The organism is Shewanella sp. 30m-14, assembly GCF_052977125.1.
In genome coordinates, this window is record NZ_JBRILW010000007.1 from 57,672 (window position 1) to 173,014 (window position 115,343).

Sequence of the window (115,343 nt, forward strand, 5' to 3'; positions counted from 1 at the left end):
ATAATACTTTAGTAATGCAGAGCGGCTCTCCAGATCTTAAAGAGGAGACTGCTGATTCATTGACTTTAGGATTTGTTGTAACGCCGATAGATAATTTATACGTTTCACTCGATTATTATGATATCGAAATTGAAGATGGTATTACCACAATCACTCCCGATATTATGGTTGAGCGTTGTTATGACGCTGACCCATCACAATTTGATGCAAGCTGTGGCGGCAAAGTCGTGCGTGACGTAAAAGACGGTCCAATTCTAAATATTTACTCTACATCAATTAATGCCGATACCATTTCAACTAGCGGTTTAGATCTTGAGATAGGTTACTCGCTTGAAGATTTACACTTAAATTTAATCGCTAACTATCTCGGTGAATATGAAATTGATACACCAGGTGGAAAAATTGATAATTTAGGAAAAACCTTATTCCCTGAGTATCGTTATACGATGAATGCCTCTTATGACATTACTGATGCTTTTAACTTATATGCACAGTTGACTTACCGCTCTGAAACTAAGGGTGTGCTTGGTGAAACGACGCTGTCGGATGATCTAAACACTATGGATGCGGTTTACTATGTTGATCTTAGAGCTAGCTACCAAATAAATGATGCTGTTAATGTTTATCTTGGCTCAAATAACTTATTTGATGAGCAGCCAGATATTCAGGCGACGAGTGCGGCAGTCGGTACCAATACTACGCCTCAAGCTTATGATGTTATTGGTCGTCAAATCTTTGCTGGTGTTAAATTGACATTCTAATAGCTGGGAAAGGCATGCTCTTTTTATAACAATAAATGCCTTGTTGTCGGTGTAATGTCCTAAAACCTAATCAATGTTGATTAGGTTTTATTTTACTTAAAAGTTAAGGAGTCCCGCTTGAAGCCTACTGAGTTATTTTTCCTACTTATGCTATTTGTCGCGCTTGTTTGTGGGCCAGTGTTAGCTGTGGAAAGTCAAACAAAAGTACCTGTTCAGGCCAAGGTGAGTTGGGTAAAAGCGGGGCAACTTCCAGCTCCTAAAGGCTTTAATCAATCTATCGGTATAGCTGGTGCCTATAGTGCATTTGTCGGTAATTACCTTGTGGTTGCTGGTGGGGCTAATTTTCCTAAGGGCCACCCTTTTTTTGATAAGGGGGTTAAGCAGTATTATTCAGATATTTTTGTTTTTGATACCGCAAATAATCAATTTGAGTTAGTAGCTCATGGGCAATTACCCTCCGCAAGAGGTCATGGTGCAGCTGTGGTTGTTGACAATAGTCTGTATCTTGTTGGAGGTAAAAATAACGGCCAAGCCTTCGACTCTATTCTAAAGCTGACACTAGATGATAACTCTCAACCTGTGGTTAATGCTGTTAATCAACTGCCTTTTACTTGGGATTCTGGCGCGGCGGCCTGGCAAGACGACTCACTGTTTTTATTTGCCGGTAAGCATAACGGCGTAGTGAGTAATGCAGTGTGTCAGTTTTCTTTGAAACAGCAAAAATGCATCAATAAAGATAAGATAGCGCCAATCCCGGGGCTTGCGAGAGCCGATTTCCCCTCCATAAAGCATCACAAACAATTTTATGTATTTGGTGGTGCAAATATGCTGGCAGGAAAAGGACGTTATGTTCTAACCGACGCTTATGCGTTTGACTTTGAAGCACTAAGCTGGAGAACACTTACACCGGTTACAGTTAAAGACCAACCCTATTCTGTCGCTGGTGGTGGGGTTGCGGTGATTAATGATGAGCAATTCATTTTACTTGGTGGTGTAAACAGGCAAGTGTTTAACGATGCTATTTTTCAATTGGCGACTAGCTCACAGGATAGGCTATCTAAGTTCAAACAATATTATTTTAGTTTGAATGAGCAAGAGGTTAACTTTAGCCGCCAACAGCTTATTTATGATCTCAATAAAGATAACTGGTCAACTTTAAGTAAGGAGGTGCCTTTTACGGGGGGAGCGGGGCCCCTTGCTATATCGCAAAAAGATAACCAAATATATTGGATTTCTGGCGAGATAAGGCCGGTTATCCGTACCCCTAATGTGTATCAAGCCACTATTGAACCTGTTCAATAAAACTGTCGTCTATTTCATTATCTTGTTTAGTACATTGATATTTATTAGCAGAGCCTGGATCTGAGACTCGCTTATCCCCTCAACTTGCTAAACCAATAATCACTTAAATTAGTTAAAGCTTTCTACAATGGTTTACCTAGTTGCACCTTATTTGAAGGTGTAACTTGTAAGCCGCTTTCCTGTACCCAGCAATATTAACTCCTACGACTATCACTAGCACTACCAATTATCTAGTTATACTATTATACCACAAAGTTCTTGTCCAATTTTTGCACACATGTTTGTATTGGTGGTGTGACAGGTTGATATGTAAAACCGTGGATCAGATATTTGAGTCGCTACTACAGGACTCACTGAGTTCGCGTAAGACTTCAATAAGATAAGAACATGGGTACTTAAGCTGTTTGTAGCGTTAAAGTGGTTCAGGATGTATAGCTTGAGTAAAGAACCTTTAGATTATCAGCCACTTATTGCTGGCTTTGTCATGGATAACACTTAATTTATAAAGGTGACATTATGCTGAGAACAATTAGATTAACAGCGCTATTTATTGCTTTATGCTCCATGGGCTTTAGTAGTGGATATGCGCAAGCAAACACATTGGTCGCAAATTTTGATGCGATGCATGAAACAAGCCCAACGAGCCAAGGTTGGAGTGATTTCCTTTCGGGGCAAGCTACGGGAACAGTAGTGCAAGATTTAAATGCCGCAAGTTGGAAGTCAACGGGAAGCAGCGGCAGAGCGCAATGGAATATGCTTCCAACTACCGAGCTTAATAATGAGGCTAGTCTAAAAGGTTGGCGAATGAGCTGGACTAGTCGCGTTGAGTCTGGCGGCTATATCACTGATTACTACGCAAATGGTGCTTTACGTTTTCTACCAATATTGAGTATTAGTGCGTCGGGAGATTTAGTCGTAAACCTAGTTGGGGGAGGAGAACATACATTAGTTTCAGGAACGGGAGCGGATAGCTATCATCAATACGTGGTTGAGTATGATCCACTTACTCAACTTGCTAGTTTCAGCTTTGATGGAGTGATAATTGATCCTGCTTGGGTTGGTGAGGCCAGCAATCAAAATATGCTTGCATGGGGAAATGGTTCATCAAACATTAATGGTATTGCTTATTATAGAACTGTCGCCTTTGAGACGCTCAGCGAAACAGTACCTGAAGAAGCTAAGATTATTGCAACGTGGGACTCATCTGGGATCACTTTTGATGGCGAAAGCCAATTTATATCGGTTGATACTGAACTTGCATCTGTACAGCAGCTGGCCCGAGGTAGCATATTTACCAAGTTTAAAGCCACGGGGACAACAGCAACTCTTTTTAGTGCTTCCAATTCAGCCGAAGGTTCAAGTGAATTTGCAATACTGATTAATGGTGATGGCACGTTACGGGTGCATGCTCGAGAGAACGGCAGTTTTGTCAATGACTCAAAAACCGTCACCACATTCAATAATAATCAAGAGCACAAAGCACTGATTATGGTGGATGCAAACGGTACCCAAATCTATGTCGATGGCCGGTTAGCATTCAGTGGTAATGCAACTAGCTTTCTTAGCGCCATTGCGGGGTTAGATAGCATGAATATTGGTCGTAACCATGATAGTAATGGTGGCCAATGGTATTTCAGCGGCAGCATAGATGAAACCCGTATTTATGACAATATACTGACGGCAGAGCAAGCTGAGGCTCTCACTCGGTTATCGACTGTGGTGGCGACTTTTGATAGTAACCTCAATACCGATCCCCTCTTGGCTGGCTGGACAAATGATAGTGCGGACTCTGGCGCAGGCAGTTTAGTCAACGAACAAGGTCAAGCTGCTTGGCAGGCTAGTGGTATTAATGGCCGAGCTGAGTGGGAAATACAGCCTAGCGTGCAAGTTAATCGAGATGCGACAACCTTAGGCTGGAAAATGACCACCACGAGTCGAATTGTGTCGGGCAGTGCGATTTCTGATTACTACGCAAATGGTAATAAACGCTTTTTAGCTTTGTTAAGTATCAATGGCAATGGTGACTTAGTCGCAGCGTTGGAGGGAGGCAGTAGTCATACATTAGTGCCGATGACTGGTGCGGATAAGTACCATACCTATGAAGTGATTTACGATGTTGAAACGAGCTTAGCGACGTTTTATTTTGACGGTATTGCAATCGAAACTTGGGCTGGTTCCGCTACCAGTCAGAATGTCATAGTGTGGGGTAATGGCTCTTCTGGCACAAATGGTGTTGCCAATTACCGTTATGTCAACTTTGAGACCTTTGGTAGTGGTCCGGCTATCTTTGAAAGTATTGTTTTTCAAGGAGATCAAGAAGGCGATGATGGTATGAGTCATTATCGAATACCTTCCATGGTCCAATCTGCAGATGGCTCAATACTGGCGTTTATTGAAGGCCGTCCAAGTGGTGGAGATCCTGGGCAAGTGGGTCAGATTAACATCTCTTTAAAACGTTCAATTGATAATGGACGTAGCTGGCTACCTGTGCAGATTATTCATCAAGATCCAGCGTTTGATTATTCAGATCCCCGTCCATTTGTTGATAAATCGACAAATACGGTTTATGTGTTTTATGTGCAGTGGCCAGACTTGTGTGCACAAAATGGTAACTGTGTCGCCCCGGGTGATGCTAACTATTTGTACTATAAAAAAAGTATTGATAATGGACTGACATGGTCCGCCGCAGTCGATGTTACTTCGCAAGTTAAAGATCCGACTTGGCGTTCAATAAACCCAGGTCCAGGGCAAGGGATCCAATTGCAATGGCAGACTTCAGCTCAAGGTGAACACAATGGCAGAATGATTTTTCCAGCCATAGTGCGTGCTGGTAATAGCCTGTTTTATGTTGCGACAGTGTTTAGTGACGACAATGGCTTAACTTGGCATAAAGGTGAGTTTACGCCTGTTTCTGGACCGACCGAAGCTGATATGGTTGAGCTTAATGATGGAACATTATTATTGTCCGCTCGCAATGATGGAGGCGCAGCAGGTACTCGTTATCACTTCTTGAGTCATGATGGCGGGATCACATGGACGCAAACAAGTCATGACTTGGCTGTTTCTAAGGTTGATATTGGGCTCACTCGATTTTCAGCGATAAGAGCGGGAAATGCTGAAGATCTTATCATTGCTACTGCGCCCATAGGTACAACATCAGGCCCTAATCGTAATAACTTGGGGATTTGGGTCAGTACAGATGAAGGGACTAATTTTGGCACTCCTTATCAATTAGTTTATGGCATGAGTGCCTATTCTGATGTGGTAAGGCTAAATGACGGCTCTATTGGTGTGATTTATGAGGCGACGGGAAGCACGCTATTGAAGTTTCTAAACTTTGAGCTGAGCAGCCTTGAGCGGCAGTAAGCTGGCTGTTTTACAGTGCTATCCATGGCTATGAAATAGAAACCTAGGCTGTTAGCTATAAGTATGGCTAACAGTCTACATTTCGAGCCGTTAAGCTAAGGCGTCGATTTCATCTGCTATAAGCTGTTTGATAACCGCCCAGTGAGACTCTTGCCAGTCCCCCTTATGGGGTAACATCGAGAAATGATCTGCATTTGGTATGCTAATTTGCTTTATATCTTGGCTTGTTTGGTCTTTATAGCGCTTGAGCTGAGCAATTTTGACACAAGTGTCGAGCTCACCATGCACTAATGTTAGGTTAAGGTGCATTGCGGGTAAGTCGCTTGGGTTGCATGCTTGGTAACGCTCAGGAAAATCTTTTACCGTGCCTCCCATTAGCCTATGTATTTGCTGAGGCTGTTCAAGATCATCGGCTGCGGTTAAATCTAGTATGCCGCTAATAGAAATAACGTTTCGAATAGCAAGTGCTTGTGGGCTGAAGAGGGGACTGCTTGGAGATATCTTCGATCTAGAAGCCGCCCAAGTTGCCAAATGTCCGCCGGCAGAATGCCCGATTAATAGGATCCGCCTTAAGTCCAAACCCTCCTCAAGGCTAATATGTTGAAGCATGTCTATGCCTGCTGCAATATCCTTAAATGTTGCGGGCCATGGCGCTTTGATATTGTCGCCTACACTATCCATGCGACGATATTCTAAGTTCCATATTGCGACATTAAAGCCTTGCAAGTAATCAACAATGGCACTGGTAGCATATGTTTCAAGAGTATGATTATCCTTCCAATAACCACCATGAATCACGATAACAACAGCTGTTAGTTTCTCTTTATGACTCGGTGTATAAAGGTGGGCAAACTGCTGACTATCGTTGCCATAATACACTTTTTTTAGCTGATGCTTATTCATAGTCTTGAACTGGTGTGGTTGATAATCACTCAACGGTATAATAGGTGTACCAAAAGATCAATGTTTAATGAAAGTAAGCCCAAAGTTTACTTTTGCTATCGATGTGGCATCTATTTGGGATAATTGTGTATACATTCATAGCACCACTGGTATGATAGCTAGATAGGTATAAAACTTGTTAGGTGCTAAAGGAACTTCGAATGCCAATTACTATTAAACGTCCTGTTGAACGAAAAAAACTTTCAGAAACCGTTGAAGAAGAATTGGAACAGATGATACGCCAAGGTGAAATAGCCGAAGGTGAAGCGCTGCCGTCTGAAAGAGAGTTAATGGCGGCATTTGGAGTGGGCAGGCCTTCAATTCGCGATGCCTTGTCAGCACTTGCACGCAAAGGCTTAGTTAAAATTAGCAGCGGTGAACGAACTCGTGTGAGTAGACCTTCTCCTGAAACCATTATTTCTGAGCTATCTGGAATGTCAAAAGACTTTCTATCGCAGCCTAACGGATTGCAATATTTTGATCAGCTAAGAAGCTTCTTTGAATCGAGCTTAGTGCGCCATGCGGCTGAGTTTGCAACAAGTGAACAAATTGAAGAGTTAGAAAAAGCGGTCGCATTAAATGGCAAAGCAATAGATAACGAAAGCCAATTTAAAAAAACCGATATCTATTTTCACCATGTCATAGCATCAATACCTGGTAATCCCATTTTTTTGGCCATTCACCAAGCGCTAGTTGATTGGGTTATTGATGCTAGACCGGCTAAAACCAACGTTAAAGAGTTAAACGCTAAAAGCCATCAAGACCATGTCGATATTTTAGAATGCATTAAAAATCGTGATGTAGAGGGAGCGGATAAAAAGTTAACTCAACACATACAATATGTATTTGATAAGTATTACGATTAGTAGAGAAATATTTTCATGCTCAAGCAGTCTTTTCAGTAAAGGCTGCTTATCTATTTTTGAGCTTAATTAAAACATGAATTATTCATTCTAAGGGCTATCTTACGATAGCCCTTTTTTATTGCGCGCAGTTTGAGCGCTTTTGAAAATCGAAGCGCGAGGTTGCTTTAGTGTTAAATTAATTGTTGTTTTTTGTGGCCCTGATGTTTCCATGGTGGTATAACAGGTATACAGCTAACCACTAATATTTGAAACATATGACCAACAAACTAATAAAGTTAGCATTCTGTTTGATGTTAATGATGCCGCTACTTGCCGTCGCTGAAACGTTTGTCAGCTGGCAAAAGATCGAGACGGAGCTCTCTGGACCATTTCGTTTAGGTGCTGGTGCGTTCATAGGTGAGCAAGGTGAGCATGTTATTATCTCCTCTGGGTTGGAGTTTGAGCCGTTCACTCAAGAGCAACCATTAATCGTTGAAAACATGCTGCTAACCGCTAAGCAATCTCAGCTTGTTTATATTGTTACCGCCGATAGTGCAGTGGTACCGACTTCTTTATCGGCGAACGATGGCAATAGAGCCTATGCGGCTACTGCTCCTTTTGCTGGGGGGACACTTGTTATTGGTGGCATTAATGCGCAGCAAGCATCGAATCGAGTCAATCTACTGGTATGGCAACAGAGCGCTTCTGTATTAGAGAGTTTTTTATTACCGCCACTCCCCGTCGCCGTAAAATCGCCATCAGCTGTCATTGTCGAAAACACTGTGTATGTATTAACGGGGATGGATGCAAATAACCAGTTTTTCGCTTTGGATTTGAGCGCGTTAACAGCAGGTAAAAATTTGCTTTCAAACAATCAATTTGATTTTGAACGCTTCGCAGCCAAGAGCGCTTGGCGCGCTTTACCTGCATTACCAAGTGAAAGTACCACTTATCAAAATGGTGTGCAGTTAGCGGTTCAAAATGATGGCAGTGGTGAAAAAATATATGCGATAGGGGGCTATCGTCTATTAAACCAAGAGCCGAATTCAAGCCATATTCCTCTGCCCTTAACGGCTTTTTGGAAGTTTAATCCAGCCATTGAAACTCTCGCTAATCAATGGCAAAAACTCGGCGACATTTCAGAGACGAATAATGACTTTAATCAGCAAGTAAATAGCCTGGCAACATTCGGCCATTCACACATACTCGCCTTTACCGATAAGGGCGATACTTTAGCATTTAATGCGATAACTAATAGTTGGACGCAATATTTAACGGCGAATGATAATCGCAATACTCCAGCCGATTTTAGTGGCGGGATCACTGAAAGCACCATGACTGCAAACGGTTATGTTTATGCACTAAGCCCTAGTCTTGATAACCGCTCTGCATCTACATTATGGCAAGCATCATTAAAGCGACCAGCTAAGGATTTTGGTTGGATCAACATGACGGTACTAGTGACATATTTAGTATTTGTCGTTTTGGTTGGCTTGTTCTTCGTTTTCAAAAATAGAACCACTAATGATTATTTTCGTGGTGGTCAATCGATTCCTTGGTGGGCCGCTGCTTGCTCAATTTATGCCACCATGTTGAGTTCGTTAACTTACGTTGCGTTACCCGCGGTGGTTTTTCAGAGCAACTGGCTATTGTTATTGGGGATCTGGATGATCATTGCTGTCGCCCCTATTGCGATTTATGTTGCTATGCCGTTTTTCCGTCAGATTGATGCAACGAGCGCCTACGAATACCTTTCAAAACGCTTCAATATGAGCGTCAGATTATTTGCTAGTGGTTTATTTACGCTATTCCATGTAGGACGCATGGGTATTGTTATGGCACTTACTGCATTAGCTTTGTCTGCTGTTACGCCGTTATCTCCGAGTGAGAGCGTATTGATAATGGGAGTTCTTTGTCTCATCTATTGCACTATGGGTGGAATTGAGGCAGTGATTTGGACTGATACCTTACAAACCATAGTGTTACTTATTGGTGCAGTGCTGTGCTTTATCGTCATCATTGCAGGGTTAGACGGAGGTATGGCTGAGTTTATTAGTATTGGTCTTACGGATAATAAATTTACCATGGTGGATGTTGATTTTAGCCTCGATAGCATAACTACCTTGTCTATTTGGGTCGTTGTAATTGGTGGTATTGGCCAGAATCTATCAAGTTATACGGCAGATCAAGCCGTAGTGCAGCGTTACATGGTGACTAAGAACCCGAAAGAAGCCAGTCGTTCTATCTGGGCAAATGCCATTATTGCCGCGCCTGCAGCGCTATTGTTTTTCTGTATTGGTACTGGGCTGTATGCGTTTTACCAAACCCATCCTGAGAAGTTAGATCCTACAATTCAAATAGATCAAATATTCCCAACCTTTATTGCAACAGAGCTGCCCGTGGGGCTAGCAGGCTTGATTGTGGCCGGGATATTCGCCGCCGCACAATCTACCGTGTCAACTAGCATGAACTCCATTGCCACGACTCTTGTGACAGACTTTATACGCCCCTTTAATTTAGTAAAAACAGAACAAGGCTATATGAGCGCCGCACGTTGGCTGACGTTCATTATGGGCGTATTGGGAACCTTAGCGGGCCTTATCTTTATTGACCCTGAAATTCGCTCCTTAATGGAGGCGTATTTTAAGGTCATTGGCATGTTTATGGGGGCGTTAGGAGGTTTATTTGTACTAGGGGCATTGACTAAAAAAGCCAACTCATTTGGCGCGATAGTCGGAATTTTAGCTGGCGTTGCAACCATGGTTTCAGCTTGGCAGTTGGGATGGGCGAATGGTTACTTGTACGCCACGATAGGAATAGTGTCTTGTTTAGTGTTTGGCTACGTTGCCAGCTTACTGACACAAAACACGAAAGCAGCGAATAAAGACTTAACTGGATTAACACTTTACACAATGGACTCAGTCGCCATCAAACCATCGTAAACATCAGGCTTTAACAAGGGGATATGTCAGTGGTAAATAGAGAGTTAGAAAAGCAATTATTATTGTCGATGAAGCACTCTTTGATTGTTTCTTGTCAGCCAGTAGATGATGGTCCGATGGACAAGGTTGAGCACGTTGTGGCTATGGCGCTGGCTGCCGTGAATGGTGGAGCCAAAGGGTTAAGAATCGAAGGTGTCGAGAATGTACGGGCGGTGGCCAAGGTAAGCCCTGTGCCAATTGTCGGTATTATAAAAAGAGATTTAGCTGATAGCGCTGTGCGTATCACGCCATATGTTGATGATGTCAATGCGTTAGCAAAGGCTGGCGCAAGTATTATTGCATTTGATGGAACAGACAGGAGCCGCCCTGCATCAATGTTACAGCTATTAGAGGCAATCCACATGGCAGGTTGTGTTGCTATGGCAGATTGTGCTGATTATGAGGTTGGCTTAATGCTGGCTCAACATGGCTGCACTTTTATTGGCAGTACATTGTCTGGTTACACCGATAACTCAGCCCCTCCTTTTGAGCCTGATTATAACTTGGTGAGCCGCTGGGTAAGTCAGGGGCTGAATGTAATTGCAGAAGGGCGTTATAACTCTCCTGAGCGGGCAGCATGTGCCATAGAGCTTGGTGCGTTTTCCGTTACTGTTGGATCAGCTATTACACGTGTGGAACACATTACTCAGTGGTTTGTGGCTGGCGTTGAAGCGGGCGGTAATACCAGTGTACTGGCAAGTGAAAATGCCCAAGACGGTATAGGAGCCTTGGCTACATGATTATCGCAATTGATGTTGGCGGCACCAAGATATCGGCTGCGTTAATCAAGGGGACTAAAGTCATTGAACTCAGGAAAGTTGATTCAATTATCCATCAAGACTTAGCTAACCTTGCAAGTTACCTTGTTAACTTATGTGAAGGTTGGGCAGAGCAGGCATTTACGATTGCGGTAGCCTGTACTGGGCTTGTGGGAGCAGAGCGAGTTAACTTTTTATCTGCAAACGATTCGCTACCGCTAAAGCAGCAACTTGAAATAGGCTTTGGTTTACCTGTTGTTATGTTAAACGATGCTGCCGCTGCAGCCTGGGCTGAATATACCTTAAGGCCTGATAGGTCAGACAATACTTTGGCCTACATTACCGTTTCAACCGGTGTGGGTGGTGGCATTGTTCAAAATGGCAAGTTAGTGATGGCTGATGATGGATTTTGTGCGCACATTGGGCATATGTCAGTGAGTCGGTCAGGTTTGCCTGCAATAGAGTGTCATTGTGGCAGGTTTAACTGTGTCGAGGCCCTATCTTCAGGGACGGCTATCGCTAATCAAGCGTCAACTATTTTAAATAAAGGTGTTAGCTGCAAAACCGTTTTTAATGAGCATTTATCCCATCCAGAAATAGCCCAGTTACTAGAGCAGGCAACTGATACCATTGTTGAGCTTATCGCTAACATTAGAGCCTTAACAGGAACGCGTATCGTGGTGTTAGGCGGCAGTGTCGGCTCTACAAACTTATTTCAAGAGCGAATAAAAACCAAATTAAAGGCACTTCCTAAAATCTACCACGTCGAACTCGTTGCCCCTGTCTCTGGAGAGCATGCCGACCTTATTGGTGCAGCTTTGTATGCCGGTTCGGTAATTGGTTGTGATTAATAGATGCCAGTGTTTTACCTTTTGATATTGTGATTAATGATGCCAGTGTTTTACCTTGATATTGTGATTAATGGATGCCTGTGTTTTACCTTGATATTGTGATTAATGGATGCCTGTGTTTTACCTTGATATTGGAATTGATATGCAAGTAATTATTTTAGATACCCCAGAGCAAGTTGCCGAAAAGTCAGCGCAATGGGTAACAGAAGTCATTAAACAAAAGCCTGCGGCAGTTTTAGGTTTAGCTACCGGAAGCACGCCAATTAGTCTATATGAGCTTCTGGTGGAGCAATATCGACATGGCGACTTAAGCTTTGCCGATATCACCACATTTAATCTTGATGAGTACCACAATATTGCGGCTGAGAATCCTCAAAGTTACCGTACTTTTATGCAAAAGCATTTATTTGATCATGTTGATATTGCGCCTAGTCGGACGTATTTACCTACATGTAGCTCAGAGCAAAATCCTCGCCTCCAAGGCCAGGCGTATGAGCAAAAGATAAAAGATAAAGGTGGAATAGATCTGCAAATATTGGGCATAGGTGCAAATGGTCATATAGGTTTTAACGAGCCAACATCGAGTCTGTCATCACGCACCAGAATAAAAACTTTAACCAAGCAAACGTTAACAGATAACAGCCGTTTATTTGGTCAAGGTGAATTTCAACCAACAATGGCTATGACTATGGGGATTGCCACTATTTTAGAAGCTAGTTATGTGTTGTTGATGGCTACAGGAAAAAATAAAGCGTCGGCAGTGAAGCAAATGATCACCGGACCATTAAATGCCATGTGTCCCGCATCAGCGCTACAGTTACATCAGCATGCGGTTATTCTTATCGATAAGGCCGCCGCTAGCGAGCTAACTGAACAAGATTACTTTTTGTGGGCCGATAAAGAGCAGCAAAAAGTGACTGATAGTCACGGACTATTAACAATGTGCTAGCTTGTGTGCGGCAGTTAATTTGAGTGCTTCTTTATAAAGCCATATTGTTTAATATGGCTTTTTTTATTGCCGCAAAATAAGAATAATCAATCGAAAGAGAGTCAACTCTATGAGTTTAAAGAGGGGGGGGGATAAATCAATTTTAAATTGAGTCGGTATAGATAAAGAAAAACCATCATCAAGATGATGATGGTTTGATATATAGTGCATTAAATGCGACCTCACTATAAAACACTTAAAATATCGGCAAAATATTGGTGTTTTGCTATATATCGAAAGTCTAAGGAAATCTAGGTGTTAACGAGTTCGGCTTACTATTACTTATTGGGTTGGCCAAATGGGGTGGTTAAAGCTACCGACTTGGCCTTTAAACATAAATATAAGTAAGAAATAAGCGATAGCATCAGCATCATGGCGTTATGAAGCTGTATGCTCCATAAAGCCGGCGGCTTTCATTTGCACGATGACCTCCTCTTTTTCTTGTGGTGATAGAGCTCTAATTGGCAAGCGAGGATCGCCAACATCAATCCCATGTAGTTGCATTGCCGCTTTCCCTGCCGCGACTCCGCCATATTGCACAAGAGGTCGAATAAGGCCAATAACCTTATTCATTAAGTGAGTGACAGTTTGTTGCTCTCCTTTGTTAAACGCATCAATTATGTCCAAATACAGCGAGGCTGCGTAATTATAAGTACTACCAACAGCGCCGATAGCGCCTACTGCGAGCCCGCCTGGCAGTGACTCATCGACACCAAATGGAATATCGAATTTACCATTGGCTACTCGCTTACAGCGCTGAAACTCATATAAGTCGACATGGTTAAATTTTATACCTGCAAGGTTATCAATGACTTTATCTGCTTTGATAAGAAACTGTTCCATATCAAACATGACATTCGACATTCCTGAGTGGTAGTAATAAAAAGCTTTACTTGGCGCCGCGGCCGCGACGGTTGCGCAGTATTTGACAAGGCAATCGACTGAACTGGGTTTAAAAAAGCAAGGTGCAATAACGGATGTTGCAAATACATCAAGAGTGTCGGCGTGCTTAGTTAGCTCTAGCGTGTCAACAATGGATAGGGCACCAGTATGAACTGTAATACTTAGTTTACCTTGTGCGGCATTAACCCAGCGCTCTGCTACCGCTTTTCGCTCATTGACGGAGCAATTGAGGCCTTCGCCTGTTGTGCCGCAAATATAAACACCTTTAACATTTTGTTTGATGAGCAGTGCGGCAATTTGATCGATAACAGGCAGATTAACATCACCATTAATATCAAATGGAGTATGCGGTGCTGCGATTAATCCAGTTAGTTTTTTCATGGTAATCCTTTATTTAAATTAAAATATTTGTTTGCCATCAATCCATGTTTGGTTTACGTGTAAACTTGTTTGGTTACTCTTTTCAAGTACGGTGAAGTCTGCATTAGCGCCTATTGCAAGTAATTGCGTGGCTGTATTAATGCCGAGAAAGTCTGCTGGATACACACTTGCCATTCTTAGAGACTCTTCTAGTGAAATATCTAGCATAGTTTGGGCGTTGTTGACCGCCGTTATCATATCTAATGCAGAGCCTGCTAATTGACCGGTTTGGCTGGTTAACTTATTAGTGCTGAGTTGTATTTGATGACCATCAAACTCAAATGTTTGTTGGTTGCTACCAATGGTAGACATTGCATCAGTCACTAACATCATTTTTCCATTGCTTTTAACTTTGGTAGCAAGCTTTGCCGTTGCAGGGTGCACGTGATGGCCGTCTAAGATAAGGCCACACCAGCTATTCTTATCAAGAAGTGCAGCGCCTAGCATATTGGGGTCTCGGGATGTGAGTGGCGACATTGCATTAAATAGATGAGTAAACCCGATTGCGCCAGTATCGAGCGCTGTTTGAGTGAGTTCAAAGCTCGCATTGGAGTGGCCTAAACATACTTTAACATTGTGTGCTATTAGCGATTTTACTTGCTCTGTTGTCACACACTCTGGTGCGATGGTGACCACTTTTATACCTAGGTCGTTACGGCAATACACTGCCATTTCTTGATCACTTAGGGCCCTTATGTGCTGGCTATTGTGGATCCCTTTTTTGGGCTCGCTGATATGAGGTCCTTCAAAGTGAACACCTATAACGCCTGGAAGCCGTTTTTTAATGGCGTCAGCGATAGTATTTGCGGCATTGTTTAATGTGGTTAAATCACTGGTAATTAGCGTTGGAAGTAACCCAGTGGTGCCATAACGACTGTGGGCATGCACCATAGCTTCGAGAGCCGTTAAGTGAGTTTGCTGATTAAACAAATAGCCGCCACCACCATTAACTTGAACGTCAATAAAGCCTGGGGTTAATAATCCTGAAATTTTGAATTCTTTTGCGTTGTTTACGCTATCAAAAGCAATCACTTTACCATCTTGGAAAGTGATTGGCTGATCTTCCAAGATCTCTCTACCATTAAATACTTGCTCGGCTATCACTGTCGTAATCATGATTTATTAGGCTCTATTGCTGAAGACAATCCCACTTGATGCGGTTCTATGATCCGGCGCTGAGTGAGTGTAAGGTTAGCCAGTTGCGCTACCTGTCATAACAGGTATCTCGTCAACCTGTTATACCAATGTACCAGTTGTTTGTTTTTTGTCAAAGAAAAGTTTCGTGTTGATGTGGCTTATGCTTGTTGGGGAGTGAATTGCGCACGAGTCTATTTTGGATTGATGTTATCTCTGTGAGGGTCAAACCCGCAGGCTGATTAGTTAAACTAGATATTGATGTGCAAGCTGTGATGCTATTGAGGCATAGCAGTACTAGCTATGCAAACGAATGTCCATAAACAAAATTGCATCTATACTTACATGGTGGTGTAATAGGTATACCTGTTAGGTTTTTATTATGATAAGGAAAACGATTGATGGAATATATTGTTGGCGCATATGCTACTGCTCCTTCGGCTGCAGGTTGGGAGCCTGAGCTTGAGACACAGTATTATCAACATTTAAAGTCCGAAGAAAACATTATTGGTATTGAACATCCTTTTGTCGGTAAGTTACATCCTTATGATGATGAATGGTTTTTAAGTAATGTCAGTAAGGACTGGCAGTTTGTATTTACCTCTATTCCAGGAGTGATGGGACAGTTAGCGAGTAATCCCCACTTCGGTATAGCGTCAACAAATGAAGCCGGTAGACAAGCCGCATTAGTTTTTTATCAGCAGGCTCAACAAGCGATTATTACATTAAATAATCATCTTGGACGGGAGGCGGTAAGTTTTCTTAAGATTCATACGGCTCCCAAAATATCAAAAAATTCAACATCGTCTGTTACAGCCTTACAATATTCATTAGAGACAATGTTGTCGTGGGATTGGCACGGAGCAAAACTGGTTATTGAGCATTGTGATGCCTATATAGAAGGCCAAGATGCAGAAAAAGGATTTATGCGTTTAGAAGATGAGATCTCGGCTGCACAATACGTTAATAGTAAACTACAGAGTGACCTAGGTATTAGTATTAATTGGGGGCGTTCGGCAATTGAGGCTCGCAGTACTAACGGACCTTTACAGCACATTGAATTGGCTAAGCAGAGCGGATTACTGAAAGGCATTATATTTTCTGGAGCCAGTGATATTGAAGGGCCGTATGGCAAGTGGAAGGATACCCACATGCCTCCTGCTAAAGATCTCTATATTCCAAGTTATGCCGAAGGTTCATTATTGACCTTTAAAGAGATCGCAAATTCATTGCAGGCGTGTCAACCGCACAGCTTGAGCTTTATCGGCGGTAAAATTTCTTTGCAACCAAACCGAGCCGATGTTGAGCAACGTGTTTCATATATAAAAAGTTTACTGACCTTGTTGGATCATGCTTTAGAACCAAATGGAACGTCAGTTTCTTAAAATGGGACTAGGAGCTGTTAGATTTCTAATTAAAGTTAAGTGTTTTTAACGGCAAATTTAGCCGTGAAGCGGTGGGGATTTTAGAGAGTATGTCTGGTTTTATTTAACGTGAAATCACGCTCAAATTCAGGCTTTCTATGTTAACATCCCCAACCAATCTATTTAGCAAAGCTTTTTCCTTTGGCTATTTAATTCAATTTTAGAGGTGTGCAGCACCTTGTTATGCGGAACGTTAAATGAAATTTAGTCCACTCGTTGATGAGCTCATTCAGTCACTTCGTTGTTTACCTGGTGTTGGCCCAAAATCTGCCCAAAGAATGGCGTTTCAGCTGTTAGAGCGTGACCGTAAAGCGGGATCTAAACTTGCTGACTCGCTAGCTAAAGCGATGTCAGATGTCGGACATTGTCAGTCATGTCGTACTTTCACCGAGGAAACTTACTGCCCAATTTGTGTCAGTACAAAGCGTGGTCATTCAGATGTGATTTGCGTAGTTGAAACTCCTGCGGATGTGTTGGCAATTGAGGCTGGCGGTCATTTTTCTGGGCGATACTTTGTCTTATTAGGGCACTTATCTCCGCTTGACGGTGTTGGCCCTGAAGAGTTAGGGCTGGCGCTACTTGAGCAGCATTTAGCGTCAGGTGATATCAATGAGCTTATTTTAGCGACCAATCCCACTGTTGAGGGTGACGCCACTGCGCACTATATCGCCGATATGGCAAAGCGTCACCAACTAACCGTTAGCCGAATTGCCCATGGTGTACCCGTCGGCGGTGAGCTGGAGTATGTTGATAGCACCACGTTAGCGCTTTCTTTTAACGGACGTTTACCGATTTAATGTTTGTGTGCTTTGCATGATGAAGTGCATATAAAAAACGCAATTAAACCCAGTCAACGCATTGTCGCAGACTGGGTTTTTTTTGTGCAATTAAAACCAATGCAGCATTTCTCCCTTGAAAAGCCATTTTATAACCCCATCTTATTTGTAAGCTTTATTTAAACTGATTTTTAAAGGGAACATTTCATGTCACAACAAGAGACGCACGGCTTTCAAACTGAAGTCAAACAACTATTGCATTTGATGATCCACTCTTTGTACTCGAATAAAGAGATCTTTTTGCGTGAGTTGGTATCTAACGCGGCAGACGCGGCAGATAAGCTACGCTATGAAGCCCTTACAAACGATGATCTTTATGGCGGTGATGGCGAACTACGGGTTCGCATTAGCACCGATAAAGAGAAAGGTACCGTAACGATTGAAGATAACGGTATTGGTATGACGCGCGATGGTGTGATTGAACACTTAGGCACAATCGCCAAGTCAGGCACCGCAGATTTTTTCAAAAACCTTTCAGGTGACGAATCAAAAGATTCACAGTTAATTGGTCAGTTTGGTGTTGGTTTCTACTCAGCTTTTATTGTTGCTGATCGTGTAACTGTACGCACTCGCGCTGCAGGTCATAGCGTTGATGAAGCGGTACTTTGGGAGTCTGCGGGTGAAGGTGACTTTACCGTTGAGACTATCTCTAAGCAAAACCGGGGTACTGAAATCACATTACATCTGCGTGCAGATGAGCAAGAGTTTGCAGATGACCATCGCCTACGTTCAATCATCACTAAGTACTCAGATCATATCTCTGTACCGGTAGAGATGTATGAAGAAGGCACGCCTGCGGTTGAAGCAACAGAAGAGGGCGCTGAAGCAACGCCTGCAGTTGAAGGTAGCTGGAAGCCTATCAACAAAGCGACAGCACTTTGGACTCGTAACAAGAGCGATGTGTCAGAGGAAGAGTACAAAGAGTTTTACAAATACCTTTCTCATGATTTTGCTGACCCATTACTTTGGAGTCACAACCGTGTAGAAGGTAAGCAAGAATACACGAGTTTACTTTATGTTCCAGCTAAAGCGCCTTGGGATATGTGGAATCGCGACCGTAAACATGGTCTAAAGCTGTTTGTGCAACGTGTATTTGTGATGGACGATGCAGAGCAGTTTATGCCAAGTTACTTACGTTTTGTGCAGGGCCTTATCGACTCAAACGACTTACCTCTGAACGTATCTCGTGAGATTTTACAAGATAATAAAGTCACCACGGCACTGCGCACTGCTGTAACTAAGCGTGTACTGGGCATGCTTGAAAAGCTTGCTAAGAATGATGCTGAAAAGTATCAGTCTTTTTGGACCGAATTTGGCCAAGTGCTAAAAGAAGGCCCAGCTGAAGATTTTGCTAACAAAGAACGTATCGCTGGCCTATTACGTTTTGCATCGACGCATACCGGTGAAGCGACTGCCAATGTATCACTGGCAGATTATGTTGAACGTATGAAAGAAGGTCAGTCTAAGATCTATTTCATTGTCGCCGACAGCTATGAAGCTGCTGCAAACAGCCCACACCTTGAATTACTGCGTAAGAAGGGCATCGAAGTGCTGTTGATGTCAGAGCGTATCGATGAGTGGTTGATTAATCACTTAACTGAATTTGACGGTAAGAAGTTACATTCAGTTACACGTGGTGATCTTGAACTGGGTGAGCTTGAAGATGCGGGTGAGAAAGAAGCACAAGAGAAACTTGAAACTGAGTCAGAAGGCTTAGTTAAGCGCGTTAAAGATAGCCTAGGCGATAAAGTTTCCGAGGTTAAGGTGACGACACGTCTAACCGATACCCCTGCTTGTGTGGTTGCTGGTGAAGGTGAGATGTCGACGCAGATGATCAAGTTGATGCAAGCAGCTGGTCAAGATGTACCAGAGCCTAAGCCGACATTTGAGCTAAACCCTGAGCACCCTCTAGTAGCACGTTTAAATGACGAGCAAGACGAGCAGCAATTTGCACAGTGGTCAGAGCTATTATTACAGCAAGCATTGTTGTCAGAAAAAGGCAGCCTAGCTGACCCATCTGCGTTTATTAAGCTAATGAACCAAATGCTACTAGCTAACGTTAAGTAATTAGCAGCTATGATTAAAGAGGCAGTAACACTGCCTCTTTTTTATGGTCCAGATTGGTATAAGTTCAGGCGAAAGCTAAAGGAAAGTTATGGAATCGATTCTAGAACTGACTAAAGAAAATATTCAACAAGTAGTCGATGCTTCGATGGAGCAGGTCGTTGTGATGGCCTTTTGGGCGAGTCAAAGCCCTGAGAGCTTAGCCTTGATGCAGACCCTTGAGAATATTGCACAGCAGCAAGCGGGCCGTTTTGTACTCGCTAAAGTTAACTGTGAAACAGAAATGGAAATTGCTAATTATTTCCAGATCCAAAGTTTGCCAACCACCCTAGTTTTGCATGAAGGTAAACCGGTTGATGGTTTTGCTGGTGTACAAGAAGCGCCGCAAATATTAGAGATGCTAGATAAGCATCTACCCGCTGAGTGGCAACTTAAGCTTAATCAAGCACGTGTATTTTTAGCCGAGCAAAATGCCATTGGCGCTTTGCCTTTGTTAAAAGAGGCGTATAGCGACAAGCAACTGCCAGAAATCGCGTTAGCATTAGCCGATGTTTATCTGTCACTGGGTGTACTTGAAGATGCTCAAGGTTTACTCGACTCTGTAGGCCTGGCTGATCAAGACAGTTATTATCAAAGTCTCAAGGCAAAGTTAGCTTTAGCGTTAGATGCTGCCGATACGCCCGAGATTAGAAAGCTGCAACAAGATGTAGACAATGCCCCTGATAACTTAGCCTTAGCAGTTGAGTTAGCGAAAGCATTGCATCAAGCAGGACGTAACGATGAAGCATTAGCTTTGTTGTTTGCACCGCTGCAAAAAGATGTTTCCGCATTAGATGGCAAGGTAAAGGGACTTTTTTTAGAGATTTTAACCGCGTTAGGGCAAGGCAATAGCTTAGCTAATCAATACAGACGTAAACTCTACACTTTACTTTACTGATTGGTGATGGTTGACCTTTCACGGTTACTTTTGCCGCTGTTTATTGGCTATTTGATAAGGTAAAGGTTATGCCGCTTAGCCATTCTCCACATATAGCCTATAACGCAGTAAAATAGCCAAGAAGCGCGGCGCTTCAATCGTTCTATTGCTGCGTTACACGCTTTTTGCTTAGCTAGCTAATCATCATTGTTTATGCCTTGCACTAAAACGATTGGATCCGAACAAAAGCTAAGCTCGAAAGATTAACAGCCCTAGTATCAAAGATTTTTATTATGACTGATGCTAAAGTCGAATGAAAATAGCTTCAAAATAGCGGCTATTTATGCGAAGATCGCCGCCCTAAACATAACAATACCCATCGACTAGACAGCTTTTTGCTTATTCTAGGCGGATGTTGGTATCACAGTGCGAAATTAAGAGGAAGATTCAGATGCGCATTATGCTATTAGGTGCCCCAGGTGCCGGTAAAGGTACCCAAGCCCAATTCATCATGGAAAAGTACGGTATTCCTCAAATTTCAACAGGCGACATGCTACGTGCAGCGGTAAAAGCGGGCACTCCACTTGGCTTAGAAGCTAAGAAAGTCATGGACGCTGGCCAGTTGGTTTCTGATGAGCTAATCATTGGCTTAGTAAAAGAGCGTGTAGCACAAGATGATTGTGCTAAAGGTTTCCTATTAGACGGCTTCCCACGCACTATTCCGCAAGCAGATGCTATGGCTTCAAGCGGTATTGCACTTGATCACGTGATTGAAATCGACGTGCCTGACGAAGAGATCGTTAAGCGCATGAGCGGTCGTCGTGTTCATTCTGGTTCTGGCCGTGTTTACCACATCGTTTTTAATCAACCAAAGGTTGAAGGTAAAGATGACGTAACTGGTGAAGATTTAGCAATCCGTCCTGACGATGAAGAGTCTACAGTACGTAAGCGTCTTGATATTTATCACGAGCAAACTAAGCCATTAGTAGAATACTACGGCGCAATTGCAGCTAAAGGTGACGTGACTTATAACAAGTTTGACGGCACTCAGTCTGTAGCGACTGTTAGCGAAGAGATCGTTACGGTTCTTGGCTAAAAACAACGCTTACAGAGTATAAAAAATACTCGAGTAAATATGTGTTTATGAGCTAGTTCTCATATTTGAAAAAGCCCATTTAAATGGGCTTTTTTTATGCGTTTTGCAGTGATAGCCTGACGTGAATATCTTACTAAAAAGAGAATTCATGTGAGTGACTCTGTGCCTCCATTTGGCGTGTTGTTAGTAAACTTAGGTACGCCTGATTCACCAACTGCTGCTGATGTTAAAAAATTCCTAAAACAGTTTTTAAGTGACCCTCGCGTGGTCGATTTATCACCGTGGATCTGGAAGCCGATTTTAAACGGCATCATATTGAACACCCGCCCGTCAAAAGTCGCTAAACTCTATCAATCTATTTGGTGGGAAGATGGCTCGCCACTAATGGTGATAAGCCAGAAACAGCGCGATAAACTCAAGATGTTATTAAAAGAGACGCTTGGACAATCTATTCCTGTTGAATTAGGCATGAGTTATGGCAATCCATCACTGCAGACAGGCCTTGATAACTTAACGTCTCAAGGCGTTGATAAGGTTTTCGTTCTGCCGCTTTACGCTCAATATTCCTGCTCTACTGTTGCGCCGGTCTATGATGCGCTAGCCGAGCTATTAAAAGCTGAGCGTAATATCCCAGAAATGCGTATGAATAAGCAGTACTTTGATCATCCCGCCTATATCCAAGCCTTAGCGCAGTCGGTTAAAAACCATTGGCAGGCCAAAGGCCAGGCAGAAGTGTTATTGATGTCGTTTCATGGCGTACCGCTGCGCTACGTGACCGAAGGCGACCCTTATCAACAGCAATGCCAACGAACCGCTGAACTGTTGGCTGAACAACTTGAATTAACTGCAGAGCAATGGCGAGTTTGTTTTCAATCGCAATTTGGAAAAGAGCAATGGATCTCTCCAGCAACTGATCAGTTATTAGAGGACTTACCCAAGCAAGGGATAAAATCAGTGGATATTATGTGCCCAGCATTCTCTTGTGATTGCTTGGAAACACTCGAAGAGATCGCTGAAGAAGGCAAAGAGGCGTTTCTGTCTGCTGGTGGTGAACGTTACGAGTTTATTGCTTGTTTGAATGATTCAGAGCAACATATTCAACTATTAGCCCAAATTGTTCAAAAACAAACTCAAGGTTGGCATTAATTTCTGCTGTATTGGGTGATTTCAGCTAGCGAAAGAGGAGGGTTGTGGTAAAATCGCCCACCTTTTCGTGCATCTAGCCTTTTGAATCTATCTTATAGGCTTGGTTTTTGACTAGGCTATAACGTTGAAGACAAAATTTTTATCGCGTTAGTCGCTAGAGGTGCAGAGTTTGTTTATTCGAATTAGAATAAACAACTTGAGATAACTTACCCGTTTTAATTTATATTTTGCATGGATGCCGAATGAAAGAGAGCTCTATATGAAGTTTCCAGGTCAGCGTAAGTCTAAACACTATTTTCCCGTTAAAAATCGTGATCCTCTGCTTGCGCAGTTGATCCAACAGCCTCTGCCAATTTCAACCTACATCTCTGGTATCGATCAGACGCTTGTAGATATTGAGGCGAAAGTGGAAGATGAGCTATTGACTCGATATGAGTTACCTAAAGGCAACTCAACTTTAATCGATGATGATAGAGCACACGCGCTTTATACCGAGTTGAAACAACAAGAGCTTATCAGTGACGAGTTCGCGGGTGGCACCATTGGTAATACGGTTCATAACTATTCTATTTTAGCTGACGACCGCTCAGTACTGTTTGGCGTTATGAGCCAAAACATTGAAATTGGCAGTTATGCTTATCGTTACCTGTGTAATACCTCTTCTAAAGTCGATTTGAACTACCTTCAGCCAGTCGCTGGCCCAATTGGTCGTTGCTTCACGCTGATCTCTGAGTGCGGCGAGCGTACTTTTGCTATCAGCAAAGGCTCAATGGACAAAATGACGCCGGAATATATCGATAAAGAAGTGGTTCAAGGTGGCTCTGCGTTGATCTTAACCGCGTATTTGATGCGCGCAAGTGGTGACGATCAGATCACTGACGCGGCAATGACGGCGATTAACTATGCTAAAGAAGCTGAAGTGCCTGTGGTGTTAACGCTTGGTACGCGTTTCCTCATTGAAGAAGATCCTAAATGGTGGCAGGAGTTCATTAACGAACATGTGACCATTTTGGCGATGAATGAAGATGAAGGTGAAGCGTTAACTGGCTTTAGCGATCCACTGCAAGCCAGTGAAGCAGCGCTTGAGTGGTGTGACATGGTGTTAACAACGGCGGGTCCTTTAGGGCTTTATACCGCGGGTTACACTGAAGATTCTGAAAAGCGCGAAACCAGCCACACTCTGCTACCGGGCTCTATTCCAGAGTTTAACCGTTATGAGTTTTCACGTCCTAAATTAAAAGTAGATTGTGAATCACCATTAAAGGTGTACGCACATATTTCACCTTATATGGGCGGCCCAGAAATTATTCGTAATACTAACGGCGCCGGTGATGGTGCATTAGCGGCGCTATTGCATGATTTAGCGTCTAACACTTTCCATAAGACCAATGTGCCAGGTTCGAGCAAGCACAAGCGTGATGGCCTGTGTTATTCGTCGTTCTCGCAAATTTGTAAGTACGCAAACCGCGTTGCTTATGAAGTACTCGCGCAGCATAGCCCAAGACTTTCTCGCGGCTTACCAGAGCGTGAAGATAGCTTAGAAGAGTCGTACTGGGAAAGATAAGCACAGCGGCCTTTATGGCCTAATAGCGACATCTTTTTGAAAGGCATAACTTGGTTAATTCGAGTTATGCCTTTTTTGAATCTATCATTTTAATTTAAACAATTAATGATATGAGCGAATACATTAAGAATGTACCGGTAGACTGTATGGTTGGCGGCGTACCTTCGAGAGGATTAAAGAAACTCAATTCTACTGAGCAATCGCTGTAGCTAATGGGCCAGCATTGGCAATGCTATGCCGTAAAGGTTGCAACCTGACGAGTTAGCCAGTAAATAGAAAGTAAAAAGGCATCCATTAGGATTAATGCTATTCGGATAAGCCTATATCCCGCGATTCGATTAAAGGCTTACAATGAAAGAACCCAGCTTTCACTGGGTTCTTTGCTTTTAAACGTTTTAGAATATTAGCTAATTTCTCATTTTACGCTTAAACGATCGGCATTGATCCGTTAGGCTACCTTTTTAGGTTGAACGAATATGTTTATTTGTTCAACTTCATTTCTTCAGCGTGTACCTGAGCGTTAAAGCCTGGAGCGACTTTACCCGCTTGAGTATCGTTGAAGATGTCTTCATTAAACTCGTTTTCAGATTTGGCTATCACGACAGTCGCAACAGTATCACCAGTGACGTTAACCGCAGTACGGACCATATCAAGCAATCTATCCACACCAATAATCAATGCGATACCTTCAACAGGAAGGCCTACTTGGTTTAGTACCATAGCAAGCATGATTAGACCCACACCAGGCACACCAGCAGTACCGATAGAGGCAAGGGTTGCTGTTACCACAACCATAGCGTAATCGGTGATGGTTAGCTCGATACCAAATACTTGAGCAATAAAGACGGTTGCAACACCTTGCATAATTGCGGTGCCATCCATGTTAATGGTCGCACCTAGTGGCAAGGTGAAAGAGGCAATCTTATTGTCAACGCCCATACGGTGCTCTGCAGTCTCAATCGTCACAGGCAATGTGGCATTTGAACTTGCCGTACTGAAGGCAAATAGCTGTACGTCGCGGATTTTACGGATAAAGGTGAATGGATTAAGTCCCGAGAATACTTTAAGCAACACAGGGTAAACAACAAACGCATGGATAAGTAATACGCCAAGTACTACGAAGAAGTATTTAACCACGCTACCAAAGGTTTCCATGCCCAGTGTTAGAGCAAGTTTTGCCATCAAGGCAAACACACCATATGGAGCAAGCTGCATGATTAGCGTAACAACACGCATGATCACTTCGTTAAGGTCGTTAAACAGCGCTGCAACACGTGCGCCACGCTCGCCAATATGCGAGATAGCAAAACCGAAGATCACCGCAAATATGATGATCTGCAGCATATTACCTTCACTCATTGCATGCAGTGGGTTAGTGGGGACAAGGTTAATCAGTACATCTGAAAGGCTTGGTGCCTGTTTGACATCAAACTGCATGCCTTCAGTGACCATACTGGCGTTACCTGGGTGGACTGCAATAGCCACTAAAATCGCCATTGAAAGTGCAATCGCAGTGGTAAACAAGTAAAACGCGATGGTTTTGCCACCGAGTCGACCCACTTTAGAAGGCTCACTCAGTGAACAAGTACCACAGACTAATGAAACAAAAACAAGAGGAACAACAAGCATTTTTAAGCTTGAGATAAAGATGGTACCGATTACATTGAGCACACCCTCTGTGATGTACTCTTTGACAAAGTCACTCTCTGGAAACAGATTGCGTAATAACAGCCCGAGAATAATACCGGTAAACATACCGATAATAATTTTACTCGTTAAGCCGAGTTTTTTGGTTTTCGTAGCAGACATAGTGCTTCCTGTATAATTTTTATGCTTTTCAATTTGCGTCATAAAGCCTAGCAAGAAAGTGTCACCGAGGAAATGGGGTAAAAGTTAAGTTTTGCAGGGTTCTTGCAAATAAATAGATGTTTATTGTGGAAAAGTTATGGGAAAATTGTGTAATGTGAGTTGCTAGGTAGCTTGATAGTTATCAAAAATAATAATCTGAGTAACAGGGAGTCTGACAATGAAGTCAGCTTATAGCATTTTTATTGCTTTTATATGGTCGTTTATTCTCGTTGGTTGTAGTGGTGGAGGTAGTATTTCTACCGATCCTGACAACCCAAATCCACCAGAGCCAACCGAAGTCATCACCGTTTCGCTTTCAATTTCTAATTCCGAATCCATTACGGCTGACGCCCCGGCAGAAGTAACTGCAGTGGTAAGCAGTTCGTTAAACGGTCCTTTAGCCGGAAAGCTTGTCACGTTTAAACTAAATGACAGTGATATTGGTACTTTCATCCCTGGTATTGGTACCGATAAAACAGATGCAAATGGTATTGCAAAAGTATTGTTGGCGACGTCTAATATTCCAGGTGCCAGCTCATTAACCGTTGAGGTTGCTGGTTACAGTGATATTGTTTCAGAGCCGTTAGTTTTCGTTATGCAAGGCGACGGTGGCGAAGTCAGTGGAGGAGCCTCCGTTGTTGTGGTATTAACAGATGCCGCGGGTAATGCAATTGAAGCGATTACGACTACAGAACCCGGCAAGATTACTGCAACAGTAACAGGGATCAATAAACCTTCGATAGTGACTTTTGCTACTGCAATCGGAGATCTGCCAATTACCTCAGCTGTAACCGATGTAAATGGTAAAGCGACTGTTGATATCTACGCTGGTAGCTCATTGGGGGCTGGCGAGGTAACAGCATCTCTTTCAACTGGTGAAGAAGGAAAAACGGTTGTTGTGGTTGGTGCGACTAATGTTGTTATGGGCAGTGGCTCACCATTTAAGGAAGGGGTTGCAAGCATCAGTGTTGCCGAGCTAACCGCTGGTGGCACCGCAACGATTTCAGTTGTTATACAAGATGAGAACGGAAACCCTTTTACTCAGCCTGTTGATGTTAACTTTTCATCTACTTGTTCAGCTAAGCTTACTCCAGAAGCTGAAATTAGCTCACCAGTCCCTTCAGTGAATGGTGTAGCAACAACCACTTATTTAGCTCAAGGTTGTAAAGGTGATGATGCGATTAACGTTACAGCTAATGCTGGTGGTTTGAATTTGGCAGCGACAGGAACCATTAACGTGTTATCTGCCAGTGTTGGGAGTATCGTATTTGATTCTGCAACACCTGAAAATATTAGTATTTTAGGAACTGGTGGCGATGAATCATCGGTTGTTAAGTTCAAAGTTCTCGATACTAACAGCAATCCAGTTAGTAACCAGGCAGTATCATTTTCGCTTAATACCGATGTTGGCGGAATTTCACTTGATCCTGTTACTGCCACGACAAATAGTCAGGGTATCGCACAAACTGTTGTCAGAACGGGTACGGTTGCAACATCTGTGCGCGTAACAGGTACTGTGGATGGCTCATCTCCAGTGATATCAAGTCAATCTAAGCAGCTGATTGTTTCAACGGGTATTCCTGACCAAGATAGTTTCTCTCTCTCTGCTTCAGTGTTAAACGCTGAAGCGTGGAATATTGATGGGACAATGGTGAATGTCACAGCTAGACTTGCAGATGCATTTAACAACCCCGTACCTGATGGCACAACAGTGTCTTTTACAACTGAAGGTGGCTCAATTGAAGATGCTTGCCAGACCAAAAATGGTGCTTGTAGCGTTATTTGGACGAGTCAACTTGCAAGGCCTGTAGGTGAGAAACTTATTGATGGCGCTGGAATTCAGATCCGTAACCCTATAAGTAGTCTTGCATACGATGCTGCATTGAAGGTGTACGGTAATTTTTATGGCCAAAAATACGGCGGACGAGCAACGATAACAGCTACCGCTATTGGCGAAGAGTCTTTTCCTGACTTGAATGGTAATGGTCGCTTTGATGCAAACGAAGTCAATGCATTTCAGAACAGTCAAGATGTTAGTGGCATGCCATTTGATCTAAATGATGCATTTGTAGATCATAATGAAGACGGCTTATTTAACCCGCAACAGGCTGGTGGACAATCTGGTGGTGAAGAAGAAGAACCCATAGATTTTAATGCAAATGGCATTTTTGATCTTAAAGATGGTAAATACAACGGTGTGCTCTGTTCTGAAACAGCGCATGATGGTTGCGCTGATGGTATTAATCAACCTAAGTCTATATATGTTCGTGGAAGCCTTGTTATTGTGATGTCAGGCAGTACAGCTCTTGCTACTGATGAATCAAATGTATTGATTGTTGATAGTTATAGTGGTCCGAATGGTACCTACGATCAAAGTATCGATATTATTGGTAAATCGACAGGCACAGTTTATTTTACAATCTCAGATCTTCATAATCAGCAGATGCCAGCGGGTACTAAGGTTAAGTTCACCGCGAGTGCTGGTTCAGTGGTTAGTGGCAGTGAATATACTTGGCCGAGCACGAACTACAATGGTGGGCGAGAGTTTAGTGTGACGGTTAAAGGTGAAGATGAACCTAATTCTGGAACTTTTTTAGTCACAGTCGAAACACCAGGGGTGACGACAGCCGATGGAACAAGGATCAACGGCACAGCAACTGAAGTTATCTCAATTGATATTAATATTAATTAGTTCGATTAATAGGGTATTAACATTTTACCTGTAAAAAAGCCCCGCGATGCGGGGCTTTTTTACTTAGTAAACCAGCTTACGTACAGCCGTTAAATAATCATCTCTGGAACTGGTACACACTGCCTAGCTTCATGATTTGGGTTAGCTCATCAAGGGCTGTGCGGGACTCAATGATAAGCTGCGGATCGGCTAAGTCTTCAACGAGTAAGCGGTCACGATAATGCTTATCAACCCACTGATTTAAGCGTGTGAATAATCCATCGTTCATCAAGGTGTGCTGGTTTACTGCGGCAACTTCGTCTTGATTCATGGCAACACGAAGGCGTAAACAGGCTGGGCCACCGCCATTTTGCATGCTCTGCTTAACGTCAAAGTAAAGCACTTGCTTAATCGGCGTATCAAGAGTGACAAGTTCGTTAAGGTAAGCGAAAACCGCTGGGTTCTCTTGACAGTTAGTTGGCGCAATAATTGCCATTTCACCTGAAGGTAAGGTAACGACTTGGGTATTGAACAGATAACTCTTTACGGCATCTTGAATAGCAACCTTTGAGGTTGGTACTTCAACAAAGTGCAGCGCAGAGTCACCAAATTTGCGCTTAATCTCAGTGAGCTTTTGCTGAGTATTTAAAAACGCCTGCTCATGGTAGAACAACACGTTTTGGTTGCCGACGGCAATCACATCGTTGTGAAATACACCTTGGTCAATCACATCCGGGTTTTGCTGAATATAAACTGTGCCATCATCATCTAATTGGTGTAGGCGGGCGACAGCTTGCGACGCTTCTAGTGTTTGACGAGCGGGGAATTTTTGTGGCCTAGGTGCTGATGGGTTCGTGGCTTCTTGACCATAAACAAATAACTCTACACCAGCATGTCCGTACTCATCGCAAAGACGAGTATGGTTAGCAGCCCCTTCATCACCAAAGCTGGCATGTTCTGGCAGATGTTGGTGATGTTTGAAATAACGGCTATCGTTAAACGTAGCTTGGAGTATATTGCCCGTTGTAATGGGTTCAATGCTGCGGTGAAGCTTGTCGACAAGGTTCGCAGGGGTGAAATGGAGTTTACCGTCGTGTGTGTCTGCGCTTGGAGAGACTGTGGCGGCATTAGCAGTCCACATACTTGATGCACTGCAGCAAGCTCGTAGTAGCGCTGGGGCGTCTTTTGCCGCTTTAGAGAGGATCGCTGCATCTGTGCCTGTAAAACCGATTCTACGAAGCGTGTGTAGGTCTGGGCGTTCTTGAGGTGCAAGCATTCCTTGAACTAAACCGAGATCAGCGAGGGCCTTTGCTTTTTTGAGCCCTTGCTTCGCGGCATCTTTTGGGCTTGAGGTTGCAGCGGCGTTATTTAATGAGGCGACGTTACCAAATGATAAACCAGCGTAATTATGCGTTGGCCCAACGAGTCCGTCGAAATTCGCTTCAAAATGCTTCATTCTTTATCCTTAAGGGTATCTCAGGTTGTAATATCTTTTCTGAGTTGTAATTATTGTGGTCAGTATACTGAAGCGTGAGTACCACACAAGCGAACGATAATTGACAAAAATACTGAATTTGAATCGAAATGCACAACTAATACTTGCTTGATGACTAATAATGAAATATTAGTTTTTAAATACGCACTAATTTTTTTCACATTTATTTCAAAAACGGTTAAAAATTGATACTCCAGTACAAATAAAAGAGGGATTAGCTTGAAACTCTGTACACAACCCTCTATATATGGAGCCAAATTTCCGATTTTTGAGACTCGTTGGCGCAAAGTAATCTATGGGTAAATCGCTAGTAATCGTCGAATCACCGGCCAAAGCCAAGACTATTAATAAATATCTAGGCAAAGATTTCATCGTTAAGTCGAGTGTAGGTCACATCCGTGATCTGCCTACATCATCGAGTTCAGACGCTAAAGTTGTCAGTAAGACAGCAGCTGAAGTTAAGAAGATGTCTCCAGAGGAGAAGGCTGAGTATAAGAGCTTAAAAGCGAAGCAAGCATTAGTTGCGCGCATGGGGGTAGACCCGGAAAAAGGCTGGAAAGCCAATTATCAAACCTTACCCGGCAAAGAAAAAGTCGTTAAGGAACTTCAAACTCTGGCAGCGTCTGCTGACCACATCTATCTCGCAACCGATTTGGATAGAGAGGGAGAGGCAATTGCTTGGCATCTACAGCAAGTAATCGGTGGTGATGAGTCTCGCTATCAACGCGTGGTATTTAACGAAATTACCAAGTCAGCGATTCAAGATGCATTTAGCCAACCATCAGTGCTTGATACCAATATGGTCAATGCACAGCAAGCACGTCGATTCTTAGACCGTGTTGTTGGTTTTATGGCATCACCACTATTGTGGAAAAAAGTGGCACGTGGTTTATCTGCTGGCCGTGTACAGTCTGTGGCTGTTCGCCTAGTGGTTGAGCGTGAAAGCGAAATTAAAGCATTTGTGCCAGAAGAGTTTTGGGACGTGCATGCTGAGCTAAATACTTTGACGGACGACTTGTTGAAAATGCAGGTAGTCAAGTTCCAAGGTAAAGCATTTAGCCCAGTGAATGAAACCCAAGCACAAACTGCGGTTAGTCAGCTGTCTCAGTCAAGCTTTGTGGTGGCAGCTCGTGAAGATAGAGCTACATCAAGTAAGCCGTCTGCGCCATATATTACTTCAACGTTACAACAAGCTGCGAGTACGCGTTTAGGTTATGGCGTTAAGAAGACCATGATGATGGCTCAACGTTTGTATGAAGCGGGCCATATTACTTATATGCGTACCGACTCGACAAATTTAAGCCAAGAAGCGTTAGAGAATGTGCGCGACATGATTGGTAAAGAATATGGCGATAAGTATCTGCCAGAATCTCCAATTCGTTATGGTAGCAAAGAAGGCGCTCAAGAGGCTCACGAAGCGATTCGTCCTTCAAATGTAAAAGTTAGCGCGGCATCTTTGTCTGACATGGAGCGAGACGCTCAGCGCCTTTACGAGCTTATTTGGCGTCAGTTTGTGTCTTGTCAGATGACTCCTGCAAAATACGATGCCACTCGTTTGACCGTTAAAGCCGGTGAATATGAGCTAAAAGCGACGGGTCGTACTTTGCGTTTTGATGGTTGGACTCGCGTTCAAACTGCTGTCAAAAAGAAAAACGAAGAAGATAACACCTTGCCATACGTGGCAGAAGGCGATGCTGTTAAGCTTAAAGAGTTACAGCCTAAGCAGCACTTCACTAAACCAGCAGCACGTTTCAGTGAAGCTTCTCTTGTTAAAGAGTTAGAAAAGCGCGGTATTGGTCGTCCATCAACCTACGCAACGATTATTTCAACCATTCAAGACCGTGGTTATGTGAAAGTTGAAAACCGTCGTTTCTACGCTGAGAAGATGGGTGAAATTGTTAGTGACAGTTTAGTCGGTAGTTTTGAAGATCTGATGAGCTATGATTTCACTGCAAGCATGGAGCAAACATTAGATGATGTCGCTCAAGGTAAGCTTGAGTGGAAAAAAGTCCTTGATGGTTTTTATAAAGACTTCACTAAACAGCTAGAGCTTGCTGAATTGCCACCAGAAGAGGGCGGTATGCGCCCGAACGAAATGGTGATTACTGACGACATTAAGTGTCCGACTTGTGGACGTCCTATGGGCATTCGTACCGGTACAACGGGCGTGTTCTTAGGCTGTTCAGGTTACGCATTACCACCAAAAGAGCGTTGTAAGACGACCTTGAACTTAACGCCAGGCGAAGAAGCGATAAGTGAAGGTGGTGAAGATGCTGAAACGGAAGCGCTGCGTGCTAAACATCGTTGTGGTATTTGTGGTACAGCCATGGATAGCTACTTAATCGATGAAAAGCGTAAGCTACATGTGTGTGGTAACAACCCTACGTGTGAAGGTTACGAAGTCGAAGCGGGTCAGTTTAAGATCAAAGGTTACGAAGGTCCGATTATCGAGTGCGATCGCTGTGGCAACGATATGGAGCTTAAAAACGGTCGTTTTGGTAAGTACTTTGGTTGTACTAATTCTGAGTGTAAGAATACCCGTAAACTGCTCAAGAGTGGCGAAGCGGCGCCGCCTAAAGAAGATCCTATTCACTTACCAGAGCTTAAATGTACTAAGTCGGATGCATACTTTGTATTGCGAGACGGTGCAGCAGGTATTTTCCTGGCTGCGAGTACCTTCCCTAAATCACGAGAGACACGTGGTCCGTTAGTGGAAGAGCTGATTAAGTATCGTGAGCTACTATGGCCTAAGTATCAGTATCTAGCCGATGCGCCTGTGGCAGATGATGACGGTAACTTAGCATCAGTGCGCTTTAGTCGTAAGACCAAAGAGCAGTATGTCGCAACAGATGTTGATGGTAAGGCTACAGGCTGGTCATCTAAGTTTGTTGATGGCAAGTGGGTTACAGAGGCAAAAGCTAAGGCTAAGCCTAAGGCCAAAGCTAAACCAAAAGCTAAGGCGAAAAAAGCTGAGTAATTTGTTTTATAAGCCGTAAAAAAGCCCCGTATTATCGGGGCTTTTTTGTATTTATAGATTATATGCTTACAGGTTAATGATGCTGTTGCCATCAGTTAACGGCCGCTATCATCCCATTCAAAAATGCTTAGCTTTACCACTTCTTCTTCGGTTGGAACAACACATCAATATCATCGTCATCACCTTTGGCTTTACTGGCTACCGGGTGAGCGATTTTCTGAGCGCCAGTGATCTCCTCAAGCATGGCTTTAGCTTCTTCAACTTTACGGGCAATAAACGGGTCATTGGGAGTTTGTGCCTTGATCGTATGCAAGGTAGCGAGTGCCTTTGTCACCATTTGCTTAGCTGAACCATATTGCTTCATAAAACAAGCTGCACGGCCTCTTCCAAGCATGGAGTCGACGTTAATGCGTAGTTGCAAGCTATCGATTCGGATCTCTTCTTGGCTGAAAACGCTAGGCTCAACTTTTCCCTTGCTGTGTTCGGCTCGAAGAATCGCTTTCATCTTCTTTAGAGTCTGTACCAGAGTGAGTATCTGCCTATCATTATCAGGTAAGCGAAATAGCTCAATAGCTGGGGCGGTTTTTGGGCTGGTTTGCAGCGCCTGTACCTGAGTACGAACATCGATAAGACGACGCTCATAATCGTTACTTTGGTTTGCGGCAAGGGGAAGCGCAGTAGACAAGGCGTCTTCGACTCTTCGATAAAGGACTAAGAGAATACCTGAAGAGCAGGGGATAAGGCCTGTATTGGATAAAACTTCTTCAGTTTCATCTATCACTGCACGTTGACGAGCAAGCTCTATGCGCCTTTCAGCTTCAACACGGGCTTTTTGTTGCTGAATGATGCTAATACCTATTACTAGAAGTAATAGAGCGCCGAGCAAAACCAAGACTGAAGCAAATATCATACTGAAACCAATAAATTTACAATTCGGTTAATGCTACTATAAATCAACATTCTAGGGTAGTAATCTTCATCATGGTTTCTATATAAGTCCTTCGCAGAGATCGACAATTATGGTATATTCCATTTGATTTAATTATTGCGTTGTACTATAACCAATAATTATAGTAAATGCGTCATTACTTATTTACTAGACAGGTACTGAGCCTGCCCATTGGAAGGATAAAAGATGAAGTTGCAGCAACTTAGATATATTGCAGAGGTCGTAAATCACAATCTCAATGTTTCTGCTACAGCGGAAAATCTGTACACATCTCAGCCCGGTATAAGTAAACAGGTACGAATGCTTGAAGATGAGCTTGGGATCCAGATTTTTGGCCGTAGCGGCAAACACCTCACTCATGTGACTCCTGCGGGACTACAGGTGATAAACATTGCTAATGATATTCTTGGCAAGGTTGAAAGCATCAAGAAAGTGGCAGAAGAGTACACTAAGCCAGATCAAGGTGAGCTGAATATTGCCACTACAGATACGCAAGCGCGTTATGCGCTGCCGCATATCATTCAAGGTTTTATTGACCGCTATCCAAAAGTTAATTTGCATATGCATCAAGGTACGCCGTCACAGATAAGCGAGTTGGCCGCTAGAGGCGACGCTGATTTCGCTATCGCGACAGAAGCTATGCATCTGTACAGTGATTTAATCATGCTGCCTTGCTATCACTGGAATCGCTCTATTGTGGTGAAGCGTGATCACCCTCTGGCGTCCAGAAGCAATATTAGCATTGAAGATCTTGCGCGTTTTCCGCTGGTCACCTACGTGTTTGGGTTTGACCGCGCATCTGAAATCGAAAAATCGTTTAACCGCGCCGGACTTGAACCTAGAGTTGTATTTAGTGCCACGAGTGCCGATGTACTTAAAACCTACGTCAGACTGGGTCTTGGTGTCGGCGTGATTGCTTCAATGGCAATTGATGAGCATATGGATAAAGATCTTGTCGCCATCGATGCAAGTCATCTGTTTGCCCATAGCACGACAAAGATTGGCTTTAGAAAAGGTAATTTCTTACGTACTTATATGTATGATTTTATCGAACATTTTGCGCCGCATTTGACTCGAACCGTTGTAGAACAAGCGGTAGCGTTAAGAGATGCGCAGCAGATAGAAGCGATGTTCAAAGATATTGAGCTTCCAGTTCGCTAATAATACGTTCGCTAACCAATAAAAAAACCTCGCTTAAAGCGAGGTTTTTTGTTTTTAGACGCACAGCGATTAAGCCATACAAAAAGCCGTGATTAACACTCTACAATATTAACCGCTAGACCGCCTTTAGCAGTTTCTTTGTATTTGCTGCGCATATCTTTACCGGTATCCATCATGGTCTTAATCACTTTATCGAGTGATACCTTATGGTTACCGTCGCCGCGCATCGCCATGCGAGAGGCGTTAATCGCTTTAACTGCACCCATGGCATTACGCTCAATACAAGGTACTTGTACAAGGCCGCCAACGGGATCGCAGGTTAGCCCTAGGTTATGCTCCATACCTATTTCAGCGGCGTTCTCAACATGTTCTACAGTGCCGCCCATGATTTCTGTCAGTGCAGCTGCAGCCATTGAGCAAGCTACGCCAACCTCACCCTGACAGCCGACTTCAGCGCCAGAGATCGACGCATTCTTCTTATACAGAATACCAATCGCTGCGGCAGTAAGTAGGTAGCGTGAACAAACATCTCTGTCAACTTCTTGCACAAACATGTCGTAATAACAGAGTACAGCCGGAATGATCCCCGCTGCGCCATTGGTGGGAGCGGTGACAACACGATCGCCAGCGGCATTTTGCTCGTTAACTGAAAGTGCAAATAGGTCTACCCAATCCATCGCTGTGAGTGGGTCAACACAGTTTTTCCCTTCCGCTTTTAAACGACGGTAAAGTGAAGGTGCACGGCGTCTAAGCTTTAGCCCTCCAGGCAGTATGCCTTCTTTATGGTAGCCACGCTCGACACAGGTCTTCATGGTTTCCCAAATTTGCCATAATTGCTCATGAATATCGTCAGCATCGGCAATGCTCAGTTCATTGGCCATCATGAGTGATGAAATGCTAAAGCCATTTTCGGTGCAAAGGGCTAATAATTGCTGCGCAGAGTTAAAGTCAAATGGGGCTGCTTTGATAGGCGCGGCAGGTGATGCATCTTGGGCTTTAATTTCATCTTCATCGAGAATAAAACCGCCGCCTACAGAGTAGTAAGTACGCTCATAAATACATTTGCCTTCTTTATATGCATATAAAGTCATAGCATTGGCGTGAGCGGGGAGGCTCTTGCGTCTATGATAAGTTATGCCGTTTGCACGTGTAAAAATGACATTACGACCAGAGGCAAGGAGTAAGTGTTCATTGTCACTGACTTGCTCTAGGATGGCATCGATTCGGTCGGTATCGACCGTATCAGGGGCTTCACCCATAAGGCCTAAAATCACTGCTTTACCGGTACCGTGACCCTTACCCGTTTGACCTAAAGATCCGAACAGCTCAGAACGTAACTCATCAACGCTGTCGAGTAACCCTAATGTTTGCAGTTGTTCGATAAATATATTGCCGGCTTTCATTGGGCCCACAGTATGAGAACTTGACGGCCCGATGCCGATTTTGAACATGTCGAATACACTAATCATGCTAAACCTTTATTGCTCTAGTCGTTATAATAATTACCAATTCGCTAAGATAGAACTGAATGGAGGAATGACTCTATTCTTGATATATTTCATTTATTCAGCGTGTAGAAACGATGCTTGATGTTAATCTTAGTTGCTTGAATTCATTGGTGCGAAAAAGTATCCCATACTTTAGCTTTTTCTCTACCATTAGTTTTTTTGTATGCAATTTTTAAACATTAGATAAACTAATTGTACATTGTTAACAATATTTTCATTTTTTAGTCTGTCACTTTTATTAATAATTGTTGTTTAACAGTCATTTATTGGGAATTTTGTTATGTGCTTAAGGCTAGGGCTATTACAGACCTACTTAAGCTTTAGCGTCATCGGGATTAAAATTTAGAGGGTTATATGAGTTATTTGATGTTAGATATCGAGTCCACAGAGCTAAGTGCTGCTGAATTAGCACAATTAGCGCATCCTATGATAGGTGGATTGATTCTATTTAGTCGTAATTATGTCGACCGTGCCCAGTTAGTTAAGCTTATTCAATCAATTCGAGCTGTACGCCCTGACATTGTTATCGCTGTCGATCATGAGGGCGGGCGAGTGCAGCGTTTTCGTGAAGGTTTTACTGTTCTACCTGCAATGGGGGATATTTTACCCGCGGCCAAAGGCGATATGGCACAAGCTAAAGCGTGGGCTACGGAGCTAGGTTATCTCATGGCCATTGAATTGTTAGCCGTTGATATCGATTTGAGCTTTGCACCGGTACTGGATTTGAACGGGGTGAGCCAAGTGATCGGCACTCGAAGCTTTAGCCCTAATAAGGCTGAGGTGGTCGAACTTGCGGGGGCCTTTATTGATGGTATGGAGCAAGCGGGTATGTGCGCGGTAGGAAAACATTTTCCTGGCCATGGCAGCGTCGAAGCCGACTCTCATATTGCTAAGCCCGTTGATGAGCGCACCAAAGATGAGATTTTTGCTAATGACATGCAGCCATTTAAGGCGTTAATCGAAAAGAATCGATTACAAGGCATTATGCCAGCGCATGTTATTTATCCTAAAGTGGATAGCCAGCCTGCGGGCTTCTCTTCATTTTGGTTACAAGGTGTCTTGCGCCAGCAGTTAACCTTCAACGGGGTGATTTTCTCTGATGATCTCGGGATGAAGGGCGCCGCAGTCGCTGGCGGATACACGGCAAGGGCACAGGCTGCAATTGATGCGGGCTGCAACATGATTTTAGTCTGTAACGATAGCGATGGCGCGACAGAGGTACTTAAAGGTGTTCAGTGGCCGAGTGATGATAAGGGGTTAAGTGCTAATTTATTAAAACCTAACGCTAAACAAGTCGCTAAAGCGCTTGAAGATCATGAGCGCTGGGAGCACGCTAAGTCTATTGCTAAAAGTTTGATTTAGCGCAACACAAAGGTAACCATTGCTTGATAGGTTGGCTAACATTAATGATGAATAAATTATTTTGGGGGATACAATGATCCTTTATCTTCATGGGTTTGATGCTACAAGCCCAGGTAATCATGACAAGATGCGTCAACTGCAATTTATTGACGATGATGTACGTTTAGTCAGTTATAGCACCCAGCATCCCAAAAACGATATGCAGCATTTACTGAATGAAGTGAGTAAACAAATCGCATCGTCTGATGATGAGTCACCGTTAATTATTGGTGTTGGTTTAGGCGGATATTGGGCTGAGCGGATTGGTTTTCTAAATGGGGTTAAGTCGGTACTCATTAATCCAAACCTAATGCCTCAAGAGAACATGGTCGGCAATATTGATAGGCCTGAAGAGTACAGCGATATCGCTAATAAGTGTGTGAAGGATTTTCGCGGTTTAAACGCGGGTAAGTCACTGTGTATTTTAGCAAGGCAAGATGAGGTTAACGACAATTCACAAGTCGAGTCGACGCTAAAGGATTATTACGCTATTGCGTGGGATGAAGAGCAGCGGCATAAATTCGTATCACTGGCTGGACAGCTAAACCGAATTAAAGAGTTTAAAGGCCAACTTTAGGCTAGTTTTAGGGTTAGGATCGAAGTCCAATAAAACCACTTATAGCAAGCTTGCTATAAGTGGTTTTTTATGGGTATTTTTTGCCCAATGCAGGGCTTTGGGTTATCTTATTGATAAGTTAAATCCTTGATTAACCCAATCAGTATAAAGAGTTCAGTACAAAGATTTTAACGCCCATCTAAGGAATAGACTATGAAGCGTGTCATGATTAACGTGAAGGGAAAGGTGCAAGGGGTTTCCTATCGACAAAGTACACTGGTGCAGGCCAACGCGCTTGGCGTGACTGGATACGTGAGTAACCTTAGTGATGGTTCGGTGCAGATCTTAGCCCAAGGTGGCTACCCTGCCGTCGACAAACTGATTAGCTGGTGCCACATTGGGGCACCCATGTCACGAGTCTCTGAGGTTATTGTCGAAGAGGATGAGGCAGATGAGATCTACCTCGACTTTTCAATTATTCAGCTTTAAAAAGTGGATAGAGGCATTGCAGCAGTGTCTGTGCTCGTTTCTACGACACTAGCAGTAGGTTGCTCCATTTTTCTTATCTGAATGATCATGCCCATTTTGGGGTGGTCAAAGTAATGCACCTCGTCACTGCGTACCCTGCGGTTTTGTAGCATAGGGATAGAGTAAAGGTAAGGTGTTGTTACCTCTTGAGGCGTTGTTGCTGCTATTCCTGCTTCTATTTCATTAGCCGATGCGCGGAGTTCATTTTTAGCCACTAAAACGGTTTTGCTGCCTGGCTCGCGTAATCTAAAATCAGTTTCGATAAACAGATAGTGCTGTAGATAGATATTAATGGTGCCGTCAAATTTCCATACGGGTTTGTTTGCATCGGCAGTAAATTGTGACCCCATAAAGTCGAAGTTGCCAAACTCAGAGGCTGCCCCCGATGCTTTAATTGGCTGCCCGCTGAACTCATACTCTTCAGAATAGTCATGTCCAGAGTAAAGTCTTACTGGTACGGCGCGATTACGCGGTAGCATTGATTGCTGCCAAGTCATGTGTAACAGGCTGTGGGTGCCTTTTTCGCGAGAAATTGTCGCCATAATATCGCTAAATTGACTTTGGCTTTGAGCTAATAGCACTGCGCCATCACCTAAATGTGCCACAGCAGGCTTTGCTGCTGCTATCTGCATCGGCACATCGGCCAAGGCTTTATGGTTTGCGCTGCTCATTTGTTCATTGCAGTTTACGGTGTCGGTGGCCCAATCAGTCGACGAACAGCCATTAAGCCCCATACTCACAGCAGTTAAGTCTGTACTGACCATCGGCGTGATAAAGTCGACTGTTTTGCGGCTACGTGTTTCAGTGGCTTTTGTTGGCCACTGCTCTACGCTGGGTACATCGCGTTCGAAGATATAGACTTCGACCTCAAACCAGCGCTCTTCTGCAGCAAATACACTTGCGGGTAGGCTGGATAAGAGGCTAACAGCTAAAGCTACGCTTAGCTTGTTTTTAGATAGTCCTAACACGATTATTCTCCAAGACGATGTTGAAACAGCTGCTCAATTAACAGTTTCAGTAATGCGAGCCTGTCTTTAGCTGTTTCAGAAGGCATAGTAAATTTTAGCTTATTGGGCCCGTCCATTCGATATACTTGGGGCTGAGTTTGCAGTAAGCCGATGATAAAGGTTGGATCAACCTTATTATTGTCACCAAACTCTATACTACCACCTTTAGCATGCATTTCGATTTTTCTTAGGCCTAACTGTGTGGCTAAGTGCTTATAAAGTGTCATTTCCATCAAGTTTTTAGTGGCGTCGGGTAACATACCGAAACGGTCAATTAACTCGACTTTTAATTCATCAAGGGCTTTAGCCGTTTCACTGTTGGCAATGCGTTTATACAAAGATAAACGCATGTTGACGTCACCGACATAATCTTCTGGCAATAGCGCAGGAATACGCAGCTCAATTTCACATTGATGACGCAGCATCTGGTTAAGTGAGGGCTCTTTACCTTGTTTTAGTGACTTAACCGCATCCTCTAGCATCTCCATGTAGAGGGTAAAACCAATCTTAGAAATATGGCCACTTTGTTCGTCACCAAGCAGCTCACCCGCACCGCGAATTTCTAAATCTTGGGTTGCAAGCATAAAACCTGCACCGAGATCCTCTAATGCGCCAATAGCTTCAAGACGTTTACGGGCATCTTTTGTCATTCGTTTTGGATGAGGCGTCATCAAATAAGCATAGGCTTGGTGATGTGAGCGTCCTACACGGCCGCGAAGTTGATGCAGCTGCGCCAAACCAAAATTGTCAGCACGTTCAATGACAATGGTATTGGCAGAGGGCACATCAATACCCGTTTCAATGATGGTGGTGCACACCAATACGTTAAAGCGTTGATGATAAAAATCAGACATCACCCGCTCAAGTTCACGCTCTCGCATCTGACCATGGGCGGTAACGACTCGCGCTTCAGGTAAGAGTTCACTGATTTCAGCTGCGCGTTTTTCAATGGTTTCAACACTGTTATGCAAGAAGTAAACTTGGCCACCTCTTAAGATCTCACGCAGCAATGCCTCGCGAATGGTGGCTTCATCATATTCTCTGACAAAGGTTTTTACTGCGAGTCGTTTGGCTGGCGGCGTGGCGATAATTGACAAGTCGCGCATGCCAGACATGGCCATATTCAATGTTCGCGGAATAGGGGTTGCTGTTAGGGTTAAGATATCGACATTGGCTCGTAACGCCTTAATCTTCTCTTTTTGTCTGACACCAAAACGGTGCTCTTCATCAATGACTAACAAGCCCAAGTTTTCAAACTTAGCCTCAGATTGTAATAATTTGTGGGTACCAATAACGATATCGACTTTGCCATTGAGCAAATCTTTCATTACCTGAGTTTGCTCTTTTGCCGTTTTAAAGCGAGACATCACTTCAATTTTGAAAGGCCAATCAGCAAAGCGGTCTTTAAAGTTCTCATAATGCTGCTGGGCTAGCAGAGTCGTGGGCACTAAAATGGCGACCTGTTTGCCATCATTGACGGCAACAAAGGCGGCTCGCATAGCCACTTCAGTCTTACCAAATCCCACATCACCGCAAACGAGTCTGTCCATCGCTGTTGGTGAGCGCATATCTTCAAGTACCGCATTAATTGAGGTCTCTTGATCAACGGTTTCTTCATACGGAAAACTGTTAGCAAACTGAGCATATTCTTCTTGGTCGATGTGGCAAGCTTCACCAGGACGAGCTTGCCTGCGGGCATACACATCAAGCAGCTCAGCAGCGACATCACGAATCTTCTCAACCGCTTTTTTCTTCGCTTTCGCCCAAGTATCGTTACCGAGTTTATTCAGCGAAGCTTCTTCGTCGGGGCCTACACTGTAGCGACTAATGAGGTGCAAGGATGACACTGGCACATAGAGTTTATCGCCGCCTGAATATTCAAGCACTAGGTACTCGGCAACGAGGCCGCCCGTGTCTAATGTTTCTAGACCTTGATAGCGCGCTACACCATGATCTAAGTGAACAATCGGTTGTCCTACTTTGAGCTCGGCGAGGTTCTTAACCAGTGCGTCAGAGCTTATTTGGCGCTGTTTATCACGACGGCGTCGCTGTGATATACGTTGACCAAAGAGTTCTGTTTCGCAAATTAAACTAAATTTACCGCCTGTTTTCTTTTCAACGATGCAGCCTTGCGCTAGCGGTGAAACAATCAGCCCAAGTTTTGTCTTGCTGGCAACAAACTCATCGAAGTGGCTAAATAGCTTAGGCTTGATATCAATCTTAGCGAGCAGCTCTAACAAGGCTTCACGGCGGCCTTCTGATTCAGCACTAAATAACAGGCGATCGCCCTGTGCGACGTATTTTTCAAGCTCAGTTAATGGTTGCTTGAGTTTATGATTGGCGGTGACATCTGGTAGCTTGCTGACTTTACCTTGAAGAGCTGTGCCAGTATAAGTTTCATTTTTAAGGCCAAAGCGGGGAAGGGCCTTAAAAGAGGAAAAAATCTGTTCAGTAAGAAGATACAGCTCTTGTGGTGCTAACAAGGGTCTTAATGGATCGACGCGTCTATCTTGATAACGCGCTTCAACCTCATTAAGGTGCGACTGAGTGGCAGACTCAATGTCTCCCACTGTGACTAATTGGGTATTGTCCGGTAAATAGTCAAAAAGAGTGGCTGTCTCATCAAAAAACAGCGGTAGATAGTTTTCAATACCAGCAGGCATGGTTTTCTTGCTGACCATTTGGTAAATCGAACCCGGCTCTTTGACTAAGACTTCAAAGCGGCGGCGATATCTTTGTCTAAAGCCTTCAATGGCCGCGTCATCGGTTGGGAACTCTTTTGCAGGCAGTAAGCGGATCGCATTGATCTCTTTACTTGAACGCTGAGTCTCTGGGTCAAAATTGCGGATAGTTTCCACTTCATCATCAAACAGTTCGATTCGATAAGGCTGGCTCGAGCCCATAGGAAAAATATCGATGATAGAGCCGCGCACGGCAAATTCACCATGCTCATAAACCTGCTCAACCACATGGTAACCGGTATTTATTAACTGTTCGCGCACATCTAAAAGACGATATTTATCGCCTTTTTCTAGCATCAGTACATTGCCAGTGAGAAATGATTGCGGCGGTAAGCGCACCATTAAGGTGGTAACCGGCACAATGACAACACTTTGCTGAGCTTGAGGGATCCGAGATAGCGCTTCGAGTCGCTGAGACACCAGATCTTGATGTGGCGAAAAGCTGTCGTAAGGCAGTGTTTCTCTGTCAGGGAACAGCCAGATCGGTATTGATTGCTCACTGAGTAAGTAACTTAGCTCAGCTTCTAGGCCGATAGCATTAGGCGTATCGGCGGTCACAACCAAGGTTACTCCCTGGTGCTGCTTCGCAATATTGGCGATGGTTAGCGCTTGGGCTGCGCCGCTAAGTGTACACAGCGTTTGTGCCAATTTGGCACTCTTGACAGCTGGTGGAGTCAATACGGAAAAAGCATTCATTAAGGCGAGGAAACAAGTCCATTAGCAGTAAAGTTGCTAAGTATTGTAGAGGCTTGTCTCAACTCATGCCAGTGAAAATTATGTTTGTCTTAGCGGGCTAACTTGCGCAGTTTTAGTTGCCTCTGCTGTATGCTTAAGCTGGCTTTCACCAGTTGTTCTACATCACTGTCTTGGATCACACTGAAGGTTAGTTCGCAGGCATACTGGGCTGCGCTAGCTTGTGAGGCGGTTTCAGAATTAACTTGTGGATCAGCTTCAAGCAAGGTGCAGCTTTTCACTTTTGCAAGGCATAGAAGGGCCACGAGCTCCTCTTTGATGTGTAATGTCACTTGAAACATTTGCCCAAGTTCAATTGGCGCAGCACTAACAAGGGTAATGCCACTACCACCGAAATGGCTGCCGGTATAGCGAGTTCCCTCATATTCCTCTTTGGCCATGACGTGTTGCAATACCATGTCAATTTTTCGAGACTGCAACTTTAAAAATTCCACCACCGTTTTTGCTTCATCATCGAGGTGGCGCAGTTGTATAAGGCAATCTGATTCAAGGGCTTTGACATCGCTAATCAACTGCAGGCTGGTAGGCAGCATCATGCCAAGTTGCGCTGGTGATGGCAGTGGTTTAGCACTATCCCAAGGACTCAAATAGACATCAAATGGATGATTAATACTAAAATAGGCTGTAGAGTCGGTTAACAAGGCTTTTGCCTCTTGTTTTTAGGGGGCTAATACACCTATTATCGTGCGCATCTTTATGATTTAGCAAGGTTAGACACGCAAATGTCTTAGTATTTGAGCAGTATTGAAAAGATATTGAGGAAATATTAAGGTTTTTTGTGAAGCGCTGGGGATCTGTTATTCCATTTGAATGGGGGCTAGCCAGTTAATTACCGTGGCTATTGAGCTCAGCTTAAGTCGATTATATTTGGGTTTTTTAATGAATTTTTCATTATCGTTTTATATTGGTTATCGCTACTGGCGAGCGCGTAAATCCAATGCATTTGCATCATTTATCACCATCTTTGCTGTCTCTGGGATTTTACTTGGTGTCGCGGCATTGATTGTGGTCAGCTCAGTCATGAATGGCCTAGAAGGTCAACTTAAACAGCGGATCTTAGGCGCAGTGCCGCAATTAACTGTGCATTCGCAAACAGCGATTGTTGATTGGCCAGAGCAAGTCATCAAGCTAAGCGAACTTCCCGGTGTGATTGGGGCTACCCCCAGTATTTCAACTCAAGCCATGGTGCAATCGCCGAGTAATATAGGCGCCGCGCAGGTTTATGGGATCTATCCTGAGCAAGAAAAAAGCTTACTTAATACCACAAAACAGGTTTATTCCGGTGATTTTGACGCACTAGAATCTGGAAAATACCGCATCATCCTAGGTGCAGAGCTAGCCCGAATGCTCGATGTTGCTCCCGGCGATAAAATTCGAGTGTTGAGCGGCGATGGTGTGGTGTATACGCCACTGGGCCCCGTGCCAAGCCAGCGTAAATTTACTGTGGCCGGTGTTTTTGAAATGGGTTCACAAGTCGATGCGACCCTTGCCTATGTTCATCATGATGACGCGCAGCGTTTGATGAGACAAAAAGCGGGTGAAATTAAAGAGCTGCGTTTGTATTTAGATGATCCCTTTAACGCCGCAAAAATGGCGCCTCAAGTGATTAACCAATTTGCCACGCCCGTTACCACAACAGATTGGCGAGATACCTACGGACATTTATTCGGGGCGGTAAAGATGGAAAAGAACATGATGTCTTTAATGCTCAGTCTTATTATCGCCGTTGCTGCATTTAATATTGTTTCTGCCTTGGTGATGATGGTGGTTGATAAAACCACTGACGTTGCGGTTCTCAAAACACAAGGTTTAACCACATCGAACGTGATGGGGATCTTTATGATCCAAGGCTCACTTAACGCGATTATTGGTTTGATATCAGGCGTTGCTGTTGGTGTATTGTTAACCTTGAACCTCAATATGATTACTCAGCTTTTAGGGATCTCTATCTTGGGAGCCGGGCAAAATTTGCCGGTGCAATTAGAGCTGAGTCAATTAACCTGGATTGTGGTTGGTACATTAGTGATAACACTGGTAGCCACCGTTTACCCAGCAATTAGAGCAGCTAATGTGCAGCCTGCTACCGCGCTTAGGTATGAGTAAGCAAACATACGAGTAAGCGGCGATATGAATAAGAACAGAATAAGTAACAATAGCGAGTTAACAATGAATCAAGAATTATTGCTACAAGTCAGCGGTGTCAGCAAGCGTTATCAAGAAGGCTCTGTTGATACTGAGGTTTTGCATAATGTTGACTTACAAGTATTTAAAGGTGAGCAACTGGCTATTGTCGGCAGCTCTGGCTCGGGTAAAAGTACCTTGCTACATATAATGGGGACGCTTGATAGCCCGACCAGCGGCACCGTCACTATGCTTGGAGAGGACCTGTATAAGTTATCGAGTCAGCGCCAAGCCAAGATACGAAATGAAAATTTAGGCTTTATTTATCAATTTCATCATCTATTACCTGAGTTTACTGCGCTTGAAAATGTGTCTATGCCTGCGTTAATTCAAGGTCAACGTCGTAAACAGGTTGAAGCCAAAGCCAAGTCATTGCTCGAGCGGGTGGGGTTAGGGCATAGGTTAAGCCATACTCCGGCAGAAATGTCCGGTGGTGAGCGTCAACGGGTAGCAATTGCCAGAGCCTTGATTAACGATCCTAAGTTAGTGCTCGCAGACGAGCCAACCGGTAATCTCGATGCTAATAGCGGCGAAGCCGTATATGAGCTTATCACTGAACTTGCTGCGCAGCTGGGCACTGCATTTGTTGTGGTGACTCATGATCAAAGCCTCGCGGCAAGAATGGATAGGCAGCTGCATATGAAAGATGGCCGCTTGGTGCAAGCCGAGGAATTCACTGCATGAGAAGTCTGTTAGCTATGTGGGTTGGCTGGCGCTTCTATTTAGCGCGTCAGTCAAATCGGTTTATTAACTTTATCTCGTTTGCTTCAACGGCGGGGATCGCGCTCGGGGTAACCGTGCTTATCGTGGTTTTATCGGCGATGAACGGCTTTGAAAAAGAGTTAGAGCATCGCTTATTAGGCGTGGTGTCACATGGTGAGTTAATTGGTGTCAATGAGCCCATCCATCAGTGGCAATCAATTGTCAGTGATGCCAATAAAGTGCCGGGGATCACTGCCGCCGCGCCGTTTGTGCGTATGCAGGGCTTAGTGCAAAAAGTCGGTGGTTTTCAAGGGTTAACAGTACTGGGTATTGATATCGAAACCGAATCGGAAGTATCAAATATTCAGCAATTTATGTCAGCTAAGAGCTGGCAGAGCCTAAGTGAGCAAAACAGCAATAATATCGTTTTAGGTAAAGGTTTAGCCAAGAGTTTAGATTTAAAAGTAGGTCAGTCATTAAGCTTGTATATGCCTAATATCAATGGCCAGTCACAAAGTAAAATTGGCGCGGCTAAAAGTCATCGCTTTGTGGTTTCGGGCATTTTTGAACTTGGCGGTGAGCTAGATATGACCACAGCCTATATCCCGATGCAATATGCCGCCAAGACCTTGAATTTAGGTGACAGTGTTTCGGGCGTGCGTATTAAAGTTGATGACGTATTTGCAGCGCCAAGATTGATAAGAGATTTAGGTTATAGTCAGCAGCAATATGTGTATATTTCTGACTGGACTCGTACTCAAGGCCATTTATACCAAGATATCCAGCTAGTGCGTATGGTGATGTATCTGGTGCTTGCATTAGTCATTGCGGTGGCGTGCTTTAATATTGTGTCGACCTTAGTAATGGCGGTGCGAGATAAACAGTCTGAAATTGCCATCTTACTCACCATGGGCATGAGAAAAGCATCAATCATGCTGATCTTTATTGTACAAGGCGCCTTTAATGGTATTTTGGGCTGTGCCATTGGCGGGGTATTAGGGGTCATGATCTCGCTTAACTTAAGCGCTATAGCACGTACGATAGAATCGGTATTAGGCGTTCAGCTGTTATCGGCGGATGTGTATTTTATTGATTTCTTACCCTCTGAACTAAAAAGCGGTGATGTGGTAACGGTTGTCTGTTTAGCCTTTATAATGAGTGTTATTGCAACCTTATATCCCGCATGGAAAGCGAGCCAAACTCCGCCAGCAAGAGCCTTGGCTGGTAGGTAATACTGATTATCAGCTCTATAAGACAAAAATAACGCCAGCAGATGCTGGCGTTTTTATTTTTGGCTTATCTTTTACCATCTCGGCAACTATCGAGTCAAAAAAGGTAAGCAATCTAGGGCAATAAGGTGTTAGAAAGCTTATTCATGTAACCAAGTCAACGCAGCATCCTCATTGTCAAAGAATTCAATTTCTCCTGCGACAAACCAGCGCACTAGTTTGGTGGCGGTTTCTTGCCAACCTTTATTGCCGTATAGGGCTATTTTAACAAATTGATTGCCATGTTTAAGCCCGAGTTTAAAGTCATCCCAAGCAGCGCTAAGCTCCCAACCTTCAAGCTCTGTCGCATCAAACAGGGCTTTAATCTTAGGCTGTTTGACCTCCGATAGGGCGGAATCAATGACAGGGGTAATCGCGAGGTAATCGCTATGGGTAAGCTTACCTTTGGCTTTTAGGGTTAAGTAAAACTCGTCACTCACTCTCTCTATGCCGATAGAGAAACCGTGTCTTAGTGCATTCATATAGACTCTCCTTGTTAGATAATGCGCGTCATACAGTATTTGTTGATTTGATATCACTCGCGCCATGAAAACTAATCCAGACAACTGCATTGATATCGATGAATATCACGTTTATGCTTTCGGGCAATTTAATTTCGCCTGTTTAGCTATAAAAATCAGGTGTTATTTGGGTACTAGGTATAGAAGAGCTTGGAGCGAAAACCAAGCCAAAAGGAATAATAATGGATCAGCAAGCATATTCAATTGGTGTCAAAGGCCAAAAGTGGGGCGATGCAGAAAAAACCCAGTGGTTTAATGCTCAGTCGGTTAAACGCTCATACCAAGATGAAGTGCTGAGTAAAATTCTAGCGCTTAAAGACTGCTTTAACGTCGAGCAGTATGGCGCGCTGTCATACGATGCTGCACGTTATCCTCTATTTGCCATTAAATCGCCAAACTGGGATGACAACAAAGCGACCATTTTAGTGACCGGTGGCGTGCATGGCTACGAGACAAGCGGCGTTCAAGGTGCGATTCGTTTTGTTGAAACGAAAGCGGCTGATTATGCAAAGCATTTCAATATTTTAGTGGCACCGTGTATTAGCCCTTGGGGTTATGAAACCATTAACCGCTGGAACCCGAAAGCTATTGACCCTAATCGCTCGTTCTATGCAGATAGCCCTGCAGAAGAGTCGGCAGCGTTAATTAAGCTGTTAGCAGAACTTGAGGTGGAGATATTTGCCCATATTGACCTACACGAAACCACCGATACCGATAACAGTGAATTTAGACCGGCATTAGCAGCGCGTGACGCGGTAGAACACACTAACTGGAATATTCCAGACGGATTCTACCTGGTAGGCGATACCATCAATCCACAAGATGCATTCCAAACGGCAATGATTAAATCGGTAGAGCAGGTGACTCATATCGCACCAGCCGATGACGATGGTAAGCTAATTGGCGTAGAATTATCTCAATTTGGCGTGATTAACTATGCGACTAAGGCGTTAGGTTTATGTGCAGGCGTGACAGATGCAAAATATGTCACCACTACAGAAGTCTACCCAGACAGCCCATTATCAGATGCTGAAAACTGCATTGTGGCGCAGGTCGCCGCTATTACTGGTGGATTGGACTATCTGCTGAGCCTTTAGTCTGTACTTGTTTGGTTACTTAAAGTTTAGCGGGCTGGTTTACACTCATAACCTTTCTCAGGCTGCAAGTGGCAGTAATGACGGTATCGAGCTGGTGGTCACCATAATCCTTGGGAGCTGCGCTATTTCAGAATATTTGCGCACCTTTCGTTGAGCTAAAGTCAGGTTTGCAACAAAAAATCTTTAAGTCTCGACTAGGGCGATATTCTATCAGCCACCCACTGGCGTTAACCCGATAGCGTTATTTTTTAATAGCAACACAATCGCAAGTTTTATGCATAAAGACGCAGCCTTTAATGGCTGCGTTTTGCATTTGTGCGCTAACGCTCTTTATTGTTGCATGTGCAACAGAGTAAGGCTATAGTTGCTTATGTTGTGTATGCAACAATAAGTTTAATGATGTATTCGAGTAAACATCGTCATAGATTAAGCCTAACTGAAGTTAACCTAGTTATTAGATCTGAACTTTAGTTATTAGCGCTGAAGCCTAATTGTAAGACTCGATTTAGCCGTTAGTGCTTAAGGCGAGTGATTCTTGTGGAGAAATAATGAAAGACAAAATATACCAATATATTAGCTATTTAGTTCTTGGCTTAGCAGTCGTTTTTTCGCTGTTTTTGATCACTAGCGACAACATTGCTCCCTTTACCACTCAAGCCGCTGTACATAAGAACGTGGCGACCATAGCCGCTGAAGTTTCGGGGGTGGTTACTCAGGTCTACGTTGAGAATGGCCAGCAAGTGACTCAGGGGCAGCCATTATTTGCAATTGCTCAAAGTCAGTATCTGATTGCGGTAAAACAGGCCCAAGCTGAGCTTAATCAAGCATTAGAAGATAACTCTGCCAAGGGGCAAGAGTTAGTTGCGGCTGAGCAGGTTATATCTCAGCGCACATTAGAGAAATTAAATGCTAGCCGTAAGATGGAGCGATATGAGTCATTATTAAAGCAGGGCACAGTGACTCAGCAAGAGTTAGAAGATGCACAGCTGGCTTATAAAGTATCTGTCAGCACAGAATCAGCGGCCAAAGCTGAAGTGAAGCGTATTCAGGTAGAGCTGGCAACAGAGCAAGACAATGCGGCGATAGAGCTTGCCAAGGCTAAGCTGGCTCAAGCTCAGCTAAGCCTTGAGCATACCGTCATTAAAGCCAAACTGGCGGGTTCTGTGAGTAATTTGCAGCTACAATCGGGTAGTTACTTAGCAGCTGGGGCGAGTGCTATGTTTGTTGTCAACGAACAAGACTCATGGCTTAGTGCGGACTTCAATGAAAATGGTATTGAGCATATACAAGCTGACGCTCCTGTGATGATTGTGTTCGATGCATTGCCTGGTAACATCTTTTACGGAAAAATTATTAATCAGGATCGCGCCATTTACGATCAATCGAGCATGAGCAATCAATTAGCCGAGGTCACTAATAGCGATCGCTGGATCAGGGAACAGCAAAAAATTCGAACTCGAATTACTATTAATGATCTAAATAAGCAATTGATTTCAGGCTCTCGAGCCAGTGTGATGGTGATAAACGGTAATTGGCTGGTGGATGCTAGTGCTAAGATCTGGATGAGCTTAGTTAGTTACTTTCACTATGTGTATTAACAGGTTTGAAGTCAGGTTCGAATATGTTTTCTAACGCAATGCAAAGAAATGAAGCCATTAGGATCACCTTAGTGATCACGCTTTGTATGTTGGTTGGCCAAATGTTTCGTTTTGACTCTGCGGTCTACCTTGCGCTGTATCCAACAATCGTGATGACCAAAGTAAAAGATTACTCTTGGAGTCATCTTGTAAAAACCTTTGCGCCAACACTGCTCAGTGCATCTATAGCGCTTGTGATTGTTGAACTGTTTCAGTCTCATCCCTTTATTGTGTGGACAATTAGCTTACTGTTTGTCGATTGGATGCGAAAAAAAGCAAATACACCCATTAAGCGTGGCGCAATGATAATGCCGGTTTTTAATTGGATTCTTATCGTCATTTTTTCACAATTTAGTAGTCAGAGCATGCCGGATAGAATTGGTGAAATTTTTCTATCGATGTTGATTACTGTTTGTGTCGCAAAGGTTGCCGTTCGGTTTTTCCCTGTATCAGACTTAGCGGAAAACGCTAAGACTAAGATATTTAAGCCGCAACAAGTCACCTATCAGCAAAGACTTGTGACTATGAGTCTTATCGGCACGGGTATTGCGGTATTGATGAACATTAATCTGCTTTCGGCAACCTTTTGTATGGTGCCAGTCATCGCCGCAGCAACTCAAATTGATCGCAATGCCTATAAAGAGGTGGTGAGGCGCCGCTTCATCACTCAAGTAGGTGGCTGCGCCATTGCTGTGATAGTGAGCGTTTTACTTGCAGGCCATCAAGCGGTTATCAGTTACTATACGCTTATTGTTGGCGCGGCTATTTTTTTGATTGCGACCCAGATGGTCACAGCCGAAAAAGCGTTACGAGACTTTCATGGCGATGCGCTTTTAGCGACAGTCCTACCAATCCAACTTTATATTGGTACCGCTAGTATGGGGTTGGAGAGTATTTTACTTAGAGCGTGGGAACTGGCGCTAACATTAGGTATATTATTCCTATTATTTCAGCTATCTAACAGAAGAGAACACAATGTCACAGACGAGCAAAATGGTGCCGGAGCTTGAAGCTAGTACGTCATTTATGATGGGACTAGCTTATAAACAATTTAGAACCTTGGCTAACCAAGCGTTGACGGCAAAGCTTGGCATTAGTCTGGAAATGTTAGGTGCGCTTAAAGTGTTAGCCCATGCTGGCGAGATGCCGCAGCAAGGGTTAGCTGAAAGCCTACTGCGTGAACGCTCGGCGACTAAGCGACTAGTTGATAACTGCATTAAGCGCGAATTAATCAGCAGCTATAAACATGAAACAAATAAAAAAGCGAAATATTTAGCGATTACAGATAAAGGCATACAGGTAAAAGAGCAGGCTAGCGCTATATTGTCAGGAATTATTGAACAGTTTTACGCGCCATTAACTGCTCAGGAGAGAGAAACGATATTAGTGCTTTGCCGTAAGCTGGTAAAAGATGATGTTTTTTTGGCAAATGACTAACTAATGGGTTAAAACGTTGTAGGACCTAGAACCTAGAACCTAGAACCTAGGACCTAGAACCTAGAACCTAGAACCTAGGATTCTCCATTGAGTCTATAAATTTAGCGCTTTATTCCGCTTCCGATGCAATCACCGCTTTAATGCCATGAGCGTGCACTTTGACGCAAATTCCGTCTTTTTTAAACGCAATGGTCGGGTTCGCAAGGCGCTCTTTATCGCCTTTTGGGGAGCTCATTTTAACTTTTATGTCAGTTTCACCAGCTAATACTGGGGCTAGCTGTGGCGCTTGCTTGAGCAGTGCCTGAGCCAATGTATCGCAATCTATAGCATTACAATCGAGTACCAGTTCAATATGCTCCCAGCCTTCAGTTGGGTAGACTTTGTCGCTAGGGTAAGGCAGCTCAACACACTCAATGGCATTCGTGCCCATCATTAATGGCGTGGTGAGTTCGATAATCAAAATCGGGCGGCCGTTAATCATGTTGTCTGAAATGATATTACCAACCTTAGCAAACTCAGCTCTCAGCCCATCAGCGCTTTGGTTACTGTTCACTCTGAGCGCGGTATGGTCACACTCTAAAGATAGAGGCTCTAGGCCTAACTCTTGAGTAAATGCTTGTACTTGTTGGCTGAATGTCGTCCAGCTATTGATTAATTCTTGGTATGTCATGCTTGGGCCTTAAAGGTGAAAGGGCACGGGATTTTGAAATTATGTGTGACTAATGTTTGCAGAACCCTACTGGATAAAAATGGCTATCACTTAAAGAAGGCAAATTTATCAAGCAGCTGTTTGTAAAAATAAACTGCTTGTTTAAAGAAGCTGCCTCTTTAAAGAAGCTACTTGTTTAAATAAACTTATCTACTTAAAGAAGCGAGTGTTTAACCATGTTTAGGGCCAGATCTCAATCGGCGTGCCTTCATCAATCGCGCGCCAAAGTTCATCCATCTCTGCATTGGTGACCGCGATACAACCATCGGTCCAATTATACATCTGGGCTTCTTCAGGGGTTAAGCTAGAGTTAGGGTTTTCACCGTGGATCATGATCTGCCCGCCTGGACTAATGCCTAACGCATCGGCACGTAAACGGTCTTCATCATTAGGGTAGGAGATATGAATCGCGCGGTAGTAAGCACTATCAGACTTTTTGTAGTCTAATAAATAACGCCCTTCTGGCGTGCGCTGGTCGCCTTCGGTTAACTTATGCCCAACAGGATTGTCACCCATAGCAATGCGATATTTTTTTATCACCTTACCTTGGCGCAACAGCGACATACTCGCTTCTGACTTTGTCACGATAACTAGATCGGCTTTACCGTTGACCATAGCGCTCGCTATTGTGGCCGGTGAAAAGAGGCTACTTAAGATAAGCAATAATAAACTGAGTGATAAAACAATAACGCGCATGAAAAACCTTGAGTCAATAAGCTAAAACAGAGCCAAATATGGGGGGTCATATTACCCTAAAAATCGGTGAGTGTTGACGCTAAAAGCTAAGATTATTTTTGAGCTATCTCTATATGCGTGTCACACTATTGATATCATTTATTTTAATGCGTTGATTAATCAATTTTACTCGATTAAATCTTCGCCATATGCGCAAGGATTTGCTGTAACAATGGCAACCGAAAAAACCGAGAAAGAGTCTGAAAGTTTATTAAAGCTTAAATTACGTCGAGTAATATTTGGTACAGATACGCCTGCAGGGCGGTATTTTGATATCAGCTTAATGATATGTATCGTGATGAGTGTTCTCATTGTTTTTCTTGATACCGTCGCTAAGGTTCATGAACGGTACGGTGACATCATTGTCGTGATGGAGTGGTGTTTTACCATTATCTTCACCATCGAATACATATTAAGGCTCTATTGTTCGGCTAAACCGCTTAGCTATGCTAAAAGTTTCTATGGTGTGGTCGATCTGTTATCAGTGCTACCCTCATATTTAGCGCTGTTTTTCCCTGGTGCTAACTTCACTTTGGTGATTAGGATCCTGAGACTGTTTAGGATTTTCCGCGTATTAAAATTATTACGTTATTTAAGTGAGGGGAATTTACTGCTGCGGGCCATGATGCAGTCGAGTCGTAAGGTATTTATCTTCTTTTTCTCCGTCAGCCTTATTGTGGTCATTTTAAGTGCCATTATGTATATGGTTGAAGGGCCTCATAATGGCTTTAGCTCGATTCCTAAATCGATTTACTGGACCATTGTGACCATCACAACGGTAGGTTATGGTGACATCACGCCACAGACTCCTTTAGGCCAAGCAATTGCCGCATTTACCATGTTGCTGGGTTATTCCATTATTGCTATTCCTACGGGGATTTTAACCGCAGAGATCTCACAAGAGATTGGGCGCACGCGTGATTTAAGACGTTGCAGTAACTGTTTGAAGGTTGGGCATGAAACGGATGCTCTATACTGTGATCATTGTGGCAGCGAATTAGAGACCGACCTGTAAAAAATCATCAATGTTAAAGGATTAGCCAAAGGCTAAGAGGTGTTATGGCTGTAGCCAAGTTTGTACAGGGATCGATTTTACGCCACATCTTAGTGATGAGTTCAACCGCCGCTGTCGGTATATCGGCATTGTTTGTGGTCGATTTATTAGATCTTTTCTTTCTCAGTTTACTTGGTGAGTTAGAGCTAGCGGCGGCGGTTGGTTATGCAGGTACCATCTCCTTTTTTACCACCTCAATTGGCATTGGCTTATCGATAGCACTTGGCGCTGTAGTGTCGCGCTCAATTGGCGCCAAAGAAGTTGAAAAAGCTAAACGGCTAATGCTAAATAGTCTCGTTGTCACGCTGTTAGTAAGTATCTTTGTTGCCTTTTGGGTGTACATGTTTATTCCGGAGTTATTGAGCCTAGTGGGGGCAACTGGAGAAACAGCTAAGCTAGCCGAGAGCTTCTTGAATATTGTCGTACCATCGTTACCGTTTATCTGCCTTGCAATGGCGCTAGGTAGTGCGCTGCGCGCAGTGGGTGATGCTAAGTTATCTATGGTATCAACACTTATTGGTGGCGGGGTTAATGCGGTATTTGATCCGATCTTTATCTTTATGTTTGCCATGGGCATAGAAGGCGCGGCGGTAGCCTCTGTATTGGCACGTATTGCCGTGTTTGCGGTAGCGGCAAGAGGTGTGGTGGTTAAACACAACTTACTGGGCCGCTTTAATGTTGAACATTTTGTTGAAGACTTAAAACCCATTTTTGCTATTGCAGGTCCTGCAATGCTCACTAACGTGGCAACCCCTATCGCAAATGGAGTCGTAACGCGCGCCATTGCCGATTTTGGCGATGGCTATGTTGCTGGTTGGGCTGTGCTTGGGCGACTCATTCCGGTGTCATTTGGCATGATCTTCGCGTTATCTGGTGCTGTTGGCCCCATTGTTGGGCAAAACTTTGGCGCACTAGAATTTACACGGGTGAAAGAGTCACTGACCCGAGCGATTCAGTTCTGTACCTTATACGTACTTGGGGTTTCACTGCTGCTTTTCTTGACTCGTCATCAAATTGTCAGCGCGTTTGATATGAAAGGTAATGCGGCAGAGCTTATCTTATTCTTCTGTTCCTATATTGCGGTGTTTTTTATCTTTTCTGGCATATTGTTTGTCGCCAACGCCTCATTTAATAACCTGGGCAAGGCTAAGTACTCAACCTTGTTTAATGTGGGTAAGGCCACGTTAGGCACGATTCCATTTGTGTATTTTGGTGCACAGTGGGGAGGCGTATACGGCGTGTTGGTTGGTCAGGCTATCGGCTCGATTATATTTGGTGTATTGGGTGTTATCGTCGCTTACAGATTGGTTGATAAGGTTCAAGCAATAACTGCCGTTAGTGGGCGCTATAGGGCTCAAAGTCAGATAGAGGAAGATAAAACTGAGTTTGATGAGGAGTTGAGCTTAAGTAGTCAAAATCCTATGTCTTCATCTTGTGCCAATATGGCCATGGTCAATGAAGAGCAAGATAATGAAGCCAGTAACAAAGTGGCTGAGCTTATTGGTGGACAAGAAGAGAAGGTTTCAACCAAATAAGCTCAATTAGTCTTGATAACTAAGACTCTTAGTAACAGATACTTTAAGCAACAAATACAAGCGATAACAGATACCAGTGATAACAAACACACTGGGTAAAAGTGACACCGTCGGTAAACGTTACATTTGGTAAAAGTTAGTTAGCAGGCGCCGCTTTTTCGTCGTTGCTTGCTATCGGTGCGTCGTTAGTGGCCGCATCAGTTTCAGTCGTCCCTTCTTGCTGGGCAGCTTCTTCAGCAACAAGTTTAGCTTGCTGCTCAGCACGTTCAGCTTTAGACACATATTTTTTGATCGTAGGCGCAGTGTGCTTGTTAAGGCGAGCCTTAGCACGTTTTGCGGTCTTTTTGATCATCTTCTGTTTTCTGTTCATGAGTTCTCTACGATATGCCTATATGACAATTGTGGCACATTGTGCGCCAAGCTAGAAATCGGATGCGGATTTTACCCTAAACGGGGCGTGACTGCTACCGCAGTATTTCATTCAGCGTAATAGACTATTTTACCCTGCTTGATACAAAAACATGTATCCACGAGCCGCTTCGAATTAAAATAAAGACAAAGCATCAATTGTGATGCAGCAGAGAGTATCGATAGCATGATGAATCCACCGAATAAGATCACCTTCTTTAGCCGTTTTGAAGTCGATATTTTAGCGGGCAAAAAAACCATTACACTGCGTGATGAGTCAGAGTCTTTTTATCAGGCAGGCCAGCGCGTTAGCGTGTCAAATCTAGAAGATGGTCGCTGTTACGGTGAGCTGGATATCTTGTCGGTTGAAAAAGTGGCTTATGATGACTTAGATGACAGCCATGCTAGCCAAGAAAATATGAGTCTTGCAGAGCTTAAAACCTTAATTAGGCAGATATATCCAGGGATCACTTCAATGTATATGATCCGTTTTAGTCTGGTTTAATCCGTTTTATCTTTGCCAGCTTTATCCTTAACGTTTTAGTTCAATAAACATTGCCCGCAATCGGGTTAATTTTTCGTAGTGTGCTGTTATTCAAAACTCTGGTTTTTGAATAACGATAGTCCATGCAAAAGCTAACGGCAGCCAGTAGACTGCGTCATTCAAGTGAATAACGCAGTTTTGTATCGCCAGTGATTAACCAGCAAGATTCAAAAACAGAACAAACATGGTTTCCATGGAGGAGAGTGGTAATGTCTAGCTTAAACGGAAAGCCGTGGTATTTTTTCCCAGCAGTGGCGGTCGGTGTTGTGGTGCTCATCTTAGTGGTTAAGCTACGTAGTCATCCGCCACTTGAATTACAGGCCGAACCGAGCAAGCTGGTTGAGGTCATTGAGTTAAAGCAAGTCCCTGTTGTGGCACAGGTCGACGCCTTTGGGCGTGTTAGTCCTAAAATTCAGTGGCAGTTACTGCCTGAAGTGGGCGGGCGCGTGGTATATAAACATCCCGATCTCGCTGTGGGTAAAATCCTGCCAAAAGACACGCTCTTACTGTCTATCGATCCACTGGATTATCAAATTCGACTGTCTCAAGCCCAGGCAGACCGTAAAGCCCTTGAAGGCCAGCTTGCCGGTAAAGGCCTACAGCTTAAAAACTTACAACTATCGCTACAAATTGAAAACAATCGCTATGATCTAGTGCAATCAGATTTAAAGCGTAAAGAGACACTGCGTAAGCAAAACCTTATCTCACAATCTGAGCTTGATGGCGAAAGACAAAACCTATTGGCTCAACAGCAAAAATTACAAGAATTAGATAACAGCTTAAACCTCATGCCCAATGAGACCGATATTCTTAAGGCGCAATTACAGCAAGCGGTTGCCCGTGAAGAGGAGGCTCAGAGCCAACTAGCTAAAACCGAAATACGTCAGCCTTTTGAGGGCCGCGTGGCTGAGGTGAATATCGAAAATAATCAAGTGGTGTCGCCGCAGCAAGTGTTGGCGCGCATTAATGGTATCGAGGTCATGGAGGTTGAAGCCCAAGTGTCACTCGGCGATGTGATGACGCTGATGAAAACCGTCAACAAGCCACAAGGGCAAGAGATGCAATTACCGCGCGCAGAAGCGTTAGGCCTAAGCGCAGAGATCAACTTAAAGGGAGCCACTTACTCCTTTAGCTGGCCGGCTAAAATCAGCCGTATTGGTGAAACCGTTGACCCCACATTAGCCACTGTCAGTGTGGTATTGCAGGTCGAGCAGCAGTACCGTGAGCTTAAAATTGGTCAGTCGCCACCGCTGGTAAACGGCATGTTTGTCAGTGCACGAATTAAAGGCGGAGAACGTGATTACTGGATGGTGCCAGAACGCGCGCTGCACGGTGACAAACTCTATATCATGAACCAAGAAAATCGCTTACAGCTTATTGATGTTCAGGTTCTTTTTCGTCAAGAAGGTCAAGCGGCGCTGCAAGGTGAGTTCGTCGATGGCATGAAGTTAGTGTTAACCGACCTTATTCCGGCGGTGAACGGTATGGCACTGCGCACTCAAACTGATGACGCTAATGTCGACAACGCGGATAAAGCGAACACTAAGCAGGCGGAAACTAACAAAGCGGAGATTAAGCCGTGATCGGTTTCTTTGTCCGTCATCGCACCGCCACGACCTTGTTGATGTTGGCGTTTATCATTCTAGGAATTAAGGCGCTGCCTCAGCTTAAGCGAGAGACCTTTCCTGAGTTTTCTAAAAACTTCATCAGTGCGCAAGTGATCCTACCCGGGGCATCCCCTCAAGACGTGGAAGAAAACCTCTGCCTTAGAATGGAAGATGCCGTCGATAGCCTTGGTAGTATTATTGAAACCAAATGTGACGCGCTAGAAGGCGTTGCTCGCATGACACTTAAGCTTGACGATAAAGCTGAGATTGGCCGCAGCCTTGTTGATGTACAAACTAAGATCTCGGCAATTAAAGACTTTCCGGCAGAAATTGAACCTCCAATTGTTGAACAGTTAGATTTTAACGAGCGGATTATCGATATTGCGGTGTCAGCGTCGACCAGCAAGCCAGAACTTAAAGCCTACGCCGAAGACTTAAAGCGTCGACTCAAGCTAGATACCAGTATTCGGCAAGTGGAGATCGCGGGCTTTTCATCGCACCAATTGTTGGTTGAGATCTCACTCGGCGCGATTAAACGTCTAGGCATGAGTGTGGCCGATGTAGCCAAACAGATTGAACAACAAAACGTGCAGCTACCTAGCGGCACGGTTGAGACGCCAAGTAAGAATATTCTTATTCGCTTCGATCAGCGTGAAGTGCAGCCCGAACGTCTTGCCAATATTGTGATCCGCTCAGACGCTCAGGGCGGAGTCGTACGGCTTGGTGATATTGCCACCATTACCGATAGATTCGAGCTTGATGAAGAGAGCATTCGCTTTGATGGTGAACAAGCCGCAATTTTGACTGTGTTTAAGAATAAGTCGCAAGATTCATTAAGACTAAAAGAGGAAGTCATCGGCTTTTTAGATGCTGAGAAACTGCGCACTCCCAATGGGATCACCATTAGCACCTCCAATGATTTAAGTTCATTGCTGTGGGATCGCCTTAATATGCTAATTGAAAATGGCTTGCAAGGTGTGGTGCTTGTGTTCCTGTGTATGTGGTTGTTTTTTAGCTTACGTTACTCATTTTGGGTGGCCATGGGCTTACCCGTCGCCTTTATGGGCAGCTTGTTTTTTATGGCGCAAGTTGGCTTAACGATTAACATTATGACGCTGGTGGCCTTTTTAATGGCAATCGGCATCATGATGGACGATGCCATTGTTATCGCCGAATCTATAGCGGCCCATATTGAGCGAGGTTTGAGTAAAACTGACGCCGTTATTCAAGGGGTAAAGCGCGTATTGCCTGGGGTGATATCATCCTTTTTAACCACGGTATTTATCTTCTCCAGCATCGCTTTTATGGAAGGCGATATGGGCAAAGTGCTCAGAGTGATCCCGCAAACCTTATTGCTTATCTTGACCGTGAGTTTAGTCGAAGCCTTTTTGATTTTGCCTAACCACCTGGCCCATGCCGCCAAAGGCAAAGAGCGTAAAACCAGTCGTTTCAAGCAAAAATTTAACCAACAGTTTGAGCATTTTAGAACGGTACAATTAGTGGCGGCGGTAGAGTGGGTGATCAAATGGCGCTATCTGTTTATGGGCTCAGTGATAAGCTTATTGTTTATCTCTATTTCGCTGGCAGCTGGCGGCGCGGTTAAGTTTATCGGCTTTCCTGAGCTTGACGGCGATGTAGCCGAAGCGCGGATTATCTTGCCGCCGGGTGCAACGCTTGAGCAAACTGAGTTTGTGGTTAATCGAGTGGTCAGCGTTGCTAAACAGCTAGGTGATAAATACAGCGATAAAGAAGACGGACAACAACTTATCCAGCATATTACTGAGCGCTTTAACTTTAACGCCGATGCCGGTGAAAGTGGTGCCCATGTTGCCACGGTAAAAGTTGACTTGCTCAGCGCTGAAGTGCGCCAAACACTGATGAGCACCTTTATCAGAGAATGGCAGCAGGGCGTGGGCGAAATGGTCGATCCGATTGCCATCGTCTTTAAGCAGCCTAAGATGGGGCCTGCTGGGCGCGCGATTGAAATTCGTGTGCGCGGTGACAACTTAAACGAACTTAAATCAGCGGCGATTGAAGTGCAGCAATACTTGCAAGGCTTTAATGGTGTTTCAGGCGTGATGGACAGTATGAGGCCGGGTAAAGCCGAGATTTTAATGACTTTAAAACCGGGGGCAGAAGCCTTTGGCGTAAACGGCATGATGTTAGCGAGCCAGCTTCGTGGCGCTTATTTTCATCAAACAGCCGATACCATTCAAGTGGGGCCAGAGAGCATTCAAATCGATGTACAGCTAGATAAAATTGATGCCGCTAAGCTTGAAAATCTGGCGAACTTCCCAATCAATATCGGTAGCGCAGGCGAGCAAGTACCGCTGTCTGCGGTGGCCAACTTTGAGTGGCAACGAGGCTACGTTAAGATCTCTCGCCTCGATGGCATGCGATTTGTCACCATAACTGGCGAAGTGGATACTCACTTAGCCAACGCTAGCGAAATCAATAACGCCTTTAAAGATGAGCTATTACCTGAGCTTAAAAAGCGCTATCCCGGTATTCGTGTCAGCTATGAAGGTGAAGTTAAAGAGAGCGCGACCACCCAAAACTCAATGGCAAGTGGCTTTATTGTTGGCTTGCTAGCGGTATTTGCCATTTTAAGCCTGCAGTTTAAGAGCTACATTGAACCATTAGTGGTCATGGCCGTTATTCCGCTTGGGTTAATTGGCGTGTTATGGGGGCATCTATTACTGGGTTACTCCATGAGCATGCCATCGATACTCGGCTTTGTGGCACTTGCCGGGGTGGTTGTTAATGACTCGATATTGCTGGTGCAATATATCCGCTTTCATGTAGAAGAGGGCCAATCGGTGCATCAAGCGGTAGTGAGTGCTAGCAAAGAGCGTTTCAGAGCCGTATTTATTACGTCTCTAACCACAGCTGCGGGCATGTTGCCACTGTTACTTGAAACCAGTATTCAAGCGCAGGTATTACAGCCGTTGGTGGTTTCTATGGTATTTGGTATTTTTGCATCTACCGCGCTAGTGCTATTTATGGTCCCGGCCTGTTACGCGATTCTAGACGATTTTGGCAAGGTCAGTTTTAGTCAGAAAGATTAGGAAATAAAGGCCTAATCAGCTTGTAATGATAGATGCTAAAAAGGCGCTAACCCTTGTGGTTAGCGCCTTTTTTAATGAAATATTGACAAAATAGAGAGTGTGATGCACATAGTAGAGAGCAACATGCAGTCCACTAAAGGATGACTTTAAAGCGGATGTATAAACTTATCTTTTGTTTCTAAAAGCATGGATCCCATGGGTGATGATAAGCGCGATTGCCACCCAAAAACAGCCAATGACAGTGTCATAAAAGCGCCAGCTCATTAGATTTAAATCGCCATTGGGCATCAAGGCAAAATTGATCGCCACCATAACGGTGACCGTTATCGAGAGGCTAAACAGTAAATAGCTTTTCCTGAGACTGAACGGGATCCAAAAGGCAAATATGGCTATCACCAGCGCTAAGCCAAGCTGATCAATATAGCGAACACAGAAGTAGGCAATGATGATCCCAAGTAAGGTGCCAACGATGCGATCCCATAAATGATGCCAAGAAAGTCTATCGTTAATATGCATCACAAATAATATGGTCAAGCCGACCCAACCGGGTTGATTGACATGCAGCCAATTAGCACTGAGGGTTGCAACCAGTATGGTTAACGGTAACGTTAGGCCATAAAAAGGGCCGTTAGTATCACCTTTAATGATTTGAAAAAATTCATTGCTAGGCGAGTGACCAACCTCGTCAATTTTATATAGCCAGCCTTGCAGTAAAATAAGCACTAAAGCAAAAACGGCGCCGTAAAAATAGGCGATACCTATGGCTAGTGACGCGGGGAATCCCAGCTGGGCCAGCAATAAGGCGGTAGCAATATATTTACCGAGCAACCCCCAATAGGCGTGTTCCGGTTTTGGCAGACCAGCGAGAAAGCCAAATAGCATTAATGCTGCAATGGCCATGTGTGGATGACCGATTAAAGTCAGCCCCAGTGCAGCAGCTAGGATCACCGCGAGCACCCCGATAACGATAGCGAGAATTTGCTTTAATGCCTGACTGCGAGGGTCGAGTAGCAAAGCTAATAATGCTCCAAGGCTCATAAATGCGGCTTGAAGAAAATGCTGCGTGAGAGCGCCGTAAATGATAGGCAAACTCATACCTAAAGAAAAAAGAACACCTCTGGTACGCTCATATACAAACATAATGGATTCTGATATTTAGGTTGATTAACAAAAGTATAGAAGTTGTCGCAGAAAAGAATAGTCGTTTATATAAGACGGGCTGATCCCATATAAAAAAGGCGCTAAACCATCAGGTTTAGCGCCTTTTTTATAGAGAGCGGAATTCAGACTGTATTGATTACATCTTGCTAAGCATATTTAATGTGATGGCCACTGAGTTATCAGCAGTTACCTGCTTGGCTTCTTCATAAACTAAGTGTGCCGAACCATCGGCTTTGTCTGAAATGGTGCGAATGACAACCAACGGGATATCGAACATATCGGTAACTTGCGCTACTGCGGCGCCTTCCATTTCAACTGCGATAGCATTGAACTCTTTAAGTAACATGTTTACTACGCTTTTATCGGCAATAAACTGATCGCCAGTGGCAATAACGCCTTGGTGTACCCGCGTTTTACCCACAGACTCTTGCGCAGCGCTAAGGGCTAGTGCTTGCAGTTTTTTATCGGCGTAGAAGAAACGATCGTTATAGCCATCAAGCTGACCTTTTGGCGCGCCAAAAGCGGTTAAGTCAACATCGTGCTGCACCAGCGCGGTTGAAATCACCACATCGGCAACATTCAACTCAGGTCCCGCAGCGCCAGCAATACCGGTGAAAATAATGCTGTTGACATTAAAGTGATTGATCAACACATAAGTGGTGATCGCCGCATTGACTTTACCAACACCAGAGCGAGCGACAACCACAGGTTTACCTTTGATAAGACCTGTGTAATAAGTGTTTTTGGCAATGGTATGGGTTTGGCGTTGCTCAATTTCCGGCAGTAGCTTTTCTATTTCAGCGTCCATCGCTCCCAAAATAGCGATAGGCTGGGCATGGTTTACTGTATTCGTTTGAGCTTCAGTTTGAGCAAGGGCGTTAATCGAGAACAGTGAGTAGAGTAGAGCGAAAATAACAAGAGTGGTGCGCATCTTAGTGGCATTCCAATAGTAAAGATGGGCGCATCATAATGACATTAGCAGTGAGAGTAAACGTGCTTTTCAGCAATATATTACGAACGTGAAGTGGGTAAGTTTTGATTAGAACGGGAAGAGATTTAATGGACATTAATGTTGGCCTTCGAATGAAGACGGATGACATTTATTTTTTTGGTTGCTGTTACCAAGTCGCGCGCTTGAGCTGGTAATGATTAGATATCGTTGCCAGTCTATCCTAGGAAGTTCGGCCATAACACCTGATATGAGCCGGTTCACAAATGCAACGGTGACATAGATGTAATCGTTTGGCTCTGTCCGGTGGGCCTAAACCATTTTGTAGCTATCTCATTAATAGGCGGTTTAGTGCCCATCACTTAAAAGGTGAAACGAGTAGGCTGATGTTTTATTATTACAACTTTTTCATTGGTTTAGCTTATTTTTAAATCACCGTCAGGCTCCGTGATAGCCGTATTAAAGATTATCTAGCGGGCTCACGGTGCCAGCGTAATGTTGGCCAAGCACATGAGTGTAGATTTGAGTGGTATTGACATCATTGTGGCCCAGTAGCTCCTGAATCGTTCTTATGTCTCGCCCAGCTTGAAGTAAATGGGTGGCAAAGCTATGTCTAAAGGTATGGCAAGTAACTCTTTTGATGATATGGGTTTTCCGCACCGCAGCGGCAAGTGCTTTTCGAATAACACTCTGATGTAAATGGTGTCTACAGTGAGTCTTAGTGTACGGATTATCACTTGTGGTGGTTGATGGAAAAACAAACATCCAGCCAGCTTGCCTATATGCATTGGGGTACTTACGCTCTAGTGCATTGGGTAAAGATGGCCCCACACCACAGGTATTGTCCTTAATCTGAATAGCACGCGCAGCATCGATATAAGCAGGTAGTTTGATAGTACATTTTTGACTGAGAATGGTTTGTCTGTCTTTATGGCCTTTTCCATTTCTGATAGTGAGTGAGCAGCGTGCGAGATCGATATCTTGAATACGTAACCTTAAACATTCTGAAACCCGCAGTCCGCTGCCATACAGTAACTCGACAATAAGCTGGTCTCGCCCATTAAGCTGGCAAAGCACCTCAGAAACTTCTTCGGTAGATAGCACAATAGGTAACTGCCTTTGTTTGGTGGCATATCTAAACCCCAAGTCGCCTAGATCTTGTTTTAGGTGTTTATGATAAAGATACACAAGAGCATTGAGCGCCACTTTCTGTGTATTAATAGCAACATTACGTGAGTTAGCCAGAAAACTGAGGAATTGAGTCACTTCAGCTTGCCCCATTACTTCTGGGTGACGCTTTTGCTGAAAGTTAATGAAAGCTTTAATCCAGTACAAATATGCTTTTTCTGTTTTGATACTGTAACCGCGCATACGCATATGTTCACTAACTTGAATTAAGAAAGGGCTTTTTTTAGCTGTCATGGGAAGTCACTCTTGAACTGTTTATTTATACAGTATTATCTACTTTGCTCGGTTTTTCAGGGAAATGTTGTGTGAATAATGCTCACTTACACTTGAGGAGGGAAGATTTGTGCTATAACATCAATGTCTTATGTAGGTGTTGATTTAAATAACAGGTTTGATAAACGCGCATGCGCGTTTTCTCTAAAAAGTTATTGTTCCATATTTTATTTTCATCAATAAATACAAATGATTAGTTGTGCGCGTTTTAGCTGGTCTAATGAGGTAAACGCGCATGCGCACTATACAAATGTTATGCACAAGGAGTATGCATTGAATAAATTTTTTCCCTTAGGCTTATTTATAATTTTAGTCACCTCTTCTGTATTCGCTAAAGAAACTGTTTTACCTACAAAATTTGAAAACAATCAAATTTTTCTTGTTCCTACATTATCAGATAATACTCCTGTACGATTTTTTACTGATACTGGTGGCGGTTTCAATGCTATTTCAAAAGAATTGTATGAAATTTACAAATGGCCAACGCTTCTAAAAATTGACGGTAAAGATAAAGTAGCTCTTTCAGCTATGCCAAATTTCCAAAAGGGTAAATCAATACCAATAGGTGGTATTAACAATTATATGGAAGGCCATTTATTTATTGAATCACAAGAAAATTTTTCTAAAAATTCGAAAGTCGATGGTTTTTTAGGGGGACGTTGGCATGCAGAGAAGATTATAAAATTCGATTATATTAATAAAAGAATGTCTGTTTATAATTCTATTGATAATGTTGGTATTGAGCAGTTTCATTGTTTAAAACTGGGGTTTCAGAAAGATGACGAGAAATATACTACTGCATTCCCTAGCATTGAAATTAAAGTACTAGATACCATACTGCCAATGTTATTTGATACTGGCGCAACAGCCAGGTTATCGACCGAAGCAAAAGTCATTTTGGAAAATAATAGTTCGGAAATAGGCACGTCATATATTGTATCTTCTATTTTTGACAAATGGCGAAATGAAAATCCTAAATGGCAAGTTATTAAAAATGCGGACTTGTTATCAGGTGAACCAATGATAAAAGTTCCTGAGGTACAAATTGGCAGTATTACAGTTGGGCCAGTATGGTTTACTAGACGAGCAGATGAAAATTTTCATGACTTTATGTCATCGATGATGGATAGGAAGGTTGAAGGAGCTATTGGAGGATCATTATTAAAGTATTTACGTGTGGTTATTGATTACCCTAAGGAAATTGCTTATGTGTCTGATAAAAGTGCATAACAAGTTACTCAAACGGACGCTAAACAGTTGGCTAGCACTCGTTCCTCGTACATTTTAGCCAACTATTTCGCGCCGCTTAGTAAGGCGTTATAAGCCTTAGTAGCTCGCAGGTTGTTTATGCAATATTTATATTAAATAAACTACGGAACAACCAGAATTATAACTAACAGGCTAAAGCGATTAGCATAAAGTAATTTAAAGGTAACCTTATGGATAAGATTGATATATGAAATTGAAACAGTCATCAACATTAATGTTTTTTGGAGTGGTACTTGTTGTTTTAATTTACTTAGCCATATTAATTATTTTTTCACTACCCATTGAAGAACTATCTATCGATAAGGCTGCATTATTAGGTGATAGTTTTGGTATCGTAAACTCTCTATTTTCTGGTTTAGCATTCGCAGGGTTAATTGTTACTGTTCTCCTTCAAAGAGAAGAGTTAAAAGAATCTAGGGCTATATTTAAAGCTCAAAAATTTGAAGATGCTTTTTATAGATTAATTGGGTTTTACAAAGAGAATTTAAACGAAATTAATATTCATGATAATCAAGAAAATAAATATCATACTGGCGTAGGGGGGTTATCATTTCAATTAAGAAAGCTAAATACATTAACAAAAGGGTATTTAAAGTATCTTGATAATGATGAAACAATTGATGTTTTTCAATATTTAATTCACAGAGATATTCAAAAGATTTTAGTACCACAATCTAGATATTTGGGTACGCTGGAAAGTATTTTATCGCTAATCTTCGATCAGGTTGATGATCCAGACGAAGTTAGTTTCTATATAAAAGTAATCTCTTCGCAATTAACTGTTCATGAAGTTAAATATATTTTTTATCGTTGTCTAGTTTCTAAAACAAATAGTAAGTTAGTTGAGTTGGTAAATAAGTCTAAATTTTTAGAAAAACGTATTTCCGAGACAAATATAAACATTGAAGTAATAAAGCTATACAATCAGAACCATGGTGCCAATCTTTCATATTTAAAAAATGGTTATGAATCAATTTTCACTAAGAAAGAAGAGCGAAAATTAAAAAAGGTACACCATGAAGCAATGAAATCATATTCTTCGCTGTAATAGTGCAAATAAATTAATGTTCAATGATAGGACTACATCTTGAGATATACCCAGAATAAGAAAGCTGCTTTAGATGAAAGTAAGAGGCTTGGAGTTAGATATAAAAGGCTTTTGCGATGCATTACACATGTTTGTAAATTAAATAATGAAAGCTTTCAAGATAAGTTGGATTCTTTAAATACAGGTATGAGCACCGAAAAGGATCCACAATTAGCATCACAAAAGATAATTGATAGTATCGCCAAACTTGAAGGCAGAGAACATTCCGAATTAATAAGCAACAATGATTATTCTATCGAAAATATTCCTGAAAAGTATGATGGCGCAAAAGAAAACATACATTTTTATAAATCAGTTGATGCTAGGGTTCTAGATTGGCACCTAGCATTAAGCATTAAAAAAATCCCCCCAGAGTTTACTCCGCCAACTAAAAGGCAAATCAAAAAGGAATTTCGTAGTGAGTTTGACTTAATTGAACCGTTGATAACAAAAGTATCAAATGATCTGTATTCATTATTATCCAAAAAACTTAACTATTTTGAAGATATTTTAGCATTTAGTCCTCAACGTAGAGCCAAAGACTGGGAATCGCTTGTTGATAAAATAATAAGAATAAAATCGAAAGTAACCTCTTTAACTGAGATTCAAGATTTGATCGGTTTGCGGATTGTTACTATTTTCGAAAAAGACATACCAACTATAGAGCGTATTGTAGAAAGAAATTTTAATGTTGAAAGGACTTATAAGCCTAGTTATTTGAATAGTCTAAGTGATAATTCATCAACACATAAGATAGTAAAGACTACTGTTAAATCAGGGGCTGAAGATAACAACTCTGTTAACTTATTAGCTGAAATACAAATTATGACCTTAGCTCAATTCACTTTTGCAAAAGCTTCTCACTCTTTGCTTTACAAAAAGAAGGTTACGAGTAAAAAAGCAACAAAAAACTCTTTAAAGAGAGTTTCAGCTCTTCTAGAGAGTGTAGAAATAGAGTTGACTCGTAATGCTGGTAAATATGAAGATAATTAATTTGAGAACTAATGCCATTCAGTTACTCATCAAGTGATAGGCTTATAACAAGTCGTTTAAAAGGACAAAAAACAGCTGGCTTTTGCTCCTTCGTCGCTAATTTTAGCCAACTATTTTTTGCCTCTTAACGAGGCGTTATACGTTTCAGGAGGTTTGGTGAATAATTCTGAGTTTATTATCGTAATCCAAGATGTTGTTTCGACAACTGCTATTGAAGATACATTAGATAATTTGAAATCACCTCCAGGTAGAAGGCCAGATGAAAGCTTGGTTAAACAATCGACTTGGTTTAATTCATTAAGTGACTCTGATAAGGATATGGTAAAAAGTATTATATCTGACGCCGTAAATGAATCTGCCTTTGGCTTTTTGTGTGTATTAGATGGTGTGCGATCTACTTCTGAGTCAGGCACTTCTAATAACTTGAAGTTAACTCACGGTAATACGTTGCTAAACGACCCAGAAAAAGAATACTTACACGATTTGTATAAAAACGTATAACAAGGCATTCAAACGGAAAATTTACAGTTGGCTGTTTTTCGTTCCTCAAACATTTTAGCCAACTATAATTTTCCGCTTAATGCGGCGTTATATGCAAAAAGGAGTTTCGTATGAATATCGATGCAACAATTCTAGGCCAATTTATTTTCATATCTATGATCGTAATAACTGGCTTAAGCTTTTATCTAGGTAAACGTAAAACCCAAAATGTTAAAACAACAACCTTTATTGGTTTTTTACTGTCATTTATGCCGCCATTAGGTTTGATTTTTGTGGCAGTTTTGGCACTTAAGAATGATGTTATAAATAATACTGCATCTAATATTTAGGTGCTTAATTGCATATAACAAGTTGCTCAGCAGGACAAATAACAGTTTGCTGCGCTTCGCGCATTATAGCAAACCATTATTTGCCCCTTAGCAAAGCGTTAGCAATATTGCAGGAGCTATAGTTGGGTAGATATCAATTTAAAAAGCATTATTATATTAGTCCCTTAAGTGAACCACTTTCATGTCTTCTTTTATGTATTCCATTTTGGTTTTTTAGAGAAAGCATTCCTGATAATCTCTGGGGAAAAGCTATTTTTGTTATAGGAGGTATACCGTTCCTATTAATTTGGCTAGTTGATCGTATTTATAAGGTAATTAAACACCCCAAATTATTTGTATTTGATTTAACTTCAAACAGTTTAATTATTGATGATGCTGTTTACTCTTTTGATGACTTAAAGTTTTTTTACATATCAGGAAATGATGATGCTTTTAAGATGGAGTTTGAGTTTCCTAGCCCTAAACAATTTGAAGCAGGATATAAGCTTAAAACACTTGGTATGTATAAACTTGACTCATCAATACAAGAGTTTAATGATTCAATAAAAAGCATGAAATATATAAAAACGTTCTCATAGGATTAAACATATTGCTAACAAGGCAATTAAACGGAAAATTTACAGTTGGCTGTTTTTCGTTCCTCAAACATTTTAGCCAACAGTAATTTTCCGCTTATTGCGGCGTTAGATGTTCTCAAGGAGGAGTCACCATGCGATTCGAGAAGTTAATTAAAAAAAGTACAGCTTTGTTTCTGATATTAATAAGTAACGGAAGCTATGCAGATACAATAATTGAAGTTAAGGCTCAGCCAAATAAAGGTTTTTCTTTTCCGTTCTTATTAAAAATCCCTTCGAATATCGACACAAATTACTTGGTTGTTGAAACTAACAATACAGGCGCTGTTTCTGATGATTTCGATGTACATTATCAAAGCGCTAAAAAGGCTATCGTGGGAAATGCTGTAGGTCCATGGGTTGCAAAAAAGTTAAACTCTCCAATAATGATCCCTGTATTTCCTCGTTCAAAAACTGATTGGGAAATATATACTCACGCATTAGACCGGGACACATTGTTAGTAGAGTCAGGGAAATTAAAAAGATTAGACCTTCAATTATTGGCAATGATCTCACAGGCAAAAAAAATACTAGCTAATCACTCAGTAAAAATAAAAGACAAAGTTATCTTAACTGGTTTTTCTGCTTCAGGAAGTTTAGCTAACCGTTTTTCAATGTTACACCCTGAAAGTCTTCAGTTAGTCGTTGCTGGCGGATTAAATGGAATTTTGATGTTACCTGCCGATAAAGTCTCTGATGAGAAGTTAAATTACCCTTTAGGCGTTAATGACTTTAAAAATATTACAGGTAGAGATTTTAGTAAAACTAAATGGGCATCTTTACCGCAATTTTTGTTTATGGGCGAAAATGATACCAATGATGCTGTGAAATATGATGATGCATACTCCGATGCAGAAAGAAAAACTATTCACTCAGTGTTAGGTCAAAATATGCAACCTGAACGTTGGACTAAATGCCAAGATATTTACCAAGCAAACGATGTAAATGTTGTTTTTCATACATATGAAGACATTGGGCATGGTACTAACTTAAAAATTCATAATGATATTCTTAGTTTTGTAAAAGAGAATATCTAACAAGTCATTTCAGCAGGACAAATTACAGTTGGCTTTTTGTTGGTGGCTCACTTATTTTAGCCAACAATTATTTGCCTCTTAATGAGGCGTTACCGAATATCCGCGTACCATACATTCTGTCCAAAAATGAGTTTGTAACATCTGAGACACTTTGTGAACACCAAGGGACTTTGTCGTATCTTAACTACCAACCGATTTTGTCGGTTTGCTTCCACGAAGAACACGGAGGTAAAGCTTAAGCTGTTAAAAGGCTTGCGTTGTTGTCTTTCTTTGTTGTCTGCGGGTCCTTGGTGGTGAGCGGCTTTAATCCTAATGTGATTTTAGCGCTATTAGCCTTTAATAAAGCAGCTGAAACAGCTACTTTTGTCGCTATGAATAGATTATTCTCTGTCGGTAACCTTTTGAATTGGATCGAGTCAAATGCTTTGGACAATAGCCGAGAAGTTAACAAAGAGCGGTGTGCAAACGGGGGCATTACTGCCGTTAACGGATGCTGATACATTAATTGAACTCGATGGAATCAACTATGTAGGCAACATAGTCACAGAGAACATGGCGAAAAAGCATCAGCCGCAGGTGTCGCTACATGATCCTTTTCTTGCTCCTTATGATCCCGCACTTTATATTGGTGAGATTGGTTCAGAGCATGTCTGTTTACTGAACAAATTTCCGATTATCACTCCACATATATTGATCTGTTCTAAAGAATGTCTTTTGCAAACATCGGCTTTGAGACTAGTCGACTTTAAGGCGTGGATTCAGGGCTTTTCTTCAGCGGATACGCTGGGTTTTTTTAATGCCGGGCATGATGCTGGGGCTAGCCAAATGCACCGTCATATGCAAATAGTGAAGACGCCAATCACATTAGAAGCCTTAATACTCTCAGGCAAATTGCCCTTTAAGCATTATCTATTTCAATTTGAACATTTAGATGCTCAATTGTTGATAGAGCATTATAACGCCGCGATGCTTAAGTTTGGCCGCTATAAAGCGACCTTGACTGACGGCGCCGCCGATTGCTTACCTTATAATATTTTATTGACTCAGGGCTGGATGCTAATCGTGCCACGATCTACCAATGTGGTGGGTACTGTGTCTGGTCACGGTCTGTGTTATAGCGGTCGATTTCTCGTTAACTCAGAACAGCAGCTTTGTTGGTTAACTGAGTATGGTTTTTTGCAGTTCCTTACGGAATGTGGTTACCCAATTGAGCAGTAGAGAGATCTTGATTAGATTTAGGTTAAAACATGGTCGTTTTTTAGCTTGTTGTGATTAAATCAGACTGTGGTTAAATTAATCAGTAATTAAATTAGCCCATGGATTTAAAGGGCTTTTGATTTAACGAGCTTTTGATTTAACGAGCTTTTGATTTAAAAAACTTTGGATTCAACGAGCTTTAGATTTAAATAGCAGGGAATGGACTGTTTTAAATAAGCAGTCCATCCACATAATCAATAAGCACATTAAGAATCAAACTTAGCGATATCGGCTTCATCGGCGCCATCATTACACTCACCACGGATCATTCCACGGTCGTACTGAATACTGCGGCTCAGTTCGATATATCCCTCTTTGCAGTAGCCGGTCATTTCAATGGTTTGTTGTAAACCATGCTCAATCTTCTCTGTCCACATCGTTAAATCTGGCCCTTGATATCGTTTGTTAGCACGAGAACGCTTCTTTTGGTTTGAGCGCACCTCGTGTGGTAAAGCTTGGCTTTGTGGTGTTTCCATGGTGAGAATGGCGCGGTAAGTAAATAGCTTTAAACCATTACCTTTAATATCGGTTCTAAAAGAGTCACTGACTTGGCCTGCAAATTTTTCGGGCTCGATATCAGGCTGGCTGCTACACGCGCTGAGCAAGCTACTGAGTACGACGACAAAAGACAATGTTGTTAAGCGCATAAGATTTTTTGTTCTAATTATAGGTTTATACGGGCCAGCATAACGTATATTGAAGTAAGTTAGCAGCGAGATTACAGGATTTTACAGTTCATGGACGCAGGTTTAATCGATTTCTGGCATAGACGGCTGAGCGACATTAACTGGACCTTTTCCAGTGGGGATATCGCCACATTGCTGATCTTAGCCTTATGGGTTTGGGTGATTTACCCAAGCGATGAGCTGGTTCAGTTATTGAGGACTCCCGCTAAGCAAACCCATGTTTTGATGGCAAGCATAGCGCTAACTGGTTTGTGGCTGATGAACGCCAGTGTCACGCCGGGGATCCATGTTCACTTTCTAGGCTTAGTGGTGTTAATGCTGATGTTTGGTTGGCGCTTGGCCAGCTTAATAGCGTTATTGCCAACACTATTTTTTGCTCTATTTGTCTTTAAACAGCCCGCAGTATTCGCTATCTATGGGCTGCTTGGGGTGTGTTTGCCTCTCTTTTGCTGTTTCTTGGTGTACAGCCTGGTATTTAAGTACTTACCCCATCATCTGTTTATCTATATTTTTTGCGGCGCGTTTATCAACGGCTTTTTATCTATTTTGTTTCATATTTTTGCTTGGGCGACGTGGTTATCGTTCACCACTAAATACGACTGGGCGTATTTGAGTCATAACTATTTAGTGCTTATTGGGCTGTTAGGTTTTCCTGAAGCCTTGCTCAATGGCATGGCAATTACCTTGCTGGTGGTATACCGGCCCGAATGGCTTTATGACTATTCAGACAGAACTTATCTGTGGAAGAAATAGTTTTTTGTAGAAGGGCGCTTCGCTTTGAGAGCGGACTACGTCCGGCTAGTGGAGAGGTTAGAGCGCTAGGCTTCTAGATAAGGCTGTTAGGTAAGGTTTCTAGTTAAGGCTGTTAGGTAAGGCTTATGTAGGTTGGGCATTAGCCCATCGGTGTTGTATTTGAATGTAAGATAATTGACGGCATAAATGCCGACCTACAATGGCCATTTGCCTCTAGAACGGGTAGCGTCCGGTTAGGGGATAGTTTAGAGCGCTAGGTTTCTAGATAAGGCTGTTCGGTATGGCTTCTCGGTAAGGCCTATGTAGGTTGGGCTTTAGCCCATCGGTGTTGTATCTGAATGTAAGATAATTGACGGCATAAATACCGACCTACAATGGCTATTTTCTTCTAGAACGGGCAGCGTCCGGTTAGGGGATAGGTTGGAGCGCTAGGTTTCTAGATAAGGCTTATAGGTATGGCTTCTCGGTAAGGCTTATGTAGGTTGGGCTTTAGCCCATCGGTGTTGTATCTGAATGTAAGATAATTGACGGTATAAATACCGACCTACAATGGCTATTTTCTTCTAGAACGGACTACGTCCGGCTAGTGGAGAGGTTAGAACGCTAGGCTTCTAGATAAGGCTGTTCGGTATGGCTTCTCGGTAAGGCTTATGTAGGTTGGGCTTTAGCCCATCAGTGTTGTATTTGAATGTAAGATAATTGACGGCATAAATACCGACCTACAATGGCTATTTTCTTCTAGAACGGACTACGTCCGGCTAGTGGAGAGGTTAGAGCGCTAGGCTTCTAGATAAGGCTGTTCGGTATGGCTTCTCGGTAAGGCTTATGTAGGTTGGGCTTTAGCCCATCGATGTTGTATCTGAATGAACGACAATTGACGGCATAAATACCGACCTACAATGGCCATTTACTTTTAGAAAAAGGCTTCGGGGGTAGCCCATTTTTCTGTGAGCGGAGCACTCATCTTTTGTTGGGCCGTCTTGGCTTTTCCTAGGACCGATGACCTTTAACCTATAACCTATAACCTATAGTCTAGGGCCTTTAGCCTTTAACCTAGCACCTTCTTTTAAATTACTTAACGATAAGTACCGGACATGTAGCCTTATTGGCCAACTCCTCTGATACGTTAGGGTTGAGCATGTGCGATAAACCCGTATGGCCATGGCTGGCGATGACTATCATGCCAACATCGTTCTCTATACTGTCTTCGAGAATTTGCGCAAAGGTATCGCCACTCCTAATCGCTGTTTTAACCTCAAGGCTTGGCTCTAGTTCAGGTGCGACTTGAGAAACAAGTTCACTGAGTTTTTCATTGGAATAGGCGTTAAGCTGTGTCTCAAGATCTTTATTGCTCTCAACTACTATGCCGTAATTGTGCTCGCCATAGGGTTTACTCATCACGTGTAGTAAGCGGATATTAACGTGATATAAGTTTGCCATCTCAACGGCGTAGCCTAGGGCATGAGATGCTGTTTCTGAAAAGTCTGTTGGGCATAAAATCTGATGAGTACGCATAGTAAACCTCGGTGATAATCTCGGTGGCCATTTCGGAGACCATCTCGATAGCAATCAGGCGTAAAAAGCCTGCTTTAATCGGCTTAATATCCCTTTAAAAATGGGATGTCAGTTGATTGACGACTTACTATTAATAATAGACAGAATTGAGCCTGTTAGCTTGGAAAACGGCACCCTATTAAACTGGCATCTTGAGCTGTTTTTATGAGCGGTTAATCGTCTAAGGCTAAAGGCGCTTACCTGACAAATGATTCATGCCTGCTACAGGGAAGTTGTTTATCTGTGTAAAGGTTACTTTATGGTGTTGGTGATGTTATTTTTATTTACACTCATTTTCAATTATTGAAGTTTCTATTTTTTATTGCCACTTTAATTGAGGATTGTTTAACGTAAGTCGAGTATTTCTTATTAATTGGCTTAATCAATGATAACTCGTTAGTGAATCACATTAATTACCCATTCTGGGTGCTATCGTGCTGCAAAGAATCAAAGTAGTACTGAATGCTACTTAATAAAAAACAAGTCTTTGATGGAGCTAGGGTGTTGAACAAAAAGAAAAAGTTTTATAAAAACATTGGATTCCAAGTGGTTGTAGCCATGGTCCTAGGTGCGATCGTAGGTATGATGATGGGAGAAGATGCCTCTATCTTCGCTCCGCTAGGAACATTTTTCATCCATTTAATTAAAATGTTGGTGATCCCTTTAGTCGCGGTTTCGATTATTGCAGGCGCAGCAAGTTTAGGTGCGGGTCCGTCGGCGGGTAAAGTCGGTATTGGCACGATTAGTTTCTTCATGGCAACATCAGCCTTGGCGGTGAGCTTGGCACTTGTTATGGGCGAGTTTTTCCAGCCGGGTGTTGGTATGGATTTTTCGCAGCACAGTGCGGGTCTGGCAGCGGTAACGGCTGAGCAGGGGGCATTACCGGGTGTGGCTGATACCATTATCGGTATGATCCCAACTAACGTATTCGAGGCACTTACTGGCGGTAATATTCTGCAAATTTTGGTGTTCTGTATTTTCTTTGGTATCGCACTGACTAAAGTCAATCAAGAAGCGGCTAAGCCGATTACTTCTGCACTTAATACTATCGTTGAAGCCTTTATTTGGATGATTAACATCGTGATGTTGATTGCCCCAATTGGTGTATTTGGTTTAATGGCTGACTCAGTGGGTACTTTTGGCTTCCAGTCACTGACTGTTGTGTTGAACCTATTCCTAGTTTATGTCGCCGCTATCTTAATTTATGGCTTTATCTTCTTCCCATTGATGGTGAAGTTCTTCTCTAATGTTCCTGTTGGCAAGTTCCTATCGGCCATGAAGAAGCCGCAAGCCTTGGCGATGTCTACTGCTTCATCGATGGCCGCGTTGCCAGTTAACATCGAAGTGTGTGAGAAAGAGCTTGGCGTATCTAAGTCTACGGCGGCATTTGTACTGCCTTTGGGCGCGACGATTAACATGAGTGGTAACGCAATTTACTACGGTCTAGTGGCGGTATTTTTTGCTCAGATGTTTAATGTCGAATTAGGTCTTGCTGCATATGTAGCGATTATCTTTACATCGACATTGGGCGCAATTGGTCAGGCTGGTGTACCGGGTCCATCATTCTTAGTGATAGCGGTATTAGTTGCAGCAGGTATTCCAATTGAAGGTCTACCACTATTGTTTGCTTTAGACCGTATATTTGACATGATAAGAACTACGCTAAACATTACTGGTGATGCGGTATGTGCGGTGGTTATTGATAAGTACAACCCTGAAGTTGAAACACAATCAGAGCCAGTGCAAGCGACGGTTAACAGCTAGTCGTAAATGATGAATTGCAATAGTGACGGTATTAGTCGCTCATTGAAAAACGCATAAAATAAAGCCCTTATCAGTTGATAAGGGCTTTTTGTTTTGTGTTGTCTTGTCTTGGAATGTGTTGACGATTTAACGTTTAGGATCAGTTTTAGTCTTTTTGGTCTTTATTACCTTTATTGTCTTTTTTATCAAGCACGCCGTTGAGCAGATCCATCGGCAGCGGGAACAGGATAGTCGAGTTTTTTTCACTGGCAATTTCGGTGAGCGTCTGTAAGTAACGCAAAAGAATCGCATTAGGTTGTGTTGATAATTTTTCTGCGGCTTCAACTAATTTTGCCGAGGCTTCCATCTCACCCGAGGCGTGGATCACCTTGGCTCGACGAGTACGCTCAGCTTCCGCTTGCTTGGCGATTGCTCGGATCATTGTTTCATTAAGATCGACATGCTTAATTTCGACATTTGATACTTTGATCCCCCAGCCGTCGGTTCGGTTATCGAGTATGGATTGAATATCCGTATTGAGCATATCTCTATTTGCCAGCATCTCATCGAGTTCATGTTGGCCTAACACCGAACGTAGGGTGGTTTGTGCCAGTTGCGACGTGGCCTGCAAAAAATCCTCAACGTTGATAATCGCTTTTTGAGCATCGATCACCCTAAAATAGATCACCGCATTGACTTGCACCGAAACATTATCGCGACTGATCACGTCCTGAGTGGGCACATCCATTACAACAGTACGTAAGTCGACCCTCACCATTTGTTGAATGATAGGGATCACTATGATCAACCCTGGCCCTTTTACTTGATAAAAACGACCTAATAGGAAGATCACGCCGCGCTCATACTCCCTTAAAATTTTAAACATGCTGACGAGTAAGGCGACAACAAGAAAGGTCAATACGCCTAAAAAGACACTGCCATTAGCGAAGATAGGGCCCATATTCAACTCCTTAGCTATTTAGCACTTGTTGATTAGCACTTGTTGATTAGTACTTGTTAACTATAACTTGTTAATTAGAGGTTGGAGGCAGTTCGACCTCCAGCGAAAGATCGTGACGCACGACAACAGTAACCTGTTGTGCTTTTTTAAGATTAGCGTGTGAACTTGCTGCCCAGACTTCACCTTGCAGCTGAACAAAGCCTTTATATTCAAGCTGACCATTGCCAACCGCGCTTGCATCAGGTGCGTTTATGTTGAATATACTTGGCGTAAAGTCATTAACCACTAGCGCAGTTTGGCCAACAATTTGGCCATCACCACTGACGATGGGGGATTTTCTGTTGCGCCAAAGTGTGCCTAACACCAACAGCGAGAGTAAAGTGACCGTTACCGAAACCGCCGCAATGAGTGGCAAGGAAAGGGCGTAGTGATCGGCCTCGGTATCGATTAGGAAGAGTGAGCCAACCGCAAAGGCGATGATGCCACCAATGCCAAACAAGCCAAAGCTTGGGGCGAATGACTCGATGGTAATAAGTGCTAATCCGAGTAATAACAGGCCTAATCCGGCGTAGCTAATGGGCAACATTTGAAAGGCATACATGGCAATCAGTAGACTAATGGCACCTGTGATCCCGGCAATTCCAATCCCAGGGCTGTAAAACTCCAGCAAAATACCGTAAATACCAATCAGCATCAGAATATAAGCGACGTTGGGGTTGGTGATAGTGGCGATGATTTGATTACGCCAATCAGGGCGCTGCTCGTGTAGTTCGGCATTATCTAACGCTAACGTGAGCTGTTGATTGTCTATCTCAACTTGCCAGCCATCGAGCTGTGCAACCAAAGTCTGGGCGTCAGGACTGATGATGTTGATGACATTCATCTCTAGGGCTTCGTTGGCAGTGAGCGTCGCGGCTTCTTTTACGGCGAGCTCGGCCCACTCTTGATTTCGGCCTCGAAGCTGCGCCAATGCGCGGATATAGGCTATTGAATCATTGAGGACTTTCTTTTCCATGGCGCTAGGGCTTGGTGTGCTGTTGTTCGTTTCCTCGCCGGACTTAGCGTCTGAGCCTGAGCTAGAGTTGGGATCAGAGCCTGAATCTTTATTGGGGCTAGGTGCCGGAGTCGATCCGGGTCCAATACTGACTGGTGTCGCCGCACCTAAGGTTGTGGCCTCTGCCATTGCGGCGACGTGGCAGGCATAAAGCATATAGGTACCAGCACTTGCCGCCCTTGCACCTGGCGGTGCGACCAAACAAGCCACAGGTACTTTGGAGTTTAAAATACTTTGATTAATATCTCTTAGGCTAGAAACAAGGCCACCTGGGGTATCCATGACAATGACAACTAAATCAGCTTTGCGATCGGACGTCAGAGGCGGCCTACCGCCAGAGTTAGCAAGCTTAATTCCATGAGTTAAGTACTCACTTGTTGCTGGCCCTATCGGGCCTTCGAAGCGCAAAACTAATACTTGAGGCGTTAGGTTTGCGCTTTCTGCAGCTTCTGCTGTAGTAGGAGTGATAAGGGATGTGGTTGAGTCTTGTATGGGGCTTGCGTAGCAGAGACCGTAAAATAGCGATAACTGCAGTAGAGCTGCAATTAGTAGCAGTAAAAATAAATCGGCCAGTTTGTTTAAACTCAAGTTGACTGTCCATATTAAGCTTTACTATTAAGTTTAGTGTAGCAATGCCAAATTGGTGCTTAATTAGATCATTTATAGCGCAATTTTTTGCCTTTGCACTATGTCACATATGTCACATATGTCATCGCAAGGGGTTATATGCTGATGATTGTCAGTGAATCTGGGAGAGTACGGATTTGATGAGAATATATTGAGGTGCGACAGTATTTTGAGCACTTTTGTCGCAGTGTGTTTTTTATTGTGTAATGTTACTAATTTTTGGTCGGTTAGCGATCGATGCTAGTCTTTTTCATTTTAATATTTCGCACCCAAGTTTGCTTTCAAATTGTTGTTTTTAAATTGAATTTATTCTTATTGTTGGTTGTGTCCATGTTGTTGCTAGATTTGTGAGCTATTTTGTTTTTTTACGTATTAAAACAACATAAACACTTATTTCTAAAAATGTTTTTGAACCTGTGTCACGAAAAACGCCTTCTTTGCGCTATTTTTTGTTGGTAACTTACAAGTTTGGCCGCAAAGTGTGAGCTCTAGCGCGGAATATTAGTTAACAAAGATTTACTATTGTGCATCCAAAATTTTAACGGTTGATTTTAGTGATGGCAGGTTACTCAAACCAAGTTATAACAGTCAAAAAGGGCTTAGATGTCCCGATAGCCGGTGAGCCTAAGCAAGTGATCCATGATGGTAAGCCATCATCGCATGTCGCTTTGCTTGGTGAAGAATACATAGGCTTGAAACCAACGATGTTGGTTGAAGTGGGGGACAGTGTTCAAAAAGGCCAAGCCCTTTTTGAAGATAAAAAAACCACTGGCGTCATTTATACCGCACCCGCCAGCGGTAAAGTCGTTGCGATTAACCGCGGCGAACGTCGACTTTTTCAATCAATCGTTATTGAATGCGATGGTAGCGAAGCTAAAACGTTCGCTCCATGTACCGATCTTAACTCGCTTAGCCGTGAAGAGGTTCAAGCTAAGCTAGTAGAAAGTGGCTTGTGGACAGCATTACGTACCCGCCCGTTTTCAAAAGTTCCTCAATTAGATAGCCGTCCTGCTGGCATTTTTGTAAGCGCAATGGATAGCAATCCATTGGCCGCTGAGCCTAGACTGGTTATCGCTGAACAAACAGAAGCCTTCGCTGCGGGTCTGCAGGTATTAAGTCATCTGACTGACGGCAAGGTACACCTATGCCAAGAGCAAGGTGACGCATTGCCTGGTCATGATCTACCAAAGGTCAGCAACCATTATTTTGCCGGCGTTCATCCAGCAGGCATTGTAGGCACCCATATTCATTTCGTCTTACCTGCAAGCCTTGACCGTCCTGTATGGCACCTTGGTTATCAAGACGTTATTGTCTACGGTAAGTTATTCCTAACCGGTGAAATTTATACAGATCGTATTGTGGCGCTGGCTGGCCCTGATGTGATTAATCCACGCCTTATTCGTATGCAAGCGGGTGGACAGCTGTCTGAAGTCATTGCTGGCGAACTTAAAAACGGTTTGTCTCGAGTCGTATCTGGCTCAGTATTGTCGGGCCACACTGCAAAAGGGCCGCATGACTTCCTTGGTCGTTTCCATAACCAAATCAGTGTACTGCAAGAAGATGGTAAGCGTCAGGTTATGCCTTGGGTACGTGGCGGCTCTAAAAAGTTTTCAATTACCCGCGCGGTCACCTCGCGTTTAAAAGATGCAAAACAGCTGTTTGACTTTACCACTCACACAGGTGGCTCTGCTCGCGCCATGATGGCATTTGGCCAGTTAGACCGCGTGATGCCACTGGATATCTTACCGACATTATTGGTCAGAGATCTGGTCGTGCGCGATACCGATGAGGCGCAGGCGCTGGGTGCATTAGAGCTCGATGAAGAAGATTTAGCATTATGTACATTTGTTTGCCCTGGCAAGTACGACTTTGGTAAAGAGCTTCGTGCTTGTTTAGAGATTATTGAGAGGGAAGGGTAATGAGTCAAAAAGATAAAAAGCCTGATATCCAAGAAGATTACTACGCACCGGGTAACTCGGTTAAGGGTTACTTAAGCTCTTTACTGATTGCTCACGGTCGCAGTACTCAGGGCAAGGTGCATATTCGTGATGCCATTGATGTAAAACGTACCATGACGATTGTTGGCTTATGTTTACTACCTGCCATTTTGTTTGGTATGTACAACATAGGTTTGCAATCGCAGATTGCGGTGGCGTCGGGTCTAGCGACTGCTGATGTTTGGCAGCTAGCGATTTTTAACTTTGTCTTTGGTGGCTTGAGTGAACAAACCGGTATTGCTGGCTTATTCGCTTATGGTTTGAGTTTTTATGCTCCTATCTATTTAACAGCATTAGCTGTGAGCCTATTTTGGGAGATGGTGTTTGCCAAAGTACGTGGTCAAGAGCTGCATGAAGGCTTCTTTGTTACCGCATTATTGTTCACCCTGATTTTACCTGTATCAACACCGCTTTGGTTAGTGGCGATGGGTATTACTTTTGGCGTGATCATGGCCAAAGAAGTATTTGGTGGCATGGGCTACAACTTCTTAAACCCTGCACTTGCGGGCCTAGCCTTTATCTACTTTGCCTACCCATCACAAGTTACGGCGGTGAGCCAACTGGTTGCGGTTGACGGTTTCTCTGGCGCAACGACCTTAATGCAAACGGCTGCAGGCAAAATAAGCTTCGCCGATTACTCATGGTTTAATGCCTTTAGCGATCCGAACTGGTGGAATGCCTTCTTTGGCTTTACCGTTGGCGCAATTGGTGAAACGAGCACCCTAGCATTATTGATTGGTGGTGGTTTCCTTATCCTGACGCGTTTAGCTGATTGGCGTATTGTTGCCGGCGTACTGTTTGGCATGATCTTAACCGCCACGATGTTCAACTTGATTGGCTCAAGCAAAAACGAGCTATTTGCAATGCCGTGGACATGGCACTTGGTTACCGGTGGTTTTGCACTGGGTATGATGTTTATGGCCACTGATCCTGTAACGACCTCTTATACCCGTAAAGGTAAAGTGGCTTACGGTCTGCTTATCGGCTTTATGACTGTGCTTATTCGTGTGGTGAATCCAAAAATGCCTGAGGGCATTATGCTAGCCATCTTATTTGCCAACCTTTGGGCACCGATTTTCGATTACTTGGTGGCTAAAGCAAACATCAAGCGGAGGCTCAAGCGTCATGGTCTTTAAACGAAATACGATGCAACAAGGCGCGTCACCTGCTGCGGCGATGCCTATGATGTTAATTGCCAATATTTGGGAAGCGATATTTGAGTACATCATCTATCGGATGCCAAAGAGTGCGACTCGTAAAGTCAATACGGAGAATAAAGCGTAATGGCATTTAAGAAAGATTCTTTTGTGGGCACCATGATTTTCACCGTGACCCTCTGTTTACTGTGTTCATTTATGATCACCGGAACATCAGAACTGCTAAAAGAGCGCAAGTTAGTTAAGAAGCGCACTGAGCTGATGCGAAACGTATTGATTGCTGCAGATGTTGATATCAGTAGCGATACCGACGTGAAAGCGCTATTTGATAAAGACGTTAAGCCTTTATTGGTATCGCTCGATACGGGAGTAATCGATAGCGAGTCAAATGTAATGGACTTTGACGAGCGTATGGCGTCAATCAACCCCGAAACCTCAAGTAAGCCAAAGAAAGACACGGCTAAGATTAAAACCCGGGCTGACCAAGTTCGTGTATTTAAAGTGTTTGACGCTAATGGCAAGCTAAGCAGCATAGTCGTACCGATTTACGGTAAAGGCTTATGGTCGATGATTTACGGTTATGTGGCGCTAAAACCTGATCTAAATACCATCGAAAATATCGTGGTTTATGAGCATGGCGAAACACCGGGTATTGGTGATTTCCTTAACGATACAGCCTGGACATCGCAGTGGCATAACAAGCAGATCTTTGACGAGAAAGGCAACGTGGCTTTTAAAGTTGTTAAAGGTGGAGCTAAGGACGGCGACGTTCACGGTGTCGATGCCGTCAGTGGTGCAACGATGACAGGCCGCGGACTACAGCGAGCGGTACAGTTCTGGTTTGGTAGCGAAGGTTTCGAAACCTTCTTCCAAAAACTAAAAGCGTCGGAGGTATAAAAGGATGAGTACTCAATCTATTTCGACTCGTGACATTTTAACGGGGCCTATTTTCAGTAATAACCCGGTTGCGATGCAGGTCTTGGGTGTTTGTTCAGCGCTAGCGGTCAGTAACTCAATGCAAACCGCATTGGTGATGACGCTCGCTGTAACCTTCGTACTAGTGTTCTCAAACTTGATTATTTCAAGCATACGTTCACTTATTCCAAATAGCGTGCGTATCATTGCGCAAATGACCGTGATTGCCTCATTGGTCATTGTGGTTGATATGGTGCTGCAAGACGTGGCTTATGAGCTATCGCGTCAGCTATCAGTATTTGTTGGTTTGATTATCACTAACTGTATCATCATGGGCCGTGCTGAAGCGTTTGCCATGAAAAATCCACCGCATTTGGCGGTTGTCGATGCCGTGGGTAATGCCATGGGTTATGGCGTGATCTTGCTTGGCGTTGCCTTTGTACGTGAACTGTTAGGTAGTGGCACCTTGTTTGGTCATGAGATCTTAAAAACCGTTGAGAATGGTGGTTGGTATCTTGCTAACGAAATGTTCAAGTTACCTCCAAGTGCATTCTTCCTTATTGGCCTGATGATCTGGTCAATTAACGTCATTCAACGTAAGCGAGGTTAAGAGGTCAATATGGAACATTATATTAATCTGTTTATTCAAGCCGCGTTTATCGACAACATGGCGCTATCGTTCTTCATGGGTATGTGTACCTTCTTGGCTGTATCAAAAAAGGTTTCGACCTCTTTTGGCCTAGGTATCGCGGTTATTGTAGTGATGACCTTGGCTGTACCGCTTAACCAGATCATCTACGCTAACGTGCTTGCTCCAGGTGCCCTCGCTTGGGCTGGCTATCCAGCACTGGATTTAAGCTACTTACAGCTGATCACCTTTATTGGTGTGATTGCCGCATTGGTGCAGATCCTGGAGATGTTTTTAGATAAATACATTCCTGCGCTTTATGACTCGTTAGGTATTTTCCTACCGTTATTGACCGTGAACTGTGCCATTTTTGCTGGCGTTATCTTTATGGCAAACCGTGATTACAACCTAGCGGAGTCTGCCGTATTTGCGATGGGCTCAGGTTTTGGTTGGGCGATGGCGATTGTGATGTTGGCAGGTCTACGAGAGCGTATGAAATTCCATGCGATCCCAGAAGGTTTACAGGGCATTGGTATTGTCTTTATTACAACAGGCTTGATGGCGTTAGGCTTTATGGCTTTCTCCGGTATTTCTATTTAAGGGCGTTAAACGCGTTATTCCCCTTAATGAAAACGAATTAAACAAAAGGTAGATTCGATGGAAATGGCAATTGGTATCGGTATGTTCACCTTTGTGGTGAGTATATTGGTTATGGTGATTTTATTCGCCAAGAGCAAACTGGTCTCCACTGGTGACGTCAACATTCGTATTAACGATGATCCAACTAAAAGCATTTCGACCCAGGCGGGTGACAAGCTTTTAGGTGCATTAGCCAGTAAAAATATTTTTATCCCGTCAGCTTGTGGTGGCGGTGGTACATGTGGTCAGTGTCGCGTTACCGTTAAGTCTGGTGGCGGAGAAATTTTAGCAACTGAGCGTGACCACATTAATAAGAAAGAAGCGAAAGAAGGCTGCCGTCTGGCTTGTCAGGTATCGGTGAAAACCGATATGGAGCTTGAAGTTGAAGAAGAGATCTTCGGCGTTAAAAAGTGGCAGTGTGAGGTTATTTCTAACAATAACCAAGCGACCTTTATTAAAGAGTTATTGCTTAAACTGCCTGAAGGCGAAGACGTACTGTTTAAAGCGGGTGGTTATATTCAGATTGAAGCGCCTGCTCACGAAGTTAAGTATGCGGATTTTGATATCCCTGCTGAGTACCGTGATGACTGGGAAAAGTACGACCTATTCAAACTGGTTTCAAAAGTTGATGAGGATGTACTGCGTGCCTACTCGATGGCCAATTATCCAGATGAGAAAGGTCGTATTATGCTGAACGTGCGTATTGCGACGCCGCCAAGTGACAATGTACCGCCAGGTAAAATGTCTTCGTACATTTTTAACCTAAAAGCGGGTGACAAAGTCACTATCTCTGGCCCATTTGGTGAGTTCTTTGTGAAGGAAACTGACGCTGAAATGGTGTTTATTGGTGGTGGTGCGGGTATGGCGCCAATGCGTTCACATATCTTTAATCAGCTTAAGGGTGTAAAAACCAAGCGTAAGATGAGTTTCTGGTACGGCGCACGTTCAACACGTGAAGTGTTCTATCAAGAAGACTTTGATACGCTGGCTGCTGAAAATGACAACTTTGTTTGGCATGTGGCTCTGTCTGATCCACTACCAGAAGATAACTGGACCGGTTACACAGGCTTTATTCATAACGTATTGTTTGAGAACTATCTACGCGATCATAAAGCACCTGAAGATTGTGAGTTCTACATGTGTGGACCTCCGATCATGAACTCTTCCGTTATCGCGATGCTTGAAAGCCTTGGTGTAGAGCCAGAGAACATCTTACTAGATGACTTTGGTGACTAGGGCTAAAGCTTAGTTAGCGAGTTGTTGAAAGTGTTCAATAAAGACGAGTAAAGAATAAACGCAGCCTAATCGCTGCGTTTTTTATGCCTAAATATCGAGAATACTAGCTACTCTGCGCCCGAGTCGGATAAATGTCACCCTCTGGAGGCTGTTGTCCACTTGCTTAATGATCGTTTTAGCTTCTCCAATGTACTTTGTTGGTTATAGTGTTTTATTTTGTGATTATTTGAGTTACTGTTTGCTCCGCTAGGAGAGCAACAGTGTTTATAGTGATTTAATCACTGAATTATATCAAGGACGCATAATACTCAAGTATGCCTGTCAATATATCTGCACATTTTTATCTCCTAGTATTAAACAACAATATAAGGGAATAAATTGGTGAGAAAATCAACTACTGCTTTAGCTATTCTATTATGTCTTTCAAGTGCAAGTGCAAGTGCTGTTGCTGTTCAAGATAACGCGTATCAGCATGAAGCTGGATTGAGTTATAAAACGAATTCAGAAGAAATAAGTGATGGTATTTGGGATGTAAACTACCGTTACTATTTCAAGGGTGTCGATCAGAGTAAGGGCCCATATGCGTTAAATGGTTTTTTGGCACAAGAGTCAAATATTGGAGCCAGCTACACGAACTTTAATTCAATTGATCTTGATAGCACCGTCGTAGACGGTACATTTGTTTTTGATTCAAATTGGTTTATTGCAGCCAACTATCAAAGAGTCGACTATACATCCTCTGATTATAATGCCTATGGAGCGGAGGTAGGCTACTACTTTAATGAAACGTCTTCCGTTTCAGCATTTTATAATGATGGAAGTGATAACGTTGTTTCTACTTATGGTTTGAAAGCACGTAGCTATTATGCTTTACAATCTACAGCGGGTATCGATTTCAATGCAAGTTGGCTACATCACGACTTAGATGATGTGCTAAATGTCAGCGCAGACTGGTACGTTAACAACTCTTGGTCTGTAGGTGCAGGTTATACCAATAGCGACCTCGATGATGCATTTGATGTGCGGACTGCTTATTGGTTGCGCATTTCAGACAATTTTTCGGCAAACTTTCAAGTTTCAAAAGTCTTGGATTCTGACTACGATGGGGTTGGTCTAGGTCTAGGCTTGGTAGGACGTTTCTAAGCTATTTGCTTTTAGCGCCTCCAACAGAATCAAACGCAGCCTCATGGCTGCTTTTTTATTTTCAGCACGTAAGACTATTATCGTTAAATTGAGGAGGAGCGATATAAACGTTTTGATGGCAATCCTTGAAGGACCGATTATCGCGCTTATTGCCATCGTTATCGCGATGAGTTATCTGTCTATCTACCCCAAAGTGGCGGGAAGTCATATCAATCGATTGTTTTGGTGTGACATTGGGGTTTCAGCATTTGTGCTACTGCTGGTAGGACTCAAATATTGGGGTTCAGGCCATGAATTTAGCTTGCTAATGTTTGATACAAATTGGTTTTGGTTCACCTTGATACTGTACCTGGCAATCGAGGTGCCTGCCGCAATGTGGTATGGAAAAAAGCACAATATTTCAATGAATAATCATGATAACTAAAGCGTGATTTCTATAAGCTACGACTGACAGCTTAATCGATTGAAAGTTTCTCTATTTATTTACTAATTTTGAAACCGTGATCCTGCCATCAAAGTCGAAATATACTCGCTATAGTGTTAATTAGCTGACATTTTTTATTGTATTTGCTGATTATAATCCGCCTCAGTTTCCGATTCGCTGAGTATGATCTTTAAATGTCTAAACCCTCTTTACTTCTGTCGGCGTTAGCCTTGTCTCTTAGTCTTTGTAGCACACAGGCTTTTGCTTCAATTGATGGCATGAAGCCCATTCCTGTTGAAGGGGCTCCTCTTGGTTATATCATTCATAATCCTTATGAAAATGCGCCTCTCACCGCCTTGGTGACATTGGCGGGTCACGCTATTTCAGCCGTAGAGGTGACGGTTCATGCTAACGATGAAGATGGTGTGAGTCTAACTTATCAAGTCGATGATATGCGCGTGATGGATGAAGGCGGTGTGCCGATTTTTGGTCTTTACCCTGCATTTATGAATCGCTTTACCGTTAAGTGGTTGGAGAATGGTGAGCGTAAATCTCATGAGTATCAGATGCTGACGCCGGATATTGATATGGGCTTTTCAGAAAGTCAGTGGGCTAAAGCGCCAATTGTTGAAGTTGAGCATGTGGACGCTGACTTTAAGGACCGATTGTACTTTGTTAATTGGAGTAATCCAGACGGTAAATCCTCGCCGCTGATGCATAACAATGTTGAGGCGCCCGGGGCCTTTTCGTGGGATGGCAAACCTGGCTTCTTTATCATAGATACCGCAGGTGATATCCGTTGGTATATGAACCCTTATACTACTCATGATGCGAAAACCTACGATAACGCAGGTTACGCCATGGGGATGAACGTGACCAAAGACGGCAATATGGTGTGGGTGCAGGGCCAGGGCTGGAAGAAAATGTCGATTATGGGGCGGATGATTTCAGAGCATAATCTGCCGGGTAATTTTATTGATGCCTCCCATGAGGGGATTGAAGGCGCGAACGGTAACGTGTTTATCCGTGCTGCCGCGAAAGATTATCGCACTAGCGACGGCCGCTTAGTCAATACTATTCGCGATCAAATCGTAGAAGTGGATAACACGGGCAAGCTGGTCGATTATTGGGACCTCAATACGATTTTAGATCCAATGCGAGACGCGGCGCTGTTGTCACTCGATGCGGGCGCGGTGTGTCTTAATATCAATATTAAAGATGCGGGTCACCAAACCACTGAAGAAGACTTAGCCAATGCGCCTTATGGCGATATTCACGGTGTGGCAACCGGTCGCAATTGGATCCACGTTAACTCTATCGAGTACGATCCAACCGATGACAGCATTATTATCAGCTCACGTCATCAATCGGCGGTGATTAAAATTGGCCGCGATAAGCAAGTAAAGTGGATTTTAAGTGCCAGTAAGGGCTGGAGTGAAAAATACCAAGATAAGCTATTAAAGCCAATTACTGCAGAAGGTGAGCCTATTTGGTGCAACGAGAAGGGCGCTTGTCAGGACAAGGATTTTGACTTTAGCTGGACATCGCACACGGCTTATTTAGTCCCTGAAAAGGGTACCTTAACCGTATTTGACAACGGTGACGGCCGCGATTTAGGTCAGCCAATGTTTGCCAATGAAAAGTACTCTCGCTCTGTGGAGTATAAAATCGATGAGCAAAACATGACGGTGCAACAAGTTTGGCAGTATGGCAAGGATGAACTTGGCTACGCGGGATACTCGCCAATTACCTCTATCGTTAAATACCAAGCCGATAAAGACAGCATGATGAGTTACTTTGCTTCTGCGGGCTTATTCGGTTTAGGTGGCGGTTACGGTAACATGAAGATGGATGACACCACGGGTAAGGTAAAATCCATTTTGGTCGAACACCGTTATGGTGAAACAAAGCCTGCAGTGCGCATCAATATCGACAGCCACGATATGTTTGCCACTGGCTATCGCGCTCAAGTTATTCGTATTAACGAGATGCTAAAATAAGCTTATTGCTTGAGTTGCTTATTTAAGCTTATAGGCAAAGAGTCTACTAATAAAAATAGCGCCATTAAGGCGCTATTTTTTTGTTTGTAGTAATAGCAAATTAGCGAGCGGTTGCAGCTTTCATATTGCGAGTAAATTCAGCAAGGGCGCTAAGGAGCGCTGCCTCGTTGTCTTTATTCGCGTCAATGATTTTCACCACGGCAGAGCCTGAAATTGCGCCCGCTGCGCCAGCATCAATAGCTGCTTTTACCTGGCTCGGCTCGGCAATACCAAAGCCTAGCAAAGGCGGCGCGCCATTAAACTCTTTTAAACGGTTGAGGATATCGGTAATTGGCATACCGGCTTTGGATTCTGTTCCAGTGACACCTGCGCGCGAGAGTAGGTAGGTATAGCCTTGGCCTTTTTCACTCACAAGCTTGAGAGTGTCACTATCCGCATTGGGCGGCGCGATAAAAATTGGTGCAATACCGTGAGCTTTTGCAGACTCGATAAACGGGGTCGCTTCTTCAACTGGCACATCGGCAATCAATACTGAATCTACACCCGCGGCTTGGCATTTTGCGTAGAAGGTGTCGACACCGTTGGCAAAGACCAGGTTGGCATATAGAAGCAGGCCAATCGGCAGTTCAGGGTATTTAGCTCGAATACTGCTTAGCATCTCAAAGCACTGTGTTGGCGTAGTGCCTGCCGCTAATGAGCGTAGGTTGGCTCCTTGTATTACCGGACCGTCGGCTAATGGATCAGAAAATGGAAAGCCAAGTTCTAGTGCATCGGCACCATTTTTAACTAGGGTGTCGATAATTTTTAGTGATATCTCAGGTGACGGATCACCTAAGGTCACGAATGGCACAAATGCGCCTTGTTTTTTTTCATTTAGGGCGGCAAAGGCTGCCTGATAACGTTGACTCATTGCCACTCTCCTAGCTGTTTTGTGCTGCAGTTGTTTGGTTTTGTTCTGAGCTTTGCTGTTCAACTTTTTGTTGCTCAGCTTTTTTCTCTTCAACTTCCTGTTTCTCAAGAATGTCCGCAACGGTGAAGATATCTTTATCGCCGCGACCTGATAGGTTAACCACAAGCAGGGTTTCTTTGGTGGCTTCTTTTGCCAGTTTTACCGCATAAGCAATCGCGTGAGCAGACTCCAGTGCCGGAATAATGCCCTCTGAACGAGCGAGTAGCTGAAAGGCTTCAAGCGCTTCATCATCGGTCGCAGACTCATACGTAGCGCGCCCCGTGGCTGCAAGGTGCGCATGCTGTGGGCCAACCGATGGGAAATCAAGTCCTGCAGAAACAGAGTAAGACTCCTCAATTTGGCCTTCGCTGTCTTGCATTAATGGCGCTTTCATACCGAAGAAAATACCGGTTTTACCGTGCTTAAGTGGCGCGCCGTGCATTGGGGTATCGATGCCTTTTCCTGCTGGCTCTACACCAATCAGTGCCACTTCTTTCTCGTCGATAAAATCTGCAAACATACCAATCGCGTTTGAGCCACCGCCGACACAGGCGATAACGGCATCAGGCAAACGACCTTCACGTTCAAGGATCTGCGCTTTGGTTTCTTCGCCAATCATGCGTTGGAACTCACGTACAATTGTTGGGAATGGGTGTGGGCCCGCTGCTGTGCCAAGTAGATAGTGGGCTTTGTCATAGCTGCCAGACCAGTCACGCATCGCCTCGTTGCAAGCATCTTTCAACGTGGCAGAACCAGAGGTGACAGGAATAACTTCAGCGCCCATTAACTTCATTCTAAATACGTTAGGTGACTGACGCTCAACATCTTTAGCGCCCATATACACTTTACACTTAAGACCGAGTAAGGCGCAGGCAAGGGCGGTAGCAACGCCATGTTGGCCAGCGCCGGTTTCGGCGATGATCTCTTTCTTACCCATACGTTTAGCCAGTAGCGCCTGACCTAAAACCTGGTTGGTTTTATGGGCACCGCCATGCAGTAGATCTTCACGCTTTAGGTAAATTTTGGCTAACGGGTTAGGGCTTAAGTTACGGGTCAGTGTTAACGCTGTTGGGCGGCCCGCATAATTTTTCAATAATTCAGTGAACTCTTGTTGAAACGCCTCATCTTCTTGCGCTTCGATAAAGGCGGTTTCTAACTGCTTAAGGGCTGGCATTAAAATCTGTGGTACGTACATACCGCCGTATTCCCCAAAGTAGGGATTTAACTTGCTCATAATCTTGTCCTTTATCTTTTCAATTTGTTGCCACTGGCTGGTTGAGCCAATGGCATAATCTTGTTTAGGCTGTTGCTTTGAATCTATTTGGTACTTATTTTCAATTTAATTAGTACTGGCGCAGTAGCGCAAATGTTTCAGTAATTTTGTTGGCATCTTTAATTCCAGGGCTTTGCTCAAGACCAGAGTTAAAATCTAAGCCATAAAATCCTTGGTTTGCCGCTTGCACTGCGTTATCAGGGCTTAAACCGCCAGCCAGTAGCGCGAGCTCTTTACTCGGAAGAACCTTTTGCCAGTCAAAGCATTGACCGGTACCGCCAAATTGGCCGTCTGATTTACTATCAAATACTACGCGGTCGATACCTTCTGGAATTACAAGCTCATCACCGTTATTACCTTCAACATCAGTATTTACCGCAATGGCTTTCCAAATTTGTGTTTGGCTGTTCTGCTTGGCAAATATTGCTGTTAACTCAGCGATTTCAAGCTCGGTTTCTTTACCGTGTAACTGCACTGCAAATAGGCCTAAATCGATAGCCAGCTTAGCGATAACATCGACCGCTTCGTTCACAAATACCCCAACCAGGCTCAGCTTGATGCCAGTTTGCTTGAGCTGCTCGACTAAATCCTGTGCTTGCTGTGCAGTCACGGCACGCGGTGATTTTTTAGCAAAGATCAGGCCGCCATAGACTGCGCCAGCTTTAGCCACGGCAAGTATGTCTTCGATACGGGTTAACCCACATACTTTGTTGTGGCCAAGCGTGAGTTTTCGGCAGGCAAGGTCCAGATCGTCTTCTGCCATAAGCGAGCTGCCCACTAAGAAACCATCGACTAAGGGCGCTAAACGGCGAACTTGTGCTTGGTTATAAATACCTGATTCACTGATCACTACTCTGTCTGCCGGAATATGCGGTGCAAGCTCTTCTGTGGTTGCAAGGTCGGTCGATAAGTCGCGAAGATTACGATTATTAATACCGATAATCGCAGCATTAAGATCAATGGCGCGAGTTAATTCAACCTGGTTGCTGACTTCAGTTAAAATATCGAGTTGGTATTTTTTCGCTTCTGCAGCAAGCGCTTGATAACGTTCGTCATCGAGCACCGACAACATGAGCAAGATGGCATCAGCGCCTTGGTGAGCGGCAAGTTTGACTTGATATTCGTCTACGAAAAAGTCTTTGCATAAAATGGGCTGACTAACGCGCGCGCGTACACGCGGAATATAGTCCATATCGCCTTGAAAGAACTGCTCATCCGTTAATACAGAAATACCAGCAGCGTAGTGGTTATAGACGTCGCTAATCGCATCGACATCGAATACATCACGAATCAAGCCTTTTGATGGACTGGCCTTTTTACACTCTAAAATAAAGCCAGCATTGGGGGCGTTTAACGCATCAAATAAGCTTCTATCAGAGGTTTTAGGCGTTAAGCTTGCTTCAGGAAAGCGTTGCTTTAATTCGATAATATGCGCCGCTTTTGTATCAACAATCTTAGTTAATACGTTGCTTTCTTTAGCTGCTGTTGGCTTTGTTAGATCCATGCTCACATTAGGCTCCTTTCGCAGCTTGGCTAGCGTTAGCCAGCTGGGTCAATAACTCGTAGGCTTTACCGCTTTTAATTGTCTCTAACGCTAAGGCAGTACCAGCTCTTACATCATCACACACACCTGCAACATACAGCGCGCAGCCAGCATTGATAGCAACGGCATTCATGTGGGCGCTTTGGCCTGCGCCTTGTAAAATAGCACGGGTGTGCTCTGCATTTTCTTCAGGCGCGCCGCCTTCTAAATCTGTTAGTTCAGCGTTTGGTACGCCTAACATGGCAGGCGTAATGCGGTACTCGCTGATCTCGCCATCTTTTAACTCATGTACCAAGGTATCGCCGTGTAGTGCCACTTCATCAAGGCCGCTACCATGAACCACCATAGCGCGCTTGATCCCAAGGGCTTTAACGACCTGGGCAATAGGCGCTACCAGTTCAGGGCTATACACGCCAAGCAGCATAAAGTCTGGGTGGGACGGGTTAATCAAAGGCCCCAATACGTTAAATAAAGTGCGGGTTTTTAGTGCTTGGCGCACAGGTACTGCGTGGGCGACACCGCCATGATAGTGTGGGGCAAACAAGAAGCATAAACCTAGCTCGTCTAAACAATCACGCGCAGTTTCTGGTGCCATGGTCAAATCGATGCCAAATTGCGCCAGTAAGTCTGAAGAGCCTGATTTACTCGACACACTACGGTTACCGTGTTTAGCTACATTGGCGCCCGCCGCTGCAGCGACAAAGGCGGCAGTGGTTGAGATATTGATAGTGTTATGGCCGTCGCCACCAGTGCCGACGATATCAAGGATACCTTTATTAACGGTTGTTTCACTTGGGGTCGGAAAGGCTTTCGCTGCCGCGCGCAGTGCATCTGCTGCACCGGATATTTCATCTATGGTTTCGCCGCGCATTTTCATTGCAACCAGCATACCACCCATGCTGACGGGGTCCATTTTGCCTTGAATGATTTGGCTAAAGAGCACTTTAGCTTCTTGTCGAGTTAGGCTCTCACCGCGATAAAGGGCTTCGATAAGAGCTTCAGTAGGCTTGATTTCAATTGGTTTAACTTGAGTTTGGCTCATAATCTTATCCTTTTACTTCAGTTGGGCTTAGGCTAGTTAGGTTCTGGTTTCCATCAGCTAAAGAGCGGGCAAGATAATCTAAGCTTTGCACTAATAATTGGCTGCCTAAGGTGGTTAAAATCGATTCAGGGTGAAACTGAAAACCCACCGCCTTGTCTTGTCTATGAATAATCGCCATTGGCATCTCTTCTGTGGTGGCGATAACCTCTAAGCAATCTGGCACTTTCGTTGCCACTAAGCTGTGATAACGAGCCACAGGAAGCGGTGATGGCAAACCTACAAAGATCCCTTGGCCGTTATGAAAGGTTGGGCTCGCTTTACCATGAACGACTTGTTTGGCGCGCTCAACTTTACCGCCGTAATGCTCAACTAATGCTTGGTGGCCAAGACAAATGCCCAGCATTGGGACTTTTCCCGCTACACTTTCAATTAATGCCATCAGCGAGCCAGCTTCATGGGGCGCGCCAGGCCCAGGTGATAATACCAGGGCCGCTGGCACGGTTTCGTTTAACAGTTTGTTGGCGATAAAGTTAGCGTCAACATCGTTACGGTAGATCACGACTTTATAACCAAGGCTTCTAAACTGATCCACTAGGTTGTAAGTGAACGAGTCGAAATTATCGAGTAGATAGATTTTCATCGTCCACCTCCCATCTTTATGGCTGAAATTACCGCTTGTGCTTTTTGGCGAGTCTCATCGGCTTCGGCTTGCGGATCGGAGTCAAACACTACGCCTGCACCTGCTTGAATATAGGCGGTGCCATCTTTTACAAAGGCTGAGCGGATCACAATACAGGTATCCATATCACCAAGGCCATTTAAGTAACCTACGGCGCCGCCGTAGCTGCCACGGCGTGTTTTTTCAGCGCCGCGAATAAGTTGGGCCGCGCTGACCTTCGGGGCACCTGTTAATGTACCCATGTTCATGCAAGCTTGATAAGCATGAAGGGCATCTAAGTCAGTTCTTAACTGACCTGTTACTCGGCTGACTAAATGCATCACGTGGGAATATCTGTCTACCTTTAGTAGTTCAGGTACTTTACGGGTACCGCTTTGGCTAATACGGGCAATATCGTTGCGGGCTAAATCAACTAACATAATGTGTTCAGACAGCTCTTTTTTATCTAAGCGCAGTTCAAGCTCGTTGCGGCTATCTAGATCAAAGTCGATTTCGCCACTGGCGGTTTTACCCCGTTTACGAGTACCAGCAATCGGGTAGATCTCAACTTGATTGCTCTTAGCTTCATATTTGAGTGCACTTTCAGGTGATGCACCAAACAAAGTAAAGTCGTCACCGCGAAAATAAAACATGTAAGGGCTTGGATTCGTCAGCCTTAACGCACGGTATGCACCTAATGTATTTGGGCAAGGTAAGCTAAAACTACGAGATGGCACCACTTGGAAAATATCGCCGGCAATAATGTGCTCTTTGAGAGCATTGACGGTACCTTTGAAGTCTTCATCACAAATATTGACTTGGGTTTTGGCGTCAACTGTTTGCAATTTTGCAATGGGAGCGAGTGAGTGACAGGCTTGCTGTAATTGGGCCATACGCTCATTGAGCTGTTGGCTTACGTGGCTTGAGGTAACGTGTGTGGGCTCAATAAATTGATGAGTAACAATTTCAGCGCTTTGCTGCTGATGATCCACAAGAATTAACGTTTCGGCGAGGTAAAACAAGTAGTCTGGGCAGGTGTTATCCCCCTCTGGCACACTTGGTAGCGGTTCTACGGTATCAATTAAGTCATAAGAGAGTACGCCGCCCAGAAACAGATCTTCAAACTCAGGGCTTTCATCACAGCGAATGTGTTTAACCAGCATTCTGAGACCATCGAGCGGGGAGGTCGACTTTAAGCGGGCATCTTCATCGAGTTGATTACGCTCTTTTTGTAGGGTAACAATGAGGCTCGATTCGGAAGTTACTTGGCATTGGCTACTTGGAAAAGCTTGCTGAAAGAATGTGCGGATAGGGGCTAGCAATGCCTTACCATTGTCAGTTAACGCTTGAAATTGTAACTGGTAACCGTCGCAGCGGATCTTCATGGCTGAGTGTGTCAGGACGATACTCTTTAAGTGATCTTTGCTGTCAATTTCAGCCGATTCAAGCAACATGGTATGAGGGGCATCTTGAGTCACATGCTGGTATAAGCGAAGCGGGTCATCGTGATATGCCAACGCCTCTTTTTGAGTGACAACTTTAGCGATAGTATGCTGTGTCATGCTCCTGCTCCTGCCTTGTAGGGTAATGCATTATTCATTGTTTTATCTCACTTTATCTTATATCAATCACGATGCCTATTACACGTCATTGCTCATTGCCCGCTGCCTTGGCTTTCTTGTTTCTCGCTGTTTTATTATCGCTTAAATACAAGAAAGCCCGCAGAGTGTGCGGGCTTTCTTGTTGAATCTTGGCTCAGTTCTATGAGCACACAGTTTCACACCACCCGCTAAGTTGGGAAGTGCCACCACCAATTAATGTTTTGGAAAGTATTAAACTGTGTCATTTAAAATTCATCTTGTTTGTTTCAGTGACTATATAAAAACATTTGCGGGTGAAAGCTGTCAATTGAATATTTCTATTTTTGACTGATTTTCACTAATTGAGTGTATAAATTTGTCTAATTTTATTTTTATAGGGTGATTTTGGTGTTTTTTGAGTGGATTTTGCTAAAAACTGTCATTGTCGAATTTGATTGTTTGTAGCTTGTAAGCCGTTAAATGAACATTGCGCACAATAATGCATCAACAAAGAGACCTACAACCAGTATGTAAAAGCGCGGGCAATGATTTCTTGCTGGATCTCTTGATTTGTTTTGCTGCCTAACAGCTTAATTTTTGTTTCGATAGCCTCGATATTTGATCTAGCGCAAACTTGGTGTAACGCCTGTTAAATATTTGTTGTGATCCGCGCTCGTTTTGGCACACTGAAAATGTGGCCCCAAAGGAGTGAATATGGCTTCAATCAATCAGCTGTTAAAGGCGTTGTTTAATAGTTTCAAAGATTTGATCCCTATTATTTTGGTGGTCTGCTTCTTTGAGATATTTGTCTTACAACAAGCACCCGATAACCTTTTTTCGATTTTAATCGGTCTTGTTTTCATTATCGTCGGGTTAACTTTCTTTGTATTTGGTCTCGAAATGGGACTGTTTCCCATCGGTGAATCGCTTGCGCAGGCACTGGCTCGCAAGGGCAGCGTGTTTTGGTTAGTGGTATTTTCTTTTTCGCTCGGCTTTGGCACCACATTGGCAGAGCCTGCGTTAACCGCTGTGGCTAATGAAGCGGCGGAGGTAGCAGCTGAGGTCGGGGCGATAAAGTCGAGTGAAGCGTCAATGGATAGCTACGCTATGGGGCTGAGATTAACCGTGGCCTTATCAGTGGGCCTGGCAATTTTGCTTGGTGTGGTCAGAATTTTAAAAGGCTGGCCTATCCATTACCTGATTATTTCAGGCTACATCATAGTGATGATTTTGACCTCATTTGCGCCTGAAAACATTATTGGTATCGCCTATGATTCTGGCGGGGTGACAACATCAACAATTACCGTGCCTTTAGTGACAGCTCTAGGTGTGGGGCTTGCCACAGTGATTAAGGGCCGAAACCCGATGTTAGATGGCTTTGGCCTGATTGCTTTTGCCAGTTTAATGCCAATGATCTTTGTGCTTATTTACGGAATGGTGGTGCTTTAATAGTGGTGCTTTAATGGGAGTGCTTTAATGGATATGTTGCACCAAGTGCTTGATACCTTACTGGTCACCATACGCGATGTGGTGCCGATAGCGATTATTCTTTTTGGTTTTCAGCTCGGCGTATTAAAAAGGCCTGTTGCCAATTGGCGACGAGTGGTTGCGGGGTTTGTGTATGTCATTTTAGGGCTAAGCTTTTTCTTAGTCGGTCTAGAGATGGCGCTGTTCCCCATTGGCGAGAGTATGGCAGAACAGCTTACCTCCCATGAGTTTATCCATGAAGGCGATTTACAAAATACAGTTAATGCTTGGCAGGACTATTATTGGGTTTACATTTTTGCCGCAGCAATTGGTTTTAGTACGACTATTGCTGAGCCTTCTTTGATTGCGGTGGCGATTAAAGCCAATCAGGTTTCCGGTGGCACTATCGGTATTCAAGGCTTACGTATTTCAGTGGCTATCGGCGTAGCCTTTGGTATTGCATTAGGGTGCTTTCGAATTGTCGTTGGGGATCCTATTCACTACTACATTATGGCGGGTTATGTGCTGGTGGTTATTCAAACCTTTTATGCACCTAAAATGATAGTACCACTGGCTTATGATTCTGGCGGTGTGACGACCTCTACGGTCACCGTTCCGTTAGTTGCTGCTTTAGGTTTAGGCTTAGCGACCAATGTTGAGGGACGTAATCCCCTTATTGATGGCTTTGGCCTTATTGCCTTTGCCAGCTTGTTTCCCATGATCACTGTGATGGGCTATGCCCAATTGGTGGAATTTAAGAATAGAACCCAAAAGGAGCGAGATAATGCGCTTTAAACTTATTCTGGTGTTTATTGATGATGCCTGTACAGACTCGGTTTTAGATGCGGCTCGTAGTAAAGGTGCGACAGGCGCTACAGTCATTAATCACGCTCGCGGTGAAGGTCTTAAGAAACAGAAAACCTTTATGGGCTTAACGTTAGATGTTCAGCGAGATGTGGTGTTGTTATTAGTTGAAGAGCATTTATGTCGAACCATTTTAGAAACCGTAAGTGAAGTGGGTGAGTTTGATAGCGATTCCGGTAAAGGTATCGCTATTCAAATCGATGTGGAAGATGCGGTAGGTGTTGCGCACCAAGTACAAAAATTAAGTCGTGATATTGAGGACCAAATATGAAGACCGAAAACCCTGTAAGAAATCATGATGTGATGAGTCAAGACTACGCCATGATTGATGGACTGCAAACCGTAGCAGAAGCTATTGAACATGCAGTTAACAATAAGGTGAACGTATTGTTTGTTAATAAACGTCACGATGATGATGAGTTTGGTATGGTGTTGATGAGTGACATCGCTAAAAAGGTTTTAGCACAAGATAGATCGCCAGAGCGAGTGAATGTGTATGAGATTATGGTTAAACCTGTGCTGACGGTACCTGGGCGGATGGATGTTCGTTATAGCGCACGTTTGTTTGACCGTTTCGGTATTACCAAGGCGCCAGTGATTGAGGATAACAAAATAGCAGGACTTGTGAGTTACCACGATATTGTGCTTAAAGGCATGATTAATCGTGGCTAATATGCGGCTGTTATCGTGGCTAATACAGTCTCACAGTCGCTAATACTGTCACTAAGATTAGCCGCGATTTATATATGAATTAAACAAACCTCACCACGAAGTGCTTCTCTTTAATGAAGGACTGTTATTGTCCAATAAATACCGGAGTGCTGCGGCCACATCATTATGTTAAGTATAGTTTTAAAGTTTATGAGGACATAGTGGCTGCTTGTTCGGTAGCGTGGGATCCGGTCACAGGGCTATTCCTCAACAATACTGGGATCTGCTACACTGGCTTTGGTTACTTTTTAATTTAAGTTCAATTTGTTATGCAGCGCCCACCATTACGTCAAGCCAAAACCATCGATAATGTTTTTAATAGTGCCTATTGGCATCTTAGTCAGCAGGATTTCACCATTAATGAAATTCGTACCAAGCTTGAGCGTAAAACCGAAAATCAAGAATGGATTGATACCGTACTCGCTAGGCTCATCGAGGGTGGGTATCTAAAAAATGATTTTGACTTTGCACTGCGTTATTGCGAGCTAGCCTTTAGTCATGAACTCGGTGCTGGCGCGATTAGGCGTAAGTTACAGCAGCGTGGCGTGTCCATTACTGATATTGATAACGCGATAGAGCAGGTGATGGACGAGCGAAAAGTCGACACCTATGAGATGGCAACCTCTAGGCTACTCAATAGGTATGATAATTTTTATGGTACTAATAAAGAGAAAGTCTATGCCATGATGACCACAAAAGGTTTTTCTCGGGTAGAAACTGATCACGCATTAGCACAACACCCGATGCGTGAAACCTTGCGTAGTAAACTCGCCGTAAAAGCGGATAAAGCCGACTTAACCGCCGAAATCATCAAGTTATATAATAAAGGCAAAGGTGAAACTCTTATCTTGCAGGAGTTAAAACAGCGATTGATTGATGTGAGTGATTTTGTCGATACCTTGTATCAATTGACGCTTGCTGGAAATATTGATTTTTATCAGAGCTGTAAAAAAGAGCTAGCAAAAAAGCGCTATGATTTATCTGACTATAAAGAGAAGTCGAAAGCTTATGCGTATCTATCCCGTAAAGGTTTTAGCAGTGATGAAATAAAAGAGGCCATGAGCCCTGATGATGAGCTTTGAAGGCATCAGTATTACTGATTAACCAAGCAGCTATCGAATTTTAATTATATCTGTTGGCCCCCCGAAACTTAGATTAAAGGCAAGTCGACTTTTTTCGACTATGCTTATTTGATTGTGACGTAGAGATAAATCAAATCAAATCAATATAGGTAGGATATATGAGATTCAATAAAGTCTTGTTATTAGCTGCATGTAGTTTATTTGCACTTTCTAGTCAGGCGATAGAGTTAAAGAGTACAAATGTCACTGAAGGTCAGAGCCTTAAAAATGCCCAGCTATTTAATCAATGGGGCTGCAGTGGAGAAAATATCTCTCCAGAGCTCAGTTGGAGCGATGTTCCAGAAGGCACTAAAAGTTTTGCTGTGACAATGTACGACCCTGATGCACCTACTGGGAGCGGCTGGTGGCATTGGATGGTTGTTAATTTACCAGCAAGTACTCAGAGTTTGCCGGCTAACTCGGGTCTAAAGGGAGGGGCTAATCTTCCTAAAGGGGCAAGTATGGTTTCTAATGATTTTGGCTTCAAAGGATTTGGCGGTGGCTGTCCTCCTGAAGGTGCTGCGCCACATAATTACCAAATCACTGTTTATGCGCTAGATGTTGTTCATCTTGAATTACCAGAGAGTGGCACAGCTGCGCTGGCTGGGTATAATATTTATCAACATCTTCTGGGCAAGGCGGTGCTGACTGCACCGACAAATGCAAGGTAGTAGACTTAAGTAATTGGTATTAGCAGGTATTAGTTACGGATAAATAATAGTAACCGGTACGTATTAGTAACTTGGGTTAAATTATCGTTTGAGTAACCGCTATGAAAAAGGCAGCATTGATATGCTGCCTTTTGTTTTATCTGGTTGCTTTTACTTATTTACAGCTCCTCCCGAAATACATCGACTTGAGTTAAGTTGACACTTTTAGGGCGAGAAAGCAGGCCTGCGGGTTAAGCAAATTTTTTATCGAGAAAGCCAATGATCTCTGAAGACTCATACATCCAAGTTGATTGACCATTTTCTACAATTTTCATGCAAGGAACCTGTAGCTTTCCACCTTCGTTTAGCAATGTGCTCTTATGTGGTTCTTGCTTGGCATCGAGAGTGACGATATTTAAGCCTTGGCGACGCAAAGAACGACGAACTTTAACGCAAAATGGGCACGCCTTATATTCGTAAATAGTCATATTGCTGGTTGCGTTGTCGATTTGTTGTTGTTCTTCTTGTGGACGCTTTAGTTTTTTAGGTGAAAAAACAAAGTTTAAAAACAGGATGATACGTCCTAATACCCAACGAATGATAAACATTAACTACCTCTGATGTATTGTTATTCGCGCAGATTTTAACTCAAGCGTTACAGGGTTGAAAGTAATGATTAAAGATCTGCTTTCATCTTTATGACTTTGACCAATGACAATGGCCTATCTCTTCTATCGCTCCAGAAATCATTACTAGGCTGGCATTGTCCGGACATAAACAGATCTGCTGACTAAATGCTGAAAGCTGTTGTTTAAATGACTTGCTTTCAAGCCGCACAGGGCTGATGTGGGGCGCAAACATAAAGTCCACTAAGTTGAGCGCTGTAAAATCTGTAAGCTGACAATGATTGATGTCGCCGCAAAGTGCAGCGCTTTCAATACTTGAGGTTATGAGCATCGCACCTGCGCTAACGCCAATGAGTGCACCACCATTGACTGCATATTGGCGCAAAATGGGTAATAGTTTTTGCTGTTGCATTGCTTTTAAGAAACGATAGGTATCACCGCCAGAGAGATGAATGGCATCGCAGTTTAACAGCGCCTCGAGACTGCTCGGTGAAAAGCCTGATTCTAACTCAAGATAAACAGATAGCGTTGCATCGAGTGTTTGATACATCTGCTGAGTTTGCAAAAAGTACTCTCTTTGAGGGTCGGGCTCAGAGGCGATATAGCCAATTGTTAGCTGGGGATGTTTGTTGGTTGTTGCTATGGATGTAAGCACTGCTTTAATTGCGGCTTGGCCATTTTCAGTATTAGGATCACTCAGTAGGGCGAGTTTCATCGGTTCTGTCCTTAGATGATGCCAGTGTATCAGCATTGCTATGATGTGGATTATGACTCGACTTTAGCCGATCTTACATTGAGTTTAAAGCCTACTAGCCAAGCACAAGCCAGCTAAATACAAGCGAGCTCAGCAGGAGACAGCCAAGCACAAGGCTGTCAAACAAAAGGTAGTCTAGTACAAGCCTGCTAAGTACAAGGCAGTTAATCACAAGGTTGATAAGTAATAGCTCTTTTCAATAGCTCTTTGATGGCGATGAATGATTTGCGATCAGCTGCCCAATAAAAAGCACGCAAAGATGCGTGCTTTTTATTAGGCAGGAGGTAATTGAATTGACGTTAATTCGCACCCAAGGTCAGTAAGGCCTGGCTTGAACCTGTATTGAGCTCCACTTGGCTATCGAGTAGGAATATTCTTTGTGGTTCAATTTTCTCTTGTTCAATTAAATAGGTTTTAACCGCAGTCGCACGTTGTTGTGCTAGATGCCCAAGTGCAGCCTCTGGGAGTCGTTGTGCACGCAGCAGAAAGTTATACAGTGCGATATGCCAGCGCTGTGTAAGCTGGAGAACAGTAAGTTTGTTCTCTCCTTGATGTTCTGCTTCGATTTTCTCTTTCACCTTTTTAGCTGGGCTAGCAAGCTCTGTTTCATAGAGCGTTATTAGCGCATCAGACAATGCCCCAGTTGTTGGGTAACTGCTAGGTGATAAATCAACAGGCAGTGATGTGATATCCAGTTTGGCTGTTTGAGCGAGCTTAGCGTTAAGCTGTTGCTCTCTGAGCGCTTTGCTATCTTCTTGCATGTTAACACTGCCTTTAACGCTGAGGGTTAGCATGGGTCTATCAACTAAGCCCGTGGCCAGCTTGTTAAGTTTAGTTTGTTGGCTGTCATCGAGGCTCGCGATACCGGCTGCGAAACTGACTTTATCGAGTTGTTCTTCATCAGAACCAAGTAGCCCCGCAAGCAAAGTAAAGGGAGCGGTTACTGCTTTGGTGATCACATTAGTAAAGGCGGTCATGACGATGCTGCCAATACTAAAGCTTGGGTCGTCTACATCACCAGAGACTTTAAGGCCTAAATCAATCACGCCGTGTCTATTTTGCAAGAGTGCAATGGCTAAAGTCACAGGCAAGGTGGTAGCAAGACTACTATCGCTAGGTTGTCCCAGCTTTAATTGGTCGATGACTAAATGGTTCTCCCCAATTAATTGGCTATTATCGAGTCGGTAGTTAAGCGCTAATGACAATAGCCCTTTATCAATGTAATAACCTGCGTAGGTACCAGCGTAGGGGCTTATCGAGGTAAGCTCGACATGTTTGAAGCTAAGGGCAAGATCTAAATAAGGCTGCTTAAGCAGTGGGTTGATATCTCCCTTTAAGCTAACGGGTGCGTAGCGATCAATCTTACCTTTAATATCTACGGTGGCTGTTTGCTCACTGTTTGAAGACAATTTGCTTATATTGCCATCTAAATATTCGATACTGGCAGCAAAATTAGGTGTCAACGAGTTATCGGCGAAAAAGGTAGAACCCTCTTTAAAGCTGATTTTGTTGATGGTCAAGGCCAGTGGCTTGCTAGCTGTTTCCTGTTGATGCTCTTGCTTAGTTACAACATTGGCTGTGACGGCTTTATGCTGAGTTGTGGTTTCAGTTGTGGTTTTAGGAGCTGCAGCCGTTGGTACTATAAACAGATCACCTATGTTGGTGCTCTTATCTTTAGCGATCATTATCCGGCCATAAGGCTGATTTAGCGCGACATGATCGATATTGATACTGTTGGCATTTTTATCGAATGCTAAACGATTGACCTCTAAGTTTTTCCATTTTATTAAGTCTTTTTTCTGTAGCGTATCTTTAATCAGTAAGTCATTGACGCCTAAGCTGCCGGTATAGCTTAACTGTTGAGTTTGGGCATTAAAGGCAAAGTCTCCCTCAGTGCTAAAATCACCTTGCTTGAGCTCAATATTGACATAAGGTTTCAGGTAGTTTTGTATTTGTGGCAGTGCAAACTTGGTGACTGACACTTTGGCGTTCACTAATTGTTTTAATGCGTCGATATGACCGTTTGATGCCAATAGACCCTGTTGATTCACGTTGAGTGATAATTGGTAGTCAATTGGCGAGGCGAGATCGGCGTTTATGGCTCCAGTCGTCAGTTCAATATCCTCTATTTGCCATAAGGTATTTTGAGTGACTAATTGCTCGCTTAGATTCACTTGGTAATCTTTAAGGTTGATGCCTTTGAGTATTGCAGTCCAACTGCTCTTAGCGGTTTGAGCCTGATTGGCAGATATGACAGCCTTATCATTATGGGTTTTTACTGCTGAAGAGTCGTTTGGTGTTGTATTGATAGGGGTAAAGATTGTCGCCAGATTAATGCCATCTTTGTTCAATTTAGCATTGAGCACAAGCCCCTCGGTATCGAGCGTTTCTGCCGTTACCGATCTCTGCTTAAGGTTAAACTCGATACCTTTAAGAGCGATGATGGGGAGCTTTATAATTGATTGCTTTTGATAATCAAAGTTGATGTCAGCTAATTCTAGCATGCCCTGGTCGGTGGTAAACTGAAGTTTATTCTCTTGCATTTGCAGCTGATAATGACTCGATAAACTAAATTGTCCAGAGGTTAGTTGAGGGGCAAACTGCGCCGAGATAAAAGACCAAAATTGTGGCAGTTGGATATTGGTCAGTTGCACATCTCCAACAATATTCAAGGGTGATAATTGTACTAGCCCTTGAGTGGTAATTTCACCGCCGTTACGGCCGACAACATGAATTGCATAGTGGTTGGTTTTTTGTTCAAGTTCAAGATTGTTAAGTGACGATGTAATCGCATGATTAGAGTCAAAATACTTGATATTGAGGTTTAATGCTGGGTAGTGCAATTGGCTATGGGTAAGCTTATCTGTAAAGTTCAGATCAGCATTCACAATCGCTAAGTTTGTGACGATAAAGTGCGGGATCCCAGCTGACTTTGTCGGCTCCTCGTCGCTTTTATCTTTAGGGCGATTTGCTAATGTCTCAATAATATCTGAAAAATTAAAGCGTAATGTTTGCGGCGTATTGAGTCGCTCAACGTTGATTACTGGCGCTGTTAACGTGACATTAGCGATGCTGAAGGCGGTATTAAAAACCGAGTCCCAAAATTGGTACTCAAAGTTTAATTGTGAAAAGCCAACAAAGGGTTTGCTATCTGTCTCTTGTAATTCGAATTTATCGATGGCGACTTCAAGAGTGAACGGGTTGACCTTGACGTTTTCAAGAGTAACCGGGCGCTGTAGCAACGAAGATAACTGCTCGGGTACTTGCTTAACCACAATATAGGGTACCAATAAGCCTAGTATTGCAGTAAAAGTAAAATAAATGGCGGTCACTATGATGAGTAAACGCTGATACTTTGGACGCTGACGGTAGCCATTCAGCACAGCTTGAAATGATGTTTTGATAAAAGACATACAGACCTTTGTCGATTTAATTTTGTGGCAGAGTGTTTATTTCACTAACAAAAATCATACGTAGCATAAGTTGTTAATGGTCGATACTCACACTACTAATTTTAGCTTCATTATCGTGTAAATGATTCTGGTATCATAATGTTTTTTTAAAATGTAACGTTTTTATTAACGTACGAATAAATATGTTACAGGAGCCAGTTTCTGCGCTTTAGCTAGCAGTGCAACTTATGTTCATTGATGTTGCATGAGTCTTGACTATGGGCACGTGTATGGGAAGCAGATCAAATAAGCGTGATTAAACCTATTGCTTCAGGTCTTTCTTGGTTGATACCATAGCGCGTTTTTTATCTTGCTTTGGGGAATTAGCTTGAATAAGAGTGTTATCACCAATTTGATTGCAGCTATCTTTGTTGCTGTCGGCTATCTGTTTGCTTTACCGATTGTGTTAACTGTTGGCTTGTTTGCACTATCTGGTGCTGTGACCAATTGGTTAGCTATCCATATGTTGTTTGAGAAGGTACCTGGGTTATACGGCTCAGGGGTTATACCCTCGCGTTTTGAAGAATTTAAAGCTGCAATTGCACACTTAATGATGAATCAGTTTTTTACGATCGAAAATATCGATCGTTTTCTATCAGGTGAGGGCGGGATTGAAAAGCAACTAAATCTGCAACCTGTTATTGATAAAATTGATCTGTCTCCGGCATTTGATGCGTTGGTGAGTACTGTGGCGCAATCGTCTTTAGGCGGTATGCTAGCCATGTTTGGTGGTACAGATGCGATAACGCCGCTGCGTGAGCCTTTTATTGAGAAAATGAAAAGCTCGTTGAGTGATATTGCCCAAAGCGATGACTTTTACGCATTAGTAAAAGAAGAGTTAGAGCAGCCCGATATGATTGCGGATATGCGCGTCAAGGTGGAAGAGATTGTGACCCAAAGGCTCGATGAGTTAACGCCACAACTGGTTAAAGAGATCATACAAGAGATGATCCGTGAACACTTAGGTTGGTTAGTGGTGTGGGGCGGTGTATTTGGTGGCTTAATCGGTTTAGCCGCGGCGCTTATCCAGAGCTAAATAAGCTAACATCATTAGCAAAGCGTTAAATTGAATTTTAGATTAAAGCTCTAAATTAAAGTTCTAAAGTAGGGAGCTGATACTGATTGGTATTAGGCTCCCTTTTTTATGGGGTATTTGTAAGCGTGTATTGCTCGCTTTAGCTGCTGTGATTTTAACCAGAATATGCTTTAATCACTGAGGCGTTATTTGCTGAGTTAAGCTTTTATCTAGGAACGTGTTTATTAAAAAGTCTTTTGTTAGTAAGCACAGAGCGAGTCATCATGGGTTAAGCATTCACAGGAGTGGCATATGCAGCACCATAGTATTAACTATCTTGAGATCCCAGTAAAAGAGATCAATAAGACTAAGGCTTTCTTTAATCAAGTGTTCGGTTGGGAGTTTATTGATTACGGCCCCGAATATAGCTGTTTTGTCGATGCGGGTATCGCAGGCGGTTTTTTTGTCAGTGAGAAGGCATTCACTATCGCCTCCGGTTCACCTCTTATCGTGCTGTACTCCAATCAGCTTGAAGAATCACAAACTAAAGTCATTGATGCTGGTGGGCAAATAAGCCAGCAAGTTTTTACTTTTCCTGGCGGACGTCGTTTTCACTTTCTGGACACGAATGGCAATGAATATGCTGTTTGGTCTGAGTAAGGCTTTATCCCCTTATTCCCTATACCCTAAGAATAAAAAGAGCAGACTATGCCACATTGCACCATAGAGTATTCCGCACCATTAGCCGAAGTGCTATCCATTGACGCTTTAGTTGCCGCCAGTCATAGAGGTCTTACTGAGTCAGAGTTGTTTGAGCCAAAAGCGATTAAGACGCGGGCCTATGCTTGTGATTATTTCCAAATAGGCGAGGAAGAGCAGGGCAGTTTTATTCACCTCAACATTGCTATCATGCCGGGGCGCACCGATGAGCAGAAGGCTTTACTGATTGAGCGGGTTTATGATGCAATTGCACTCATTACTGCAACGGTGAGTAGTGTGACTTTAGAAGTGGTCGATATTAAGCAGCATTACTTTAAAGCGTTAAACTGATTTTAGCATGACTGATTAATCTAAAGTGCAAAGCAAAAAGCCACTCATATGAGTGGCTTTATTGTGTTGAGTAAAGCTTAGTAAGCGCTGTCGTGTACAGATTGCACTGCACGGCCTGACGGATCTATGATCCCTTGCAAGCTTTCGTCCCAAGCCAGCGCTTCAGGTGTTGAACAAGCAACAGACTTACCACCTGGCACAGTTTCTGCCGCACTTGGCAGTGGGAATAACTCTTCAAAGAAGGTGCGGTAGAAGTATGCCTCTTTGGTTTCAGGTGTGTTGTATGGGAATCTAAACTTGGCGTTTGCCAGTTGAAGATCGTCCACTTTGTCTGCAGCATGATCTTTAAGGCCATCAATCCATGAGTAACCTACACCATCACTGAACTGCTCTTTTTGACGCCAAGCGACTTCTTTCGGTAACTTGTGCTCAAAGGCTTCACGCAAAATGTGTTTTTCAATCTTACCGTTTTTCGACATCTTAGCATCAGGGTTAGTGCGCATTGCCACGTCCATAAACTCTTTGTCTAAGAAAGGCACGCGAGCCTCAAGACCCCAAGCTGCCATGGCTTTGTTAGCGCGAAGACAATCGAAGAGGTGTAACTTGTCCAGTTTACGTACTAGCTCTTCGTGGAATGCTTGTGCGTTAGGCGCTTTGTGGAAGTACAAGTAGCCACCAAACAATTCGTCAGCACCTTCACCCGACAATACCATTTTAATGCCCATGGCTTTAATCTTGCGCGCCATCAAGTACATTGGCGTTGCCGCGCGGATAGTGGTGACATCGTAGGTTTCTAAGTGGTAAATCACATCTTTAATTGCATCGATACCATCTTGAAAAGTAAAAGTGATTTCGTGGTGAATCGTGCCGATCGCATCGGCGACCTTCTTGGCTGCAATTAAATCGGGTGCACCTTCAAGCCCGACAGCGAACGAGTGCAGTTGTGGCCACCATGCGCTGCTTTCTCCGTCATCTTCAATACGGCGCTTAGCAAAGGTTTGGGTGATTGCTGAAATCACCGATGAATCAAGACCACCCGACAGTAATACGCCATAAGGCACATCTGACATTAATTGACGCTTTACGGCTGCTTCTAGGGCATCACGTACATCTTCTGCGCTGGCAGGGTTGTCTTGCACAGCGGCAAAATCACGCCAGTCACGCTGGTAATACTGAGTCTGCTCGCCTTGTTCACTTGAAAGGTAATGTCCTGGGCTAAAGGTTTCTACCGTTTTACACACTGGCATTAACGCTTTCATTTCTGAGGCAACATAAAAGTTACCTTCAGCATCGCGCCCAGTGTATAGCGGAATGATCCCCATATGATCACGACCTACTAGATAAGTGTCTTTAGTTTTGTCGTAAAGTACAAAAGCAAAAATACCGTTTAGCTTGTCTAAAAACTCAGTGCCGTATTCTTGGTATAATGCCAAAATGACTTCGCAATCGGAGTTGGTTTGGTAGCTATATTTATCGCCTAATTCAGCTTTCAATTCTTTGTGGTTGTAGATCTCACCGTTAACGGCTAATACGATTGACTCATCCTGACTAAGTAGTGGCTGCGCACCATGTTCGATGTCAACAATGGCTAAACGCTCATGGGCTAAAATGGCTTTATCACTGCTGTAAATGCCAGACCAGTCTGGACCACGATGACGCAATAATTTGGACATCTCTAGAGCGACTTGACGCAGTGGAGTCGCGTCGGATTGAATATCTAAAATTGCAAAAATTGAACACATAGGTCACTCCAAAAAATTTCGGTCTTAAACTCAATTGAGTATTAATCTGCCATTGAAAATTGAAGAATACAAATCTGCTTTTGAATAATCATCGTTAAAAGAGGCTTCTTAGCTATCTAAAGTCTTATTTTTAAATGGCTGAAATGATGAATCGATATTTTAAAGGCTTTTGGCTTGTGTTATCCGCAATTTGAATGGGGCATTGTTAAGCTTGATTGGATATACGGTAATGCCGTTTAAATTAAAGTGAATTGAGCAAATTAATTGGAAAATCCGGCATTTTTGGGGATTATCTGCTCAGTTTTAGCATGATGTGGTTAAAAGCTTAAATTTAGGTTTGATAAAAATAACTCCTAGGTAGGCAAAAAAAACCGACAAGTGGGTGGCAAGTCGGCTGGTTGAAAACCTTCAAATGGGTAAAATGTTAATTGGTACTGCCTTAATTAAAGTGATTAAAGATTTTGTGTCTAATCGCTCAATTCACTCAATCGATATTTAATTTATTTACTGGCTTGCTCTAAGGTATCGTTGGCTGGGCGCAGCGCATTAAATTCTGTGCCCTTAAAATACCCTGGCCAGTCATTGTTGTTGCCTAACTCAGTTGCTGCTTGGTAATAGATGGCTAAATCTTCGAGGGCGCCAGATAGATCCCAGTCTTCACGATATTCATCACAGACATTGTGATAACAGCCTTTCATTTTTAGTTTCATGGCCGCTTTATATTGTGCAGTGGCCTCATCTATTGGCTGACTGCCGCCGCCAGCGAATACAGCGGGTACCCCTTCTTTGGCAAAGCTGAAGTGATCTGAGCGGAAAAAACCGCCAGACTCCGGATATTTTTCTCTTATCGCAATCCGGTTTTGGGTTTTTAAGGCATCAACAAGATAGTTCTCTAACTCAGATTTCCCTTTGCCAATGATAGTGTAATCACTGGTACGGCCATAGATATTGGTGCTGTCTAGATTAAATACAGCAACGGTTTTATCGAGTGGATAAACGGGATTTGATGCGTAATATCGTGAACCGAGTAGACCTTGCTCTTCACCCGTTGTCGCCACAAATGTCACGGAGCGGGCAAGGGGGTTGCCGCTATTAGCTTGCTTGGCAAACTGCCGTGCAATTTCAAGGATCCCTGCCGTGCCAGAGGCGTTATCAAGTGCGCCGTTATAGATCTGGTCACCATCTTTGCTGGTATCGATACCAATATGATCCCAGTGAGCGCTAAACAAAATATGCTCATTTGGGCGGCTGTTACCCGGTAACGTTGCCACCACATTGTAACTATTGGCATATTGCGCTTTGTTTTCAAACGCAATTGATGCAGTTTGGTTAAGTGGCAGGTTAATAGGGCTTGCGGCTGCACGATCTGACACAGTGTTCAGTGACAACCCCGCGTTTTCAAATAATTGGCTGGCAACGCGATAGGTGATCCAGCCTTCAACCTTTATTCGTTGCTTTTGTTCTTGTTCACTACGAACAAGATCTTGCTGAGCTCCGGTCCAGCTATTTTCTACCACTGACCAAGGATAAGAGGCCGGTTTTGTATCATGGATGATGATAGCGCCTAACGCACCTTGGCGGCTCGCTTCTTCAAACTTGTAACTCCAGCGACCATAGTAGGTCATGGCCTTACCATTAAACAGATCTGAGTCTGGCAGAGCAAAGCCGGGATCATTAACTAAGATCACCGCAATTTTCCCGTTCATATCCAAATCTTGATAATCGTTCCATTGATATTCGGGAGCATGAATGCCATAGCCGACAAAAACCAGCGGCGCATTATTGATATCGATGTTTGCAACATCGTGACGGCTACCCAGTACAACGTCTTGTCGATACTTCAGTGGTAAGTCACCTAAACGAATGGATTGTTGCTCAGATGCTGTGTAGGTCACCATAGGCACGGCTTGTAGATAATCTTTTCCGTTAGGTTTTTTAAGCCCCATTTCAGCAAAGGCATCACTTAAGTAATCTAAAGTTAGCTGTTCACCTTTAGTGGTGGGCGCGCGACCTTCGAATTTATCGGAGGCGAGGGTTTTGATATCTTGGCGGAAACGGCTTTCGTCGAAAGTGACGTCGGCTGGATTATTGACGTTAGCTGGGTGTTGACTACAGGCACTGAGCATCGAGAGTGCGCAGACTGAGAAAATTGAACGCATGAAGTGGTCCTATTATTGTTGTTTTAGACTTTTTTCGTTATTGAGAGGCATGATGGAGGAAATTAGCCCTCAATGGCAAGAGGGCTAAGTGATAATCTATTCGCTAAAATGTTACTTAATATTGCGCTATAAACGCCGGTGTTATAAGTTGATTCAACTTTAGATTCAACTTTAGATGAGTAGCGCGCTGGGCCGCTAAACCAGTCAAAACCGGTTAATCGCCCTGCGCTTAGGTGCTTACACAGTTAGATAACGTCGATGTCCCCAGCGCAATTAAAGATATGATTGGGTCTAAATGGTTCTTTATCGATATCGCTTAAAGAGCTAACACCACTCGTTACCAGGATGGTTTCAAGTCCCGCTTGAAAGCCTGCAAGTATATCGGTGCGCATATTGTCACCGATGATCACGGTGTTTTCTGAATGCCCACCTATATGGTTTAGTGCTGAGCGAATGATCCAAGAGCTGGGTTTACCAACATAAAATGGCTTTTTGCCGCTGATCCGCTCTATGGGGGCACATAATGCACCGCAAGCAGGACTAAAATCTGGGCCATGGGTATCGGGATTCGTCGCAATAAAACGTGCGCCTTCGCTAACAAACTTAGCCGCCTTATGGATCATATCCCAGTTGTAGGAGCGCGTTTCGCCAACGATCACAAAGTCTGGATTGATGTCGGTGATGGTAAAGCCTGCTTTATACAGCTCGTGGGTTAATGCCCCCTCGCCAATCACAAAGGCTTTAGTACCTTGTTGATGTTTGAGAAAGTCAGCGGTCGCCATGGCAGCGGTGTAAAAGCACTCTTCAGGTATTTGAATTCCTGCGGCGCCAAGGCGATTTTGCAGATCTTTACCTGTTTGTACTGGGTAGTTGGTCAGCACTACGAGAGGGTTACCTTGTTCGACTATGCGGTGAATAAACTTATCACTACCAGGAATAAGCTGATTGTTGTGCAGTAACACTCCATCGATATCGCAAATAACATTTTTCATTTGACTCTCTTACTTCATATTAGTTTGCCGAATAACTGAGCTTTATCTAATGCTAAATGGAGTTGAAAAACAATGCTTTTACCAAACTTTTAGTGAGCTTTGTAGAATTCCACTGATTTATTGCGATTATATGCTTTGGTTTATTTGGCAGTAGCCGAAGAGATTATGTCAGTAACGCACTGACATAAAAGAAACTAACGCTGCTTATGTTGACCAAATCTTGAACACATATTAGGTTGGTAGGTAAAGGAATATGATGACGTATAAATAAGGAAGCCAATGAAAGCGAGTAATATATTCAGGTCAGTCAAGGTGGCAGTGTCTATAGCGTTACTGCTAGGGGTGTCAACCCGTTTAGCTGCAGCAGAAACACCGACTCCAGGCTATAACCACAAGATCCCCCAAAGCATTATGACGCCTAACAAGGTCGAAACGAGCATAGGTACTTTAGAGTTTCATGATGGTGCACCGACAGTGGAAACTAGCCGTAAAGTCTATGATAATCTTAATACCATTCGCGCGACGGAAACATTTTTAAATGCGATCCCGATGGCTTCTCTAGAAGCGTTAAGAATTGGTCATATGGATCTTGGAATAACGCAATCTAATCAAGTATTACTGTTTAATAAGTTGATGGACTCAAATTCGCTTTTCTTAACGGGTAATACTGACACCGTTTATGCCTCTGCGTTTTTAGATCTTGAGCGCGATGGGCCGACTGTGGTGGAGGTTCCCGCAGGAATGGGGCCAACAACGGTCAATGACGCTTTTTTTAGGTACGTTACGGATATGGGGATTGTAGGTCCTGACAAAGGCAAAGGGGGAAAATACCTTATTTTACCACCAGGCTATAAAGGTGACGTGCCAAAGGGGTATTTTGTATCTGAGTCAACGAGTTATACCAACTGGTTTATTGCGCGAGGCTTTCTAAAAGACGGCAAGACGGACTCTGCTGTTGAGTCATTTGAGCAGTACCTTAAAATTTATCCACTTGCTAAGAAAAACCAGCCTCCAAAAATGGTTTTTAAATCAGGTAGTGGCCTGGTATTTAATACCATTCATGCTAACACCTTCCACTTTTTTAAAGAGATCCATCCTGTATTAGAAAAGGAGCCAGTCTCGTTT

Annotated in this window: 96 protein-coding genes (2 of these 96 cut by a window edge); 63 read left to right on the forward strand and 33 right to left on the reverse strand. The window is 43.4% G+C overall.

Annotation, left to right across the window (positions count from 1 at the left end; translation table 11 throughout):
• From ACVBIU_RS07195 to ACVBIU_RS07205, 3 genes are all read left to right on the forward strand, one after another.
• A protein-coding gene (locus ACVBIU_RS07195; protein WP_447163428.1) for a TonB-dependent receptor domain-containing protein crosses the window boundary here: on the forward strand, nucleotides 1-761 show its 3' portion. The gene continues 2,134 nt to the left of window position 1, outside the view; only the last 761 of its 2,895 coding nucleotides appear in the window; its start codon lies beyond the left edge, outside the window; the stop codon is at nucleotides 759-761.
• Nucleotides 762-878: 117 nt separating this feature from the next.
• A complete protein-coding gene (locus ACVBIU_RS07200) occupies nucleotides 879-2,063 on the forward strand; it encodes a cyclically-permuted mutarotase family protein (protein WP_447163427.1) in 1,185 nt (394 codons plus the stop codon).
• A gap of 516 nt (nucleotides 2,064-2,579) precedes the next feature.
• On the forward strand, nucleotides 2,580-5,429 hold the full coding sequence (locus tag ACVBIU_RS07205) for an exo-alpha-sialidase (RefSeq protein ID WP_447162093.1): 2,850 nt from the start codon (nucleotides 2,580-2,582) through the stop codon (nucleotides 5,427-5,429).
• Between the two features lie 90 nt (nucleotides 5,430-5,519).
• On the opposite strand, the gene ACVBIU_RS07210 is transcribed toward ACVBIU_RS07205, so the two are convergent.
• Nucleotides 5,520-6,332: an alpha/beta hydrolase gene (locus tag ACVBIU_RS07210; protein WP_447162092.1), complete on the reverse strand. Its 813-nt coding sequence runs from the start codon at nucleotides 6,330-6,332 to the stop codon at nucleotides 5,520-5,522.
• A gap of 200 nt (nucleotides 6,333-6,532) precedes the next feature.
• On the opposite strand from ACVBIU_RS07210, the gene ACVBIU_RS07215 reads away from it, so the two are divergent.
• From ACVBIU_RS07215 to nagB, 5 genes are all read left to right on the forward strand, one after another.
• Nucleotides 6,533-7,237: a transcriptional regulator NanR gene (locus ACVBIU_RS07215; RefSeq protein WP_012154766.1), complete on the forward strand. Its 705-nt coding sequence runs from the start codon at nucleotides 6,533-6,535 to the stop codon at nucleotides 7,235-7,237.
• A 254-nt stretch (nucleotides 7,238-7,491) separates the two neighbouring features.
• Nucleotides 7,492-10,158: a sodium:solute symporter family transporter gene (locus tag ACVBIU_RS07220; RefSeq protein WP_447163426.1), complete on the forward strand. Its 2,667-nt coding sequence runs from the start codon at nucleotides 7,492-7,494 to the stop codon at nucleotides 10,156-10,158.
• Between the two features lie 23 nt (nucleotides 10,159-10,181).
• Nucleotides 10,182-10,937 carry an N-acetylmannosamine-6-phosphate 2-epimerase gene (locus tag ACVBIU_RS07225; RefSeq protein WP_447162090.1) on the forward strand — a complete coding sequence of 252 codons (756 nt, stop codon included), beginning with the start codon at nucleotides 10,182-10,184 and terminating at the stop codon, nucleotides 10,935-10,937.
• The gene (locus ACVBIU_RS07230; protein WP_447162089.1) at nucleotides 10,934-11,806 is read left to right on the forward strand and encodes an ROK family protein; all 873 of its coding nucleotides are present in this window, start codon (nucleotides 10,934-10,936) and stop codon (nucleotides 11,804-11,806) included. The genes ACVBIU_RS07225 and ACVBIU_RS07230 overlap by 4 nt, the downstream gene beginning before the upstream one ends.
• Nucleotides 11,807-11,948: 142 nt before the next feature.
• On the forward strand, nucleotides 11,949-12,755 hold the full coding sequence (gene nagB, locus ACVBIU_RS07235; RefSeq protein WP_447162088.1) for a glucosamine-6-phosphate deaminase: 807 nt from the start codon (nucleotides 11,949-11,951) through the stop codon (nucleotides 12,753-12,755).
• A 417-nt stretch (nucleotides 12,756-13,172) separates the two neighbouring features.
• Here the strand turns inward: nagB and ACVBIU_RS07240 are convergent, their stop codons facing one another.
• Together ACVBIU_RS07240 and nagA are read right to left on the reverse strand one after the other, a co-directional pair.
• Entirely contained in the window at nucleotides 13,173-14,078 is a 906-nt protein-coding gene (locus ACVBIU_RS07240) for a dihydrodipicolinate synthase family protein (protein WP_447162087.1), read from the reverse strand.
• A gap of 18 nt (nucleotides 14,079-14,096) precedes the next feature.
• A complete protein-coding gene (gene nagA, locus ACVBIU_RS07245) occupies nucleotides 14,097-15,233 on the reverse strand; it encodes an N-acetylglucosamine-6-phosphate deacetylase (protein ID WP_447163425.1) in 1,137 nt (378 codons plus the stop codon).
• A gap of 419 nt (nucleotides 15,234-15,652) precedes the next feature.
• Between nagA and ACVBIU_RS07250 the strand changes: the two genes are divergently transcribed.
• The 7 genes from ACVBIU_RS07250 (at nucleotide 15,653) to ACVBIU_RS07280 (ending at nucleotide 24,297) form a co-directional block, all read left to right on the forward strand.
• Complete coding sequence (locus ACVBIU_RS07250; RefSeq protein ID WP_447163424.1) at nucleotides 15,653-16,636, forward strand: DUF4862 family protein; 984 nt, start codon at nucleotides 15,653-15,655, stop codon at nucleotides 16,634-16,636.
• A 236-nt stretch (nucleotides 16,637-16,872) separates the two neighbouring features.
• Nucleotides 16,873-17,472: a recombination mediator RecR gene (gene recR / locus ACVBIU_RS07255; RefSeq protein ID WP_447162084.1), complete on the forward strand. Its 600-nt coding sequence runs from the start codon at nucleotides 16,873-16,875 to the stop codon at nucleotides 17,470-17,472.
• A gap of 186 nt (nucleotides 17,473-17,658) precedes the next feature.
• On the forward strand, nucleotides 17,659-19,578 hold the full coding sequence (gene htpG / locus ACVBIU_RS07260) for a molecular chaperone HtpG (RefSeq protein ID WP_447163423.1): 1,920 nt from the start codon (nucleotides 17,659-17,661) through the stop codon (nucleotides 19,576-19,578).
• Nucleotides 19,579-19,666: 88 nt separating this feature from the next.
• Nucleotides 19,667-20,512, forward strand: a complete 846-nt coding sequence (locus ACVBIU_RS07265) for a co-chaperone YbbN (RefSeq protein WP_447162082.1) — start codon at nucleotides 19,667-19,669, stop codon at nucleotides 20,510-20,512.
• A 430-nt stretch (nucleotides 20,513-20,942) separates the two neighbouring features.
• The gene (gene adk / locus ACVBIU_RS07270; RefSeq protein ID WP_447162081.1) at nucleotides 20,943-21,587 is read left to right on the forward strand and encodes an adenylate kinase; all 645 of its coding nucleotides are present in this window, start codon (nucleotides 20,943-20,945) and stop codon (nucleotides 21,585-21,587) included.
• Between the two features lie 150 nt (nucleotides 21,588-21,737).
• On the forward strand, nucleotides 21,738-22,733 hold the full coding sequence (gene hemH / locus ACVBIU_RS07275; RefSeq protein ID WP_447162080.1) for a ferrochelatase: 996 nt from the start codon (nucleotides 21,738-21,740) through the stop codon (nucleotides 22,731-22,733).
• Between the two features lie 259 nt (nucleotides 22,734-22,992).
• The gene (locus tag ACVBIU_RS07280) at nucleotides 22,993-24,297 is read left to right on the forward strand and encodes an inosine/guanosine kinase (protein ID WP_447162079.1); all 1,305 of its coding nucleotides are present in this window, start codon (nucleotides 22,993-22,995) and stop codon (nucleotides 24,295-24,297) included.
• Nucleotides 24,298-24,777: 480 nt separating this feature from the next.
• On the opposite strand, the gene ACVBIU_RS07285 is transcribed toward ACVBIU_RS07280, so the two are convergent.
• Nucleotides 24,778-26,106: a dicarboxylate/amino acid:cation symporter gene (locus ACVBIU_RS07285; RefSeq protein WP_447163422.1), complete on the reverse strand. Its 1,329-nt coding sequence runs from the start codon at nucleotides 26,104-26,106 to the stop codon at nucleotides 24,778-24,780.
• Nucleotides 26,107-26,323: 217 nt separating this feature from the next.
• Here ACVBIU_RS07285 and ACVBIU_RS07290 point away from each other — a divergent pair, with 217 nt between their 5' ends.
• Complete coding sequence (locus ACVBIU_RS07290) at nucleotides 26,324-28,837, forward strand: hypothetical protein (protein ID WP_447163421.1); 2,514 nt, start codon at nucleotides 26,324-26,326, stop codon at nucleotides 28,835-28,837.
• Between the two features lie 97 nt (nucleotides 28,838-28,934).
• Here the strand turns inward: ACVBIU_RS07290 and astB are convergent, their stop codons facing one another.
• Nucleotides 28,935-30,272 carry an N-succinylarginine dihydrolase gene (gene astB / locus ACVBIU_RS07295; RefSeq protein ID WP_447163420.1) on the reverse strand — a complete coding sequence of 446 codons (1,338 nt, stop codon included), beginning with the start codon at nucleotides 30,270-30,272 and terminating at the stop codon, nucleotides 28,935-28,937.
• Nucleotides 30,273-30,606: 334 nt separating this feature from the next.
• Here astB and topA point away from each other — a divergent pair, with 334 nt between their 5' ends.
• Nucleotides 30,607-33,288 (forward strand): type I DNA topoisomerase, encoded by a 2,682-nt coding sequence (gene topA, locus ACVBIU_RS07300; protein WP_447163419.1) that lies wholly within the window; start codon nucleotides 30,607-30,609, stop codon nucleotides 33,286-33,288.
• Nucleotides 33,289-33,421: 133 nt separating this feature from the next.
• Here the strand turns inward: topA and ACVBIU_RS07305 are convergent, their stop codons facing one another.
• The gene (locus tag ACVBIU_RS07305; protein WP_447162619.1) at nucleotides 33,422-34,198 is read right to left on the reverse strand and encodes a hypothetical protein; all 777 of its coding nucleotides are present in this window, start codon (nucleotides 34,196-34,198) and stop codon (nucleotides 33,422-33,424) included.
• 225 nt (nucleotides 34,199-34,423) lie between these two features.
• On the opposite strand from ACVBIU_RS07305, the gene cysB reads away from it, so the two are divergent.
• Nucleotides 34,424-35,398 (forward strand): HTH-type transcriptional regulator CysB, encoded by a 975-nt coding sequence (cysB, locus tag ACVBIU_RS07310; RefSeq protein ID WP_447162620.1) that lies wholly within the window; start codon nucleotides 34,424-34,426, stop codon nucleotides 35,396-35,398.
• 92 nt (nucleotides 35,399-35,490) lie between these two features.
• Here cysB and ACVBIU_RS07315 read toward each other — a convergent pair whose 3' ends face one another.
• Nucleotides 35,491-36,867 (reverse strand): L-serine ammonia-lyase, encoded by a 1,377-nt coding sequence (locus ACVBIU_RS07315; RefSeq protein WP_447162621.1) that lies wholly within the window; start codon nucleotides 36,865-36,867, stop codon nucleotides 35,491-35,493.
• A gap of 393 nt (nucleotides 36,868-37,260) precedes the next feature.
• Here ACVBIU_RS07315 and nagZ point away from each other — a divergent pair, with 393 nt between their 5' ends.
• The 3 genes from nagZ (at nucleotide 37,261) to ACVBIU_RS07330 (ending at nucleotide 39,352) form a co-directional block, all read left to right on the forward strand.
• Nucleotides 37,261-38,268 carry a beta-N-acetylhexosaminidase gene (gene nagZ / locus ACVBIU_RS07320; RefSeq protein WP_447163418.1) on the forward strand — a complete coding sequence of 336 codons (1,008 nt, stop codon included), beginning with the start codon at nucleotides 37,261-37,263 and terminating at the stop codon, nucleotides 38,266-38,268.
• A 73-nt stretch (nucleotides 38,269-38,341) separates the two neighbouring features.
• Nucleotides 38,342-38,884 (forward strand): alpha/beta hydrolase YcfP, encoded by a 543-nt coding sequence (ycfP, locus tag ACVBIU_RS07325; protein ID WP_447163417.1) that lies wholly within the window; start codon nucleotides 38,342-38,344, stop codon nucleotides 38,882-38,884.
• Between the two features lie 192 nt (nucleotides 38,885-39,076).
• Nucleotides 39,077-39,352, forward strand: coding sequence for an acylphosphatase (locus ACVBIU_RS07330; protein WP_447162624.1), 276 nt, complete (start codon nucleotides 39,077-39,079; stop codon nucleotides 39,350-39,352).
• On the opposite strand, the gene ACVBIU_RS07335 is transcribed toward ACVBIU_RS07330, so the two are convergent.
• The 3 genes from ACVBIU_RS07335 to ACVBIU_RS07345 form a co-directional block, all read right to left on the reverse strand.
• Nucleotides 39,349-40,359 carry a peptidoglycan binding protein CsiV gene (locus tag ACVBIU_RS07335; RefSeq protein ID WP_447163416.1) on the reverse strand — a complete coding sequence of 337 codons (1,011 nt, stop codon included), beginning with the start codon at nucleotides 40,357-40,359 and terminating at the stop codon, nucleotides 39,349-39,351. The two genes, ACVBIU_RS07330 and ACVBIU_RS07335, sit on opposite strands and share 4 nt — an antisense overlap.
• Nucleotides 40,360-40,361: 2 nt before the next feature.
• Nucleotides 40,362-43,835 (reverse strand): transcription-repair coupling factor, encoded by a 3,474-nt coding sequence (gene mfd, locus ACVBIU_RS07340; RefSeq protein WP_447163415.1) that lies wholly within the window; start codon nucleotides 43,833-43,835, stop codon nucleotides 40,362-40,364.
• A gap of 89 nt (nucleotides 43,836-43,924) precedes the next feature.
• Nucleotides 43,925-44,533 (reverse strand): hypothetical protein, encoded by a 609-nt coding sequence (locus ACVBIU_RS07345; protein WP_447162627.1) that lies wholly within the window; start codon nucleotides 44,531-44,533, stop codon nucleotides 43,925-43,927.
• 238 nt (nucleotides 44,534-44,771) lie between these two features.
• On the opposite strand from ACVBIU_RS07345, the gene ACVBIU_RS07350 reads away from it, so the two are divergent.
• The 3 genes from ACVBIU_RS07350 (at nucleotide 44,772) to lolE (ending at nucleotide 48,007) form a co-directional block, all read left to right on the forward strand.
• Nucleotides 44,772-45,995, forward strand: a complete 1,224-nt coding sequence (locus tag ACVBIU_RS07350) for a lipoprotein-releasing ABC transporter permease subunit (RefSeq protein WP_447162628.1) — start codon at nucleotides 44,772-44,774, stop codon at nucleotides 45,993-45,995.
• Between the two features lie 63 nt (nucleotides 45,996-46,058).
• On the forward strand, nucleotides 46,059-46,757 hold the full coding sequence (gene lolD, locus ACVBIU_RS07355; RefSeq protein WP_447162629.1) for a lipoprotein-releasing ABC transporter ATP-binding protein LolD: 699 nt from the start codon (nucleotides 46,059-46,061) through the stop codon (nucleotides 46,755-46,757).
• Complete coding sequence (gene lolE, locus ACVBIU_RS07360; RefSeq protein WP_447162630.1) at nucleotides 46,754-48,007, forward strand: lipoprotein-releasing ABC transporter permease subunit LolE; 1,254 nt, start codon at nucleotides 46,754-46,756, stop codon at nucleotides 48,005-48,007. The genes lolD and lolE overlap by 4 nt, the downstream gene beginning before the upstream one ends.
• 137 nt (nucleotides 48,008-48,144) lie before the next feature.
• Here lolE and ACVBIU_RS07365 read toward each other — a convergent pair whose 3' ends face one another.
• Entirely contained in the window at nucleotides 48,145-48,525 is a 381-nt protein-coding gene (locus ACVBIU_RS07365; protein ID WP_447163414.1) for an STAS/SEC14 domain-containing protein, read from the reverse strand.
• Nucleotides 48,526-48,746: 221 nt separating this feature from the next.
• On the opposite strand from ACVBIU_RS07365, the gene ACVBIU_RS07370 reads away from it, so the two are divergent.
• The 4 genes from ACVBIU_RS07370 to ACVBIU_RS07385 all read left to right on the forward strand — a co-directional run bounded on the left by ACVBIU_RS07370 (nucleotide 48,747) and on the right by ACVBIU_RS07385 (nucleotide 52,735).
• Nucleotides 48,747-49,661: a M14 family metallopeptidase gene (locus ACVBIU_RS07370; protein WP_447163413.1), complete on the forward strand. Its 915-nt coding sequence runs from the start codon at nucleotides 48,747-48,749 to the stop codon at nucleotides 49,659-49,661.
• Nucleotides 49,662-50,209: 548 nt separating this feature from the next.
• On the forward strand, nucleotides 50,210-51,259 hold the full coding sequence (locus tag ACVBIU_RS07375) for an HlyD family secretion protein (protein ID WP_447163412.1): 1,050 nt from the start codon (nucleotides 50,210-50,212) through the stop codon (nucleotides 51,257-51,259).
• Between the two features lie 23 nt (nucleotides 51,260-51,282).
• Entirely contained in the window at nucleotides 51,283-52,308 is a 1,026-nt protein-coding gene (locus tag ACVBIU_RS07380; RefSeq protein WP_447163411.1) for a DUF2955 domain-containing protein, read from the forward strand.
• A complete protein-coding gene (locus tag ACVBIU_RS07385; RefSeq protein WP_447163410.1) occupies nucleotides 52,274-52,735 on the forward strand; it encodes a MarR family winged helix-turn-helix transcriptional regulator in 462 nt (153 codons plus the stop codon). The genes ACVBIU_RS07380 and ACVBIU_RS07385 overlap by 35 nt, the downstream gene beginning before the upstream one ends.
• Nucleotides 52,736-52,844: 109 nt before the next feature.
• Here ACVBIU_RS07385 and ACVBIU_RS07390 read toward each other — a convergent pair whose 3' ends face one another.
• Together ACVBIU_RS07390 and ACVBIU_RS07395 are read right to left on the reverse strand one after the other, a co-directional pair.
• Nucleotides 52,845-53,405: a VOC family protein gene (locus ACVBIU_RS07390; protein WP_447163409.1), complete on the reverse strand. Its 561-nt coding sequence runs from the start codon at nucleotides 53,403-53,405 to the stop codon at nucleotides 52,845-52,847.
• A 219-nt stretch (nucleotides 53,406-53,624) separates the two neighbouring features.
• Nucleotides 53,625-54,140: a L,D-transpeptidase family protein gene (locus tag ACVBIU_RS07395; RefSeq protein WP_447162520.1), complete on the reverse strand. Its 516-nt coding sequence runs from the start codon at nucleotides 54,138-54,140 to the stop codon at nucleotides 53,625-53,627.
• Nucleotides 54,141-54,351: 211 nt separating this feature from the next.
• On the opposite strand from ACVBIU_RS07395, the gene ACVBIU_RS07400 reads away from it, so the two are divergent.
• Nucleotides 54,352-55,194 (forward strand): ion transporter, encoded by an 843-nt coding sequence (locus ACVBIU_RS07400; protein ID WP_447163408.1) that lies wholly within the window; start codon nucleotides 54,352-54,354, stop codon nucleotides 55,192-55,194.
• A 44-nt stretch (nucleotides 55,195-55,238) separates the two neighbouring features.
• The gene (locus ACVBIU_RS07405; protein ID WP_447162522.1) at nucleotides 55,239-56,768 is read left to right on the forward strand and encodes an MATE family efflux transporter; all 1,530 of its coding nucleotides are present in this window, start codon (nucleotides 55,239-55,241) and stop codon (nucleotides 56,766-56,768) included.
• Between the two features lie 136 nt (nucleotides 56,769-56,904).
• Here the strand turns inward: ACVBIU_RS07405 and ACVBIU_RS07410 are convergent, their stop codons facing one another.
• Nucleotides 56,905-57,138: a DUF2986 domain-containing protein gene (locus ACVBIU_RS07410; RefSeq protein ID WP_447163407.1), complete on the reverse strand. Its 234-nt coding sequence runs from the start codon at nucleotides 57,136-57,138 to the stop codon at nucleotides 56,905-56,907.
• 228 nt (nucleotides 57,139-57,366) lie between these two features.
• On the opposite strand from ACVBIU_RS07410, the gene yqfB reads away from it, so the two are divergent.
• From yqfB to ACVBIU_RS07425, 3 genes are all read left to right on the forward strand, one after another.
• Nucleotides 57,367-57,681: a N(4)-acetylcytidine aminohydrolase gene (gene yqfB, locus ACVBIU_RS07415; RefSeq protein WP_447162540.1), complete on the forward strand. Its 315-nt coding sequence runs from the start codon at nucleotides 57,367-57,369 to the stop codon at nucleotides 57,679-57,681.
• A 248-nt stretch (nucleotides 57,682-57,929) separates the two neighbouring features.
• Complete coding sequence (locus tag ACVBIU_RS07420; RefSeq protein WP_447163406.1) at nucleotides 57,930-59,303, forward strand: efflux RND transporter periplasmic adaptor subunit; 1,374 nt, start codon at nucleotides 57,930-57,932, stop codon at nucleotides 59,301-59,303.
• Nucleotides 59,300-62,395 (forward strand): efflux RND transporter permease subunit, encoded by a 3,096-nt coding sequence (locus ACVBIU_RS07425; protein WP_447163405.1) that lies wholly within the window; start codon nucleotides 59,300-59,302, stop codon nucleotides 62,393-62,395. Before ACVBIU_RS07420 ends, ACVBIU_RS07425 begins: the two co-directional genes overlap by 4 nt.
• 165 nt (nucleotides 62,396-62,560) lie before the next feature.
• On the opposite strand, the gene ACVBIU_RS07430 is transcribed toward ACVBIU_RS07425, so the two are convergent.
• The 3 genes from ACVBIU_RS07430 to ACVBIU_RS07440 form a co-directional block, all read right to left on the reverse strand.
• Nucleotides 62,561-63,535, reverse strand: coding sequence for an FUSC family protein (locus ACVBIU_RS07430; protein ID WP_447163404.1), 975 nt, complete (start codon nucleotides 63,533-63,535; stop codon nucleotides 62,561-62,563).
• 157 nt (nucleotides 63,536-63,692) lie between these two features.
• Nucleotides 63,693-64,487: a 5'-methylthioadenosine/adenosylhomocysteine nucleosidase gene (locus ACVBIU_RS07435; protein ID WP_447163403.1), complete on the reverse strand. Its 795-nt coding sequence runs from the start codon at nucleotides 64,485-64,487 to the stop codon at nucleotides 63,693-63,695.
• Nucleotides 64,488-64,964: 477 nt separating this feature from the next.
• Nucleotides 64,965-65,927 carry an integron integrase gene (locus tag ACVBIU_RS07440; protein WP_447163402.1) on the reverse strand — a complete coding sequence of 321 codons (963 nt, stop codon included), beginning with the start codon at nucleotides 65,925-65,927 and terminating at the stop codon, nucleotides 64,965-64,967.
• Nucleotides 65,928-66,239: 312 nt separating this feature from the next.
• On the opposite strand from ACVBIU_RS07440, the gene ACVBIU_RS07445 reads away from it, so the two are divergent.
• The 8 genes from ACVBIU_RS07445 (at nucleotide 66,240) to ACVBIU_RS07480 (ending at nucleotide 73,014) form a co-directional block, all read left to right on the forward strand.
• A complete protein-coding gene (locus ACVBIU_RS07445; RefSeq protein WP_447163401.1) occupies nucleotides 66,240-67,196 on the forward strand; it encodes a hypothetical protein in 957 nt (318 codons plus the stop codon).
• 226 nt (nucleotides 67,197-67,422) lie between these two features.
• Nucleotides 67,423-68,283 carry a putative phage abortive infection protein gene (locus ACVBIU_RS07450; RefSeq protein WP_447163400.1) on the forward strand — a complete coding sequence of 287 codons (861 nt, stop codon included), beginning with the start codon at nucleotides 67,423-67,425 and terminating at the stop codon, nucleotides 68,281-68,283.
• A gap of 39 nt (nucleotides 68,284-68,322) precedes the next feature.
• Nucleotides 68,323-69,315: a hypothetical protein gene (locus ACVBIU_RS07455; protein WP_447163399.1), complete on the forward strand. Its 993-nt coding sequence runs from the start codon at nucleotides 68,323-68,325 to the stop codon at nucleotides 69,313-69,315.
• Nucleotides 69,316-69,471: 156 nt separating this feature from the next.
• On the forward strand, nucleotides 69,472-69,816 hold the full coding sequence (locus ACVBIU_RS07460; protein WP_447163398.1) for a hypothetical protein: 345 nt from the start codon (nucleotides 69,472-69,474) through the stop codon (nucleotides 69,814-69,816).
• A gap of 110 nt (nucleotides 69,817-69,926) precedes the next feature.
• Nucleotides 69,927-70,145: a hypothetical protein gene (locus ACVBIU_RS07465; protein WP_447162535.1), complete on the forward strand. Its 219-nt coding sequence runs from the start codon at nucleotides 69,927-69,929 to the stop codon at nucleotides 70,143-70,145.
• A 122-nt stretch (nucleotides 70,146-70,267) separates the two neighbouring features.
• Nucleotides 70,268-70,723, forward strand: a complete 456-nt coding sequence (locus ACVBIU_RS07470; protein ID WP_447163397.1) for a hypothetical protein — start codon at nucleotides 70,268-70,270, stop codon at nucleotides 70,721-70,723.
• 131 nt (nucleotides 70,724-70,854) lie between these two features.
• On the forward strand, nucleotides 70,855-71,796 hold the full coding sequence (locus tag ACVBIU_RS07475; RefSeq protein ID WP_447163396.1) for a hypothetical protein: 942 nt from the start codon (nucleotides 70,855-70,857) through the stop codon (nucleotides 71,794-71,796).
• A 420-nt stretch (nucleotides 71,797-72,216) separates the two neighbouring features.
• Nucleotides 72,217-73,014: a phosphorylase gene (locus ACVBIU_RS07480; RefSeq protein WP_447163395.1), complete on the forward strand. Its 798-nt coding sequence runs from the start codon at nucleotides 72,217-72,219 to the stop codon at nucleotides 73,012-73,014.
• 245 nt (nucleotides 73,015-73,259) lie between these two features.
• On the opposite strand, the gene ACVBIU_RS07485 is transcribed toward ACVBIU_RS07480, so the two are convergent.
• Nucleotides 73,260-73,700, reverse strand: a complete 441-nt coding sequence (locus tag ACVBIU_RS07485; protein WP_447162538.1) for a hypothetical protein — start codon at nucleotides 73,698-73,700, stop codon at nucleotides 73,260-73,262.
• A gap of 90 nt (nucleotides 73,701-73,790) precedes the next feature.
• Between ACVBIU_RS07485 and ACVBIU_RS07490 the strand changes: the two genes are divergently transcribed.
• The gene (locus tag ACVBIU_RS07490) at nucleotides 73,791-74,492 is read left to right on the forward strand and encodes an energy-coupling factor ABC transporter permease (RefSeq protein WP_447162539.1); all 702 of its coding nucleotides are present in this window, start codon (nucleotides 73,791-73,793) and stop codon (nucleotides 74,490-74,492) included.
• Between the two features lie 1,071 nt (nucleotides 74,493-75,563).
• Here the strand turns inward: ACVBIU_RS07490 and ACVBIU_RS07495 are convergent.
• A complete protein-coding gene (locus ACVBIU_RS07495; protein ID WP_447162639.1) occupies nucleotides 75,564-76,007 on the reverse strand; it encodes a universal stress protein in 444 nt (147 codons plus the stop codon).
• Between the two features lie 540 nt (nucleotides 76,008-76,547).
• On the opposite strand from ACVBIU_RS07495, the gene ACVBIU_RS07500 reads away from it, so the two are divergent.
• Nucleotides 76,548-77,810, forward strand: coding sequence for a dicarboxylate/amino acid:cation symporter (locus ACVBIU_RS07500; protein ID WP_447162640.1), 1,263 nt, complete (start codon nucleotides 76,548-76,550; stop codon nucleotides 77,808-77,810).
• Between the two features lie 145 nt (nucleotides 77,811-77,955).
• Here the strand turns inward: ACVBIU_RS07500 and ACVBIU_RS07505 are convergent, their stop codons facing one another.
• Both ACVBIU_RS07505 and ACVBIU_RS07510 read right to left on the reverse strand, forming a co-directional pair.
• Nucleotides 77,956-78,750 carry a slipin family protein gene (locus ACVBIU_RS07505; RefSeq protein WP_447163394.1) on the reverse strand — a complete coding sequence of 265 codons (795 nt, stop codon included), beginning with the start codon at nucleotides 78,748-78,750 and terminating at the stop codon, nucleotides 77,956-77,958.
• Between the two features lie 70 nt (nucleotides 78,751-78,820).
• On the reverse strand, nucleotides 78,821-80,392 hold the full coding sequence (locus tag ACVBIU_RS07510) for an NfeD family protein (protein ID WP_447163393.1): 1,572 nt from the start codon (nucleotides 80,390-80,392) through the stop codon (nucleotides 78,821-78,823).
• A 596-nt stretch (nucleotides 80,393-80,988) separates the two neighbouring features.
• Between ACVBIU_RS07510 and ACVBIU_RS07515 the strand changes: the two genes are divergently transcribed.
• The 10 genes from ACVBIU_RS07515 to ACVBIU_RS07560 all read left to right on the forward strand — a co-directional run bounded on the left by ACVBIU_RS07515 (nucleotide 80,989) and on the right by ACVBIU_RS07560 (nucleotide 90,570).
• A complete protein-coding gene (locus ACVBIU_RS07515; protein ID WP_447163392.1) occupies nucleotides 80,989-82,350 on the forward strand; it encodes a Na(+)-translocating NADH-quinone reductase subunit A in 1,362 nt (453 codons plus the stop codon).
• Complete coding sequence (locus ACVBIU_RS07520) at nucleotides 82,350-83,564, forward strand: NADH:ubiquinone reductase (Na(+)-transporting) subunit B (RefSeq protein ID WP_447163391.1); 1,215 nt, start codon at nucleotides 82,350-82,352, stop codon at nucleotides 83,562-83,564. The genes ACVBIU_RS07515 and ACVBIU_RS07520 overlap by 1 nt, the downstream gene beginning before the upstream one ends.
• On the forward strand, nucleotides 83,554-83,712 hold the full coding sequence (locus ACVBIU_RS07525; RefSeq protein ID WP_447162645.1) for a hypothetical protein: 159 nt from the start codon (nucleotides 83,554-83,556) through the stop codon (nucleotides 83,710-83,712). The genes ACVBIU_RS07520 and ACVBIU_RS07525 overlap by 11 nt, the downstream gene beginning before the upstream one ends.
• Complete coding sequence (locus ACVBIU_RS07530) at nucleotides 83,712-84,482, forward strand: Na(+)-translocating NADH-quinone reductase subunit C (protein ID WP_447163390.1); 771 nt, start codon at nucleotides 83,712-83,714, stop codon at nucleotides 84,480-84,482. Before ACVBIU_RS07525 ends, ACVBIU_RS07530 begins: the two co-directional genes overlap by 1 nt.
• Nucleotides 84,483-84,486: 4 nt before the next feature.
• The gene (locus ACVBIU_RS07535; protein WP_447162647.1) at nucleotides 84,487-85,110 is read left to right on the forward strand and encodes an NADH:ubiquinone reductase (Na(+)-transporting) subunit D; all 624 of its coding nucleotides are present in this window, start codon (nucleotides 84,487-84,489) and stop codon (nucleotides 85,108-85,110) included.
• 9 nt (nucleotides 85,111-85,119) lie between these two features.
• Nucleotides 85,120-85,728, forward strand: coding sequence for an NADH:ubiquinone reductase (Na(+)-transporting) subunit E (gene nqrE, locus ACVBIU_RS07540; RefSeq protein ID WP_447162648.1), 609 nt, complete (start codon nucleotides 85,120-85,122; stop codon nucleotides 85,726-85,728).
• Nucleotides 85,729-85,785: 57 nt separating this feature from the next.
• Nucleotides 85,786-87,003: an NADH:ubiquinone reductase (Na(+)-transporting) subunit F gene (gene nqrF, locus ACVBIU_RS07545; RefSeq protein WP_447162649.1), complete on the forward strand. Its 1,218-nt coding sequence runs from the start codon at nucleotides 85,786-85,788 to the stop codon at nucleotides 87,001-87,003.
• 381 nt (nucleotides 87,004-87,384) lie between these two features.
• Complete coding sequence (locus tag ACVBIU_RS07550; RefSeq protein ID WP_447163389.1) at nucleotides 87,385-88,146, forward strand: putative porin; 762 nt, start codon at nucleotides 87,385-87,387, stop codon at nucleotides 88,144-88,146.
• 115 nt (nucleotides 88,147-88,261) lie between these two features.
• Nucleotides 88,262-88,570: a hypothetical protein gene (locus ACVBIU_RS07555; protein WP_447168801.1), complete on the forward strand. Its 309-nt coding sequence runs from the start codon at nucleotides 88,262-88,264 to the stop codon at nucleotides 88,568-88,570.
• Nucleotides 88,571-88,764: 194 nt separating this feature from the next.
• Nucleotides 88,765-90,570: an aryl-sulfate sulfotransferase gene (locus tag ACVBIU_RS07560; RefSeq protein ID WP_447163387.1), complete on the forward strand. Its 1,806-nt coding sequence runs from the start codon at nucleotides 88,765-88,767 to the stop codon at nucleotides 90,568-90,570.
• Between the two features lie 100 nt (nucleotides 90,571-90,670).
• Here ACVBIU_RS07560 and trpA read toward each other — a convergent pair whose 3' ends face one another.
• The 6 genes from trpA to ACVBIU_RS07590 form a co-directional block, all read right to left on the reverse strand.
• Complete coding sequence (gene trpA / locus ACVBIU_RS07565; RefSeq protein ID WP_447162438.1) at nucleotides 90,671-91,480, reverse strand: tryptophan synthase subunit alpha; 810 nt, start codon at nucleotides 91,478-91,480, stop codon at nucleotides 90,671-90,673.
• Nucleotides 91,481-91,490: 10 nt separating this feature from the next.
• Nucleotides 91,491-92,753, reverse strand: coding sequence for a tryptophan synthase subunit beta (gene trpB, locus ACVBIU_RS07570; RefSeq protein ID WP_447162439.1), 1,263 nt, complete (start codon nucleotides 92,751-92,753; stop codon nucleotides 91,491-91,493).
• Between the two features lie 109 nt (nucleotides 92,754-92,862).
• On the reverse strand, nucleotides 92,863-94,296 hold the full coding sequence (gene trpCF, locus ACVBIU_RS07575) for a bifunctional indole-3-glycerol-phosphate synthase TrpC/phosphoribosylanthranilate isomerase TrpF (RefSeq protein WP_447163449.1): 1,434 nt from the start codon (nucleotides 94,294-94,296) through the stop codon (nucleotides 92,863-92,865).
• A 7-nt stretch (nucleotides 94,297-94,303) separates the two neighbouring features.
• Nucleotides 94,304-95,353, reverse strand: coding sequence for an anthranilate phosphoribosyltransferase (gene trpD, locus ACVBIU_RS07580; protein WP_447163448.1), 1,050 nt, complete (start codon nucleotides 95,351-95,353; stop codon nucleotides 94,304-94,306).
• A 28-nt stretch (nucleotides 95,354-95,381) separates the two neighbouring features.
• Nucleotides 95,382-96,017 carry an aminodeoxychorismate/anthranilate synthase component II gene (locus ACVBIU_RS07585; protein ID WP_447163386.1) on the reverse strand — a complete coding sequence of 212 codons (636 nt, stop codon included), beginning with the start codon at nucleotides 96,015-96,017 and terminating at the stop codon, nucleotides 95,382-95,384.
• Nucleotides 96,014-97,597 carry an anthranilate synthase component 1 gene (locus tag ACVBIU_RS07590; RefSeq protein ID WP_447163385.1) on the reverse strand — a complete coding sequence of 528 codons (1,584 nt, stop codon included), beginning with the start codon at nucleotides 97,595-97,597 and terminating at the stop codon, nucleotides 96,014-96,016. The genes ACVBIU_RS07585 and ACVBIU_RS07590 overlap by 4 nt, the downstream gene beginning before the upstream one ends.
• A gap of 732 nt (nucleotides 97,598-98,329) precedes the next feature.
• Here ACVBIU_RS07590 and ACVBIU_RS07595 point away from each other — a divergent pair.
• The 6 genes from ACVBIU_RS07595 to ACVBIU_RS07620 all read left to right on the forward strand — a co-directional run bounded on the left by ACVBIU_RS07595 (nucleotide 98,330) and on the right by ACVBIU_RS07620 (nucleotide 102,449).
• Entirely contained in the window at nucleotides 98,330-99,064 is a 735-nt protein-coding gene (locus ACVBIU_RS07595; protein ID WP_447162442.1) for a DUF1538 family protein, read from the forward strand.
• Nucleotides 99,065-99,091: 27 nt separating this feature from the next.
• A complete protein-coding gene (locus tag ACVBIU_RS07600; protein WP_447162443.1) occupies nucleotides 99,092-99,877 on the forward strand; it encodes a DUF1538 domain-containing protein in 786 nt (261 codons plus the stop codon).
• Nucleotides 99,867-100,217: a P-II family nitrogen regulator gene (locus ACVBIU_RS07605; RefSeq protein ID WP_447162444.1), complete on the forward strand. Its 351-nt coding sequence runs from the start codon at nucleotides 99,867-99,869 to the stop codon at nucleotides 100,215-100,217. Before ACVBIU_RS07600 ends, ACVBIU_RS07605 begins: the two co-directional genes overlap by 11 nt.
• Entirely contained in the window at nucleotides 100,214-100,618 is a 405-nt protein-coding gene (locus ACVBIU_RS07610) for a CBS domain-containing protein (RefSeq protein WP_447162445.1), read from the forward strand. Before ACVBIU_RS07605 ends, ACVBIU_RS07610 begins: the two co-directional genes overlap by 4 nt.
• 308 nt (nucleotides 100,619-100,926) lie before the next feature.
• Entirely contained in the window at nucleotides 100,927-101,739 is an 813-nt protein-coding gene (locus ACVBIU_RS07615) for a RecX family transcriptional regulator (RefSeq protein WP_447163384.1), read from the forward strand.
• Between the two features lie 158 nt (nucleotides 101,740-101,897).
• Nucleotides 101,898-102,449, forward strand: a complete 552-nt coding sequence (locus tag ACVBIU_RS07620; protein WP_447163383.1) for a YbhB/YbcL family Raf kinase inhibitor-like protein — start codon at nucleotides 101,898-101,900, stop codon at nucleotides 102,447-102,449.
• 230 nt (nucleotides 102,450-102,679) lie between these two features.
• On the opposite strand, the gene ACVBIU_RS07625 is transcribed toward ACVBIU_RS07620, so the two are convergent.
• From ACVBIU_RS07625 to ACVBIU_RS07635, 3 genes are all read right to left on the reverse strand, one after another.
• Nucleotides 102,680-103,036 (reverse strand): glutathione S-transferase N-terminal domain-containing protein, encoded by a 357-nt coding sequence (locus ACVBIU_RS07625; RefSeq protein WP_447162448.1) that lies wholly within the window; start codon nucleotides 103,034-103,036, stop codon nucleotides 102,680-102,682.
• A gap of 88 nt (nucleotides 103,037-103,124) precedes the next feature.
• On the reverse strand, nucleotides 103,125-103,769 hold the full coding sequence (locus ACVBIU_RS07630) for a Type 1 glutamine amidotransferase-like domain-containing protein (protein WP_447162449.1): 645 nt from the start codon (nucleotides 103,767-103,769) through the stop codon (nucleotides 103,125-103,127).
• Between the two features lie 338 nt (nucleotides 103,770-104,107).
• A complete protein-coding gene (locus ACVBIU_RS07635; protein WP_447163382.1) occupies nucleotides 104,108-107,221 on the reverse strand; it encodes a DUF748 domain-containing protein in 3,114 nt (1,037 codons plus the stop codon).
• A gap of 367 nt (nucleotides 107,222-107,588) precedes the next feature.
• Here ACVBIU_RS07635 and ACVBIU_RS07640 point away from each other — a divergent pair, with 367 nt between their 5' ends.
• The 3 genes from ACVBIU_RS07640 to ACVBIU_RS07650 all read left to right on the forward strand — a co-directional run bounded on the left by ACVBIU_RS07640 (nucleotide 107,589) and on the right by ACVBIU_RS07650 (nucleotide 109,325).
• Complete coding sequence (locus tag ACVBIU_RS07640) at nucleotides 107,589-108,296, forward strand: DUF445 domain-containing protein (protein WP_447162451.1); 708 nt, start codon at nucleotides 107,589-107,591, stop codon at nucleotides 108,294-108,296.
• Between the two features lie 291 nt (nucleotides 108,297-108,587).
• Complete coding sequence (locus ACVBIU_RS07645; RefSeq protein WP_447162452.1) at nucleotides 108,588-108,935, forward strand: VOC family protein; 348 nt, start codon at nucleotides 108,588-108,590, stop codon at nucleotides 108,933-108,935.
• Between the two features lie 48 nt (nucleotides 108,936-108,983).
• A complete protein-coding gene (locus ACVBIU_RS07650; protein WP_447162453.1) occupies nucleotides 108,984-109,325 on the forward strand; it encodes a 5-carboxymethyl-2-hydroxymuconate Delta-isomerase in 342 nt (113 codons plus the stop codon).
• Nucleotides 109,326-109,402: 77 nt separating this feature from the next.
• Here ACVBIU_RS07650 and asnB read toward each other — a convergent pair whose 3' ends face one another.
• From asnB to ACVBIU_RS07665, 3 genes are all read right to left on the reverse strand, one after another.
• The gene (gene asnB, locus ACVBIU_RS07655; RefSeq protein ID WP_447163381.1) at nucleotides 109,403-111,067 is read right to left on the reverse strand and encodes an asparagine synthase B; all 1,665 of its coding nucleotides are present in this window, start codon (nucleotides 111,065-111,067) and stop codon (nucleotides 109,403-109,405) included.
• Nucleotides 111,068-111,567: 500 nt separating this feature from the next.
• Complete coding sequence (locus ACVBIU_RS07660) at nucleotides 111,568-113,226, reverse strand: M28 family metallopeptidase (protein ID WP_447163380.1); 1,659 nt, start codon at nucleotides 113,224-113,226, stop codon at nucleotides 111,568-111,570.
• A gap of 245 nt (nucleotides 113,227-113,471) precedes the next feature.
• The gene (locus tag ACVBIU_RS07665) at nucleotides 113,472-114,218 is read right to left on the reverse strand and encodes an HAD-IIA family hydrolase (RefSeq protein ID WP_447162456.1); all 747 of its coding nucleotides are present in this window, start codon (nucleotides 114,216-114,218) and stop codon (nucleotides 113,472-113,474) included.
• Nucleotides 114,219-114,530: 312 nt separating this feature from the next.
• Here ACVBIU_RS07665 and ACVBIU_RS07670 point away from each other — a divergent pair, with 312 nt between their 5' ends.
• Nucleotides 114,531-115,343: the 5' portion of a DUF1254 domain-containing protein gene (locus ACVBIU_RS07670; protein ID WP_447163379.1), read on the forward strand. It continues 699 nt past the right edge of the window; only the first 813 of its 1,512 coding nucleotides appear in the window; its start codon is at nucleotides 114,531-114,533; its stop codon lies beyond the right edge, outside the window.

Excerpts from the sequence above, each read along its gene's own strand:
- ACVBIU_RS07205 (WP_447162093.1), top strand. The coding sequence starts at position 2,580 with ATGCTGAGAACAATTAGATTAACAGCGCTATTTATTGCTTTATGCTCC.
- ACVBIU_RS07210 (WP_447162092.1), bottom strand. The coding sequence starts at position 6,332 with ATGAATAAGCATCAGCTAAAAAAAGTGTATTATGGCAACGATAGTCAG.
- ACVBIU_RS07215 (WP_012154766.1), top strand. The coding sequence starts at position 6,533 with ATGCCAATTACTATTAAACGTCCTGTTGAACGAAAAAAACTTTCAGAA.
- ACVBIU_RS07220 (WP_447163426.1), top strand. The coding sequence starts at position 7,492 with ATGACCAACAAACTAATAAAGTTAGCATTCTGTTTGATGTTAATGATG.
- ACVBIU_RS07225 (WP_447162090.1), top strand. The coding sequence starts at position 10,182 with ATGTCAGTGGTAAATAGAGAGTTAGAAAAGCAATTATTATTGTCGATG.
- ACVBIU_RS07230 (WP_447162089.1), top strand. The coding sequence starts at position 10,934 with ATGATTATCGCAATTGATGTTGGCGGCACCAAGATATCGGCTGCGTTA.
- nagB (WP_447162088.1), top strand. The coding sequence starts at position 11,949 with ATGCAAGTAATTATTTTAGATACCCCAGAGCAAGTTGCCGAAAAGTCA.
- ACVBIU_RS07240 (WP_447162087.1), bottom strand. The coding sequence starts at position 14,078 with ATGAAAAAACTAACTGGATTAATCGCAGCACCGCATACTCCATTTGAT.
- nagA (WP_447163425.1), bottom strand. The coding sequence starts at position 15,233 with ATGATTACGACAGTGATAGCCGAGCAAGTATTTAATGGTAGAGAGATC.
- ACVBIU_RS07250 (WP_447163424.1), top strand. The coding sequence starts at position 15,653 with ATGGAATATATTGTTGGCGCATATGCTACTGCTCCTTCGGCTGCAGGT.
- recR (WP_447162084.1), top strand. The coding sequence starts at position 16,873 with ATGAAATTTAGTCCACTCGTTGATGAGCTCATTCAGTCACTTCGTTGT.
- htpG (WP_447163423.1), top strand. The coding sequence starts at position 17,659 with ATGTCACAACAAGAGACGCACGGCTTTCAAACTGAAGTCAAACAACTA.
- ACVBIU_RS07265 (WP_447162082.1), top strand. The coding sequence starts at position 19,667 with ATGGAATCGATTCTAGAACTGACTAAAGAAAATATTCAACAAGTAGTC.
- adk (WP_447162081.1), top strand. The coding sequence starts at position 20,943 with ATGCGCATTATGCTATTAGGTGCCCCAGGTGCCGGTAAAGGTACCCAA.
- ACVBIU_RS07280 (WP_447162079.1), top strand. The coding sequence starts at position 22,993 with ATGAAGTTTCCAGGTCAGCGTAAGTCTAAACACTATTTTCCCGTTAAA.
- ACVBIU_RS07285 (WP_447163422.1), bottom strand. The coding sequence starts at position 26,106 with ATGTCTGCTACGAAAACCAAAAAACTCGGCTTAACGAGTAAAATTATT.
- ACVBIU_RS07290 (WP_447163421.1), top strand. The coding sequence starts at position 26,324 with ATGAAGTCAGCTTATAGCATTTTTATTGCTTTTATATGGTCGTTTATT.
- astB (WP_447163420.1), bottom strand. The coding sequence starts at position 30,272 with ATGAAGCATTTTGAAGCGAATTTCGACGGACTCGTTGGGCCAACGCAT.
- topA (WP_447163419.1), top strand. The coding sequence starts at position 30,607 with ATGGGTAAATCGCTAGTAATCGTCGAATCACCGGCCAAAGCCAAGACT.
- ACVBIU_RS07305 (WP_447162619.1), bottom strand. The coding sequence starts at position 34,198 with ATGATATTTGCTTCAGTCTTGGTTTTGCTCGGCGCTCTATTACTTCTA.
- cysB (WP_447162620.1), top strand. The coding sequence starts at position 34,424 with ATGAAGTTGCAGCAACTTAGATATATTGCAGAGGTCGTAAATCACAAT.
- ACVBIU_RS07315 (WP_447162621.1), bottom strand. The coding sequence starts at position 36,867 with ATGATTAGTGTATTCGACATGTTCAAAATCGGCATCGGGCCGTCAAGT.
- nagZ (WP_447163418.1), top strand. The coding sequence starts at position 37,261 with ATGAGTTATTTGATGTTAGATATCGAGTCCACAGAGCTAAGTGCTGCT.
- ycfP (WP_447163417.1), top strand. The coding sequence starts at position 38,342 with ATGATCCTTTATCTTCATGGGTTTGATGCTACAAGCCCAGGTAATCAT.
- ACVBIU_RS07330 (WP_447162624.1), top strand. The coding sequence starts at position 39,077 with ATGAAGCGTGTCATGATTAACGTGAAGGGAAAGGTGCAAGGGGTTTCC.
- mfd (WP_447163415.1), bottom strand. The coding sequence starts at position 43,835 with ATGAATGCTTTTTCCGTATTGACTCCACCAGCTGTCAAGAGTGCCAAA.
- ACVBIU_RS07350 (WP_447162628.1), top strand. The coding sequence starts at position 44,772 with ATGAATTTTTCATTATCGTTTTATATTGGTTATCGCTACTGGCGAGCG.
- lolD (WP_447162629.1), top strand. The coding sequence starts at position 46,059 with ATGAATCAAGAATTATTGCTACAAGTCAGCGGTGTCAGCAAGCGTTAT.
- lolE (WP_447162630.1), top strand. The coding sequence starts at position 46,754 with ATGAGAAGTCTGTTAGCTATGTGGGTTGGCTGGCGCTTCTATTTAGCG.
- ACVBIU_RS07365 (WP_447163414.1), bottom strand. The coding sequence starts at position 48,525 with ATGAATGCACTAAGACACGGTTTCTCTATCGGCATAGAGAGAGTGAGT.
- ACVBIU_RS07370 (WP_447163413.1), top strand. The coding sequence starts at position 48,747 with ATGGATCAGCAAGCATATTCAATTGGTGTCAAAGGCCAAAAGTGGGGC.
- ACVBIU_RS07375 (WP_447163412.1), top strand. The coding sequence starts at position 50,210 with ATGAAAGACAAAATATACCAATATATTAGCTATTTAGTTCTTGGCTTA.
- ACVBIU_RS07380 (WP_447163411.1), top strand. The coding sequence starts at position 51,283 with ATGTTTTCTAACGCAATGCAAAGAAATGAAGCCATTAGGATCACCTTA.
- ACVBIU_RS07385 (WP_447163410.1), top strand. The coding sequence starts at position 52,274 with ATGTCACAGACGAGCAAAATGGTGCCGGAGCTTGAAGCTAGTACGTCA.
- ACVBIU_RS07390 (WP_447163409.1), bottom strand. The coding sequence starts at position 53,405 with ATGACATACCAAGAATTAATCAATAGCTGGACGACATTCAGCCAACAA.
- ACVBIU_RS07395 (WP_447162520.1), bottom strand. The coding sequence starts at position 54,140 with ATGCGCGTTATTGTTTTATCACTCAGTTTATTATTGCTTATCTTAAGT.
- ACVBIU_RS07400 (WP_447163408.1), top strand. The coding sequence starts at position 54,352 with ATGGCAACCGAAAAAACCGAGAAAGAGTCTGAAAGTTTATTAAAGCTT.
- ACVBIU_RS07405 (WP_447162522.1), top strand. The coding sequence starts at position 55,239 with ATGGCTGTAGCCAAGTTTGTACAGGGATCGATTTTACGCCACATCTTA.
- ACVBIU_RS07410 (WP_447163407.1), bottom strand. The coding sequence starts at position 57,138 with ATGAACAGAAAACAGAAGATGATCAAAAAGACCGCAAAACGTGCTAAG.
- yqfB (WP_447162540.1), top strand. The coding sequence starts at position 57,367 with ATGAATCCACCGAATAAGATCACCTTCTTTAGCCGTTTTGAAGTCGAT.
- ACVBIU_RS07420 (WP_447163406.1), top strand. The coding sequence starts at position 57,930 with ATGTCTAGCTTAAACGGAAAGCCGTGGTATTTTTTCCCAGCAGTGGCG.
- ACVBIU_RS07430 (WP_447163404.1), bottom strand. The coding sequence starts at position 63,535 with ATGTTTGTATATGAGCGTACCAGAGGTGTTCTTTTTTCTTTAGGTATG.
- ACVBIU_RS07435 (WP_447163403.1), bottom strand. The coding sequence starts at position 64,487 with ATGCGCACCACTCTTGTTATTTTCGCTCTACTCTACTCACTGTTCTCG.
- ACVBIU_RS07440 (WP_447163402.1), bottom strand. The coding sequence starts at position 65,927 with ATGACAGCTAAAAAAAGCCCTTTCTTAATTCAAGTTAGTGAACATATG.
- ACVBIU_RS07450 (WP_447163400.1), top strand. The coding sequence starts at position 67,423 with ATGAAATTGAAACAGTCATCAACATTAATGTTTTTTGGAGTGGTACTT.
- ACVBIU_RS07465 (WP_447162535.1), top strand. The coding sequence starts at position 69,927 with ATGAATATCGATGCAACAATTCTAGGCCAATTTATTTTCATATCTATG.
- ACVBIU_RS07475 (WP_447163396.1), top strand. The coding sequence starts at position 70,855 with ATGCGATTCGAGAAGTTAATTAAAAAAAGTACAGCTTTGTTTCTGATA.
- ACVBIU_RS07480 (WP_447163395.1), top strand. The coding sequence starts at position 72,217 with ATGCTTTGGACAATAGCCGAGAAGTTAACAAAGAGCGGTGTGCAAACG.
- ACVBIU_RS07485 (WP_447162538.1), bottom strand. The coding sequence starts at position 73,700 with ATGCGCTTAACAACATTGTCTTTTGTCGTCGTACTCAGTAGCTTGCTC.
- ACVBIU_RS07490 (WP_447162539.1), top strand. The coding sequence starts at position 73,791 with ATGGACGCAGGTTTAATCGATTTCTGGCATAGACGGCTGAGCGACATT.
- ACVBIU_RS07495 (WP_447162639.1), bottom strand. The coding sequence starts at position 76,007 with ATGCGTACTCATCAGATTTTATGCCCAACAGACTTTTCAGAAACAGCA.
- ACVBIU_RS07505 (WP_447163394.1), bottom strand. The coding sequence starts at position 78,750 with ATGGGCCCTATCTTCGCTAATGGCAGTGTCTTTTTAGGCGTATTGACC.
- ACVBIU_RS07515 (WP_447163392.1), top strand. The coding sequence starts at position 80,989 with ATGGCAGGTTACTCAAACCAAGTTATAACAGTCAAAAAGGGCTTAGAT.
- ACVBIU_RS07520 (WP_447163391.1), top strand. The coding sequence starts at position 82,350 with ATGAGTCAAAAAGATAAAAAGCCTGATATCCAAGAAGATTACTACGCA.
- ACVBIU_RS07525 (WP_447162645.1), top strand. The coding sequence starts at position 83,554 with ATGGTCTTTAAACGAAATACGATGCAACAAGGCGCGTCACCTGCTGCG.
- ACVBIU_RS07530 (WP_447163390.1), top strand. The coding sequence starts at position 83,712 with ATGGCATTTAAGAAAGATTCTTTTGTGGGCACCATGATTTTCACCGTG.
- ACVBIU_RS07535 (WP_447162647.1), top strand. The coding sequence starts at position 84,487 with ATGAGTACTCAATCTATTTCGACTCGTGACATTTTAACGGGGCCTATT.
- nqrE (WP_447162648.1), top strand. The coding sequence starts at position 85,120 with ATGGAACATTATATTAATCTGTTTATTCAAGCCGCGTTTATCGACAAC.
- nqrF (WP_447162649.1), top strand. The coding sequence starts at position 85,786 with ATGGAAATGGCAATTGGTATCGGTATGTTCACCTTTGTGGTGAGTATA.
- ACVBIU_RS07555 (WP_447168801.1), top strand. The coding sequence starts at position 88,262 with ATGGCAATCCTTGAAGGACCGATTATCGCGCTTATTGCCATCGTTATC.
- ACVBIU_RS07560 (WP_447163387.1), top strand. The coding sequence starts at position 88,765 with ATGTCTAAACCCTCTTTACTTCTGTCGGCGTTAGCCTTGTCTCTTAGT.
- trpA (WP_447162438.1), bottom strand. The coding sequence starts at position 91,480 with ATGAGTCAACGTTATCAGGCAGCCTTTGCCGCCCTAAATGAAAAAAAA.
- trpB (WP_447162439.1), bottom strand. The coding sequence starts at position 92,753 with ATGAGCAAGTTAAATCCCTACTTTGGGGAATACGGCGGTATGTACGTA.
- trpCF (WP_447163449.1), bottom strand. The coding sequence starts at position 94,296 with ATGGATCTAACAAAGCCAACAGCAGCTAAAGAAAGCAACGTATTAACT.
- ACVBIU_RS07585 (WP_447163386.1), bottom strand. The coding sequence starts at position 96,017 with ATGAAAATCTATCTACTCGATAATTTCGACTCGTTCACTTACAACCTA.
- ACVBIU_RS07590 (WP_447163385.1), bottom strand. The coding sequence starts at position 97,597 with ATGACACAGCATACTATCGCTAAAGTTGTCACTCAAAAAGAGGCGTTG.
- ACVBIU_RS07595 (WP_447162442.1), top strand. The coding sequence starts at position 98,330 with ATGGCTTCAATCAATCAGCTGTTAAAGGCGTTGTTTAATAGTTTCAAA.
- ACVBIU_RS07600 (WP_447162443.1), top strand. The coding sequence starts at position 99,092 with ATGGATATGTTGCACCAAGTGCTTGATACCTTACTGGTCACCATACGC.
- ACVBIU_RS07605 (WP_447162444.1), top strand. The coding sequence starts at position 99,867 with ATGCGCTTTAAACTTATTCTGGTGTTTATTGATGATGCCTGTACAGAC.
- ACVBIU_RS07610 (WP_447162445.1), top strand. The coding sequence starts at position 100,214 with ATGAAGACCGAAAACCCTGTAAGAAATCATGATGTGATGAGTCAAGAC.
- ACVBIU_RS07615 (WP_447163384.1), top strand. The coding sequence starts at position 100,927 with ATGCAGCGCCCACCATTACGTCAAGCCAAAACCATCGATAATGTTTTT.
- ACVBIU_RS07620 (WP_447163383.1), top strand. The coding sequence starts at position 101,898 with ATGAGATTCAATAAAGTCTTGTTATTAGCTGCATGTAGTTTATTTGCA.
- ACVBIU_RS07625 (WP_447162448.1), bottom strand. The coding sequence starts at position 103,036 with ATGTTTATCATTCGTTGGGTATTAGGACGTATCATCCTGTTTTTAAAC.
- ACVBIU_RS07630 (WP_447162449.1), bottom strand. The coding sequence starts at position 103,769 with ATGAAACTCGCCCTACTGAGTGATCCTAATACTGAAAATGGCCAAGCC.
- ACVBIU_RS07635 (WP_447163382.1), bottom strand. The coding sequence starts at position 107,221 with ATGTCTTTTATCAAAACATCATTTCAAGCTGTGCTGAATGGCTACCGT.
- ACVBIU_RS07645 (WP_447162452.1), top strand. The coding sequence starts at position 108,588 with ATGCAGCACCATAGTATTAACTATCTTGAGATCCCAGTAAAAGAGATC.
- ACVBIU_RS07650 (WP_447162453.1), top strand. The coding sequence starts at position 108,984 with ATGCCACATTGCACCATAGAGTATTCCGCACCATTAGCCGAAGTGCTA.
- asnB (WP_447163381.1), bottom strand. The coding sequence starts at position 111,067 with ATGTGTTCAATTTTTGCAATTTTAGATATTCAATCCGACGCGACTCCA.
- ACVBIU_RS07660 (WP_447163380.1), bottom strand. The coding sequence starts at position 113,226 with ATGCGTTCAATTTTCTCAGTCTGCGCACTCTCGATGCTCAGTGCCTGT.
- ACVBIU_RS07665 (WP_447162456.1), bottom strand. The coding sequence starts at position 114,218 with ATGAAAAATGTTATTTGCGATATCGATGGAGTGTTACTGCACAACAAT.